General features: G+C 43.7%; 101 protein-coding genes and 1 pseudogene (1 of these 102 running past the window's edge). 44 read left to right on the forward strand and 58 right to left on the reverse strand.

The features are described 5' to 3' along the window. Positions 1-1,002, forward strand: coding sequence for a substrate-binding domain-containing protein (locus AC3CKG_RS16490; protein WP_065105474.1), 1,002 nt, complete (start codon positions 1-3; stop codon positions 1,000-1,002). 119 nt (positions 1,003-1,121) lie between these two features. Here AC3CKG_RS16490 and AC3CKG_RS16495 read toward each other — a convergent pair whose 3' ends face one another. From AC3CKG_RS16495 to AC3CKG_RS16505, 3 genes are all read right to left on the reverse strand, one after another. After that, positions 1,122-1,916 carry a carbon-nitrogen hydrolase family protein gene (locus AC3CKG_RS16495; protein ID WP_488529567.1) on the reverse strand — a complete coding sequence of 265 codons (795 nt, stop codon included), beginning with the start codon at positions 1,914-1,916 and terminating at the stop codon, positions 1,122-1,124. A 130-nt stretch (positions 1,917-2,046) separates the two neighbouring features. Beyond that, positions 2,047-2,469: a lysozyme inhibitor LprI family protein gene (locus tag AC3CKG_RS16500; RefSeq protein WP_488529568.1), complete on the reverse strand. Its 423-nt coding sequence runs from the start codon at positions 2,467-2,469 to the stop codon at positions 2,047-2,049. Positions 2,470-2,507: 38 nt separating this feature from the next. Beyond that, positions 2,508-3,170: a hypothetical protein gene (locus tag AC3CKG_RS16505; protein WP_198594740.1), complete on the reverse strand. Its 663-nt coding sequence runs from the start codon at positions 3,168-3,170 to the stop codon at positions 2,508-2,510. Between the two features lie 296 nt (positions 3,171-3,466). Between AC3CKG_RS16505 and AC3CKG_RS16510 the strand changes: the two genes are divergently transcribed. Next, positions 3,467-4,999 carry an EAL domain-containing protein gene (locus AC3CKG_RS16510; protein WP_488529569.1) on the forward strand — a complete coding sequence of 511 codons (1,533 nt, stop codon included), beginning with the start codon at positions 3,467-3,469 and terminating at the stop codon, positions 4,997-4,999. Positions 5,000-5,084: 85 nt separating this feature from the next. On the opposite strand, the gene AC3CKG_RS16515 is transcribed toward AC3CKG_RS16510, so the two are convergent. The 4 genes from AC3CKG_RS16515 to AC3CKG_RS16530 are packed head-to-tail and all read right to left on the reverse strand — an operon-like array spanning position 5,085 to position 8,609. Then, positions 5,085-6,026, reverse strand: a complete 942-nt coding sequence (locus AC3CKG_RS16515; RefSeq protein WP_241907534.1) for a glycosyltransferase family 2 protein — start codon at positions 6,024-6,026, stop codon at positions 5,085-5,087. A gap of 12 nt (positions 6,027-6,038) precedes the next feature. Further along, a complete protein-coding gene (locus tag AC3CKG_RS16520; RefSeq protein WP_488529570.1) occupies positions 6,039-6,374 on the reverse strand; it encodes an EamA family transporter in 336 nt (111 codons plus the stop codon). Next, complete coding sequence (locus AC3CKG_RS16525; RefSeq protein WP_488529571.1) at positions 6,367-7,122, reverse strand: methyltransferase domain-containing protein; 756 nt, start codon at positions 7,120-7,122, stop codon at positions 6,367-6,369. The genes AC3CKG_RS16520 and AC3CKG_RS16525 overlap by 8 nt, the downstream gene beginning before the upstream one ends. Further along, entirely contained in the window at positions 7,122-8,609 is a 1,488-nt protein-coding gene (locus tag AC3CKG_RS16530; protein ID WP_488529572.1) for a hypothetical protein, read from the reverse strand. The genes AC3CKG_RS16525 and AC3CKG_RS16530 overlap by 1 nt, the downstream gene beginning before the upstream one ends. Positions 8,610-8,689: 80 nt before the next feature. Here AC3CKG_RS16530 and AC3CKG_RS16535 point away from each other — a divergent pair, with 80 nt between their 5' ends. The 3 genes from AC3CKG_RS16535 (at position 8,690) to AC3CKG_RS16545 (ending at position 12,419) form a co-directional block, all read left to right on the forward strand. Next, a complete protein-coding gene (locus tag AC3CKG_RS16535) occupies positions 8,690-9,169 on the forward strand; it encodes an EAL domain-containing protein (RefSeq protein ID WP_488529573.1) in 480 nt (159 codons plus the stop codon). Positions 9,170-9,361: 192 nt separating this feature from the next. Next, positions 9,362-11,815 carry a CHASE3 domain-containing protein gene (locus AC3CKG_RS16540; protein ID WP_488529574.1) on the forward strand — a complete coding sequence of 818 codons (2,454 nt, stop codon included), beginning with the start codon at positions 9,362-9,364 and terminating at the stop codon, positions 11,813-11,815. A 205-nt stretch (positions 11,816-12,020) separates the two neighbouring features. Further along, positions 12,021-12,419, forward strand: coding sequence for a hypothetical protein (locus AC3CKG_RS16545; protein ID WP_488529575.1), 399 nt, complete (start codon positions 12,021-12,023; stop codon positions 12,417-12,419). A 67-nt stretch (positions 12,420-12,486) separates the two neighbouring features. Here AC3CKG_RS16545 and AC3CKG_RS16550 read toward each other — a convergent pair whose 3' ends face one another. From AC3CKG_RS16550 to cuyA, 15 genes are all read right to left on the reverse strand, one after another. Beyond that, positions 12,487-13,038, reverse strand: a complete 552-nt coding sequence (locus tag AC3CKG_RS16550; RefSeq protein ID WP_065105470.1) for a hypothetical protein — start codon at positions 13,036-13,038, stop codon at positions 12,487-12,489. Between the two features lie 134 nt (positions 13,039-13,172). Continuing rightward, complete coding sequence (locus AC3CKG_RS16555) at positions 13,173-14,117, reverse strand: RDD family protein (protein ID WP_065105469.1); 945 nt, start codon at positions 14,115-14,117, stop codon at positions 13,173-13,175. A 127-nt stretch (positions 14,118-14,244) separates the two neighbouring features. Then, the gene (locus tag AC3CKG_RS16560) at positions 14,245-15,015 is read right to left on the reverse strand and encodes an alpha/beta fold hydrolase (protein WP_102291830.1); all 771 of its coding nucleotides are present in this window, start codon (positions 15,013-15,015) and stop codon (positions 14,245-14,247) included. 85 nt (positions 15,016-15,100) lie between these two features. Further along, the gene (locus tag AC3CKG_RS16565; protein WP_065105467.1) at positions 15,101-15,580 is read right to left on the reverse strand and encodes a lecithin retinol acyltransferase family protein; all 480 of its coding nucleotides are present in this window, start codon (positions 15,578-15,580) and stop codon (positions 15,101-15,103) included. Between the two features lie 173 nt (positions 15,581-15,753). Next, positions 15,754-16,104, reverse strand: coding sequence for a cupin domain-containing protein (locus AC3CKG_RS16570; protein WP_065105466.1), 351 nt, complete (start codon positions 16,102-16,104; stop codon positions 15,754-15,756). Positions 16,105-16,241: 137 nt separating this feature from the next. Next, positions 16,242-16,580 (reverse strand): DUF952 domain-containing protein, encoded by a 339-nt coding sequence (locus AC3CKG_RS16575; RefSeq protein ID WP_065105465.1) that lies wholly within the window; start codon positions 16,578-16,580, stop codon positions 16,242-16,244. A 128-nt stretch (positions 16,581-16,708) separates the two neighbouring features. Then, complete coding sequence (locus AC3CKG_RS16580; RefSeq protein ID WP_488529576.1) at positions 16,709-17,290, reverse strand: GNAT family N-acetyltransferase; 582 nt, start codon at positions 17,288-17,290, stop codon at positions 16,709-16,711. Between the two features lie 108 nt (positions 17,291-17,398). Then, complete coding sequence (locus tag AC3CKG_RS16585) at positions 17,399-17,722, reverse strand: YqfO family protein (RefSeq protein ID WP_102291832.1); 324 nt, start codon at positions 17,720-17,722, stop codon at positions 17,399-17,401. 59 nt (positions 17,723-17,781) lie between these two features. Continuing rightward, the gene (locus AC3CKG_RS16590) at positions 17,782-18,138 is read right to left on the reverse strand and encodes a DUF6404 family protein (RefSeq protein ID WP_102291833.1); all 357 of its coding nucleotides are present in this window, start codon (positions 18,136-18,138) and stop codon (positions 17,782-17,784) included. Between the two features lie 88 nt (positions 18,139-18,226). Continuing rightward, complete coding sequence (locus AC3CKG_RS16595; RefSeq protein WP_017106677.1) at positions 18,227-18,718, reverse strand: GNAT family N-acetyltransferase; 492 nt, start codon at positions 18,716-18,718, stop codon at positions 18,227-18,229. Positions 18,719-19,171: 453 nt separating this feature from the next. Beyond that, complete coding sequence (locus tag AC3CKG_RS16600) at positions 19,172-19,912, reverse strand: alpha/beta fold hydrolase (RefSeq protein WP_488529577.1); 741 nt, start codon at positions 19,910-19,912, stop codon at positions 19,172-19,174. A 5-nt stretch (positions 19,913-19,917) separates the two neighbouring features. Then, positions 19,918-21,222, reverse strand: coding sequence for a TRAP transporter large permease (locus AC3CKG_RS16605; protein ID WP_065105463.1), 1,305 nt, complete (start codon positions 21,220-21,222; stop codon positions 19,918-19,920). Positions 21,223-21,225: 3 nt separating this feature from the next. Beyond that, the gene (locus AC3CKG_RS16610; RefSeq protein WP_488529578.1) at positions 21,226-21,759 is read right to left on the reverse strand and encodes a TRAP transporter small permease; all 534 of its coding nucleotides are present in this window, start codon (positions 21,757-21,759) and stop codon (positions 21,226-21,228) included. Between the two features lie 11 nt (positions 21,760-21,770). Further along, positions 21,771-22,760, reverse strand: coding sequence for a TRAP transporter substrate-binding protein (locus AC3CKG_RS16615; protein WP_488529579.1), 990 nt, complete (start codon positions 22,758-22,760; stop codon positions 21,771-21,773). 107 nt (positions 22,761-22,867) lie between these two features. After that, the gene (gene cuyA / locus AC3CKG_RS16620) at positions 22,868-23,878 is read right to left on the reverse strand and encodes a D-cysteate sulfo-lyase (RefSeq protein WP_488529580.1); all 1,011 of its coding nucleotides are present in this window, start codon (positions 23,876-23,878) and stop codon (positions 22,868-22,870) included. A 158-nt stretch (positions 23,879-24,036) separates the two neighbouring features. Here cuyA and AC3CKG_RS16625 point away from each other — a divergent pair, with 158 nt between their 5' ends. After that, positions 24,037-24,993 carry a LysR family transcriptional regulator gene (locus tag AC3CKG_RS16625; RefSeq protein WP_488529581.1) on the forward strand — a complete coding sequence of 319 codons (957 nt, stop codon included), beginning with the start codon at positions 24,037-24,039 and terminating at the stop codon, positions 24,991-24,993. Positions 24,994-25,072: 79 nt separating this feature from the next. Here the strand turns inward: AC3CKG_RS16625 and AC3CKG_RS16630 are convergent, their stop codons facing one another. Beyond that, a complete protein-coding gene (locus AC3CKG_RS16630) occupies positions 25,073-27,637 on the reverse strand; it encodes a molybdopterin oxidoreductase family protein (RefSeq protein WP_488529582.1) in 2,565 nt (854 codons plus the stop codon). 472 nt (positions 27,638-28,109) lie between these two features. Here AC3CKG_RS16630 and nirB point away from each other — a divergent pair, with 472 nt between their 5' ends. The 4 genes from nirB to AC3CKG_RS16650 all read left to right on the forward strand — a co-directional run bounded on the left by nirB (position 28,110) and on the right by AC3CKG_RS16650 (position 34,746). Next, a complete protein-coding gene (gene nirB, locus AC3CKG_RS16635; protein WP_488529583.1) occupies positions 28,110-30,692 on the forward strand; it encodes a nitrite reductase large subunit NirB in 2,583 nt (860 codons plus the stop codon). 139 nt (positions 30,693-30,831) lie between these two features. Further along, positions 30,832-31,176, forward strand: a complete 345-nt coding sequence (gene nirD, locus AC3CKG_RS16640; RefSeq protein WP_017096320.1) for a nitrite reductase small subunit NirD — start codon at positions 30,832-30,834, stop codon at positions 31,174-31,176. Between the two features lie 142 nt (positions 31,177-31,318). Beyond that, the gene (locus AC3CKG_RS16645; RefSeq protein WP_488529584.1) at positions 31,319-32,788 is read left to right on the forward strand and encodes a NarK family nitrate/nitrite MFS transporter; all 1,470 of its coding nucleotides are present in this window, start codon (positions 31,319-31,321) and stop codon (positions 32,786-32,788) included. 167 nt (positions 32,789-32,955) lie between these two features. After that, the gene (locus AC3CKG_RS16650) at positions 32,956-34,746 is read left to right on the forward strand and encodes a bifunctional protein-serine/threonine kinase/phosphatase (protein ID WP_488529585.1); all 1,791 of its coding nucleotides are present in this window, start codon (positions 32,956-32,958) and stop codon (positions 34,744-34,746) included. Positions 34,747-34,821: 75 nt separating this feature from the next. Here the strand turns inward: AC3CKG_RS16650 and cra are convergent, their stop codons facing one another. Beyond that, positions 34,822-35,826: a catabolite repressor/activator gene (cra, locus tag AC3CKG_RS16655; RefSeq protein WP_102353579.1), complete on the reverse strand. Its 1,005-nt coding sequence runs from the start codon at positions 35,824-35,826 to the stop codon at positions 34,822-34,824. 385 nt (positions 35,827-36,211) lie between these two features. On the opposite strand from cra, the gene fruB reads away from it, so the two are divergent. The 3 genes from fruB to fruA are packed head-to-tail and all read left to right on the forward strand — an operon-like array spanning position 36,212 to position 40,090. Continuing rightward, complete coding sequence (gene fruB / locus AC3CKG_RS16660; protein WP_102353580.1) at positions 36,212-37,345, forward strand: fused PTS fructose transporter subunit IIA/HPr protein; 1,134 nt, start codon at positions 36,212-36,214, stop codon at positions 37,343-37,345. A 9-nt stretch (positions 37,346-37,354) separates the two neighbouring features. Beyond that, on the forward strand, positions 37,355-38,332 hold the full coding sequence (pfkB, locus tag AC3CKG_RS16665) for a 1-phosphofructokinase (protein WP_488529586.1): 978 nt from the start codon (positions 37,355-37,357) through the stop codon (positions 38,330-38,332). 15 nt (positions 38,333-38,347) lie between these two features. Continuing rightward, the gene (fruA, locus tag AC3CKG_RS16670; protein ID WP_372160282.1) at positions 38,348-40,090 is read left to right on the forward strand and encodes a PTS fructose transporter subunit IIBC; all 1,743 of its coding nucleotides are present in this window, start codon (positions 38,348-38,350) and stop codon (positions 40,088-40,090) included. Between the two features lie 115 nt (positions 40,091-40,205). Here fruA and AC3CKG_RS16675 read toward each other — a convergent pair whose 3' ends face one another. The 4 genes and pseudogenes from AC3CKG_RS16675 to AC3CKG_RS16690 form a co-directional block, all read right to left on the reverse strand. Further along, entirely contained in the window at positions 40,206-41,264 is a 1,059-nt protein-coding gene (locus AC3CKG_RS16675) for a helix-turn-helix domain-containing protein (protein ID WP_488529587.1), read from the reverse strand. After that, a pseudogene (locus tag AC3CKG_RS16680) lies at positions 41,261-44,409 on the reverse strand (efflux RND transporter permease subunit). The gene AC3CKG_RS16675 and the pseudogene AC3CKG_RS16680 overlap by 4 nt, the downstream one beginning before the upstream one ends. Beyond that, positions 44,406-45,584: an efflux RND transporter periplasmic adaptor subunit gene (locus tag AC3CKG_RS16685; protein WP_488529588.1), complete on the reverse strand. Its 1,179-nt coding sequence runs from the start codon at positions 45,582-45,584 to the stop codon at positions 44,406-44,408. The pseudogene AC3CKG_RS16680 and the gene AC3CKG_RS16685 overlap by 4 nt, the downstream one beginning before the upstream one ends. After that, positions 45,574-46,461 (reverse strand): ABC transporter six-transmembrane domain-containing protein, encoded by an 888-nt coding sequence (locus tag AC3CKG_RS16690; protein ID WP_488529589.1) that lies wholly within the window; start codon positions 46,459-46,461, stop codon positions 45,574-45,576. Before AC3CKG_RS16690 ends, AC3CKG_RS16685 begins: the two co-directional genes overlap by 11 nt. Before the next feature lie 194 nt (positions 46,462-46,655). Here AC3CKG_RS16690 and AC3CKG_RS16695 point away from each other — a divergent pair, with 194 nt between their 5' ends. The 5 genes from AC3CKG_RS16695 to AC3CKG_RS16715 all read left to right on the forward strand — a co-directional run bounded on the left by AC3CKG_RS16695 (position 46,656) and on the right by AC3CKG_RS16715 (position 50,397). Then, a complete protein-coding gene (locus tag AC3CKG_RS16695) occupies positions 46,656-47,261 on the forward strand; it encodes a hypothetical protein (RefSeq protein WP_488529590.1) in 606 nt (201 codons plus the stop codon). A gap of 11 nt (positions 47,262-47,272) precedes the next feature. Beyond that, entirely contained in the window at positions 47,273-48,184 is a 912-nt protein-coding gene (locus AC3CKG_RS16700) for a sterol desaturase family protein (RefSeq protein WP_488529591.1), read from the forward strand. 8 nt (positions 48,185-48,192) lie between these two features. After that, a complete protein-coding gene (locus AC3CKG_RS16705; RefSeq protein WP_488529592.1) occupies positions 48,193-48,867 on the forward strand; it encodes a response regulator transcription factor in 675 nt (224 codons plus the stop codon). Further along, positions 48,864-50,156, forward strand: coding sequence for a sensor histidine kinase (locus AC3CKG_RS16710; RefSeq protein ID WP_488529593.1), 1,293 nt, complete (start codon positions 48,864-48,866; stop codon positions 50,154-50,156). The genes AC3CKG_RS16705 and AC3CKG_RS16710 overlap by 4 nt, the downstream gene beginning before the upstream one ends. An 88-nt stretch (positions 50,157-50,244) precedes the next feature. Beyond that, entirely contained in the window at positions 50,245-50,397 is a 153-nt protein-coding gene (locus tag AC3CKG_RS16715) for a hypothetical protein (protein WP_009844874.1), read from the forward strand. A gap of 111 nt (positions 50,398-50,508) precedes the next feature. On the opposite strand, the gene AC3CKG_RS16720 is transcribed toward AC3CKG_RS16715, so the two are convergent. Together AC3CKG_RS16720 and yghU are read right to left on the reverse strand one after the other, a co-directional pair. Continuing rightward, positions 50,509-50,832, reverse strand: coding sequence for a DOPA 4,5-dioxygenase family protein (locus tag AC3CKG_RS16720; protein WP_102312089.1), 324 nt, complete (start codon positions 50,830-50,832; stop codon positions 50,509-50,511). A 182-nt stretch (positions 50,833-51,014) separates the two neighbouring features. Beyond that, positions 51,015-51,872, reverse strand: coding sequence for a glutathione-dependent disulfide-bond oxidoreductase (yghU, locus tag AC3CKG_RS16725; RefSeq protein WP_488529594.1), 858 nt, complete (start codon positions 51,870-51,872; stop codon positions 51,015-51,017). Between the two features lie 275 nt (positions 51,873-52,147). Here yghU and AC3CKG_RS16730 point away from each other — a divergent pair, with 275 nt between their 5' ends. Then, the gene (locus AC3CKG_RS16730) at positions 52,148-52,492 is read left to right on the forward strand and encodes a YajD family HNH nuclease (RefSeq protein WP_004730279.1); all 345 of its coding nucleotides are present in this window, start codon (positions 52,148-52,150) and stop codon (positions 52,490-52,492) included. Positions 52,493-52,665: 173 nt separating this feature from the next. Here the strand turns inward: AC3CKG_RS16730 and AC3CKG_RS16735 are convergent, their stop codons facing one another. Further along, on the reverse strand, positions 52,666-53,046 hold the full coding sequence (locus AC3CKG_RS16735) for a hypothetical protein (RefSeq protein WP_017105054.1): 381 nt from the start codon (positions 53,044-53,046) through the stop codon (positions 52,666-52,668). Positions 53,047-53,640: 594 nt separating this feature from the next. On the opposite strand from AC3CKG_RS16735, the gene AC3CKG_RS16740 reads away from it, so the two are divergent. The 3 genes from AC3CKG_RS16740 to AC3CKG_RS16750 all read left to right on the forward strand — a co-directional run bounded on the left by AC3CKG_RS16740 (position 53,641) and on the right by AC3CKG_RS16750 (position 59,099). Further along, a complete protein-coding gene (locus AC3CKG_RS16740) occupies positions 53,641-54,879 on the forward strand; it encodes an L-lactate MFS transporter (protein WP_102353590.1) in 1,239 nt (412 codons plus the stop codon). A gap of 57 nt (positions 54,880-54,936) precedes the next feature. Then, on the forward strand, positions 54,937-56,601 hold the full coding sequence (locus AC3CKG_RS16745; protein WP_488529595.1) for a VRR-NUC domain-containing protein: 1,665 nt from the start codon (positions 54,937-54,939) through the stop codon (positions 56,599-56,601). Positions 56,602-56,744: 143 nt separating this feature from the next. Next, positions 56,745-59,099, forward strand: a complete 2,355-nt coding sequence (locus AC3CKG_RS16750) for a fatty acid cis/trans isomerase (protein WP_488529596.1) — start codon at positions 56,745-56,747, stop codon at positions 59,097-59,099. A 175-nt stretch (positions 59,100-59,274) separates the two neighbouring features. Here the strand turns inward: AC3CKG_RS16750 and torS are convergent, their stop codons facing one another. After that, positions 59,275-62,280: a TMAO reductase system sensor histidine kinase/response regulator TorS gene (gene torS / locus AC3CKG_RS16755; protein WP_488529597.1), complete on the reverse strand. Its 3,006-nt coding sequence runs from the start codon at positions 62,278-62,280 to the stop codon at positions 59,275-59,277. Positions 62,281-62,373: 93 nt separating this feature from the next. Here torS and torT point away from each other — a divergent pair, with 93 nt between their 5' ends. Together torT and AC3CKG_RS16765 are read left to right on the forward strand one after the other, a co-directional pair. Continuing rightward, the gene (gene torT / locus AC3CKG_RS16760; protein ID WP_102314552.1) at positions 62,374-63,402 is read left to right on the forward strand and encodes a TMAO reductase system periplasmic protein TorT; all 1,029 of its coding nucleotides are present in this window, start codon (positions 62,374-62,376) and stop codon (positions 63,400-63,402) included. Between the two features lie 60 nt (positions 63,403-63,462). Then, complete coding sequence (locus AC3CKG_RS16765; protein WP_017105060.1) at positions 63,463-63,918, forward strand: methylglyoxal synthase; 456 nt, start codon at positions 63,463-63,465, stop codon at positions 63,916-63,918. 121 nt (positions 63,919-64,039) lie between these two features. Here the strand turns inward: AC3CKG_RS16765 and AC3CKG_RS16770 are convergent, their stop codons facing one another. Both AC3CKG_RS16770 and helD read right to left on the reverse strand, forming a co-directional pair. Continuing rightward, on the reverse strand, positions 64,040-64,390 hold the full coding sequence (locus AC3CKG_RS16770; protein ID WP_488529598.1) for a VOC family protein: 351 nt from the start codon (positions 64,388-64,390) through the stop codon (positions 64,040-64,042). 109 nt (positions 64,391-64,499) lie between these two features. Next, positions 64,500-66,575 (reverse strand): DNA helicase IV, encoded by a 2,076-nt coding sequence (gene helD / locus AC3CKG_RS16775; protein WP_488529599.1) that lies wholly within the window; start codon positions 66,573-66,575, stop codon positions 64,500-64,502. 177 nt (positions 66,576-66,752) lie between these two features. Here helD and yccS point away from each other — a divergent pair, with 177 nt between their 5' ends. From yccS to AC3CKG_RS16800, 5 genes are all read left to right on the forward strand, one after another. After that, positions 66,753-68,957: a YccS family putative transporter gene (yccS, locus tag AC3CKG_RS16780; protein ID WP_488529600.1), complete on the forward strand. Its 2,205-nt coding sequence runs from the start codon at positions 66,753-66,755 to the stop codon at positions 68,955-68,957. 334 nt (positions 68,958-69,291) lie between these two features. Beyond that, positions 69,292-69,453 (forward strand): hypothetical protein, encoded by a 162-nt coding sequence (locus tag AC3CKG_RS16785; protein WP_099166597.1) that lies wholly within the window; start codon positions 69,292-69,294, stop codon positions 69,451-69,453. A 121-nt stretch (positions 69,454-69,574) separates the two neighbouring features. Then, positions 69,575-69,895, forward strand: coding sequence for a hypothetical protein (locus tag AC3CKG_RS16790; protein WP_099166596.1), 321 nt, complete (start codon positions 69,575-69,577; stop codon positions 69,893-69,895). A gap of 186 nt (positions 69,896-70,081) precedes the next feature. Beyond that, the gene (locus tag AC3CKG_RS16795; protein WP_029223667.1) at positions 70,082-71,341 is read left to right on the forward strand and encodes a hydroxymethylglutaryl-CoA reductase; all 1,260 of its coding nucleotides are present in this window, start codon (positions 70,082-70,084) and stop codon (positions 71,339-71,341) included. A gap of 53 nt (positions 71,342-71,394) precedes the next feature. Next, entirely contained in the window at positions 71,395-72,306 is a 912-nt protein-coding gene (locus AC3CKG_RS16800; RefSeq protein ID WP_488529601.1) for a LysR family transcriptional regulator, read from the forward strand. A gap of 28 nt (positions 72,307-72,334) precedes the next feature. On the opposite strand, the gene AC3CKG_RS16805 is transcribed toward AC3CKG_RS16800, so the two are convergent. The 3 genes from AC3CKG_RS16805 to AC3CKG_RS16815 all read right to left on the reverse strand — a co-directional run bounded on the left by AC3CKG_RS16805 (position 72,335) and on the right by AC3CKG_RS16815 (position 75,831). Continuing rightward, positions 72,335-73,249 carry a YjjW family glycine radical enzyme activase gene (locus tag AC3CKG_RS16805; RefSeq protein WP_488529602.1) on the reverse strand — a complete coding sequence of 305 codons (915 nt, stop codon included), beginning with the start codon at positions 73,247-73,249 and terminating at the stop codon, positions 72,335-72,337. Between the two features lie 43 nt (positions 73,250-73,292). Next, a complete protein-coding gene (locus AC3CKG_RS16810; protein WP_488529603.1) occupies positions 73,293-74,858 on the reverse strand; it encodes a YjjI family glycine radical enzyme in 1,566 nt (521 codons plus the stop codon). Between the two features lie 373 nt (positions 74,859-75,231). Further along, positions 75,232-75,831: a class I SAM-dependent DNA methyltransferase gene (locus tag AC3CKG_RS16815; RefSeq protein ID WP_009845582.1), complete on the reverse strand. Its 600-nt coding sequence runs from the start codon at positions 75,829-75,831 to the stop codon at positions 75,232-75,234. A gap of 161 nt (positions 75,832-75,992) precedes the next feature. Between AC3CKG_RS16815 and AC3CKG_RS16820 the strand changes: the two genes are divergently transcribed. Then, positions 75,993-76,871: a LysR family transcriptional regulator gene (locus AC3CKG_RS16820; protein WP_009845583.1), complete on the forward strand. Its 879-nt coding sequence runs from the start codon at positions 75,993-75,995 to the stop codon at positions 76,869-76,871. 61 nt (positions 76,872-76,932) lie between these two features. Here AC3CKG_RS16820 and AC3CKG_RS16825 read toward each other — a convergent pair whose 3' ends face one another. Beyond that, positions 76,933-77,283 carry a hypothetical protein gene (locus AC3CKG_RS16825; RefSeq protein ID WP_488529604.1) on the reverse strand — a complete coding sequence of 117 codons (351 nt, stop codon included), beginning with the start codon at positions 77,281-77,283 and terminating at the stop codon, positions 76,933-76,935. A gap of 360 nt (positions 77,284-77,643) precedes the next feature. Between AC3CKG_RS16825 and AC3CKG_RS16830 the strand changes: the two genes are divergently transcribed. Next, positions 77,644-78,540 carry a cation diffusion facilitator family transporter gene (locus tag AC3CKG_RS16830; RefSeq protein ID WP_065105429.1) on the forward strand — a complete coding sequence of 299 codons (897 nt, stop codon included), beginning with the start codon at positions 77,644-77,646 and terminating at the stop codon, positions 78,538-78,540. A 25-nt stretch (positions 78,541-78,565) separates the two neighbouring features. Here AC3CKG_RS16830 and yddG read toward each other — a convergent pair whose 3' ends face one another. Then, the gene (yddG, locus tag AC3CKG_RS16835; protein WP_102312080.1) at positions 78,566-79,492 is read right to left on the reverse strand and encodes an aromatic amino acid DMT transporter YddG; all 927 of its coding nucleotides are present in this window, start codon (positions 79,490-79,492) and stop codon (positions 78,566-78,568) included. A gap of 172 nt (positions 79,493-79,664) precedes the next feature. After that, complete coding sequence (gene yjjG, locus AC3CKG_RS16840; protein ID WP_017098476.1) at positions 79,665-80,339, reverse strand: pyrimidine 5'-nucleotidase; 675 nt, start codon at positions 80,337-80,339, stop codon at positions 79,665-79,667. Positions 80,340-80,552: 213 nt separating this feature from the next. Between yjjG and AC3CKG_RS16845 the strand changes: the two genes are divergently transcribed. The 3 genes from AC3CKG_RS16845 (at position 80,553) to AC3CKG_RS16855 (ending at position 83,248) form a co-directional block, all read left to right on the forward strand. Further along, a complete protein-coding gene (locus tag AC3CKG_RS16845; protein ID WP_170965355.1) occupies positions 80,553-80,729 on the forward strand; it encodes a hypothetical protein in 177 nt (58 codons plus the stop codon). A gap of 239 nt (positions 80,730-80,968) precedes the next feature. Then, on the forward strand, positions 80,969-82,117 hold the full coding sequence (yiaY, locus tag AC3CKG_RS16850) for an L-threonine dehydrogenase (protein ID WP_009845589.1): 1,149 nt from the start codon (positions 80,969-80,971) through the stop codon (positions 82,115-82,117). 207 nt (positions 82,118-82,324) lie between these two features. After that, positions 82,325-83,248: a hypothetical protein gene (locus tag AC3CKG_RS16855; RefSeq protein WP_017111844.1), complete on the forward strand. Its 924-nt coding sequence runs from the start codon at positions 82,325-82,327 to the stop codon at positions 83,246-83,248. 119 nt (positions 83,249-83,367) lie between these two features. Here the strand turns inward: AC3CKG_RS16855 and AC3CKG_RS16860 are convergent, their stop codons facing one another. Next, entirely contained in the window at positions 83,368-83,802 is a 435-nt protein-coding gene (locus AC3CKG_RS16860) for a YccF domain-containing protein (protein ID WP_017111843.1), read from the reverse strand. A 247-nt stretch (positions 83,803-84,049) separates the two neighbouring features. Between AC3CKG_RS16860 and AC3CKG_RS16865 the strand changes: the two genes are divergently transcribed. Beyond that, on the forward strand, positions 84,050-84,175 hold the full coding sequence (locus AC3CKG_RS16865) for a hypothetical protein (protein ID WP_017060906.1): 126 nt from the start codon (positions 84,050-84,052) through the stop codon (positions 84,173-84,175). Between the two features lie 124 nt (positions 84,176-84,299). On the opposite strand, the gene AC3CKG_RS16870 is transcribed toward AC3CKG_RS16865, so the two are convergent. Continuing rightward, positions 84,300-85,376 (reverse strand): threonine aldolase family protein, encoded by a 1,077-nt coding sequence (locus AC3CKG_RS16870; RefSeq protein ID WP_488529605.1) that lies wholly within the window; start codon positions 85,374-85,376, stop codon positions 84,300-84,302. A 303-nt stretch (positions 85,377-85,679) separates the two neighbouring features. Between AC3CKG_RS16870 and AC3CKG_RS16875 the strand changes: the two genes are divergently transcribed. From AC3CKG_RS16875 to AC3CKG_RS16885, 3 genes are all read left to right on the forward strand, one after another. Next, a complete protein-coding gene (locus tag AC3CKG_RS16875) occupies positions 85,680-86,294 on the forward strand; it encodes an NAD(P)H-dependent oxidoreductase (protein WP_488529606.1) in 615 nt (204 codons plus the stop codon). Between the two features lie 3 nt (positions 86,295-86,297). After that, a complete protein-coding gene (locus tag AC3CKG_RS16880; protein WP_065105423.1) occupies positions 86,298-88,223 on the forward strand; it encodes a monovalent cation:proton antiporter-2 (CPA2) family protein in 1,926 nt (641 codons plus the stop codon). Between the two features lie 527 nt (positions 88,224-88,750). Next, the gene (locus AC3CKG_RS16885) at positions 88,751-89,974 is read left to right on the forward strand and encodes a DUF819 family protein (RefSeq protein WP_017111839.1); all 1,224 of its coding nucleotides are present in this window, start codon (positions 88,751-88,753) and stop codon (positions 89,972-89,974) included. An 80-nt stretch (positions 89,975-90,054) separates the two neighbouring features. Here AC3CKG_RS16885 and AC3CKG_RS16890 read toward each other — a convergent pair whose 3' ends face one another. Then, complete coding sequence (locus tag AC3CKG_RS16890) at positions 90,055-90,915, reverse strand: hypothetical protein (protein ID WP_488529607.1); 861 nt, start codon at positions 90,913-90,915, stop codon at positions 90,055-90,057. A gap of 338 nt (positions 90,916-91,253) precedes the next feature. Here AC3CKG_RS16890 and AC3CKG_RS16895 point away from each other — a divergent pair, with 338 nt between their 5' ends. Beyond that, positions 91,254-92,780 carry an SNIPE associated domain-containing protein gene (locus AC3CKG_RS16895; RefSeq protein WP_102282172.1) on the forward strand — a complete coding sequence of 509 codons (1,527 nt, stop codon included), beginning with the start codon at positions 91,254-91,256 and terminating at the stop codon, positions 92,778-92,780. A 110-nt stretch (positions 92,781-92,890) separates the two neighbouring features. On the opposite strand, the gene tdh is transcribed toward AC3CKG_RS16895, so the two are convergent. Continuing rightward, positions 92,891-93,922, reverse strand: a complete 1,032-nt coding sequence (gene tdh, locus AC3CKG_RS16900) for an L-threonine 3-dehydrogenase (RefSeq protein ID WP_004730216.1) — start codon at positions 93,920-93,922, stop codon at positions 92,891-92,893. A gap of 109 nt (positions 93,923-94,031) precedes the next feature. Continuing rightward, positions 94,032-95,225 carry a glycine C-acetyltransferase gene (locus AC3CKG_RS16905; RefSeq protein ID WP_017094962.1) on the reverse strand — a complete coding sequence of 398 codons (1,194 nt, stop codon included), beginning with the start codon at positions 95,223-95,225 and terminating at the stop codon, positions 94,032-94,034. Positions 95,226-95,608: 383 nt separating this feature from the next. On the opposite strand from AC3CKG_RS16905, the gene AC3CKG_RS16910 reads away from it, so the two are divergent. Then, positions 95,609-96,340 (forward strand): EAL domain-containing protein, encoded by a 732-nt coding sequence (locus tag AC3CKG_RS16910; RefSeq protein ID WP_029223665.1) that lies wholly within the window; start codon positions 95,609-95,611, stop codon positions 96,338-96,340. A gap of 7 nt (positions 96,341-96,347) precedes the next feature. Here AC3CKG_RS16910 and AC3CKG_RS16915 read toward each other — a convergent pair whose 3' ends face one another. From AC3CKG_RS16915 to AC3CKG_RS16945, 7 genes are all read right to left on the reverse strand, one after another. Next, a complete protein-coding gene (locus AC3CKG_RS16915; protein WP_488529608.1) occupies positions 96,348-97,169 on the reverse strand; it encodes a helix-turn-helix domain-containing protein in 822 nt (273 codons plus the stop codon). Positions 97,170-97,301: 132 nt separating this feature from the next. After that, on the reverse strand, positions 97,302-98,006 hold the full coding sequence (locus AC3CKG_RS16920; RefSeq protein ID WP_488529609.1) for an ABC transporter ATP-binding protein: 705 nt from the start codon (positions 98,004-98,006) through the stop codon (positions 97,302-97,304). A gap of 25 nt (positions 98,007-98,031) precedes the next feature. After that, entirely contained in the window at positions 98,032-99,315 is a 1,284-nt protein-coding gene (locus AC3CKG_RS16925) for an ABC transporter permease (protein ID WP_488529610.1), read from the reverse strand. A gap of 2 nt (positions 99,316-99,317) precedes the next feature. After that, positions 99,318-100,532 (reverse strand): ABC transporter permease, encoded by a 1,215-nt coding sequence (locus tag AC3CKG_RS16930; RefSeq protein ID WP_488529611.1) that lies wholly within the window; start codon positions 100,530-100,532, stop codon positions 99,318-99,320. Beyond that, positions 100,525-101,853: a TolC family protein gene (locus AC3CKG_RS16935; RefSeq protein WP_102561362.1), complete on the reverse strand. Its 1,329-nt coding sequence runs from the start codon at positions 101,851-101,853 to the stop codon at positions 100,525-100,527. Before AC3CKG_RS16935 ends, AC3CKG_RS16930 begins: the two co-directional genes overlap by 8 nt. Continuing rightward, on the reverse strand, positions 101,846-102,979 hold the full coding sequence (locus AC3CKG_RS16940; protein ID WP_488529612.1) for an efflux RND transporter periplasmic adaptor subunit: 1,134 nt from the start codon (positions 102,977-102,979) through the stop codon (positions 101,846-101,848). Before AC3CKG_RS16940 ends, AC3CKG_RS16935 begins: the two co-directional genes overlap by 8 nt. A gap of 185 nt (positions 102,980-103,164) precedes the next feature. Then, complete coding sequence (locus AC3CKG_RS16945) at positions 103,165-103,758, reverse strand: cysteine dioxygenase (protein WP_017079740.1); 594 nt, start codon at positions 103,756-103,758, stop codon at positions 103,165-103,167. A gap of 375 nt (positions 103,759-104,133) precedes the next feature. Between AC3CKG_RS16945 and AC3CKG_RS16950 the strand changes: the two genes are divergently transcribed. Both AC3CKG_RS16950 and gloA2 read left to right on the forward strand, forming a co-directional pair. After that, positions 104,134-105,066, forward strand: a complete 933-nt coding sequence (locus tag AC3CKG_RS16950) for a LysR family transcriptional regulator (protein ID WP_004730200.1) — start codon at positions 104,134-104,136, stop codon at positions 105,064-105,066. Beyond that, positions 105,066-105,449, forward strand: coding sequence for an SMU1112c/YaeR family gloxylase I-like metalloprotein (gloA2, locus tag AC3CKG_RS16955; protein ID WP_065112790.1), 384 nt, complete (start codon positions 105,066-105,068; stop codon positions 105,447-105,449). Before AC3CKG_RS16950 ends, gloA2 begins: the two co-directional genes overlap by 1 nt. 113 nt (positions 105,450-105,562) lie before the next feature. Here the strand turns inward: gloA2 and AC3CKG_RS16960 are convergent, their stop codons facing one another. From AC3CKG_RS16960 to AC3CKG_RS16980, 5 genes are all read right to left on the reverse strand, one after another. Beyond that, positions 105,563-107,098, reverse strand: a complete 1,536-nt coding sequence (locus tag AC3CKG_RS16960; protein ID WP_065112789.1) for a PepSY-associated TM helix domain-containing protein — start codon at positions 107,096-107,098, stop codon at positions 105,563-105,565. A gap of 111 nt (positions 107,099-107,209) precedes the next feature. Beyond that, positions 107,210-107,560, reverse strand: a complete 351-nt coding sequence (locus AC3CKG_RS16965) for a hypothetical protein (protein ID WP_017082430.1) — start codon at positions 107,558-107,560, stop codon at positions 107,210-107,212. Positions 107,561-107,885: 325 nt separating this feature from the next. Continuing rightward, the gene (locus AC3CKG_RS16970) at positions 107,886-108,281 is read right to left on the reverse strand and encodes a cytochrome b562 (RefSeq protein WP_004730193.1); all 396 of its coding nucleotides are present in this window, start codon (positions 108,279-108,281) and stop codon (positions 107,886-107,888) included. Positions 108,282-108,447: 166 nt separating this feature from the next. Then, positions 108,448-109,194, reverse strand: coding sequence for a phosphatase (locus tag AC3CKG_RS16975; RefSeq protein WP_065112788.1), 747 nt, complete (start codon positions 109,192-109,194; stop codon positions 108,448-108,450). A gap of 156 nt (positions 109,195-109,350) precedes the next feature. Next, positions 109,351-110,673 carry a GGDEF domain-containing protein gene (locus AC3CKG_RS16980; RefSeq protein ID WP_065112787.1) on the reverse strand — a complete coding sequence of 441 codons (1,323 nt, stop codon included), beginning with the start codon at positions 110,671-110,673 and terminating at the stop codon, positions 109,351-109,353. A 355-nt stretch (positions 110,674-111,028) separates the two neighbouring features. Between AC3CKG_RS16980 and AC3CKG_RS16985 the strand changes: the two genes are divergently transcribed. Beyond that, positions 111,029-114,043 carry an HD domain-containing phosphohydrolase gene (locus AC3CKG_RS16985; protein ID WP_065112786.1) on the forward strand — a complete coding sequence of 1,005 codons (3,015 nt, stop codon included), beginning with the start codon at positions 111,029-111,031 and terminating at the stop codon, positions 114,041-114,043. Between the two features lie 37 nt (positions 114,044-114,080). Here AC3CKG_RS16985 and AC3CKG_RS16990 read toward each other — a convergent pair whose 3' ends face one another. Beyond that, positions 114,081-115,109, reverse strand: a complete 1,029-nt coding sequence (locus tag AC3CKG_RS16990) for a DMT family transporter (protein WP_488529613.1) — start codon at positions 115,107-115,109, stop codon at positions 114,081-114,083. Positions 115,110-115,200: 91 nt separating this feature from the next. Here AC3CKG_RS16990 and AC3CKG_RS16995 point away from each other — a divergent pair, with 91 nt between their 5' ends. Next, positions 115,201-115,343: the start of a LysR substrate-binding domain-containing protein gene (locus AC3CKG_RS16995; protein WP_076667939.1), read on the forward strand. The gene runs 772 nt beyond the window's last position; 143 of the gene's 915 nt are visible here — the first part of the coding sequence; the start codon lies at positions 115,201-115,203; its stop codon lies off the right edge, out of view.

The following is a 115,343-nucleotide window of genomic DNA, read 5'->3' on the forward strand; positions in this document are numbered from 1 at the left end:
ATGGCAACAATGAAAGACGTCGCTCGGCTAGCAAAGGTTTCAACTTCAACCGTCAGCCATGTGATCAACAAGTCACGTTTTGTCAGTGAAGAGATTGCTGAGCGTGTTAACAGTGCGGCTAAAGAACTCAACTACGCACCGTCTGCATTGGCTCGTAGCTTGAAAATGAAGCAAACCAAAACCTTAGGCATGCTAGTTACTACCTCTACTAATCCATTCTTTGGTGAAGTGGTAAAAGGTGTTGAACGTCGTTGTTATGAGAAAGGCTACAACCTTATCTTGTGTAATACAGAAGGCGACAGCGAACGCATGAAATCATCTATCGATACCTTGCTGCAGAAGCGTGTCGATGGCCTAATGCTGATGTGTTCAACCCTTGAGGGCGAGCACATTGATGTATTTGAACGCTACCCAGAATTACCTATCGTTGTGATGGACTGGGGCCCAATGTTGTTCGCGAGCGACAAGATCCAAGATAACTCGCACCAAGGTGGTTACATGGCAACCAAGCACTTGATCGATAACGGTCATGCTCAGATTGGTTGTATCACCGGCCCACTTCACCGCAATCAAGCCTCTTCTCGTTATCAAGGCTTCAAGCAAGCGATGGAAGAAGCGAATCTAGAGATCAACCCTAAGTGGATTGTTGAATCAAACTTCGAATGCGATGGCGGTTTTGACTCTTACCAAACTTTAAAAGCGCGTGGTGAAATGCCATCAGCACTGTTTGTTAGCAATGACATGATGGCAATGGGTGTGATTCACGCTGCCGCTCAAGATGGCACATCAATTCCAAACGATCTTTCGATCATTGGCTACGATGACATCCACTTATCTAAATACATGACCCCAGCTTTGAGCACTATCCACCAGCCAAAACACCGTTTAGGTAAAGCGGCCGTAGATACTCTATTGAATCGACTCAAAACGCCTGATGCGTATCCGCAGGTTGTTGAGTTAGAGCCAACGTTAGTTGAACGAAGCAGCGTAAAAGCGATTTAGTGCTTCTTTCTACAAATCTACACAACTGTTCCAAACAACAGATTGAAGAAACAACCCAAACAACAAAGGGCAAGGTTATCTAACCTTGCCCTTTTCGACTCTATTGCGTTTCACTTGTCTTATTGACGGCTCAGCACAGAGTTTATCTGTTGTATTTCGTCTAACACATCAACACCATTGTATTGAGGCGCAATAGACAAGTCTTGAATATTGATCGTTTCAACAGACTGATGTTCACTGAGCTGAAGCATTAAGTCTCCCTTCGGTGAATAGGCTCTACTGCCACCACAATATGTTGCGGTAAAAGCATCAACCACATCTTGCCCAATGCGATTACAGGTCACGATATGGCACCCTTGTTCTAACGCTCTTGCTTGTGCAATGGCAAAGCTATGATGACCACCAAAATTCGCAGGATGGAGAATAACGTCTACCGACTGATACGCTCTCATGATCTCTGGAAACCAAATATCAAAGCAAATCGCGACACCAAACTTCAAGCCTTTGCATTCAAAAGTAAGGAGCTCACTTCCTCTAGAAAAGTACTCTTTGTCGAATTTAGTTTGACTGACTTTTCTATATTTATGAAGCAAACCTGAACCATCAACCACCACTACGCTGTTGTAATGCTGGCCATCGTCTTTCTCAGCGACACCCGCAACGATTAGCGTCTGATGCTTCGCGGCAAGCAGAGTTAACGAATCAATGGTCGAGCTGTTATTGAAGTCTTCACACAATTCATGAATTTCTGCGGCATCGTTAAAGATATACCCAGTGGAAAAGAGTTCAGGCAACAACGTTATATCACCCACTGCCGTCTCGGCTTCTAAAAGCTCAGAGACTCGCGAGAGGTTCATTTGTTTGTTTTTGTATTCAACTTCAAGCTGAACAAGGGTGACGCTAACACTATCCAAAATCGAATCCTTACTGGGTAACACTTCAAACTGATACTAAGAACGACAGGGTAAGATAATCCCCTATCGCTTGCTGACTCGAGCGCCAATGGTTGAAGCAAGCGCACACTCTCATAAGCACTCAGTTCATCTACTTCATCAGCTTGGGCTCTGGCAAAACTGGTGGTGTGCTGTCCATGTAGGTTAAGAAGTTTTCCCACACCTCATGCGTTCTTTGTTTAATCAGCTTAGTTTTGCAAGAAAGCGCCATAAGACCTCGAATTGAACCATCACGCCATTGGGTATACACCGAGTCACAATGTGCCGTCACGTAAGCTTGCCAACTGTCTTGAGCCATCTTGATTGAGCTAACCAACTCCGCATCATAAGCATTGTGTTCAAAGCTCGCTTCAAGGTATTGATCAAGTTCCACTTGCGCAGCTTCCAATTCGATCGATGCACAGTGATTGATCTCTATGGTATTCATTGCATTCTCGCAATCGACAACATCATCGGATGCTGATGCAAACAAAGGTAAACACGTTAATAACACGACCGTTAAAGCCTTTTTCATTATTTTTCCCTAATTCAAAAGCACATATATGCGCCCTATTAATGCCAAGCGTTACGAATCTTAACAACATAAGACGCCAATTGCTGGTAACTATGTTTAGGATTATGTCCAAAAACCACAAGAGCATACAACCACAGAACAAGAAGCATGGAAAACAAACCTGACTGGAAACCATCTAGGTACAGCTCAGGTAGCAAGTCGACTACCTTTTGATAGTTCACAATTGAAATTGTTGCTTTATTGCTAATCAACTCATACGTTACATTTATTGGGCTGACTATGGCCCAAACTAAAAACCACGACATGCCTGCGACAGGCACTAAACTCAGTAGCGGCTTAAGTTGCTTAATTGGAAAAATGAAATACAAAAGCATAATCAAATATAGAACGGCTAAAAATAAGCTCCATGCGTGAACACTGACTTCAAAAATCCGATAACGCTCATCGAGATACATGACTAACACTACCGCCCCCAATACACCAAGCGATAATAATTTTCCCACATACCTCGTTCTAGAAAATCTGATCAGTACATAACCAATCACAAGAAGGAAGCACGAAAGCCAAGCTAACACTTCTGGTTTGGTCTCAAAAAGACGAGGTGTTGCGGAATTAGACAAAATAAGGATCACGTAAGTAGGAGCAATCAACAAGTAGGCGATCAAAACACGCAGCAACATCCAAATCATATTTTTTATCATTATGCTCAAATCCACTCACTCGCATTACTTCAAAAATTACAGTTCTCTATTTGATGATAAAAAACCGACAACAATCCGCTTCATCAAAAAACGTAAAAGTACTGAACAAAAAAACGACACACTCAACCTTGGAAGCATATCTAACGTTCTGATTTTTATAGTAAGACGATAAAACACTCTATTTCAATAAATAACACGTGCGCACATTCACACTATTTATGCATTGCCTTGCATCGCTATCGTTAAATTTATAAATTAACTTGAATGCTCACCCAATCGGTAACGCTTCTCCAACTATGGATATCAAGTACCAACATTTTGCCAAGACTTCGTTCTACTTTGCCATTTCTTTCTTTTTTTCTATGGCATTGCTTATCCCTTTTACACCATCTCACTACCAGAATTTAACCGAAGACACATCAAGGCTCGTCGAAACAAGGCTTGAGAGCATCCAATCAAGGTTCGACCTTTTTTTATCAGGCATCACACCGAGCCATACTTGCGACTCAATGGTTAGACAGCTTCGCCAAACTGTTTTTGATGCCGATTGGGTGAAAGAAGCGGCGGTATTCAATAAAGACGACCGTTTTTACTGCTCGACTACCGATGGCGAAGTCTCGTTTCGCCTGTACAGCACCATCAGACAAAGACTCAATGACGACCCTAACTTAACAACCTTGTCGTATTCAAATTCAGCGATCACTCAAGTGCAATCCATCATGCTTATGTTCTCGAATAAGGACGATGCAGGAGTGAGCCTGATGATTCCGCCACACTTCATCTATGACACTGTAGAGACGAACCTTAACAACCATGGCATTCAGGCCAAAGTTGAGGTGATCAAGAGAGATATCCACCCATCTGATATCGATCCGTCCATCGCCAAAGTACGGATACAATCGAACATCTACCCACTCACCATCACGTCATACATTGGGTATCAGTATTATTGGAACTTCATGTTGAGCTATTTGTGGTTTGGCTTTTTGATGGCCGGAATTACGACCATTATTCTCCTTTCTATCAAACATAAAAAACAGAGCCAACGTAGCTTAGAGTACTCGCTGTCTAGCGCACTCAAAAACAAACACCTACATGTTCACATGCAACCTATCGTCAACCGAAACACAACCGAAATCGTAGGCTGTGAATCGCTGCTCAGGTGGAACGACCCAATTGAAGGCAATGTATCCCCTGCAATCTTCATTCCTTTGGCAGAAAGCTTGGGGTTGATTGAAGACCTAACCTACTTTGTGTTGCGTGAAGTGTTAGACACATTGAAAAATCATCGCGAACTGTTTGAGTCAAAATACATCAGCGTCAATATCAGCCGAAACGTTGTCTCCAACAGTAACTTCGCCAACAAAGTCATTAGCATCTATAAGAAGAATCCGGACATTCTTAAGCAAGTCGTTTTTGAAGTTACAGAAGATGGCGAGTGCTCTGATGCGGATATGGTCAAAATCAAAAACAACTTAACTAAGCTTGCCGATTTAGGTGTGAGAGTAGCGATTGATGATTTTGGTACTGGGTATGCGGGCTTGGATTTTGTGAGACAATTTCCGTTCAGCATTCTCAAAATCGATCGCGTGTTTGTGAAAAACATTTCGGACGAATCGAGCCTTGGTATCCCCTTACTCGAATCAATGCTTCAGTTGTCACGCACTCTAGGCATGCAGGTAATCGTTGAAGGGGTTGAGTACGAATCCCAAGTGAACATCTTGTCTAAACTGGGCGTTGACTATATCCAAGGCTTCTATTTTTATAAGCCAATGCCGATCAACCTGACGATAAGCTTGCTTAGGCAGCAGCATAGGCATGAACGATAATTATAGTCCAATGACCTATACTATAAAGTCCAAACATCACGCAATAAACCTAAACGCTTGCTTATGAACAATATGTGAACCAAACTCAGCCGGTTTCTTTATCAATGAAGAAACCGGGCCTTTTTTTCGATTCAATATAGGTTCGCCCTACATACTCTCCTATCACACCTAAACTCATTAACTGAACCCCACCAAGAAAATAAATAGAAGTGATCAAAGATGTCCAACCATCAATAGCTTCACCTGTAAATTTAATATAGAGAGAGTTTATTCCTGCAATAAAAGAAAAAAAAGAAATAACAAGCCCCAGACACGTAATTACACGCAAAGGGACAATTGAATGAGAAGTTATAGCATCAAGGGCTAAAGAGATCATTTTCTTTAAAGAATACTTACTTTTACCAAGACTACGTTCATTCCTTACATATTTTACTATGCTCGAACTAAAGCCAATTTGACGAATTAGTCCTCGTAAATATAGATTAGATTCTCTATGTTCCAGTAACGCACTAGTGACCTTGCGCGACATTAAACGAAAGTCTGCATGATTTTCAATATGATGAATTCTTAAAAATGAGATCAATTTATAAAACAACTTTGCAGAGGTCTTCTTAAGCCATCGATCTGAGTCTCGGGAGCTTCGCACACCAAATACGACATCAATACCTTGTCGATAACTTTCTAACATAGATCTAATTATGTAAATGTCATCTTGAAGATCTGCATCAAGGGTCACTGAAATATCACCATCTATGTATGAAAGTCCTGCAAAAAGGGCTTTTTGGTGTCCGACATTGCTTGCCAATTTAATCCCTTTCACCAAGAAATCATCTTTACTTGCTTCTAGTATTAACTCCCAAGTTCTATCTCTACTTCCATCATCTACAAATAAGATATAGCTTGAAGTAGAAATCATCTGGGATTCAATCAGCTCCAACATTAAATCACTAACACAATTCAATGTATAACTAAATATATCCTCTTCATTATAACAAGGAATCACGACACATAATTTAGGAATCAACAAAACCTTTCACCTCTAGTTATTAACTATAATTAGCAACCCACTTATTATTAATATTAAACCAAAAATATCGTACTTATTTACACTTTCTCCTAAAATAAAGTAACCAAAGAAATAAGTTATAAAGAACGTAAGTGCAGTAAAAGGAAATACCTTTATTAGTTCTTCTTGTGATAAAGCATAAACCCAAAGTATAGCACCAACAACATAACATATTATCCCAAAGCTTAGCCAAACATTGAGAAAGCACTTCGTGAAATTTATATTTATTGCGCCAATTTTTAGAAATAACTGTCCTAATGATGCAAAAGCCACACTGGTTAATACAACAAATAAATTAATATTAGACATTTAGATGCCTTTTTATTTTATAAATCATGACGACTGTATGTTTTTTAAAAATTGCTATAAATGTCATAATTCTAACTGGAAGGAGTCTTATAATAAACTTCATAGCCTTATTTATTAATGATGCATAGTCTTTAATGTCATGATCTGACTCTACTTTAAAAGTAGATAGAATATCGCTGTACTTCGTTCCCTTCTTTATAAAGATAAATATATTATTTTTATACCATACCTCAACTCCATTATGCTTAACCAACCTTGACCGAATCGGATCAAACATATCATAACCATGACTTTGGAACTTATTTTTCCAATATGAATATGGCTTTTCATTCACATGATTTTCTCCACCTTGCCCAACTGAAGCGGCAGAAAAAAACACAATATCTGAATGTATACATAAGTTTCTAACTAGAATATCCGAATTTTCTTCTTTAATATGCTCCGCAACTTCAAGGCACTGACACAGTGAAAATCTCTTATTAAGGTCAAATTCTTCAGAGACATCAATTGAAAAAAAATGTCTTTCATCAATCATCAGTCTTTCACTATTGATATAACCTCCATCCAAGCCAACAACTTCAATATCACCTTGGTCTTTCCAGATACTTAACCAAGCTCCTTGCCCACAACCAACATCAAGTACGCTGCTAACATCTATAATTTCGGAGATATAAGGAATGACAACTCTTGCCGATTTAACAGAACCAATATTTATATATTCATAAAAAACATCGTCGTAACTATGCATTAAACATTCCTTATTAAAAGAGTCCAACAACCTATTGTCTTACCGATAACAAAGTTTCCTTTAGGAATCTCCTTCGATATGTCAATCTCTAAGAATGAACAGTCTCTAATTAAAACATAGTCGTAATATGTATAATTTTCCCATTTTACTTCAGGATAATCATACCTTGTTCTGGATGAAAAATTCTTAACATTGTTATCAACCTCATTAGAAAATCGAACCATTTCAGGATGAAAGTATGCAAAGTTGAAGTCTATCTCTAGCTCTTTTTTAACCACTAACATCTGAGGGATCCACAAAAAATATGGCTCAGGAAGAATTTTATAATCACTTGATGAATAGTCATTATTGTTGGATAAAAATATTAACCTCGCCCTCTCATCGATAAATTCTTCAAACTTATAAACCACATTTAAGTTTTCGTTACTCTCAATAACACGATTAACTCTTGGTATTACACTTAGAGCAACAGCAATAGAGATCAGTAAGTAAAATTTTCCTTTAGATTTTATTTCAGATACAGAAAAGGCAAAAAACATAGGAAGCAATATCAATAATCTATCTGAAAAAAAAACCGTTGATACCAATCTATTCGGTAAAACTAAAAATATAACAATAGACAAACAGGATAATTTAGCATAAATGTTGCCTTTCAATTTAAATACAAAACACTCTCTTATTAGGTAGTAGACAATACAAAATTTAATAAATCCAAAAATTTTATCATTCCCCATGAGATTGGCGCCAATTAAGCTAAAAAATCTATAAATGATAGAATGGTATGTAAAAAGATCTTCATCCATGTTTAAACTTGCACTATTTTTTAATGAAATCAACCAGATTACAATGAATATTAGAGGGGATAATATTTTTAAAAATCCTTTAACTAGATACAAGTTAAACCCGTCTTTAAAGCAAATGAAAAATATATACACTATTATTAATCCCCACGCTATTGCATGAGAGTAAATAATAAAAAATGAAAAAACAACATTAACTAAACTGTTAGGATTGTTATCGCAGACTATAAAGTAGTACAACCATATTACACTAAAACCAACAGCTATTAAAAATGGTATAAACCCCCAGTTAAATGGAAGACAATAAAGAAATGGTATTGTTAAAATCCTAATATCTTCCTGTTTTCCTATTTTCTTAGCAATTAGCCCCGTAAATAGAGGGATGGATAGTAAGTAAAATGTAATACCTATCTTAAGAGCAATGACAGGAGATGAAATCAAAGTGAAAAACAACAAAAATAGATTGGTTATAATATAAGGAGTAAACCAATTTATTTCATATAAATCACCATAGAATTCATTACCAGAAACGAGCGATTTTAAGGCTGATAGCTGGGCTATATGTTGGGGAAAATCAACCATCGCGGGGGATTCATATAACCATACTGGTAATATAGTTAATATTATTAACACATAAAAAACAACATCCGATAACTTCACGTTAGGCAATACAGAAGTAATGTTCATATACGTCCTTGAAGTTATGAGTTTTTATTATCGGAATTGCTCTAGTAATTGAACGTTTATAATGTTGAATAGCTACAAGTATGGAACAGTGCTTAAAATATTCAAGAAACCTCAGCACATTCCTTAGAATCAGTAAGTATTTCGAACATCACCGCACCAACTTAACCAAACTGTCTGATTTAGGTGTGCGAGTGGCGATTGATGACTTTGGTACTGGCTATGCGGGCTTGGATTTTGTGAGACAGTTTCCGTTCAGCATTCTCAAGATCGATCGCGTGTTTGTGAAAAACATTTCGGACGAATCGAGCCTTGGTATCCCTTTACTCGAATCAATGCTTCAGTTGTCACGCACTCTAGGCATGCAGGTAATCGTTGAAGGGGTTGAGTACGAATCCCAAGTGAACATCTTGTCTAAACTGGGCGTCGACTATATCCAAGGCTTCTATTTTTATAAGCCAATGCCGATCAACCTGACGATAAGCTTACTCAGACAACAATATGTAGACTCTAGCCATCATCAAGAGTCATCGCCGTCTAAAACTGCATTAGAACAACCCTAAATCGAGTCTATTCCCTCAGTTACTCTTGATGTTTTCCAAACTCCTCAAGCAAATAGAGCTAGAGCACTGTTTTTAGTGCCCTAGCTCTACTTTTAGTTATCTACCTTACCCAACCGCACTCTATGCATTTGTACACCTAACAATCTAACCTACAATAACAATAGGCCCTTAGTGTATGGAATACGTGTCTCTATGTTTGCGAGTTGGTTTGATGATATATCCCTACAACGAAAGCTATTAGTCAGTTTTTTCACACCTATTGCGCTAATGGTTCTAGTTTCGTTCTCTGTCCATCAAAACACCCAATCAATGGTCGAAGATAACCACTGGGTAGTTCATACGCACAAAGCCATTGCACGAGCTCAAGAGCTTCTTAACCTAGCGATTGATATGGAAACAGGCCAACGTGGATACCTGATTACTGGTGATCCTGTGTTTTTGGAGCCTTACCACCTTGCGCTTGATGTTTGGAATCAGAAAGTGAATACACTGAGCAGTCAAATCAGTGATAACCCGAGCCAAGTTGAACGACTCAATCGCATCGATGCTCTTCACGAAGCGTGGTTAACAGAAGCCGGAGAAAAAGAAATCGCTCAACGCAGTCTCGTTGGTAATAGCAACACCACAATGCAGAATGTTATAGAGCTGACTCAGAAACAAACCGGAAAGAAAATCATTGATGAGATTCGTAGCGAGATAGCCGAATTCATAGAAATTGAACAGACACTCATTCAGGTTCGAGTCGAAAAATCGGACAAATCCGCCAATCAAACCACTTATGTGCTGATTCTAGGGACACTTTTTTCAACGTTTATTTCACTGATCGTAGCAGTATGGTCATCAAATCGCATTAAAAAACGTATTCACCTACTTCTTAACGCTGCGAATCAGGTAGCGGCAGGACATTTAAAACAAGTCGCCTCGACGCTTAACCAGAGCCCTATACAAACGGGGACGGACGAAGTTGCTCAACTAACCCAGAGTTTCCATAAGATGGCGACCAATCTGGTTAAAAGTGACAATCAGATGCAAGCGTCGAATCAAGCGCTGATCGCTGAACGTAAAAAAGCCGAAGCGGCAGCCAAAGCTAAAAGCGAATTCCTTTCAACCATGAGCCACGAAATACGAACGCCAATGAATGGCGTGCTGGGCATATCTCAAATCATCGCAGCGCAAACTAAAGAGCCATCGACCAAAGAGAACATCGATATCATCCTTGATTCTGGTCAGCATCTCATGACCATACTCAATGACATTCTCGACTTCTCCAAAGTCGAAGAGAATAAGCTCGAACTAGAAATCGCTCCGTTCAATTTTAATCAAGTCATTCACCCCGTCAGCGGTGCCATAAAACCCATGGCCGATGAAAAAAGTATCCGTTTGATCGTCGAAAACAAAATCCCTGAAAATATAGAGCTCATTGGTGATTGCGCGAGACTTCGCCAAATCTTGTTCAATCTAGGCGGTAACGCGACCAAGTTCACCAACGATGGGCATGTTCTGATTCAAGCGGCACTCAACAAACAAGAAAGCCGACTGCTTCTCACTGTTACCGATACCGGGATCGGCATCCCGAAAGATAAGCACCAACACGTCTTTAATTCTTTTGAACAAGCAGACACATCAACGACGAGGAAGTTTGGTGGTACAGGGCTCGGACTCGCTATCGTAAAGAACTTGGTGGAGTTGATGGACGGTCAAATCACCTTGAACAGCGCTGTAGGGCTTGGCACTAAATTCCAAGTGTCATTACCTATCAAGTGGCAGGAAAGCCAAGCAGCACACACTGCCCCGAACTTAATCAGCACAACAGAACCTTCCAAGAACCCACTGAATGTTCTACTTGTCGAAGACAACCGCATTAACGCCATTGTTGCCAAAGGATTCTGTGAAAACCTTGGATACAATGTGGAGCTGGCAGAAAATGGAAGAATCGCAACCGAATACCTAAAAACCGCTGTATATGACCTGATTTTGATGGATAACCACATGCCCGAAATGAATGGCGTGGAGGCAACTCAATATATCAGGCAACAGCTTGGTTTAGAGACTCTGATCTTTGCTTACACTGCCGATGTTTTCCGTGAAGCGCATGACAGTTTCATTGAAGCGGGTGCAGACCATATTTTAACCAAGCCCTTGCAACAAGAGAGCTTCTTCGATGCGTTGCAACAGTTTTCGACGCGCTTACCTCAACACCCCAAAAGCAACCAAACTGCTTGCCAAACAAGTAACGTCATAGAGCTACATCGAGAACCCATTGAAAAGCTTCGACTGACAGAAGAGGAGATAAGCCATTCTGATGTCATTCAGTCGTTCAAGGAGAGTCACGACCGTTTAATCATACTCTTAGAATCAACAACCGTAGAGTTTGAACAATCCATCGACCAACTTATCAAATTCTATATGACCAAAGATCTAGCCCTGTTGAGCCAAACTCTACACTCGATTAAAGGGATGGCACTCAACCTAGGGCTCAGCATCTTATCGAATCAAGCCCTGACTCTAGAAACACAAACGAAGAACCAACAACAGCCCGATATCGAGCAACTACAGAAGCTTATCAACCGCATCTTGGTCAACGAGCATCAAGCGCAGAGAATGATCATTGCCTACGCTCCGCAATTACCTAATCGAACAGGCTAAGTATGCGAGAGTAATCAACACCACCTTTCTGTTAACGGATAATCCTGCCCAAGTCACCATTAACGCTATCCAGTTAGTAGCCAATCAATCGGACATTCCTTGTTACATAAGGCACTAAAAAACAACGAAAGAAAATGTGAAGACGATGGGTCTCCTTGGAGGGACATTTAATTCATCGCATCGTTGAGTGCATAAAAGGAATATCATGGAAAAGACACTTCAAACCAAACTGGCGACAAGCCTACTGCTGCTGAGAGTCGGAATTTTTATCGTCTTCTTGTTCTGGGGCTTGGATAAGATTCTGGTACCAGAGCACGCTACAAAGGTGCTGTCTGGCTTTTACGGCATCGACATTTCGGATAACGCAATAATGGCCATGGGTGTCGCACAGCTCGGCTTTTTAGGCGCGTTCGTCGTCGGTATGCGGAAGAAGTACACCTATGGTGCCATTTTAGTCCTGCATGCAGGTTCCACCTTCGCCTCTTTTGGAAAATACATGGACCCGTTCAATAACCTACTATTCTTCGCCTCTTGGCCAATGCTCGCAGCGTGTGTCGCACTCTTCTTACTTCGCGACTACGACACTTACAGTGTTTCCAACTAATACAAAGGGCGCCTATTATTGGCGCCCTGTTTGGTTGTCTTGATTATTAAGCGTTTGTTATAGCTCTTTATCTTCGGGTGAAAGCTTTAAGAATGTTATCTGCAACAGAGTTACTTTCGAAGTAATACTCTAACGAAACGTATGGGGAGCTTTCATAAACTAAACATGAAGCACCGACTCGCAAATCTCCAACGGTTTTAGAGTAGCTCGATTTACCAGCTTCAAACTGAAATGCTGGATAATACTCCTGAAACTTGTCAACCAAATAGCCTAAAGCTGAAATGCATTCACTCTTACTGATAAAACCTCGCTCGACTTTAACTCGTCCCACCAATCCAGAGCCATTATCTATTGTAACTTCGTAGTCTGATACAAAACTAAGCTTTGAGTCAGTCTCTATCTCTAAAGGCACTCGAAAATTAGTAATTGGACTATCAGTGGCAATATTGAAGTTTTTCAAAGGTACGACTGGGAAAGGTTTAGCTACTTCAACTTCAAATATAGGGAAACCTTCACCTTGAGAGGTTGTGTGTTGTTCTACTGAACTAAAGCTACCCCCCATCATATAACCAAGGGTGGTCATGCAGGCCATAACTAAACCTATTTGCATTTTGTGCATCTGATTCCTTAGACTATCGATGAGCTATAACGAATGACAGGGATCCCCTTTCCGAGGATTTTCCACAATTGTGTAGTACCTAATTGCACCGAAGCTATCATTTGAACAAAATTTAAAGCCTTGTTAGATGACGATTACTCCGAACTTTTGAGTTCTTGCGGATTAAACTTGTAGTTATAACTATTCCACTTTGAAGCAATACCAATATCATAACCGTAGGTAAGAGTTACTTTAATCAAGTTTTTATTTAGTGACTCTGGGTAAGTATAAATTATAGTTTGGACTAGTTGCTTTGCGATCTCTGAATCTCGAACACTATCTTTATAAAGAAAAGCTTGAGCTTTCACATATGTCGTTGTTTTACTGCCAGAGTTTGATGAAGCAAAAGTTGTTGAACCTTCTGTGACCCCTGCATATTTTACTGACTCATTATCATTGATTGCTTTCTGTGTTACTAACAGTCCCTTGAACGATTCTGATTCAGTTAAGTCAGAAGTAAGAGCGGGGACAAGGACCGCAGTAACAAATAAGCCGGTAACCACCACTAAGTGAGGTCTCCAGACTGATGGCAACTCTTCAGAACTAGCCTCTGCATTTACGACATAAGTACCTACGGCAAGATCATGTAATGACTGTCGGGTTACGCGATTAAAAATATATAAGTAAGTAATTGAGCATAAGCCACCAAATACGATAAACGATAACAGGTACATTAAATATGGGATTACTGCTTCGTTAGTAATTTGTGCTCCATTCAAAGAAAATGGAACGGCAAGGAAGCTATACCTCAAAAAGGACTTCGGTAGGCTGATAGTTGAATTGCATGAGTCAACAACTCTTATATTTAGAAGCTTTTTTCCTATTGTCTGGCCATTTAATAAAGAGCTATTCATTACACCAAAATATGTAATTGACACAACAAAGCCAATCAACCTTCCCCACTCACCAAGCTGGACGAAAACATCTTCTAGAAATAAGCCGACAACATACCCCAATACACCTAAAAATATTGTGTCAATAAACAAGGCTCCGATTCTCGTCCAGAAACCACAAATCCATTTTTCTTGTACTTCTTCCAAAATATAATCCTTACTATGATGCTTGAAAGTAATCTAACGAATGACATGGATTCCCCCTACCGAGGGTCTGCCACACTTATGTGGTGCTCAATCACACCGGACACACCATGTCTACTTGAATTACTGATTAGGTTGTTGGTATCGCTCGCTTAATAGCTTCAGCTAGCCCATCGGCGTTTTCCCACGCCATTGAATGCCCAGCATCAGAAACAAGGCTGATCGCTATACCGTGGTTACTCAGTTCTTCGGTATCACTGTCTGGCAAAGATTCACTACCAAATATATAAGTTCTGTTTACGTTCAGAGAATACAACCTATCACGCCAACTCGGGCGCTGCCCTTCTATCAAGGACACGGCTTGCCTGTGCATACCTATCGCTGAATTCACGGCTAAACTGGCAGCCCATTGAGTATTTTGGTTATCGATGCTGTGTTGCCCTATCTGGGCGTGACCGTGATTGGCATATTCAAGCTCGGTGTAGCTCGCAATCTTCTTGCTAAAGAACCCGCCACCTGAATCAAGGTTAGCCTCACTTAACACCAAGGCCTGTAGTTGTGGTTGAACTTTTTCAGCCAACACAACCGACACAGCGCCACCCATGCTGTGACCATAGATAACAAACTTATCCAAACCCAAAGATTGAATAAACGCCTCAAGATAAGCCGCGTGGCTACCGATGGAATAATCGAAGTCCTCAGGTTTATCACTAAACCCAGAACCTAATAAATCAACAAGAATGCGCCGATGAGGAAGCAACCAATCACTAGCCGCAACGGCCGGATAATCAAACGAGGAAGCACAACCAATACCGTGTATAAAAATAATAGGCACTTCCGAACCGGGAAGATCATGATACCTGAGTATCACGTTGCTCCCCTTAACCTTAAACTCTTTCATTTATTCCTCTGAAACCAACTCAACACGACACTGAACTTATGCATGGTTAAAATGCCAAGTGTGTAGAATAATTACCTAAGCATTGTTATTTTTTCTCAACAGCCTTAGTCGCTAAAACAGCTAAACCACCTAAAGCTAAGGCACCACCAAGGAACTTAGCAAACTTAGGGTTTTCAGAGTATAAGCCAACTAAACTTACGCCTAAAACAGCACCTGTCGCGCCCGCAACAACTTGGGTCGAAGACATTTTTAACCCCGTTGCCCATTTAGCAAAATGCTCACAATTTCTGTCAGTCAAAGAATATTTCCACTTTCCAATTTGAGAACGCGCCAGCTCAAGTACCTCTGACACAGGTCGGTCGTATGTAACTTCCGTTAAGTAAGTATGCTCACCCTTAGTGACTATATCCCAGCTTTCTTCTTGGACTGTGCCGTTTCGCTGAGTTGCAGAAATGAGCATAGGCAGCCCTTTCTCACATAGTACGTCCGAGACCAAAGACCAGTGCTGATAAACACCAAAGTTGCTGACAACAATATCACCAGCCTTCAGATTTTTAATTGACATGTGTATCCCTACATCTAATTGATTGATGGTATCAATATGTAGGCATATTTTTAAATTTCAAGTGGTTGCATATCCCAATGCTTTATAAAAATAGCAACAACCCACATCGGCTCTACTAAAACCGCCTTAAACACTAGGCACTGCGGCCGTACCAACATTTCTAGCTTGACGCTTTACTTCAGGCTGGCTTGAATGATTAACAACTCAATGTCATTTTTTGATGTATTAGCCAAGCCATGGGTACCAAAACGTTTATTTACTATCATGTCTCCCGCTGTCACTTTTGTCTCGACACCTTCAATGATCATCGTGCCTTCACCTTTCAGAATAATATACATTTCTTCATCGTCTCCATGAGAATGCTCCCCCATAGAGCTTCCCGATGGCATGACAACACGGATGGCAAAATCCCAAGCACCATCAAAGTCTTTACGCCTGAACGCACGATAGATGTCTATCGCCCCCTCTCCATCATGACTGCTTTCATCTGTTTCTTTATCGCAAGTATAAAAATTACGTATCATAACTCTCTGAATCTCTCTAACTAGTTTCCGCTACTCTGTTAAACAATAAAACGCTACGGTAAGAAGTGGCGCTGCATGGTTGAATTCCACGTGTTTAGAATCACTCTGAGCCAGGGTAAATACCGTAATCTAGAGTCTTACAGGTTTACTTTTAGCGCGCCTGATGAATCCGCGATTAGCTTTATTGTTCTAACCACGGCTTGCTTAGAAAGTGGACTGTATAAATGTGGGTAAAGTGACCCATCATCTTCAGCCCCTACTGGAGGTTCATCTCTTAAGTCTTTGGCCACCGCGCTTTTGTCGATTTCTAAAAGATATACTTGCGCCACTCCCTCAAAGAAACAGTCTACAATTTTTTGCAGTTGCTGCTTATAAGCTAAATGAATAAAACCTTCGTCCTTAAAGGATTTTGGTTCATAGATTTCAGTGCTTTCGTATTCTCTGTAATCACTTTCGGTAAGTAAGTGGTATAGCATTTTATTTATCCTGTTTTATAAGCCTTGCGCAAGGAGAGAGACACAAAACCAAGCCGCATCAACTCATTTAAATTACAAACCAACGCAAAGTTTAAATGCCATGGATTGTGAATCGTAAATAATAGTATTTATTGGCTGAATTTTTTAAGAAATCCTTGCTTAACCTCTGGCCACTCCGAGTCAATAATTGAATACACAACCGTATCTCTTACAGAGCCATCCTTTAAGATTTGATGATTACGGAGGATACCATCGAGACTTGCACCAAGCCCTTCAATCGCTCTTCGAGAGATGGTATTCCCAACATGAGTGCGAAACTCGACGGCAATGGCTTCATAGCGCTCAAATAATTGTTTTAGAAGAAGGTATTTACACTCTTTATTTATCAGTGTTCCCCTAGCCACATTTGAATACCAAGTATAACCAATTAAAGCACGTCTATTTGGGCCATCAACACCATAGTAGCGGGGAGTCCCTACGACTTGATTAGTGGATTTAACTCGCACAGCATAAGCCACATTACCTAGATGCATTTGAGCAATAGCGTCACTAACGTATCGTTCCATTTTTTCTGGGCTCGGTACATTAGCGAACCATAGCTTCCAATGCTCTCCATCTTTCACTGCCTCAATTAATTCAGATACATGCCCTATAGTAAGAGGCTCAAGATCTACATGCTCGCCTTCAATCAGGCTCTGTTCTATCCACATAACTCTCAATTTTCCTTTTATCGCCAACACGGTGTTAAGTGTTGTGTAACGTATTCATCTGGCAAATCTTTGGCTATAGCGCTTTTCTAAATATCAAGAAGATATACCTCAAAGAGCAAACTCCGAATTACAAACTTTGAAAACATTGACCAAAGGCTCTTCCCAGCCGAGACAAACTCTAAGCTGATCAACGATTTGTTTCACTTGGCTCTTTGCCACATTGATTTCAACTTTTAATAACGGGTAGTTTTCGACTTTCCCGTTGCATCCAAACACAGGCGCAGAGCCATCAAGAGCTCGGTGAGAACCGATAACAGAACCAATAGCCCAACAGTGATCATAGTTTCCAATTCTATCGACACCCGACTCATGTAAGGTGCTCAAAACTAGATCTTGTTGCTCAGGCGTACAGAAAATCTCTAGTTTATACATCTAATTCAAACTCCTAAATGCCAAGCATTACGAATCATTTTAACTGCTTGTTATTGCGCTTATCCGTAGTTTTTCTTACACCAATTTTCCCAACTCTTTTCACCCAATTTTTTTCGTGCCTTGACGATTCTGAACACATTAACAAGTCCCATAAAGAAACCGAAAATAGCAGATGAAATAAGGTAAGTTTTCCAATGTTCGGGCTCTGAGTGCCAAGTAAACATCCACATCAAAGACCCCCAAATTACGGCCATCGATAATCCATAAATCAAGAATACTTTTTGAAGCGATTGAAACACCAGAGGCGTTTGAGACACGTTAGTGTATTTTGACCAAATAAAGGCATTTGGCCTCGTTAAGTCTGCAGGGACGCCCTTTTCAATAAGGTGCTGCTGAATGAATTTCGCCTTGTCCATCTTTACCTCACTATGTCTAAGTCACTTGAATTCTATGACTATGCGACGATTTATCGAGAAGTGTTACCCACTAAAGGACTAACTTGATTCAATGTGTGTGGGCTGATTGATACACATTGTTTTCTATCAACGCTCCAGAAAACTCAAAAGTCAGTAAACCTATTCGACTAAAACCTAAATGTTCATAAAAGCCATTCGATTCATTTTCTACCCACGTGTACAGCCAGTATTTATTACCAAACTGATTCTCTATTCCATTCAAAAGCTTTCGGCCTATCCCTTTACCTTTGAAAATGTTATCTACATAAAGTTTTTCTACTTCAAAGCCATTGCCAGGCGTTTGGTAGTGCGATTCAAGGTTAACCATTACGTAGCCTTGAATAACCTCATTTTCTTCACTTACAAACACACGATATTTAGTGGTATTCAATATTTCAAAGAAGTAGGCTGCCGTGAAAGTAGACAAGACATACTCAGCGTATTCAGTTTTGACCCCTTCTCTCGCATATGTGTCTAGCCAGACTTTAATGGACAATGCCGCTAATTTTACACAATCGTCTTTTGTCGCTTCCCTGACCATTTCCTCTCCAAGCACAGCAGTTATTAAACTGAATAATTATGAATTTTATCACTAGAGCATTTCTGTCTAGTAATTAAACCACCTCATACTTAGTTAAATAACTCATTTAATAACAGCACCTTACCAAGATAACCGCATCATACATGACGAAAAGCAGAAGTATTCCGTATAGCCAAAATTGAATGCAGAAATTATGTGAATGTGTGTATTGCTTATCATTTTCCTCATGTATTTCTTTACCCAAACAAAAATGGTTAGTTCTAGATTTGTATCAGGCGTGATGGTTAGTAAATTATGGATGACGTGATCGTTGATATAACCTCTACCGGATTTGCAAAAAAAAACCGACATGATTGTCGGCTTTTCGTTTGGATATAAGCTGCAAATAAAGTACTCAAAATGTTCCCGCTGAAGGTCACCTTTCCTGCTCCCTCTGAACTTCTAGCAGAGAAGCTAACCAACGCTTTGTAAAAACTCCCCAAAAGCTACGTTGAAGTGCAATGGTTTCTCAATGTGGGCATTGTGCGCACAATCGTTAATGATACACATAGAACTGTGCTCAATACCCTTCCACAATACTGATACCTGATCATCCCATGGATAAGTTTTATCTGAGTCCGCCCATATAATTAATACTGGCATTCTGTATTTAGAGACATAGGGTTCACCATTCCAACTGTTCATTGCGATAAGTCCGTTTAGATAGGACTGAAACGAAACCTTGTCTGCAAGTTGCATCGATTGCTTGAGTACCTGAGGCGCTAATTCATTTTTAAACCAACTAGACACTGCCCTCTGTTTGCTGTCGCCATAGGTAAAAGAGGATGCATTCTTGATACTCTCTTGTAATGGTTCAAACCTACCAGGCAAGTCGCCTTTCGGTCCTGTTCCATACAAGGTCAAACTGACGACTTGTTCAGCCCATTGATGCCCAATCTGCTGGGCGACCATTCCTCCCATTGAGTGCCCTATTAGGTGAAAACGCTTTATTCCAAGCAGTGCAAGTTGTGACATGACATCTTTGGCCATCTCTCGAATCGTTTCAAAAGCTGTCTCATCAGAACGATCACCAAAGCCTTTCAAACAAACAGGGACTACTTGCATGTTTTTCTCTAAAAACGGTACTTGAGCACTCCAATATTCTGGGCCACTTAAAAATCCGTGGATCATCACCAGTGGTACATTAACGTTCATTCACATTACCCCATAACATTTGGTAGCCACACTGCAAGCTGAGGAAAGATAACCATCAGTACAATCAAAAATATGAGAGCACCAATGAAAGGCAAGCAGCCTTTAATGACATCGACAATAGTCAGACGATCTTTCTCAATAGATTGAATAACATACAAATTTAGGCCAACAGGAGGAGTCAACACAGCGACTTCCATTGTTATGGTGTAAATGACACCGAACCAAATCAAGTCAAAGCCTGAAGCTTGAATCAGAGGAAACAAGGTTGGCAGAGTTATGAATGTCATCGAAACAGGCTCTAAGAACATGCCTAAAATAATGTAGAATAAAATAATCAGTGCAAGCGTCGTGTATGGCGATAGTTCCAGAGAAGTAAACAAGCTAGTGAACTCTTGTGGCACTTGATAGTAAGTCATCACAAAACCAAAAAGTACACCAGAAGAAAGTAATAGGCCCAAATAACCCATCGTCTTCATGGTCGCTTTGATTGATTCAAAGAACCCTTTGAGATCCATTCCCCCAACAGTCATAGCAAGTAGCAAGGTAATCACACAAGAGACACCCGCGGCTTCAGTAGGGGTCGCGATTCCCGCATAGATTGAGACTGTAATAATAAGACCGATAACCATCACTGGAATTATCGCGCTCAATGCTAGCCCCCAAGGAATGCTTTCACTGTCATCTGCCCCTGGTACGGATCCTTTTTGTAAGACACTCCACCCTTTAATGATAAGAAAGAAAAAGGAAACCAAAATTAAACCCGGTACAACGCCCGCAATAAACAGTTGTCCGATAGACTGATCGGTCACTATCCCGTAGAAAAGAAGAATCAAACTTGGTGGAAGAAGAACGCTGAGTGTTCCACCAGCAGCGAGCACCCCACTGGCGAGTTTTTTATCGTAGCCAAGGTCTAACATTGCTGGAAGCGCGACGCCGCCAATGGTCAATGAGCCAACCATACTCGATCCGCATACAGCGCCAAAGCCAGCACAAGCACCAACACTCCCGTATGCAGCAGAGCCTGTAATTGGCACCTTACTATGCATAAACCAATACAGATTGGGGCCTATGTTGGACCTGCCAATCAATTCCCCTAATAACACAAACAGCGGAACCGATAATAAAACGTAATCTACCCACACACCCCACATTTTAAGTTCGGCTGTAACAAGTGTTGTAGAAAAAGACTGAATTGAAAGAAGAAACGGAACGGATGCACCCGCCAGTGCAAATGGGATTGGTAAACCCATCACAATGAATAAAATTAATAGCCCCATTAAGCCGAGACCAACTTCATACCACTCAAGCATATATTATTCTCCAAGCTTTACTTGAGGCACAGAAGTCGTGCCACGAATTGACTCAAGTTTATGCATTATCGAGTCATAAAGTTTTAAAATAGAAACCAAAGATAAATTGAGTAATGAAACAAAAACTCCGGCCCAAAAATAATATTTAGGCCATAACAATATCTCTGAGGCAGCAAGCGACACATAGGACTTAGATAGCCCTTTAAAGGCGGCCAAAGCGAAAAAAACAGAGATAACCATCATCAGTGAGTTGTTCGCAATTTCCAGATAGTCTCTTTTCCCTTTAGAGAGTTGGTCGATAAAAATCGTTACCTTGGGAAAAGCATCTGCCTTAAGTGCGTATGAGAGGCCAACGAACGCTAATGGTACTAACATCAAAGCCGTTGCTTCTGTAACCATCCCATCAGGACTACCTATTACGTATCTCATGAATACGCCATAGGTAATCCAGAAAGCTTGGACAATAACGATTACACCACCACAATACAGCAGTACATTCGTTGAAATATCCAATGCTTTTTTGAATTTACCTTCCATAGTTTCTGTCCCTAGATTGAGTTTGCAGCAAAGAGGTCTTTCATCTTGACTGAAAGCTCTGTTCCACAATCATTCGTCAGCTCGTTTTCCCAAGATGTGGAAATATCGGAAACTAACTTAAGCTTTTGCTCTGAGGTCAGTTCAAGAACCGTACCGCCTTCTTTTTTAGCTTCTGCAATCCGCGCATCTACCCACTTTTCATATTGAGGTTTCAACCAAGCTTCAGTCTCTTTAGCTGCCTCTAGTAGCGCTTGCTGATCCGTTTCGGAAAGCGAGTCAAATCGCTCTTTATTCATCATGTACATGATGTTGCCGTAAAATATTCCAGCATCCACCATGTGTGGCATCACATTCCAAAGCTTCCATGAGCTATAAGTTGCTACGCCCATGTTGATGCCATCGACAACACCACGCTCCGCAGATTGAAACACTTCTTTAGGAGAGATAAAGACTGGCTTGCCGCCCCAACCTTCAATCATCTTGCTCACTAATGGCCCAACAGAACGAACTAGCTTGCCGTTTAAGTTGGAAAATTCTTCAACAGAATTGACCTGCTCGTTGAACCACCACTCTTGGTCATAAGAGTAATTAGAGTTCATGAGAGGAACCAAGCCGTTCTGATTAGCCTCCGGAGTAATGAGATCACGATATTGAGAATCCATGTCTAACTGCCCGTTCAAATCAACCGCTGACGGATATAATGAAGTTGTTCGATAACATGAAAGTCGATTATCAGCGCTGATCCAGCTGATATCTGCAACCCCGCCTTGTACAGCATCAACCCCTTCACTCCATCCGTGTAGCGTGGAGGATGGGTAAATTCTGACTTTCAGATTTCCGTTGGATTTTGCTTCTGCTATTTCCGCAAATTTTTTAAACCCTTCATACCTAATGTCCGATTCATTCACATAGGTAGAAAGCCTAATTACTTCTTTGCTCATTGCATTGAAAGACAGTAATCCACCAATAATTAAGCTGGCTAGTTTGATTGATTTTTTCATGTAATCTCCATTTACAACATTTCATTAAATCTTCTTACTATCAGTATTCAGTACTAACAGTCACGGTTAATAGATAAGGTCTGATTGAAAAGTATCACTCCTACCCATTACTCGTAATTAGGGAAGTCAAAGCTGTCACGATAGCCAAACAACGCTTGAGCGCCTCCGGTATGCACAAAGACAATGTTCTCGCCCTTCTTAAAGTGACCATTTCGAACGAGGTCGATAAGACCCGCGGCCCCTTTGCCCGAATACACGGGATCAAGCAAAATACCTTCAAAACGTGAGAACATGTTGATCGCTTCGATCGTTGAAGGTGCCGGTATCCCATAGCCTTCGCCAACATAGTCACAGTTCGCCACTACATCTTCGCGTTTTACTACGCCTGCCGCGCCCATGTGCTCAGCAGTACGTTGAGCCAATTTGAAGACATTGCCTTCTTGAGTTGGTTTATCAACGCGCACCCCGATACCAAGTACTGGAATTTGACTGTTCGTCATCGCAAAACCGGTGACCAGCCCTGCTTGAGTACCAGCACTCCCCGTAGCGTGTACTACGTGGTCAACCTTCAGGTTTCGGTCATTGCTTTGTTTTAAGATCTCTAATGCACAATCTACATATCCAAGAGCACCAATATGGTTGGAGCCACCGCCCGGTACGATGTAAGGCTTCTTGCCTTGAGCACGCAGTGTTGCTGCCACATCTTCCATCGCAGCGTTCATATCTGTACCGCCTGGATACTTAGAGAGTTGAGCATTGAATAGCTGGTCTAACATAACGTTACCGTTAAACTTATAATCAGGGTCATCACTTGCAGTACGATCTTCCAGTAAGACGATGCAATCCATATTCAGCTTGGTCGCTATCGCCGCCGTTTGACGTGCATGGTTCGACTGTGTTGCACCTTGAGTAATGATGGTATCAGCACCTTGTTCAACGGCATCAGCCATCAAAAATTCCAACTTTCGAGTTTTATTTCCGCCACCAGCAAGGCCAGTACAATCATCTCTCTTGATCCAGATGTTCGGGCCTCCTAACGCTTCACTCAGATTTTTCATTAGCTCTAAGGGTGTGTTCAAGTGGGCAAAATTTAAACGAGGATAACGCGATAAATGCATCTCTCTTCTCCAGTCAATGTTTAGTTAGTGGTTTGTTTAACACTGAATTACATTAGCTCGTGATATCGCTCGAAAGATAATGCTTTTTGCTAACAGGGGTGTTAACTTTTGTTTAACAAAAATATCGACATTCATAATTTTGGACAAGGATTCGCCACATGGATTTGAAGTGGATTGAGGACTTTTTACACCTTTCTCAATACGGAAGTTTTGCAAAAGCAGCCAAAGCAAGAAACATCACTCAACCTGCTTTTGGCCGAAGAATCAAGCTATTAGAAGAATGGGTGGGGACTGACCTGGTTAATAGGAACACTTACCCAGCGACATTCACTAAAGCGGGATTTCGGTTTCTAAAACATGCGAATGACCTCAAACAACAAATAGACTACGCTCGGCTAGAAACGGCTAGGGAAGTTAACAATAATGAAACAAAAGTCACATTTCATACTCAGCACTCGCTGTCTGAATATGTCGTTAATAAGATGATTAACGAATACACCGATGCGTTTAAAACGACCTTAGTTTATGTCAGCCCAAACAACTTACATGATTCAGTGCAAGCATTTATCGACAACCGATCTGATTTTCTTATCGGCTTATCTTTCAAGGGAAGTCGACTTTATGTACCCAATCCAGAAGTTGAATCCGTCACGATCGGGCATGAGTGCCTAATACCAGTTGTTGCCAGTAAAAGTGATGGTTCAGCACTCTACAAAGACTGCAAAAATTCAAGCGTCCCTCTGCTCAGTTATCCATCGAATACTTTTTTCGCACAAGTATTAGAAAAACATGGCTCAATAGCTCAAAGCCTTTGTAGTTTTGATATCGTGTACGAAAACGCCGTCACACATTCTCTCAAATCAATGGCGCTATCGGGGCACGGGGTGGCGTGGTTACCAGAAGGCTTTGTTCAAGAAGAGCTTGAACAAGGTTTATTGATGAGGTTTTCAGAAACCATTTCACCAATTAACGCTAAAATAAAACTCTACCGCTTCTCGACTGAAGAAATGACACCTGGAATGGGGAAATTGTGGCACCACTTCAAAGAGACTAGCGTTGAAACCAAAAGGCAAAAAAAACTGGTTACTGACCTTGCAAAGCCAATACATAGCTAACGTAAACGCAGCTATTCCTCTAAAGGTAAGAAGATAAAAGATAAGCCGATAAATACGGCTTATCTTTTAACAGGGTTGCCTAACTGGCCAAGGCACTCAAAAACTCGGCTTCAAACTCTTCATCAATAGGCTTAGAGAAACAGTCCACCAGCCAATCGATACTGCGTTGTTCCAGCTGTGTGTTGACGACAAAGGCTTGTTTAAGCCCAAACTCATCTAAGGTCGCTGAGCCATGGTTTTTGTAATGCTTATTGCCGTGGTAATGCAGTGATTTAACATTTTCTGAAGTCTTGAGAGGTTGTGATTCAATAGTATTAGAAAGTTGAATAACGAGTTCCATCGGATTTTTAAGAGAGCTGATTCGATACAGAAAACCTCCTTCCACACGCTGTCTTACCCAATAATCAAACTCATCACAGTCCACTACACTGTCACTGATCAGTACCGCTTCACTGCGATAGTCACACGGCTCTACGACAACGGGTGTGTGCTTGAATTCTGGCTGTCCTGAGTTGGAATCGGTATTGGGTAAGATAAGGTCGCATGGCTTACTGTTTTTGGCTGTGGTGCCGTTCCAATGGATTGGCATGAAGACCTGCTCTTTGCGCATCTCTTGCGTTAACACCAAGCGTGCTTGAGATTCCCCTTGGGCACTCTTCACTTTAACCACTTGGTTGGTTTGATTGGTACTGGTTGCAAAGCCGAACTTTTTGGCGGTTTCAGGGTGAATGGCTAAGAATGGCTCTGGCGTATGCTCACCAAGCGATGAAGCAAGCCCCGTTCGGCTCATGGTGTGCCATTGGTCTCGGATTCGGCCTGTGTTCATGATAAGCGGGAATTCAAGGCTGGTATCAGCAATGGGTTTGTCGTGCTCAACTGCAATAAACTGCGCTTTGCCAGATTCGGTAAAGAACTCGCCAGTGGTGAACATACGTTGCTCAATGATCTCTGTTTGATATTTTAGCACTGGCCATTGCTGTGGAGTGAGTTCGCCATAGCCTTTCTCATCCAGTTGCGTGAGTCCAATTAAACATAAGTCACGCGCTTTGCCTGTTTCATTGCCGAGCGCTGTCATCTCGCAATATTCTTTAAAGATCTCACCTTCGTGACGGTAATCAAACTGCTCTTTGAATCCCATTTTTTGCGCAACTTCTTTTAATATCCACCAATCAGGTTTGGCTTCCCCTGGGCTTGGTAATACGCGACGTTGGCGTGAGATTCGACGCTCAGAGTTGGTTACGGTGCCCGACTTCTCGCTCCACCCTTGCGCGGGCAGCACCACATCGGCCAAGCGAGTGGTTTCAGTGTCGGCAATGCAGTCCGACACCACCACAAATGGGCACTTATCTAATGCCGCTTTGATTTTTTCGCTATCTGGCAAACTCACGACTGGATTGGTTGCCATGATCCACACCGCTTTGATTTTGCCTTCATCCATGGCATCAAACAGGTCAATCGCTTTTAAACCTGCGTGTGTGGCTAAGCTGTCGGTTTGCCAGAACTCGCTCACCGTTTGGTGTGATCGCGGATCACCAAATTCGAAGTGCGCCGCTAAGGTATTGGCTAGTCCGCCTACCTCACGCCCGCCCATGGCGTTCGGCTGACCTGTTACTGAGAATGGCCCCATTCCCGGCTTGCCGATTTTTCCGGTGGCTAAATGGCAGTTAATAATGGCATTCACCTTGTCACACCCTTGTGTGGATTGGTTTACACCTTGGGAATAGATGGTGAGCACTTTCTCATTAGAAGCAAACAGCTTGTAGAACTGTTCGAGTTGCTGCTCTGTAAGCCCGGTTAGCTCGGGAACGCTTTTGTCGCCCCAACCTGACTCGGTATAACGGTAATGCGTTGCGGATCGAATGGCTTCGGTAAAACCTTGGGTGTGATGTTCAATGAAATCAGAATCGAGTTTGTCGTTATCATCTAAGTAAGCCAACAAACCATTGAACAGTGCGACATCAGAGCCGGATTCCAACGCCAAGTGAATGTCTGCAATTTCACAAGTGTCGGTATAACGCGGGTCGATAACGATCACTTTTAATGCAGGGTTGGCTTGTTTGGCGGCTCTTAACCTTTGGAATAACACAGGGTGACACCAAGCGAGGTTTGAGCCAGTAATCACGACTAGATCGGCTTGCTCGAGATCTTCATAACAAACAGGTACTGTGTCTGCGCCAAATGCTCGCTTATGCCCGACCACAGTTGAAGCCATGCAAAGGCGAGAATTACTGTCGATGTTGCCACTACCGATGAAGCCTTTCATCAATTTATTGGCAACGTAATAGTCTTCGGTAAGCAGCTGACCAGAAACATAAAACGCAACCGAATCGGCCCCAAATTCTTCAATCGTTTGATTGAATTTGTCTGCGACCAACTGAGTAGCACTGTTCCAATTCAGATCTTGTTTTTGCTCATTCTGAATATGAGCAGGCTGTGTTAGGCGTCCTAAAGGCGTGACAGTATCACCAAGCGCAATCCCTTTAGTACATAGCTTTCCATAGTTTGATGGATGATCTTTATCACCACGTACTTCTAGTTTTCCTAACGATGTCGGTCTCGCTTCTATTCCACACCCTACACCACAATAAGCACAGGTTGATTTTATCCAGCCGCTGTTTGAATCGGTCATCCGTTTCTCGCTCAATTATCCATAATTGTAATAACTCAAACCAAGCAAATAGCACGCCATTTAATACCAGTCGAGAAAAATGAAATATTTAGCATTAAAAACAATCACTTAATAAAAAACAAAATATCAATCCTGAATAAACTTCAACTTAACCAAGATAGAAACTTAGTTTTTGCACCATCTTGCGGAAAGTTGCACCACAAATGCTCATTTATATAAATCTAACAAAAAATTCACATACCACTTTAGGGGTAAATGCGTGCCACTCGTAAATTTTAAGACATTGAAAAATATAGATTAAATTTTATTTAAATGAACAACCTGCAATCTGGCACCCTCCTTGCTCCACTAGAAACCAAGACTTAGAAAAAACATTTTTGTTTTTCTTGATGATTATGAATTGAGTGGAATCTCAACCCGGTATTCATCTGCTAACGACTAAAAATTAGATGCTAGTGATGGTGACGCCGAGAATAAGGAATGGATTATGAGCAAGAAGAAAATCGTCGTTGTGGGTAACGGCATGGTTGGACACAAATTTATCGACAACATCCTGCAATCAGACAGTGATGAGTTTGATGTGATTACTTTTAGTGAAGAGCCAAGGTTGGCCTACGACAGAGTTCAGCTGACTGCTTACTTCAAGCGCGGAAATGCTGATGATTTGGCATTAACCAGCGAAGAGTATTACCAAAGCAATGGTGTCAATTACCTTCTCAACGCGAGAGTCGCTCAACTAGATACTAAAAATAAGTGCGTTGTGACTGAATCGGGACATACCGAGAGTTACGACACCTTGATTCTGGCGACCGGTTCATTCCCTTTTGTTCCCCCTATTCCCGGTAACGACCAAGAACACTGCCACGTTTATCGCACCATCGAAGATTTAGACGCCATTGAACTATCTAGCAAAGGCAGTAAATCTGGCGTCGTTATTGGTGGTGGTCTGCTTGGCTTAGAAGCCGCAAACGCAGTCAAAAACCTTGGCTTAGAAACCCATGTAGTGGAATTTGCACCTCGCCTTATGGCCGTACAATTAGATGACGGTGGCGGTGCGCTTTTACGCAGAAAGATTGAAGACCTTGGCGTGCAAGTTCACACCGAGAAGGCAACCTCAGAAATAGTCGCGGGTGAGAACGCTCGCTACAGAATGAACTTCGCCGACGGCACCCATCTTGAAACCGATATGATCGTGTTCTCTGCGGGTATTCGTCCTCAAGATGCCCTTGCTCGCAGCTCTGATATCGCCATTGGTGAACGTGGTGGCATCGTGATTGACGATCACTGCCAAACCAACATCGACAACGTGTACGCGATTGGTGAATGTGCGCTTTGGGACAACAAGATCTTCGGCTTAGTGGCACCCGGTTATTCCATGGCGAAAGTCGCGGCTTCGCATATTGTCTCCGACGGTGCGGACGATGCTGCATTTACTGGCGCTGACATGAGTACCAAACTCAAGCTATTGGGTGTAGACGTAGCAAGTATCGGTGAAGTACACGGCCAAACGGAAGGCGCTCAATCGTATACCTATAACGATGAAATCGAACAGGTTTACAAACGCCTGATCATATCGGCTGATGGTAAGAAGATTGTCGGTGCGGTATTGGTGGGTGATGCAGAGGCTTACGGTTCGCTACTGCAAATCAAACAAAATGACATGCCTCTTCCTGAAAACCCATCAGTACTGATTCTACCTAACGTCGCGGATGATTCTGGTTCGGCAATGGGTGTTGAAGCTCTGCCTGATAGCGCTGTGATTTGTTCATGTTTCGATGTGACCAAAGGTGACATTAAAGACGCGGTATCTGCTGGCTGCACCACCATGGCGGCACTGAAAGAAACCACCAACGCTTCAACTGGTTGTGGCGGTTGTTCTGCTCTTGCTAAACAGGTTCTTGATAGCGAACTGAGTAACTTAGGTGTCGAGGTATCTAACGATATCTGTGAGCACTTTGCCTATTCTCGCCAAGAGCTTACCGACATCATCCGCGTCAACACAATTAAGACCTTCGATGAGCTATTGGATTCTCACGGAAACGGATTAGGTTGTACCGTGTGTAAGCCAGCAGTCGGTTCAATTTTGGCTTCGTACTGGAACGATTACATCCTCGAAGATCAACACATCGAACTGCAAGACACCAACGACATTTACCTCGGCAACATGCAGAAAGACGGCACCTACTCGGTGGTTCCGCGTATTGCTGGCGGAGAAATCACACCCGACAAGCTGATCGTTTTAGGCGAAGTCGCAAAAGAGTTCGACCTTTACACCAAGATCACCGGTGGTCAGCGTGTCGATTTGTTTGGTGCGCAACTTAACGAATTGCCAATCATCTGGAAAAAGCTGATTGATGCGGGTTTTGAAACGGGCCACGCCTACGGAAAATCGGTTCGTACCGTGAAATCGTGTGTGGGTAGCACTTGGTGTCGATACGGTGTCGACGACAGTGTTGGCTTAGCGATTCGACTAGAGAACCGCTACAAAGGCTTACGCTCACCACACAAGATCAAGTTTGCGGTTTCTGGCTGTACTCGTGAATGTGCAGAAGCCCAATCAAAAGACTTTGGCATTATCGCCACCGACAAAGGTTGGAACCTCTACATCTGTGGTAACGGCGGTATGCGCCCTCGCCATGGTGACCTTTTCGCGACCGACCTTGATGAAACCACTCTGCTGCAATACATCGACCGCATTCTGATGTTCTACACACGTACCGCGGATCGCCTACAACGCACGTCGGTATGGATGGAAAACCTTGAAGGCGGCATTGAATACCTCAAACAAGTCGTGATTGAAGACAAGCTCAATGTTGCTGAAGAACTTGAAGCTGACATCGCCCTCAACATCGAAAAATACCAGTGTGAGTGGAAAACCACCATCGAAAATCCTGAAAAGATGAAACGCTTCCAGCACTACATCAACAGCGAAGAAATGGACACTAGCCTGTCATTCATCAAAGAACGAGAGCAGCGTTTTCCTAAGCCGAGCTTGAGCTCTTCTGCTGATTCACAACGCGATGAAAAGCTAGCTAAGGCAGACCAAATCGAAGTAACGGAAGTTTCGTAAGCCGAATTGCTGGTGAGTGAACCAGTAACAACTAAACCCAATATAGATAGTCGACAGTGGCCCAGCCCAAGAAAACTGCTGTCGGCTATCACCCTAATTGAATTGATTATTAGTTTTATTTTTTGACTAGGAGAAAGTCATGGAAAATTGGACAACCGTATGCAGCACACGCGACCTAACCCCAAACGGGGGTATTTGCGCCAAAGTAGACGATAACCAAGTGGCTATTTTTTACTGCAAGCGTAGTGACACGCTTTATGGGCTCTCTAATTACGACCCTGTTGGCAAGGCGAATGTGATGTCACGTGGTATCATTGGTTCATTAAGCGGAGAGCCTTACGTAGCCTCACCCTTATACAAGCAGCATTACCACTTAGAAACTGGCACGTGCCTTGAACAACCTGAACTCAAGCTCGTGAAATTTGAAGTTCGCAAGCAAGGAGAACAGGTTCAGGTTCTCGCACCGCTTGCTATCGCCAGTTAACTAAACGCCGACATCATCATGCGAACGCTTTATCAGCGTAAGCAATTTCGGCACAGGGTTTAGCCACATTAATGCGTTCGAATTTCGGAAGTAACGCACAAGCTAAAGCCGGGTAATCTTCCAGATTTAAAGGATTTAAACCATGGATAACACAAAATTTTCGCTGCTTTCATTTACGGGTAAGATGAAAACCTTACACCTAAGTTGGATGGCCTTTTTTATCACCTTTGTCGTGTGGTTCAACTTTGCCCCACTACTGCAAATGGTGAAAACCTCGCTTGGCCTTTCAACTGAGGAAATCAAAACACTCCTTATTCTCAACGTTGCATTGACCATTCCGGCGCGTGTCGCCATTGGTATGTTAACCGACCGATACGGCCCAAGATTGGTCTACTCTTCGCTACTCGCGATCTGCTCAATCCCTTGTTTTATGTTTGCTATGGCAGACTCTTTTATTCAAGCGGCGATTGCTCGTTTCCTATTAGGCTTCATCGGTGCAGGCTTCGTTGTCGGTATTCGCCTTGTGTCTGAGTGGTTCCCACATAATGAACTGGGTACAGCTGAAGGTATTTACGGCGGCTGGGGTAACTTCGGTTCAGCAGCGGCAGCATTCACGCTTCCAACTCTCGCTCTAGCATTTGGTGGTGAAGATGGTTGGCGTTATGCGGTCGGCATTACTGGCCTTATGAGCTTAGCGTTCTCGTTTATCTTCTACAAAAATGTAACGGATACACCAAAAGGTTCGACTTACTTCAAGCCTGCTCAAGTAACGGCAATGGAAGTGACATCAAAGGGTGACTTTTTCTTCCTACTCATTATGAAGATCCCGATGTATGCCGCTTTAGCGCTACTGACATGGAAGCTATCACCAAGCAACATCAACATGTTGTCTGACATGGCGGTTAACTCGGTTTACGCAGGTTTAGCCGCACTTTACGTGTACGAAGTGTCGCAAGTTTGGAAGGTAAATAAGAACGTATTCAAAGAAGAAGTGCCAGAGATTCACCAGTACAAATTCAAGCAAGTTGCGGTACTTAACGTATTGTACTTCGCGACATTTGGTTCTGAATTGGCTGTTGTTTCAATGCTGCCGTTGTTCTTCTCTGAAACCTTTGAATTAACGCCGGTTCTTGCGGGTATGGTTGCATCGGCTTATGCCTTTATGAACCTAATGTCTCGCCCAGGTGGTGGTTGGATTTCAGACAAATTCGGTCGTAAACCAACACTGCTTATTCTGACGATTGGCCTTGCTGTGGGTTACTTTGCAATGGGTCAAGTAGACAGTACATGGCCAGTATGGCTAGCGGTTGTTGCTGCAATGGCGTGTTCTTTCTTCGTACAAGCCGGTGAAGGTGCGGTGTTTGCAACAGTACCTCTGATTAAACGTCGTATGACAGGTCAAATTGCAGGTATGACGGGGGCTTACGGTAACGTGGGTGCAGTGGTTTACCTAACTGTGCTCTCATTCGTAAGTTACCAAACCTTCTTCTTAGTGATTGCAGGAACAGCGGTACTAGGCTTCGTTACTCTGATGTTCATGGAAGAGCCTAACGGCCAAATCGCCGAAGTGAATGACGACGGCAGTGTCACGCTGATTAATGTTTCAAATTAGTCTCAGTGCTATGAAGCATTGATATTATTGAATCGGGAGTGGTACCAAGGTGTGTTTCACCACTTTGGTACTGCGTTCAAAGGCTCTAGGTTCACTAGGGCTTTTGTTCTTCCTCAGATGTGCTCTCAAGCAAATGAGAAGACAGCCAGTTAAGAAGAAGACCAGTTATGACAATTTCATTCAGCCAAGGGCAAGTCGTCACGCCGGAATCAAACAATCAGCTAACACTTAAGTTTGGTGGTTATTCGAATAAAGGCATACGTGATGAAAACCAAGACGCCATCATTGTAAAACACCCGAAGACTCGTGCTGAGCAAGAGTTGAAAGGCAGTGTCGCCTGCATAGCAGACGGCGCGAGTTGCAGTGAACACGGCCAGAAAGCCAGTCACACCAGCGTGATGCAGTTTATCGACGACTATTACGCCACGCCAAATAGCTGGAGCATTCAACGCTCGGCGCAAAAAGTCTTAACGTCCCTCAACTCTTGGCTCTTCAACACGTCTGTTTCTAATATTCATCCCGCACAGCAAGTTAACCACAACGCCCTAGTTTCTACATTCAGCAGTGTGATATTGAAATCAAACACCGCGCATATATTCCATGTCGGTGACAGTCGAGTTTACCTATTAAGAGATGGAGAATTACGCCAACTGACCCGTGATCACACACGTAAGAATATGGGACAGAAACATTACTTAACCAGAGCCTTAGGCATGGATAACCAACTCAACGTTGACTACCAAACCCTGCCTATCAAGAAAGACGACTGCTTTATCCTGACCTCTGACGGCGTGCATGAATTTGTTGCTCCCAATACTTTCAAAGAACACATCAATAGACCTGGAGCGGATTTCGAATACGCCGCACAAACGATCTGTAACACCGCTTTAAGCCACAACAGTTCAGACAACGTAAGCTGCTTGATTGTGCAAGTCAGTCACCTACCTAAACCTTCGCTGATTGAATTCCATGAGAAGCTGGCTAAACGTGCTATCCCACCCGCTTTAAAGCTCGGGCAAAGTATCGACAACTTTATGGTCCTTGAGGTGCTGTATGCAGGTTCAAGAAGCCATGTGTATCGTGTGATGCAGAAAGAGACACAAACCGAGTTCGTGCTAAAAGTCCCTTCCGTTCAATATCACGATAGCCCGTCGCAACTACGAGCTTTCTTTAATGAACAATGGGCGGGGATCTTGCTGAACAATAATAAGGTAATGAAGGTTTACCCGACGCCAGAGCATTCGCAATTCTTATATCAAATCTGCGAATGGGTTGAAGGTATCACGCTAAGACAATGGATGTACGACAATCCAAAACCGTCACTCAATGAAGTGCGCGAAATATTAGAAAAGATCACGCAAGGCATTCGAGTATTACAACGTGCCGACATGGTGCACCGAGATTTAAAGCCCGAGAACATCATGCTTCAACGTGATGGTGAGATAAAAATCATCGACCTCGGCGCTGTATTAGTGAGAGGGCTTGAAGAGGGAGAGCTTGCAGACAAAGACGACACTCCATTAGGTGCGGTCAATTACATTGCACCAGAGACCATCAAGCACAATACCGCGACCACCAGCTCAGATTTGTTCTCTATTGCTGTGATCGGCTATGAGATGCTAACCGGTGAATTGCCCTACTCTGAAATGACCGCACAATCGCTTAAGCAATCTCGTCATCATCAGTGGGAATACCAACCCATCACTCAGAAACGAACTGACTTACCAAGCTGGGTGGATTTGGTGTTACAAAAAGCCTGCGCCGAATCGCCGAGCGAACGTCATCAAGTGTTGGGGGATTTTGTGGCAGACCTTTACACACCAAACCAAAGCTTGGTGAAAAGCAAAGCCAAGCAACCTTTGATAAACCGAAACCCAATCCAATTTTGGAAGGTGTTGGCCTTGTTGCTCGGCATTGTCGCGATTGTAGAGTTGGGCTTATTACTGAGTTCAAGCTAGGCGTCCAAGTTCGAGTTAATTCCAAGCTCGATCTAAGTGTCCAAGTCTAACCTAGCTTATATAAACTAACTGGAATTAGCCTCGTTTCACTAAGCTTCTTGGCACGAGTTCAATACCCGCTTGGTAACGCTTAGCCGATGCATTTAGCGCCAAAGCAAAAGCACTATCAGCAATCACTTCGAATTGCTGTGGCAGTGAATGGACTTTAAATGGTAAGAAGTCGAGCAGTCGGTTATCACCAAAGGTTGCCAATTTGACTTGATTGATCAGCTCTGGCTTTTCAACCATCACATCCAACACACCCTCTAACAAGGTGTAAGACATAGTCACAATCGCATCTGGAACGGTGCCTTTAGCTATCCACTCTTCAAAAACCTCGCGTCCAGATTCCCTATCAAAGTGTTCACCATAACCCACAACCATCGGCTTATTTTCTGCTAACCCTGTTTGTAGAGTATGCGCTTTATTCGCCGCTTCAAAACCCAACTGACGTTCACGCGAAATGTTCAGGTCAGGTAACGCGCCGATTAAACCAACACTGTGAATGCTGTCATCAAAAATCGAGTGCGTCAGTTCAAATGCCGCTTCGAAATCTTCACTAATCACACAAGCAAAATGCTCATCGTCTAACGGACGGTCAATTGCAATCACAGGCGTTCCTGAGTTTTGCAGTTTCAAGTAGAACTCATTGGCGTCTGGCATGGAACTCGCCACCAGCAAAGCATCGATACGACGACTTACCAAAGCTTCAGCAACCTTGCGTTCAGTTTCTGCATCATCATCAGAACAGCCAATCAAAATCTGATAGCCCACTTTACGCGAGTTCTGCTCGATCAATTTTGCCAAACGCGCGTAACTGCTGTTTTCCAGATCAGGGATAATCAAACCAAATGAACGGCTATTACCAGCACGCAGCGAAGAAGCAGCATGGTCTGGTCGGTAGTTATACTCTTCCACAACCGCCATCACTTTCTGCTGAGTCTTTTCACTGATTCTGTATTTCTGCGCCTTGCCGTTGATGACATAACTGGCCGTAGTTTTCGATACTCCAGCCAATTTAGCAATTTCATCAAGTGTCATATGGGTGACCTGTATTTTGTGCGTAGGATCATATAACCAATGATCTGATCCTCGGATTAGTTGAATTATATGCTGAATCGATTCAGTATAAAAGCTGAAAGGATTCAGCAAAATCTGAAAAGTGACTTCAATCATCCTTTTGTATGGATTGAGCGTCATTTGTTGTGATGCAACTTCTCGTTATTAACGAAACTGAAATTACGACACGCAGCAAAACTATTTTGAAAACCAAAATCGGCTTTGCTGAATTTTTTTACACTGAATGCTGAACCGATTCAGCTCATATAAAACAAAGAGTAAAGCAAAGAGTTAAGCTCCATAAATCTTGCTCTAGACTGAATCGTAGCGATACACAAATTCTCAAGCGATACGCTAAAGAGGCACCATGCTTAAATTATCAAAATCTGACATCACTCTTGGTCAAACGGCCGATGACAAATTCAAAGCTATCCAGAACATTGCTGGCGACCTAACCGCGAAAGGCTTAGTTGACTCTGGCTACGTTGAAGGAATGCTGAACCGTGAAAACCAGAACTCTACGTTCCTAGGTAACGGCATCGCGATTCCTCACGGCACCACTGACACTCGTGGCCTAGTGAAAGAGACAGGCGTTGCGGTACACCACTTCCCTGAAGGTATTGATTGGGCAGACGGCAACCGTGTTTACGTAGCAATTGGTATTGCGGCGAAATCAGACGAGCACTTAGGAATCCTTAAGCAGCTAACGAAGGTTCTAGCAGCAGACGGTGTTGAAGAGAAATTAAAGCAAGCGAAATCAGAAGACGAAATCATCGCCCTACTTAACGGCGAAGTTCAGCTAGAAGCCGACCTAGACGCTTCTTTAGTTCAGCTACTGTTCCCTGCGAGCGACATGGTTCAAATGTCTGCTGTTGCGGGCGGCCTACTTAAGAACACAGGTTGTACTGACAACGCGTTCGTTGCTGACCTAGTAACAAAAACACCAACTCACCTAGGCCAAGGCCTGTGGTTGTTGGGCAGCGACAAAGGTGTAACTCGCACTGGCGTATCGTTTGTATCAACAGCAAACCATTGTGAGTACGAAGGCACACCTGTTAAAGCATTGGTTGCATTCGCCGCTTGTAACAGCGCACACCAATCTATTCTGGCAAACCTAAGCAAGATGGTTTTCGAAGGTAAACAGCAACAACTGTTAACTGCTGATGCCGCACAAGTGATTGGCCTTCTAAAAGGTGAAGCGGTTTCTACAGCGTCTCAAGACGATGACAACTGCGCAGTATTCAAAATCAAAAACGCGCACGGCCTACACGCACGTCCGGGTGCAATGCTAGTGGCTGAAGCGAAGAAGTTCGAATCAACTATCCGCGTTTCAAACCTAGATGGCGACGGAAAAGAAGTGAACGCGAAGAGCTTGATGAAAGTAATCGCACTTGGCGTTAAACACGGCCACCAGCTTCAGTTTGTTGCTGAAGGTGAAGATGCAGCACAAGCACTTGAATCGATTGGTAAAGCTATCGCTTCAGGCCTTGGTGAAGGTTAAGGAATCGATATGTCTGATAAACAAATCAAAGCCGTTACCGTTACGCTAAACCCTGCTCTCGACCTAACTGGCGCTATCGATTCACTTAATGTGGGTTCAGTGAGCCTAGTTAGCAAAGGCTCTTTGCACGCGGCAGGCAAAGGCGTAAACGTAGCAAAAGTGCTTTCAGAGCTTGGCGCTAAAGTGACCGTGACAGGTTTCCTTGGTCGCAATAACGAAGAAGCGTTCTGCCAGCTGTTCGAACAGATGGGCGCAACTGACCGCTTTATCCGTGTAGATGGCGCAACTCGCATCAACGTAAAACTGGTAGAGAACTCAGGCCAAGTAAGCGACATCAACTTCCCAGGTGTTCCTGTTAATGCTGACGCGATTAAAGCGTTTGAAGAAACCTTGTTAGAGCTTGCTGAAACACACGATTACTTCGTAATTGCAGGCAGCTTGCCACAAGGCGTATCGCCAGAGCTTTGCGCATCTTGGGTACAACGCTTGCGTGACCTAGGTAAAAAGGTGCTGTTCGACAGCAGCCGTGACGCACTTAAAGCCGGTATCAATGCACAGCCTTGGTTGATCAAGCCAAACGATGAAGAGCTGTCTCAGCTATTCAATGCCGAACTGACAACACGTGACCAATGCCAACACGCAGGACAAGTTCTGAGTGAAAAAGGCATCGATAACATCGTGGTATCACTTGGCGCAGAAGGCGTGATGTGGCTTAACCAAGGTGAATGGTTACATGCTCAACCGCCGCGTATGCAAGTGGTAAGCACAGTAGGTGCAGGTGACACCTTAGTTGCTGGCCTATGTTGGGGTCACATGCAGCAGATGCCAAAACCAGAACTTATTAAATTCGCCACTGCCCTATCTGCTCTAGCAGTTTCACAGGTAGGCGTGGGCATCACCAGCCAACAAGAGCTGGAATCAGTACTACAAAATATCCAATTACAGTCGCTTAGTGCTCCAACTAGCCAGTTAGACACAAGCAAATAGGACAAAAGGTTTATTATGAATATTACCATTATCACAGCTTGCCCTAGTGGCGTAGCAAACAGCATCATCGCCGCAGGCTTGTTAGAGCAAGCGACAAAAGCACTGGGTTGGAACGCCGCTATTGAATGTCAATCAAGCGTGCTACCAGACTCAACCGTATCGCAAGACACTATCGACAGCAGCGACGTTGTGGTTATCGCAGCTAACACCAACGTTGATAAAGCGCGCTTTGTCGGTAAGAAAGTGTACCAAGCGGCTATCTCTGAATGCACTGCGGATGCAAAAGCATTTCTAGAGAAAGCGGTAGCAGAAGCAACAGTACTAGACGCTTCTCAAGTTGAAAGCACTGTTGAAGTAACCGGTACTTCTCCAGCAACGGGCAGCAAAAAAATCGTAGCGATTACGGCTTGCCCAACTGGCGTTGCACATACCTTTATGGCAGCTGAAGCGCTTGAAGCAGAAGGCAAACGCCTAGGTCACCAAATCAAAGTGGAAACTCGCGGCTCTGTAGGTGCGAAAAACCAACTGACAGACCAAGAAATCGCAGACGCTGATCTGGTTATCATCGCAGCCGACATCGACGTTCCTCTGGATCGTTTTAACGGCAAAGCGCTATACAAAACAACAACAAGTCCTGCTTTGAAGAAAACAAAGCAAGAGATGGAAAAAGCATTCGCAGAAGCTAAACCATACCAACACACAGCGTCTTCTAATTCAGCGCCTGCTGACGAGAAGAAAGGCGTGTACAAGCACCTAATGACAGGTGTATCGCACATGCTTCCTGTGGTTGTTGCGGGTGGTTTGATCATCGCACTCTCTTTCGTATTCGGTATCGAAGCGTTTAAAGAAGAAGGCACACTGGCAGCAGCATTGATGACTATCGGTGGTGGTTCTGCGTTCGCACTGATGATTCCTGTTCTTGCTGGTTTCATTGCATTCTCAATTGCTGACCGTCCGGGTCTGGCTCCCGGTCTCATCGGCGGTATGTTGGCTAGCTCAACAGGCGCAGGTTTCCTAGGTGGTATCGCAGCGGGTTTCATTGCCGGTTACGCAGCGAAATTCATTGCCGACAAAGTTCAACTTCCACAGTCTATGGAAGCCCTCAAGCCAATCCTGATCATTCCGTTTATCGCGAGTTTGTTCACTGGTCTTGTGATGGTTTACATCGTGGGTGGCCCTGTTTCTGGCGTGATGAGCGCAATGACCACTTTCCTAAACAACATGGGAACGTCTAACGCGATTCTTCTGGGTGTGATTCTAGGCGCAATGATGTGTTTCGACCTTGGTGGCCCTGTAAACAAAGCCGCTTACACGTTCGGTGTTGGTCTACTGGCTTCGCAAACTTACGCACCAATGGCAGCAATCATGGCAGCAGGTATGGTTCCAGCTCTAGGTATGGGCCTTGCGACTTTCCTAGTGAAAGACAAGTTTGAAGCAGGCGAGCGTGAAGCGGGTAAAGCATCATTCGTTCTTGGCTTATGCTTCATCTCTGAAGGTGCAATTCCATTCGCAGCGAAAGATCCAATGCGTGTTATCCCAGCTTGTATGGCAGGTGGTGCACTAACTGGTGCTCTATCAATGATGTTTGGTGCTCAGCTTATGGCTCCACACGGCGGCTTGTTCGTACTACTGATTCCTGGTGCTATCTCTCCAGTTCTTATGTACCTAGTGGCGATTGCAGCAGGTACAGCAGTAACAGGCTTTGGTTACGCAGCTCTTAAAAAGATGAGCAGCGATAAAGTGACAGCAGAGGCTTAATCCCCCTACTCTGTTTAACGGCTAACCCCGTCGAATAGAGGCTCTGATAAACTGCTCCTTGGTAAAACAGCTCCTTGAAATAAAACAAAGGCTCCTCATTTGAGGAGCCTTTTTATTATTCGCTGTCTTGCGTGGTTAAAATGGGTAACTGAAAAGAGAACGTTACGCCTTCGACATCATCCGTATCAATCTGACGAATCATCTCTACCAAATAACCTTGCACATCTAACTTCAAACCTTGTTGTTCAACCGCCTTAAACAGAGCTTCTAACGCAGTGCTGTAAGCCACATCCGAAACCAGATAAACGTCGCTGCATAAGTAGTAGCCTTCAGGAATGGTCATATCGTAACGATCTCTCGCGACTTGCCAATTTCCAATTTCAGCGTCGATGTCGTCCCATTTATTATTCATTTGCTTGATCGGTGTGGTGCCCATCAAGTGCGTCGATTTCTGACCATAGATTTCAAATACCGTGTCCCAATCAGGATCTTCCAATTTAAGCTTTTGCATGCCGCGTTCTGGGTACCAAACCAACTCGATCGGCATAGACTTAACTAGCTCTTTCTCCATCGAAGACTGCACACCTGGATGTGCCAATTTCTGGATGAAGTCTGCCGTTTCCTTAGGTGTCGCGTTATAACCCATTTCTCTAATATGTTTCGCAGTAACACCAAGCTCGCGCTTAAGCGCCTTACCTAATGACTGCGACGATGAGTAGCCACAATACTGAGCAATTTCAATCACGCTCCATGGCTCATCGTTGATCAACAAACCCACCGCGATTTGTAATCGAACACGACTCAGGTACTGACCCGGAGTTTCGTTAAACAGCTCGGTAAACTGACGATGAAAATGGTAGGGCGAAATTGCGCTTTCTGTTGCTATTTCTTCCCACGTGCGACGCTCACCCCACTCTTCATGCATCAAGGTCAATGCATGCGTAAAGCGTTTTTGAAGGTGCTCTGGCAAAGATTCAATCAATGTAATCTCAGGCACCAGTTTAAAAGCTGGTTCTAAATGCAAAGCAGGTTTGTTCTCTTGCGTCATACAGTCTTGGGTCTCAGGTACATTGGCTTTAGTCTTACTGTCGGTTAGCTTCGCCGAACTGGACAGCTTCATTGAACTGGATAGCTTGGTTTCACTATCGTCTTTGTCCTTTATAAAATCAATCACGAGCGCTCCAAAGTGAGTTCTTCTAATGAATCTTGCTCGTCCAGTTCTTTTTCAATTCGATTTTCAACTAGCGGCGGCTTGCGACAAAACAGACCAAGCAGCACCGGAATCAAAATCAGAGTCACCGCAGTAGCAAACAACTCACCAAACACCAAAGATACTGCTGCTGGTTTCAAGTATTGCGCCTGTTCTGCGGTTTCGCTTAGCAGTGGCAACAATCCACACACAGTGGTAATGGTCGTCAAGAAAATCGCCCTCAAGCGGCTAGTACCTGCAATGACTAACGCTTGCTGTAACGGTACGCCTTGGCGATATTCACTATTAAAGCGAGTGATCAACACTAACGAGTCGTTAATCACGATGCCTGTCATGGCCATCATACCGAACATAGAGAGAATGCTGATGGGCAAATCCATCAAGTAGTGACCAAAAATCGCGCCAGCAAAACCAAACGGTATCACTGCCATGATGATCATCGGCTGCCAATAGGACTTCAAAGGCACCGCCAACAAAATGTAGATCATGATGAGCGTTAGTATCATCGCTGATTTGAAGCCGTTCGACACCTCACCTATCTCTTCAAACTCACCGCCCGCTTTTATCGTTACACTTGGAAACTGTAAGTGCAGAGATTCAATCGTATCTTCAAGTTGCTCACGTGTTTTCTCCGGTGATTGCAGGTCTCGGTTCTGCTTCCAATACAGGTTAATCACTTGCTCTCGGTCACGGCGGTAAACCACTTGTGGCTCTTGCTCATGACGAAACTCAGCAATATCCCCCATCATCACACTACCACCGTTCGGCAACATAATGAGGGCTTGTTCTAGCTGAGCTAAGGTTCTGCGTTCATCTCTCGGATATTGCAGAAGCACCTTGGTCTCTTGCCCATTTTCTAATAAACGATGCACTTCTCTTTCACCAAACGCTTCGCCTGCTAGCTGAGCCAGTTTCGCTTGCGTTAACCCAAGTTGCTGACCATATTGATTCAATACCAATCGAACTTGCGGCAAACCATCCTGACCGTCGTCGTAGACATCCGATACGCCTTTCAACGATGCTAAGGTATCCGCTAACTCCTCACTAACTAGGGAAGCAAGCTCGCGATCATTGGAAGAGATCGTTAAGAATGTTCCACCAGCAGGCTCCTCTGCCGCGCTGAATTTAACCGAATAAGCGCCTTCGATTTGCCCTGTGTTTTCTCTCCATCGCTTCAGCAATAAATTACCCGGCAGTGAGCTTAAGGATTCGTTGGTGAGCTCGGCTGTGACTTCGATTTCTCCATAGCCATCAGACCAAGCAAGCAGGTTCACAACAGGCTTTTCTTGTAATGGATAATCGTCCATCAAGCCTTTTTCTACTTGTGTCATTGCTTGCTCTACTTGCAACAAGGCTTGGCGCTGTAAAGGCAGTGGCGCGCCATCTTCCAGTTCAATAACCGCGGTGATGTAACGCCCTGGGATTTCAGGAAACAACGCACTGCGAATCGCACCGTTAGACCACATACCATAAGCCAGTGAGATAACCGCCACAAACCCAAGCAGAAACGCGACTTTGTAACCAAGTGCAAACTCCAATACTGGTTTGTAGATGTTGAGATTAAACCACTGTAATCCACCTTGAGCAGCATTCTGAACCTTGGCGAACAAACCCGTTGATGGTTTTTTCACAGAAAGCTGAGCCAAGTGTGACGGCAAAATAAACTTGCTTTCGATAAGCGAGAATATCAGCGCAAAGATCACCACAGCTGAAAACCCAGCCAATACTTTGGCTAGCTCGTTATTAATCCATAACATTGGAGAAAACGCGGCGATGGTTGTCAGCACACCGAATACAGTTGCCACCGACACAGAATGAACGCCCTGCCAAGCGGCTGTCTTTCCGTTTAGATTTAAATTCCCGGAGCTAATGCCGTTACCCGTCCGTTTTTCATGTATCGCTTCACCCACGACAACCGCATCGTCCACCAGCACACCGAGTACCAAGATAAAACCAAACAAGGTGATGTCGTTGATGCTGTAGTTGAACAACTGCATTGCTGCTAAGGTTCCAGTCAGCGCAATTGGAATGCCCATCGCGACCCAAAAGGCGAGCCTAATCTCAAGAAAGATCCCAAGTAGAACTACGACGATCAATAATCCTTGCCATGCGTTTTCACTCAAACGAAATAGCTGGTCTTCAATGTAAGGCGCCATGTCGGCCATGGTATTCAACTCAATATCCGACGGCAAAATCGCGCGTTGGGCATCAAGCGTTTCACTGATAGCTTCACTGACTTTAAGCAGGTTGTCGGTTTGGCTCGTACTGACCAATAATGCGATGGCGTTAGAGCCGTTGTTACGCACGATAGAACCACTGTATTGGTAGCCACGACTTAACTTGGCGATATCACCCAGCAGTATTTTTCCGTTGCTCCCAGAAATCACAACAAGCTGATTCAACTTCTGTAAATCATCGGCGTATCCGTCACCACGAATCACCATTCGACCTTTGTCACTAATCAGTTCACCGCTTCGAGTCTCAAGCGAACGCTGCTCAACGAGCTCTGCGAGGTCTTCTAAGCTCAACCCCAACGCTTTCAGCTGGTCAGGATCTGGCTCGATAACAAGTTGAGATGTGCGAGTTCCCCAATTTGATACCTTCGAGATACGCGGATTCTTTTTCAGTGCTTGTTCAAGTTGCTTAGCGATAGGTTGCAACTCGTCATCGGTTCTGGCCCCGACACCACCACAAACGCCGCTAAATTGGTAAATTCGTTTCGCACAACTTGTGGCCTGTCCGCTTGCACGGGAAAACCATTGATCGCGTTGACTTGATTGCGAATGTCATCCAGAAGCTTGTCTAAATCTGTGCTGCTGGTTTTACGAACCATGACCTGAGAAATCCCAGCACTCGACTGACTGGTGATCTGTTTGATGCCTGCAATAGCACTGATTGACTCTTCGATTCGCTGGGTCACACTCTCATCAATCTGTTGCGCCGTGCCGCCAGGGTAAGTAACGCTGATACTGATGGAAGAGGGTGCGATTTGTGGAAACGACTCGACACGCAATTGTCCGAACGCAAGCACACCACTGATAACAATCGCCATCATCAATAAATTGGCAGCAACAGGGTTATTGATAAACCATTTGGTCATCCAACTCATTGGTTTGCCTCCTCAAGCTTCGCATCATCAGATTGGCTCGCGATCATGGATTCTGAACTATCATCTTGATAAAAGTTAGGTTCGACTTGCTTACCAATTAACATTGAAGAAAGCGGATATTGCACCACTCTGCGAACCTGTTCACTTTGCTGATTAAACCGAATATCAAGCACCTGGTTGCCTTGCCCAATCAAGGATACCGACTCTTTACGTAGACGATCATTGCTGTCTAACGTCCACACATATCCGTCTCGTGTCATCGCACTTAAAGGTACACTGACTACGTTATCCTTCAGCCCTAGGTTAACCACGGCTTGGACCTGCTGATTTGGAAACAATCTTGGCTTACTTTGATAAGGCGCCTCAACCGAAAGCACAACTTGTCTTTGACGGGTGACCGAATCAACTTGCGGAGACACATAGCGCACTTTGGCGGGCCACTGATTCCCAGAACGACTCACTACTGTGATACTCGGCTCAGTCAGAGCGGCTTGAACTTGTTGCCAATGCATTTCAGAAATCGGCAACTTGATATCAATCGAATCACTGGCAGCCAATTCAAAGGTCACTTGCCCCGCCTCTATCCACTCTCTTGGGCTAATATGGCGTTTCATGATCACCGCATCAAAAGGCGCGGTGATCACTGATTCTTCCAACAATTTCTGTGCGCTCAGGTAAGCCTGCTTTGCTTGTTTTAGATTAGCTTTCGCTGCAAGTAATTGAGGCTCTCTGCGAGCAAAAGACGAACTCGTTTTCGGGTTCAGCATTTTTAACGCGACCGTTTGCTCATGCTTAGCCTGCTTCAACTCCAATTCCGCTTGTTTCAATGAGCTCAACGCCTGAGCCAAGTTCGCATCAACTGCGCTAGTATCTAACCTTGCTAACACATCGCCTTTGTTAACCAAATTCCCCGGTTCAATGCTTTCATCTAGCCATTTCAACTGCGCGCTGCTCGACGCTTTCAGCTGTACTGGCCAACGCGCAGCCGTTATACCTAATACCGTTAACGTCGATTGATGCTGTGATGGTGTCACCTCTAACACTGAAACGGGGGCAAGGACGGCTTCTTTCTTCACTGGTTGGGTAGCTTCAGGTTCCAATTCATCAACGACAACCAACGCGATAAAGATGGCTGCGCAGCCGACTAATACAGAAAGTGGCTTTTTAAATTTCATGAGGTATCTCCTTGGTAACCTGTTGAATGGAGGTGTGATTAAGGCGCTGACTGATCTCAGTGAGACGAGAAAGGGTTTGTAGCGTGATTGGTAGCATCACTGCGGTTTCAACAAACTCAAGTGAATAGGTAACGATGGAGAACACTTGCCCCGCAGTCGACTCGATAAGCTGACTCACCATCCATAAATTGCCGATGACCGCGCCAAACAACACGATAAAAATCAGCCCATAGACAACAGCTTCGGTATCAGACAGTTTGATTTCACACTGTTTTAGGCGCTCAAAGTGCCAGCGGAGTGCAGATAAACGAACACCGCTCAGCAATTTCACCTGCTGTTCAACTTGATCGTTAAATTGGCCATTGAGTCGTGTAAATGTTCGGTGGAATACGCCGTAGATAACCAACATCGACAACCCTGCAAACAACATGCAAAGCGCCAATGAGAAGTGAAAGGTTGAGAGGATCACCACCGTCGCGACAAGTTGAACTACCGCCGTCATCAAAGTAGGCAAATCATCTTCTAGAAAATCAACCAGCTCGCGAGACATGGTTAGCCGAGCGTCTTTGGTCGAAATAGATAAACCGCGCAGATTACGCTCAACAAGGTTTGCCAGTTTTACGCGAATAGCACCATACACACGGGTATCGTAAAAACGACGAACAACACTGATGATCACCAGTACAAAAAGAATCAGTGCCAACATCATCAAAGGCTGAAAGCTTTGGTTTAGCACTCCGTCTATGGCGTAACCAATAAACAGCGGCAGCAGAATAAGCATCACGTTTTCAGCCAATACCATTAACCAAGTCACGGCGACCTTTAATGGATTAAGCCGAATAATCGTCAGCAGAGAGATGGGATGTTTGAATAGCATTATTGAGCCCAGAAATGAATATGGCGCCAGTATTACCAATCCGACATGGAAAAAAGTGTCCCAAATTGCTGTATTAACAAATTAGGCAATCGACGGATTCGCTGTTGACCACTAAAAAGCCCGCTCGGTTACCTTTTGTTTACCTCATATCCTTTACTGTCCTTGATAAGAAAAATGAACAACAAGGAAAGAGCATGAAATTATTCGCTTCACTACTCACGACAGTCGGTATTACTGGTGTTGTTTGGGGGCTATTGCATATTCAGCCAGCGATTGCAGATGCATCGACAGAGCAGCCAATAACTGTGTCATCAACGAACAAGTCATCAATCGACAAACAGCCAAAAAACAAGTCCGTAGAGGTCAAACAACAGGCGACTGCAAACACGACTTACCTGCAAGGTTTGAGTAAGACGATTCCTTTAGACGACGTGCCAGACCTATGGGTGGATTTCTATCAGCAACCCGGCACCAACGATAAAAACATTGAGCAACAGCAGAAAGTCATCGTTGTCTATCAAGACATCAGCTCTGATTTCAGCGAAGCGACGATCACGATTGGCTTCCCTACTCAGCAATCAAAATCAAATAAAAACAAACCCTTAATTAAGGTCCCAAGCAAAGCCAAAGGTACGCTTCTACTAGGTAAAGGCGAACATACTGAACAGGAATTAGCACATGCTTGGGAAGGTATCGCGATTCTAAAAGAAGTGGATATGGTTATAGAACATCACCAGCTGAATCAGCATGGGTTGCCAGATTCTAGTGAGTTATACGTCTATTATAAGAACAATCAGTAAAGGATTTAGTTATGGATTTCACTATGGATAGCATTGGGAATTTTCTCTCTCAAACATTCACAGAAACGAGCATCATCCTTACCGAAACTTGGGTAGATGACAACTTTCTACTGCTTGCTCTGGCTCTGTTTATCTTTGAGCTTATCCGCTATGCCTTTAAGAAAAAGCTCAGCTGGAATATGTTGGGAGACAGCGCAACTAACTTAGTCACCTTGTTCTTCTTATTGGTTACCGTTTTCTTTGTCGGATTAGCCTATGTGGGCGCGTTTGTTTACGCCTACGAGAATTTCAGCCTAACTCAGCTACCGATATCTGGTTGGACAATTCTGGGTTGCTTGATCTTGGCCGATCTCGCGTACTACTGGGAACACAGATTCTTGCACAGTAATGGTTTAGCTTGGGGAACACACTCAGTTCACCATAGCTCGCCTTACTTTAATATCTCTGTCGCTTACCGATTCGGGCCTTTAGATTGGTTCTTCCCGTTCTTCTTTTATTTGCCGTTAATCCTGCTCGGATTCAATCCGTTTGTGGTGCTGATGTGTGAAACCTTTGTGCAGCTTTATCAAACGCTATTGCACACCGAAACAGTTAAGCGCCTGCCCCGCCCTGTTGAAGCGGTGTTTAATACGCCTTCACACCACAGAGTGCATCACGCGACCAACAAGCAGTATCTTGATAAGAACTACGCTGGCATCTTCATCATTTGGGATCGTATGTTCGGCACCTTCGCCAAAGAAGAGGAAGAAGTCAGATATGGCGTGTTTCCGAGAATCAACTCTGTGAACCCATTTAAGGTATATTTCCACGGCTACGTTAAACTGTGCCAACAGTTATGGCACGCGCCAAATTGGAACTACCGATTACAACTTCTTATTCAGCCGCCTATCTGGGCTTGGAAAAGAGAACGAGAAACAAAGTAAGGACACTTATGAGCATTAACGCCCTGTTGATTGAAGACGACAGTGACTTGGCAGAAGCCATTGCAGACTATATGGAACTCGACGGTTTCGAATTCGATTTTGCCTACAATGGCAGCGCAGGACTCAATCTTGCGTTAGAGGGGCGTTATGACATCATCTTAACGGACATCAACATGCCCAAAATGGATGGGCTCGATGTCTGTCAATCTCTTCGCCAACAAGGCGTGACCACTCCGATTCTCATGTTAACGGCAAGGGACACGTTAGAAGACAAAATCGCCGGGTTCGAGGTGGGTTCAGATGACTATCTAGTGAAACCTTTTGCGATGGAAGAGCTGAAAGTACGGCTTATGGCGCTGATACGTCGCTCTCAAGGATCGGTGACGTCGCTGTCTGTCGCAGATCTCAAACTGGACTTAGACAAGCACCAAGCCCTTAGAGACGGCAAGCTATTGAAGCTGTCCCCTGTCTGTTGGCGAATGCTTGTGATGTTAGTGCGAAACAGCCCTAACGTGGTGAGCAAAGCCAAGCTTGAAGAAGCATGGGAAGATGAAATGCCAAGTTCGGATAGTATGAAAGCGCATTTGTTTAAGCTTCGACAAGTGGTTGATGCGCCCTATGACTCAAAACTAATTCACACGGTTCATGGTATTGGAGTGGTCTTGCATGAGGAGCCATCATGAAACACGCGAACATGAATCGAGTCAGTATTAAGCGCGACATCTACCTCTATTTATTTGGCATCGTCGTGCTACTGACTGCCATCTACAGTTTGATGGTTTCACAGAGCTACCACATCGGCCTCAATGAATCGGCAAAATATGGATTCTTGTATGAATTGGAAGTCGCAGAGCAGCAATACATCGAAACAGGGCAACTGCCAGACTACCAAAACCCGACATTCCAAGCCTTTCTAAGCTATTCTGAGCTGCCTGTTAAGTTTCAACAAACCTTTGATTGGAAAGCGTTTGATAACGATGCGATTTATGAACACTACGAGCAATCACCTAACAATGATTCAGGCCAATACCTCTATGCCGCTAAACATCAAATTTCCGGTAAAGACGAAGCTTTGTATATTATTTCTGAGTACGATGAAGCCATCTACTTGAATCTATTCGAGCTGAACCCACCTGATTCCGTCAACCAAATTAACAATGCCTTCATTGCCATCGGCCTCCTATTGCTCTTGGTGTTCTTGATCATTCGCCTTCTGATATATCGAGTTACTAAACCGATTATTACGCTATCAAAATGGTCTGAATCTCTGGATGTGGGCAACACTGAAGGGCTGACTCAGTTTCGATACAAAGAAATCGACCAGTTGGCTTCGCAGCTTGTTAAGAGCGTACAAGGTGAGCGTCAGGCCAATGAGCGTGAGAGCTTTTTCTTAAGAGCTGCTAGCCACGAGTTAAGAACACCGATTGCCACTATTTCAGCCAGTGGCGATATGCTGGTGCGGTTATCTGAAAGCATTCCTAACAGTGGTCAACGTGCCGTAGCCCGAATCCAACGCTCAGCCACCAACATGAAAGCCTTAGTGACAACTCTGCTGTGGATGAGTCGTAATAACGAGATAGAGACCAACTATGAGCAAATCAAGCTTACTCCTCTACTCAATAATATTATCGAAAGCCAACGTTATCTTCTCAAAAACAAAGAAGTAGAGATCCACACCAAGGTCGATCAAGGCCAACACTCCCTGCCCCGAGAGTTAACAGAGGTTGTGATCACCAACTTAGTCCGAAATGCATTTCAACATGGTGGCAGCGGAGATATCAACATCACACTGACAGAACATCAGTTTGAGGTGACCAACCGTTTGAATGATGAAAACCTAACAAACGACTCAGAACAGCAAACCTCTTTTGGTATCGGCCTAGAGCTCATTGATCGCGTTTGTCAGAACCAAGGTTGGCGTTTTACTCATGAAACCCACAACAATGAGTTCATCGTCAAAGTCATGCTTTAGCCATTTGCCCAAATGGTTATTTGATGGTGACCAAAAGTTTACCCATGCTTGGTTATGCTAGTCGCACAATCTAGTTAGGAGTAATGTTATGGGCACTTGGATTTTAGAAACACTGTTGTGGGCTGTGGTAACGGTGGCGGTTTGTGTCGCGATTTGGGGACTGTACTTACCTAATATATTAATCGCATTAGGTGTGTCGGTAGCGGTATCGTTGTTACTAGGTAATAGCTGGAGAAGCTAGAATTTAGGCAAGAAGACAATGAGCAAAACGAGGTGTGCACCGACACACCCGACAGCACCTAAGTTACTAAGTTCGATGATTAGGTACTCACTGTCGGGCGCAGAATTAAAATTAGCTAGTCAACGTATCTTCGAATACACCTAGCTCACGACCAAGCCAAATCGCGCGCACTGTGTGGTCTAGCGTTTCTTCGCCGCCCGTTACTGGGTGAATCAGCACCGACATATCACCGCGCTCTTGCTCAAGCCACTCAACAATGCCCGACTCTTTGTTTGCAAAGTGAATCTCAAACATTGGCATCTTATGTGGGCCAACCAAACGCTGTATTAATGGGAAAGTCTCTAACACATCTTTACGTTCCGATAGAATTTTCTGACGCAGTGTTTCTGCTTGCTCTGCAAAGCGCAGAGGGAAATAGATATGACCGTGGTACATGGCACCATCCTTTAGAATTATGATGTCGCAAGTTTATACCTAAACCGCCTTTAATAGCTAAATCTAAATAGGTAAAATTGCTTTCGGAAGGATCAATTTGAAATGGGAAAACTAGAGCTTGTTACTCGAACGAATCGAAAACAAGCTCTAGTGGTATTGATGTCGGTTATCGCTTTAAATCACTACGGGCGTAGCTTTAAAACTCGATCAATGTCTTCCGCGGAATGGCGCTCTGGTACTTGCTCCCACTCTTCGCCAAATGAACGGTTCACTACTCGGCCACGCTGAAAACCTTCACGCGCTTCTAATAGCTTCGCCCAGCGCACAACGTTGGTGTAAGACTCAACCTGCAGGAACTCGGCTGCATCGTAAATTTTGCCTAGCACAAGGTTGCCATACCAAGGCCAAATCGCGATATCTGCAATGCTTAGCTCTTCGCCCGCCACAAAAGTGCTATTTGCAAGTTGCTTGTCTAGCACGTCTAGTTGACGCTTCGCTTCCATCGCAAAACGGTTAATTGGGTACTCTTGCTTTTCATCAGCGTAAGCGTAGAAGTGGCCAAAACCACCACCTAAGAATGGTGCTGAACCTTGAGCCCAGAACAACCAGTTAATGGTTTGTGTTCTCGCTGCCCCTTCTTTTGGTAAGAAGTGACCAAATTTTTCAGCTAAGTGCATCAAGATAGATGCCGATTCGAAAACATTCACGTCTTCCGCACCAGACTTATCAACGAGTGCCGGTATTTTGGAATTTGGATTCACTCCAACAAAACCAGAAGAGAACTGTTCAGCTTCACCAATGTTAATCAAATACGCATCATATTCAGCTTCTTTAACACCTGCTGCTAACAACTCTTCCAGCAAGATAGTGACTTTTTGACCGTTAGGTGTACCAAGAGAATACAATTGAAAAGCATGGTCACCAACAGGAAGCTCTTTATCAAAGCGAGCGCCAGATTCAGGACTATTGATATTTGCCCACTTGTTACCACCACCAGTATCGTTAACCCAAACTTTTGGCGGTGTGTATTGTTCTGACATGATATTTCCTTATTAATATAGGGTAGCTTTAACTGATATTAGGTCACGCTCCCTTGGTTAAAACCCCTAAATACAATTTCTTTTCAAACTGTTAAGCATGGCTTATTCCAGAAAGACATAACCTGCTTTATGAGATAGCACACGTAAAAGATAAGTGCCCAATCAAACCTAAGCCACATAACGGCTAGTACGAAACATGATTTAGTCACGACATGCCTACAGGTTAAAGAAAGCTGTGATAAAATCGGGAGATTACAATTGATAAGGATTTGGCAATGTCTTCTGATTACACTGGCTCGAGTGCAGCGTACGCTCGCCAAGAGAAAGGCTACCGTGAAAAAGCACTAAAACTGTACCCATGGGTTTGTGGTAAGTGCGCGCGTGAATTTGTTTACTCGAACCTAAGAGAGCTGACCGTTCACCACGTCGATCACGACCATACAAACAACCCTGAAGATGGCAGTAACTGGGAACTGTTATGCCTGTACTGTCACGATCATGAACACTCAAAATACACAGACCATGACCGTTACGGTGTTGATGCCAAGGCTCGTTTAGACGACCACCAATCAGCGACGCACAACCCTTTCGCCGATCTAGCGAAGTTGATGAAGAAGTAAATGATTCCTTCTTTTTAAAAGCGAGTAGTTCGAATAACAAAGAAACCCCAGTATGTAGCCATACTGGGGTTTCTTTTATCTGCCGTCATAACCCAAAATAGAGTTCCGGTAGGCAGGATCAAAAAGAGCCTTCCGAAGAAAGCTCTTTTTAGAATTCTGTATTAGGTCTGCAATTAAGCTGCTGCTTCCTTGCGAGACTCTTCTACCTGCTTAGCGCGTTTTTTTAGAATCAACTTATCGCGGTACGTAAACCAAACGTAAGACACAACCACTAAGAAGAACAGGTATGACAATGAGAAAATGAACGGCGATTGAATAATATCGTTCGAGATACCCCAAGAAACACCGACAACCGTCACTGCAATTTTCGCGAAAAAGCCACACATCAATAGCATTAAAGCCAACTGTGGGAAACGCGTACTGCGGAAAGCTAACCAATAGCAACTACCTACTGCCAATGCCGCAATATAGAAGCCAAACAAGAAAGAGTGGATATGGTCAGCTGCCGCTAAACCACCAGAAATTGACATCAATAGAATTAAAAACAGTTTCATAATACTCGCCTCGCCATAAGTTGGAAACGCATCCTTTCAAATTTGGAATCTCAGTTTGCGTACTATTTTCCCACTTTTTCTCAACAACACAACCCCTCTAATCGAACAAAATGTAAGCAAAGGTACTACCAAAAACCAACCGTAACAACTGGTTAACATTTTGTTTTTAATAAAACTCCGTTACTCCTTGTCTCATATGGACAAAGCGGTATTTTGATTTATTTTGTTACACAAAATTAACCTTAGAAAATATTTAAAATAATTCGTAACTCTGTGATATCCGCACGGAATACGTGGCCATTCAGAAATACTTATCGAAGATCCCCTTAAAAAATAAGCCCGCCATGCGAAAAAGAACAAAATAGAAAGGTATTAAACACAATTGCAAAACCAATAAAAAACAACCCATTAACAAGTTTGAGTTTATTTACCAAAAATGGAAAAAGAGATTCCAATCACATTTTTATTGGTTATAATCCGCGCTCTTTTGCGCTGTCTGTTGATAAACGCAAACTAATTTTGAAGAAACAATCACAATAACCCGTCTTTAGTTGAGTGGCTCACCACTGACCAACGACAAAACTGAGAATAAAAATGAGCAAGATTGATAAAGCATCACGTATCCTGCTAGCAGGCTTCTGTATCAACCTTTGTCTTGGCATCCTGTATGCTTGGAGTGTATTTAACAAGGCGCTAGTGACTGAATCTGGTTGGAGTGCTGCTGAAGCATCTTCACCTTACGCTATTGCAACTATCACATTCTCTGTTTGTCTTCTTGTTGCAGGCATCCTTCAAGACCGTATGGGCCCACGTAAGATCCTTATTCTTGGTACAGCGCTTACTGGCCTAGGTATGATTGCTTCTGGTTTCGCTACGACTCCTATGATGCTAAACCTAACGTTTGGTGTGATGACAGGTGCTGGTATCGGCTTCGGTTACGCATGTCTTTCTCCATCAGCAATGAAATGGTTCCATTCTTCTAAGAAAGGTATGGTTAACGGTCTAATCGCTGCAGGTTTTGGTCTTGCTGCTATTTACCTAGCACCACTAACTTCTGCGCTGATCGATAGCATGGGTATCCAAACAAGCTTTATGATTCTTGGTGTTGGTGTACTTGCAATCGCAGTACCTCTAGCGGCAACGATCAACAACCCACCAGCGGATTACACGCCAGCTGAGCCTAAAGTAAAAGAAGGCCAAGCTCCTAAAGCGGTTAAGAAGACTGAAGACCTAACGTGGAAAGTAATGCTGAAGACTCCTCAGTTCTACTCTCTATGGATCATGTACGCATTTGCTGCTTCTGTTGGTCTTATGATCATCGGTAACATCACTACGATTGCTAGCGTTCAAGCGAACCTACCAAACGCGGTTTACCTAGCGTCTATCCTTGCTGTATTCAACTCAGGCGGCCGTGTTGCTGCGGGTATGCTTGCAGATAAAATCGGCGGCGTACGAACTCTACTTCTAGCGTTCATCCTTCAAGGCGCGAACATGGCTCTATTCGCTACGTTCAACTCTGAATTCACGCTAATCATTGGTACGGCTATCGCAGCTGTTGGTTACGGTACGCTTCTAGCAGTATTCCCAACACTAACTGCTGAATTCTACGGCCTGAAAAACTACGGTACTAACTACGGCGTGCTTTACACGGCATGGGGTATCGGTGGTGCTATCGGCGCAGCGGTTGTTGGTTACTCAATGACGAATGGCGAAGGTTACAGCCTAGCTTACACAATCTCTGCAGCTATGATGGCAGTGTGTATTGTTCTAGCAATCATCACGAAGCCTATCTCAGAAGCTAAAGTTTCTGAACTAAAAGCATCTCAAGCTTAATCGTCAGAAAAGATTGAATTTGTTACTGAAGAGCTTAACCTTAGGGTTAGGCTCTTTTTGTATCAAGCGACTAACCCATTGACGATAGAAACCACTCCTCAGCTCTCCCCTACTTATTATCTCGACAACTTCAATCGACTGATTGAACACGCTCAAACACTCTATCCCGATCTTCTGAGTGACGATGAATGCCGTTGGTTGTCTGAATACAAACGTCTTTCGGTTGCAAGCCAGTGTCTAATGGTTCGTTTACTTTCTCGCAAGGGTTGCTGGTTTCGAAGTGATAAGCTCGACTATGCTGAGATTCCAGATCTGAAAAGCGCCCTACAAGAGCTAAACGCATCGAACTTCATTACGTTAAGTCACCCAACTGAACAACATAACCTCGTCATTAGTGATCTCGAATTAGGGTTGCATCTACTGACTAAACCAGAGCTGTTCAGCGCATTCCCGTCTCTTAAGAACAATAAGACAGCGAAGAAAGACGAACTCTTGGCTTTGCTCGATCACCAGCCTTTTGATCAGTTCCGAAACTTGTCGTTCAATTGTATTTACGTTGTCGAATCTGAAGTTATTGATGTCTTGCTGCTGCTCTTCTTTGCCAATACTTATCAAGACCTAAGCCAATTCGTTCTGAGCGATCTTGGACTCAACACCTTCGAAAACTACCCATTAAGCAAACAGCGTCGTTTCTTCACCTCTAGAGAACAGCTCAATCAACTGCTCCAGATGCGTGATATTCAACGCTTGTATTCAGAAGGTGACCGCAAAGACGGTGAATTTCTGGAACTGCTTTTAAATTCGATTCCTGAAGAATCGGAGCACAAAGGCATAGCCAGAAAACGATCACGTTTGATCAACGACATCGCTCGGGATCTAGAAAGGCTCAACCAAAACGATCAAGCTGTCTTTTGGTTCAAACAATCCGTACTTCCTCCGAGCAGAGAACGACTTGCACGCATCTATGACAAGCAAGACGATCTAAACTTAATGTGTGACATTGTCACGCAAATAAAAACTGCTCCGTCGGATGTGTCAGAGTTGGAAGTCGCTATTAAGCTTGAAGACAGGCTACTACGGAAACAGGGGCACAAAGTTTCACGAACCATAAAACCGAGCTGCAAAGAGATAAAACTGGAGTTAGACCTAAGCCAAATGCGAGTCGAACTTGCGGTGAAGCAACATTTCGAAAACCAAGGTTGGGAAGTCTACTTTTCAGAGAACAGTTTTTTATGTGGGTTGTTTGGCTTAGCCTTTTGGAAAGTAATTTTCGCAGACGTTGAGGGCGCATTTATCAATCGCTACCAACATCGCCCCCTAGATCTGTACCATTCAGATTTCGTAGACAAGCGAGTTGAACAAATCGAGGCTGCGTTTCAAACCATATCCGAGCAAGGGCTAAACCAATTGCTTGATATCTACGACCAAAAACACAGTATTGCTAACCCTTTTGTTCATTGGAATCACTTTCCTAAAACGCTCATAGAACACAGCATCAATTCCATTCCCAACGCCTTAATCGTCGAGCTATTCAAAGTGATATTGAGTGACCTAAAGCTATTTAGAACTGGGATGCCGGATTTGATTGCGTTCAAGGACGATGAATTTCATTGGATTGAGGTCAAAGGGCCAGGCGATAAATTGCAAGATAACCAGTGGCGATGGATCAAAGAGTTTGAGCGATTGTCTGTTCCATTCTCGGTTTGCTACGTTAATCAGTAACGCTTTACTCGCCAGTATGGCAAGCGATTCGAAAGGTTACGTTATTCAATCCCATTAATATGTTATCTATAAAAACGTTAGAACATGAGCATTTTCAATCATTTTCGATATAATTAGAGAAAATGCCTAATCTTTAAATACGTATGAATCTGAAAAAACTCTTCATTTTAGCTTTTGTTAGCATCTTCTCAGGTTGTGCCGTTTACGCTGGTCTTAACTTCGATGAGCTATTCGGTAAACAAGAAGTGCGTGATCGTCAGGCTCCTATTCTCTCAGCCCAAGCACAGCATTTCATCGACGAAGTAAAGCCCATTATTGATAACCGCTGCGTAGTTTGTCACGCTTGCTACGACGCGCCCTGTCAGTTAAAGATGTCTTCAGTGGAAGGTATAGATCGAGGTGCAAGCAAAGCACTCGTCTACCAAGGCACACGTTTAACGGCGTCTGCGCCTACCCGTTTGTTTGAAGATGCAATCACGACGCAAGAGTGGCGTGACGCAGATTTCCACCCGGTATTGAATGAACGTATGCAGAATTCAACGGCAAACCTCGATGCTGGATTGGTTTCTAGGCTGCTAATCCAAAAAGAGAACCATCCTCTTCCCGATCAGGCGCAACTTGAGGGTTTCGACTTTTCAACCGATCGTGACCAACAGTGCCCGACCATTGAAGAATATGCTCAATACGAAAGTGATTACCCTACTTGGGGAATGCCTTATGGCATGCCGAACTTGGATAAAACGGAATACGCTACCTTAATGAGCTGGCTAGAAAATGGCGCGCTCATGAACGACCATATCCCTCTCAACGATGCCGAACAGGCACTGGTTTATGTTTATGAAAGCTTCCTAAATAAAAGTGACAACCGAAGCCAGCTTTCTGCTCGCTACATCTATGAACACCTGTTTTTGTCACACCTGTATTTCTCTGATTTAGCTCAGCCAACGCGCTTCTTCACCCTTGTTCGCTCAGCAACGCCTCCTGGAGAAGCGGTTCAGCGAATCAGCACACGACGCCCTTACGACGATCCAAACGTTGATCGAGTGTATTACCGTTTGATTCCAGAACAAGGCTCAACTGTCGATAAGACACACATGCCATTTGCCTTAAATGATGAGCGCCTGCAAAAGTGGAACACTTGGTTTGTAGATGCGAATTATAAGGTTCAAGCTTTGCCTAGCTACGACATTGATGTCGCCGCAAATCCGATGACGTCATTTGACTCACTGCCTGTGAATTCCCGTTTTAACTTCATGTTGGATAACGCGCAGAACACCATTATGGCTTTCATCAAAGGCCCTGTATGTAGAGGGCAACTGGCACTTAATGTGATCAATGATCGCTTCTGGATTGTCTTCATTGATCCGGACAAAGCAAACGTACCAGAGATCAACGCGTTTTATGCAAGCCAGAAAAAGAACTTAAAACTGCCTAGTGAGCTTAAAAGTAATACGGTTCCAGTGACGCATTGGGTGGGATACGCAAAACAGCAAGCACGGTACCTGAATGCGAAATCCGACTTTACCAATAAATGGTTTGAGAGTGGCGTAAACCTAGATACAGGCATCATCTGGGATGGCAACGGCACTAATGCTAACGCTGCGCTCACCATTTTCAGGCACTTTGACAGCGCCTCAGTTGTACAAGGTTTAGTTGGATCTCAGCCTAAAACCGCATGGATCTTAGACTACGCATTATTAGAACGTATTCACTATTTGCTTGTGGCAGGTTTTGACGTTTACGGCAATTTTGGCCACCAGCTGATGACTCGTATGTTTATGGATTTCTTGCGTCTTGAAGGTGAAAGTAATTTCTTAACCTTGCTGCCAAAAGACATCAGACACGTTGAACATTCTAGCTGGTACAAAAATCAAAGTGTTCAGCTGAGCGACTTCTTGCAACGCAACATTGCACCTTTCGCGCAACCGACCAACGTGGTTTACAAAACGGCGGATCCTAAGCGTGAACTGCTGAATATGATCAAAGATAAACTCGAGCCTGTCCTTAATGACCGTTTCGAGATAGTCGACACGGGTTTTAGTCAGAAAAATGAAGCACTGCTTCGACAAGTTAGCCTGGTGCGAGGCGAAGGTTTACGTCACTTCCCACCACTGATAATGATGATGATTGAAGGTAAAAACGGTCAAGATCAGCTGTTCACTGTTATCCACAACAACGCGCACACCAACATCTCAAGCCTGTTTGATGAAGAAGCGAACCGCGATTACGTCAATGATGATTTAACGATAGTGAGAGGCGTTGTCGGAAGCTATCCAGCGGCTTATTTGTCTTTAACTGAAGAACAAATACCGACTTTAGTATCAACACTGCAAGGACTTAAGTCTGAAGAAGATTACGTCGCAATGCTCGACAAGTTTGCAGTACGACGCAGCTCAAGTGAGTTCTGGCCTTTCAGTGATCGCGTACACCGCTTGTACAAGCAAGATCAGCCGATAGAATACGGCTTGTTAGATTACAACCGTTTCGAAAATAGATAGTCGCCTTATACGGAACAACAGCAACGTACATGTCATTGCTTGCTCAAATAAAACGCCTCTGAACGGATAACCCGTCAGAGGCGTTTTTTTGAAGTCAGAAAAAGCTCGATAGCATTAACTGGCGCTTTTCAAATAGGTTACTACTCAGTCAAGCTTGTTACTTGTTAAAGGTCATTCAAACATGCTGCTTGAGTGCAATTAATGAATCTTTCGTGAGTTCAGCTAGAGAGTCTGCATTCTCTCTGTACTGCTGTAACGGTTCTGAGCTTGCCTCTATGACTTGGCAAGCCGTGTAAAGTTGCAACAAACCTAAACTGCCCGCTGACCCTTTCAATTTATGGGCGAGAGACTTCACTTCACGCCCATTATCCGAATCACTCGCCTCGACCATTTCACGCAAAGTAACGTGGCTACTCTCTTCAAATAGCCCCACAATCTGCTTCATTTTTTCTAAGCCGAGAATGGACAAGTCACCTTTGATGACATTGGAATCAATCAATTTCACAGGAATCTCTCCTTGCTCTTCTGTTTGCGAAGCCTGGGTAGCTAGCTCAGAAACGACACTCGCCATTTGAGATGAATACAACTCGTTACCTTTATTCTTACGAGTATTGTTGTTTTTACTGCATATAGAATCGTCGGGATCGGGTTGTGGCAGTAGCAAAGTCTTGCCATCGAGTTGGTTCACAATAAGTTGAGCAAGCGCCTCTTTTTCCAACGGTTTAGGTAGAAACCCATCAAATCCAGACGCTAAATAGCTTTCAACTTCCTCGTTAAAGACATGAGCGGATACGGCAACCATAGGCGGTGCATACTGTTCTGAAACATCTTCTGAAATCACAACAATCTCTTTCAATTGTTGGATTAACTCAACGCCATCACAGTCAGGAAGATTAATATCGACTAAGGCAATATCGAAAGTTTGTTCACTAAAAATAGTCCGAGCTTCTTGGCCCGTTGTCGCGATAACAACCTCATGCCCTAGGTTATGTAAAAACCCTTCCGCAACAATGCAGTTAACCGGGTTATCCTCAATTAACAGTACCTTGGCGCGAATACAGGTTTCAACCGCCACAACTTTGGTTTCTATTTTTTCACCCACTTGCAAGGGTAGAGAGAACCAAAATTGACTGCCCTCACCTTCTTCGGAGTGAACACCAATATCACCATTCATAGCCAACATAACGCTTTTACTGATCGCGAGACCTAACCCAGTACCACCTGTTTTATTACGACCACTATCGGTTTGGCTAAATGCATCAAACAGGCACTTCTGTTCACTTTCGTGGATACCAACACCAGTGTCTGATACCTCAAACATAACTCGATTTTCGTCTTCGACATCCAAACTTATAAAGATATCAACGGCACCATTGTCTGTAAATTTGATCGCATTGCCGACAAGGTTGTTCAAAATTTGACTAATTCTTGTCACATCGCCACGCCAATAACGGTGGACATCGCTTTCGATATGGAAGTTAAAGTCTAGCTTCTTCTCACTTGCTCGACCTTCCATTAATTGGTAGGTATCTTGAACCATCTGATGCAAATCGAATGAAGCGACGCGAATCTCAAGGTGCCCAGCCTCAATTTTTGAGTAATCAAGAACATCATTCAAGATTGCCAGTAAGTTCTTACCACTGCGATTAATGATATCGGCATAACCCGACTGTAGAGGGTCTAGCCCCGTGTCTTTGAGCAGTCGCGCGGTACCCAGAACACCATTCATCGGCGTTCTAATTTCATGACTCATGGTAGCCAAGAAAGCAGATTTAGCTCGGCTTGCTTGTTCAGCAGCACTGCGAGCTTTAGCGTGGTTCCCGACTTCAACATTCAACTTCTCATTGGTTTCTTGTAGCTGATAAGTGCGCTCGGTGATCAATTCCTCAAGGTGTTCTTTATGCTCTTCGAGTTCTCGTTTTGCTTTCGCTTCACCTACCGCAACCACTTGCAAGGCTTGCGCGGTATTTCTCGCGGTAATAATGGCTTCACCCATGTGAGCAAGTTCATCGTTACCCTTAACTGAAATATCGATATTGAGGCGCCCTTGAGCAATCGACATCAGGGCTATCGAATATTCACCTAAGCGTTTAACCACGGAAATATAAACCACTCGCCACACAATAAACGCGACGATGATAAGACCCACGAGAGAGATAACCGACAACGACCATTGAGCCAGATTCAAGGTCGACGTTAGCTCATCAACCGCTTTTTTCGTACTCAAGTTGGAGTCATCTACAAGCTGATTGACGGTGGTGTTGAGTTCGGAGAACAACTGCAAAGTATTCTGCATTAAGAACTCAGACTTTTGCGTGTTTTCGTACTGCTCTAAAGAGATATCAAACACAACCTGACGTCGCTGTAACTCTTCAAGAAGCTGAGACATTTGAGCAGAGCGAGTTGGATCTTCGACCGCTTTAACACGGCGCGCCATGATTCTGAGGTTCGCTTCGAATTCCGTTTTAATCTGGTGAATACGTTCAACGTTAGTGACAGTCTGAGTTTCTTCGATTTGATTAAGCATTTTGAAAGCCAACAGGTGCAATTCGTGTAAGCGCTCAGATAAGTCGAGGTCGACTTCAACCAGCGCATCTAGTGCTTGATAAGCCTTGTCGGTTTCTTTGGTTTCCAGTAGGTCATAGATATGTGTGACATTAGCAACTGCAATGGTGGCCGTATTCAGAACTTGTGTACGAGTTAACTGTTCAAGTTCTTCAGCAAGCAAACGCATTTCTTCTACGCGTGACGAAAGCTCCTTGGTCAGCCATAGCTTTCGCTCGACGGAAACCCCTAACTCAGCCAGTGTATTGATGACGCTCTGAACGTTGTTTTCAAGTTTCTGCAGAAGTTTGGAGTCGAAGCTATCGACACCCAACTCTTTGATGTGCTGAAGAAGTGACTCTAGTTGGTCAAACAGTATCGTGCCCGCTTTTTTTCTTTCGGCTTCGCTTCTCGCACTAGAGAGTGTTTGCACAGACGATATAATACGATTACTCAATTCAGAAACCTGACGAGCTTCAATCATCGCGGGTAACGCTGAATCAACAACGTTTCTCTCTGTTTTTGCAACGAAACTGAACCCAGAAACACCAATCAATGCAGACAAAAGAACCAGTAATGCCATCACTAAAAATGAGGCGAGTAGCTTGCGTCCAATACTTGCTGTGGCTAACAACATATACCCTAAACCTTAAAAACGTTCTTCTTTACCCATGCAGAATACGCTATATTTTGCAGTGTTTCTTATCTAAAACCAATAAAACGGCAATTCATGCTATCTAAACCCTTTGCTTCTAAATGTCTTCTTTCGTTACTGGCTATCATGGCTTCTTCAGCACATGCCGATGACCCAATGAACTCAGAAAAAACGTCTGTCTCTAAACCTAACAAAGAGAAAATCTGCGCCATTTATCCACACCTAAAAGATTCATATTGGCTATCGGTCAATTACGGCATGGTCTCTGAGGCGGAAAAGCAGCAGGTTGAATTAAGAGTATTAGAAGCAGGCGGATACCCAAACATTGGTAAGCAAGCCTCTCAGCTTGTGCTTTGTACTAAATGGGGTGCTGACGCCATTATATTAGGCACTGTATCTCCTGATGCTTATCACGATAATCTCTCTGATTGGGTTGGGAATACACCCGTCTTCGCCACTGTCAATGAACTAACCGTCAGTAAAGAACAGCAAAAAGTTCTAAAAGGTACTGTCGGTGTTGATTGGTATGAGATGGGATTTCAAGTCGGTGAGTTTCTAGCTAAACGGCATCCAAAAGGTTCTGGGAAAACACCCATCGCCCTGCTTCTCGGCCCTCAGTCTAGTGGAGGCACAAAGCCTGTCGCATTAGGGTTCTATGACGCAATAAAGTCGAGCGACGTGGAGATTGAGGTCAGTTACTGGGCAGATAACGATAAAGAACTGCAAAGAAACCTTGTGCAACAAGTGATTGATGAGCCTGATATTCAATATATTGTTGGCAGTGCTGTCGCAATCGAAGCGGCGATTAGTGAATTGAGAGCGGCGGGAAAAACCGAAGAAATAGGTTTGATCTCAAGTTACTTGAGTCATGGAACTTATCGAGGGTTACTACGTAACAAGGTGTTGTTTGCGCCAACAGACAAAATGGTTGAACAAGGTCGATTATCCGTTAAACAAGCCGTCAGTTACTTACGAGCTCAACCATATGAGATACACAGTGCACCCACTATCGAAGCACTGACACCTGCAACGCTCAAAGATCAAATTATCGCCGACTCATTGTCACCTTCTGAGTTTCGTCCGGTATTCAGTGTGAATCCTTAGTGCTATATTGGCTGAAGAACTCAAAACAATAAAAACGAAACAATCATTTAGGGAACATTCATGCAAAAAACAACGCGTACTATGCCAACGCATAAGAATATCGCTTTGGTCGCTCATGACCATTTCAAACCTGAGCTACTAAGATGGGTCAAAGAGAACAAAGAAAAACTACAAAAGCACTTCCTTTATGCAACGGGCACGACGGGTTCTCTACTCAGTAAAGAAACAGGCTTAGCGATTAAGAGCATGATTAGCGGCCCTATGGGCGGTGACCAACAACTGGGTGCGCTTATCTCTGAAGGCAAAATCGATATGATGATTTTCTTCTGGGATCCATTGAATGCCGTACCACACGACCCGGACGTAAAAGCTTTGCTTCGTATCGCAAGTGTTTGGAACATCCCAGTAGCAACCAACCGCGCTACCGCTAACTTCTTATTTAACTCTTCACTGCTTGAAGAAGAAGTGGTCATCGAGATCCCAGACTACGAAGCGTATCTAGCAGAGCGCACGTAATCGCACGTTAAATGTGCTCTCTACTGAACAGACTAAAAAGCCTGCATTTTATCGCAGGCTTTTTTATGTCTCGTTTTTCAGACATTAAACAATTCAATCATAGACAGTGCAGTGGGTTCCTCTACTTGTCACTCCACACCGCCATCTCATTGCCACTTGGCTCTTTAAAATGGAAACGTCTGCCACCGGGAAAACTAAAGATCTCGCGGTTTATCTGACCACCAGCATCAATTACATCGCGCTCGGTTTGCTCAAGCTCTTGGCTATAGAAAACCATCAGCGCTGCACCACTTTCAGCACTAGACGCAAGATCCGCTAAATAGAAACCGCCCATTAAGCCTTTAGCTTCAAAAGCAGAATACTCAGGGCCATAGTCTTCAAAGATCCAACCAAACACTTGGCTGAAAAACGTCTTAGTTGCGGCGATATCTCGCGCTGCAAATTCAATGTAGTTAATAGAGCCGTGTTCCATAGCGGATTCCTTCTGCTGTATCGCTTTTTCCTAATGATAATAGCTTACGCCCTAATTAGAATAGGTAGCGGGCTTAAGATCTAACCTTAGACAGTTGCGTCAATTGATATCACTTTTTACGAACAACGGGGTAATTAGAACCATGCAGTTCTTGTACGAAGCCCGAGCCGTCACCACTATGGGTAATCCAAACCTTCTCTTTCGCACGCGTCATTGCCACGTAAAACAAACGTCGCTCTTCCGCATAAGGGAAAACATCTGACGATTCCGTCAAAGCACCATCAATATGAAGTTGCTTCTTCTTCGCAGGGAACTGTCCTTCGTCTACACAAAGTATAATCACAAAGTCGGCTTCTTTACCCTTACTCGCATGACAAGTCATGAATTTCAGGTCAATGGATGTGAAGATCTTTTTCCAGTCTTCCAGTAGCTCTGGCTTGTGATAGTGATTACGCCCAAGCAGCATGACAGACTTATTGGCTTTGCCTTTTGCTTGTCGGTTCAGCTGATCGAGGATCTTCTCAATATCTTTGCTTGAGGTACTGTAAACCGCCTTCTGTTTTTGTTGTTTGAAGCTGTTCAGTTCTTTTGGTAATTGAATCGGGTTTTCTTGCACAAAGCGATTCGCAACCGCACCTAACTGATTGTTAAATCGATAAGTGGTATCAAGGTGGTGGATCGTCGAACTTTCGAACCTGTCTTTAAAGCTGGTCGTTAAATCAACATCCGCTCCAGCAAATTGATAAATAGACTGCCAATCATCACCCACGGCAAAAATCGAAGCTTGATGCTCGGCTTTAGATTGATTACACAAGGCTTCAACCAAGGCTAAACGGTCTGGCGAGATATCTTGATATTCATCGATCATGATGAACTTCCAAGGAGAGACAAACTTGCCCTTCTCGACATACTGAGTCGCACGGCTGATCATGGTCGAGAAGTCGATATGATTCTCTTCTTTTAACGCTTTTTGCCACGCGGTCACACAAGGCCAACACAGTGATAATTCACTGTTAAGACGCGTGTAATCTCTATGATCGATAAGCTGCTGTTGCACTTCTTTCTTCGATAAACCCGATGCATTCAACTGCTCAAGCTGCTTCTCTAACCAACCTATAAGCTTCAGGTTTGAAACGTGGCTTCCGAGTTCATCATCACCCGTTAAATAGGCGATTGGCCATTTAGATAAGTGTTTTTGCCAACGCTTAAAGTTAGTCGGTGTCATCCAGTGCTTCTTCAACCAATCAATGCACCATGCTTGGCGTTGATTATCATCTAAGGCTAATGGAGAGATAACAACACGTTCGGTTTCAACCTGATTCAGGATCTTCAAACCTAACTGGTGGAAAGTATTAACTTGCACCTTCTCTGCTGACAAACCAATTTTACTGTCGAGGCGTTGTTTCATTTCTTGAGCCGCTTCGCGACCAAAAGCAAGCAACAATAACTCTTCAGCTTGCGCTTGATGGCTTTGCAACAAGTACGCGACACGCGCCGTCAGGACACTGGTTTTACCCGAACCAGCACCCGCAAGAATCAAGTTATGATCATCGTTCATCAAAACTGCGTATTGTTGCGACAAGTTCAACGGAGATGACTCACATTGAGCAAACAACACTTCCCAGTTCTTTCTTTCAGTCTCTAGCCATTGTTGGTTTCTGTCGGCTTGCTTAATCTCGGTTTCAGATAACCATGGTTGCATTCTCGCAACGCGTTTGGGCATGCGCTGAGCGGCTTCTTCTAAAGTCATATTCATGTTTTCTAGACCAGAATTGACCATATCGACCCAGACGTTCACTTTAGAGTGAGGAAGAAAGGCAGGAAGTTGCTCAAGACGTGTCAATTCAGCTTCCCATTGAGGAACGTGCTCAGCCAACTGTTCACATTGTGTGTCGTGCCATTTTTGATACGCGGCAACCGATGCTCGCGCAAATTGACGGCATTGCTCCCAAGGTAGACCTTGTACTAACCAGCTACGCTGTTTGCCATCTTGTTGATTGGCAAAAAACTGCAACGATCCCCAAAACAAGCCGCGCTTTATTGCGATCTTGCCACTCCAAATAGTAAACGGGATACGTTCTTCACTGCCAACTGAAGACAACAGTAGACGTGGACCATCAAGTTCTACCTGATGATATTCATTTTGGATAAAAAACTGTGCAGTCTTGTTAGCGCTTAGCTGCATTGGAGCGTGCTCTCTTATTGGGAATATTGAATTTATATCATGATGTTGTGAGAATTAATAATGTCTCTCATCTTATCGACGCTTTCATGACCACCTAAGGGCAATTATGGATAAGTATCAAATTCTTGTGCTTGATTTCTGTTAGGATTATGGTTTTAGTGTGTCAAGCGAGTGACTGTGGACTTTTCAGCCAGATTACGCCTCTATTGGGCGAATAAAACCATAAATTACAGTGTATTAATTCTCATCACTCTACTCGGTGTTGTGGTTCCTGCTTGGTATTATGGACAAAACACGCTGATCACACCGTTGATCTTAGGGGTTATTGCTGCGGCACTGGCTGAAAGTGACGACAGTTTTACAGGCCGCTTAAAAGCACTCACACTCACCTTCATCTGTTTTGCGATCGCCGCCTTTTCTATTGAGTTGCTGTTCGACACACCTTGGCTATTTGCATTAGGTCTTTTTGCCTCAACATTCTCGTTCATCATGCTTGGTGCGATTGGTCCTAAATACGCGAGTATCGCGTTTGGCTCATTACTTGTCGCCATTTATACCATGTTGGGTGCGCACGAAAGCACTAACCTTTGGTTTCAACCGCTTCTACTGTTAACTGGCGCTGCTTGGTACTATTTCATGTCGATGATTTGGCAGATAGTGTGGCCAATGCAACCTGTACAGCAAAACCTTGCAACCGTGTTTGACCAAATCGGCACCTACATGGGTTCTAAGGCTGAATTATTCTATCCGGTGTCTGACCTTGTTCCTCAGCCTCACCGCATCATTGAAGCGAAATTGAATGCCAGCACGGTTAATGCACTTAACATGTGTAAAGCGACTCTGCTTAACCGCTCTAAACGCGGGCACATCGACGGCCCGAGTGACCGATTCCTAAACACCTACTTCATCGCGCAAGATATTCATGAACGCGTGAGCTCTAGCCACTATCGCTACCAAGAGCTGGCAAAACACTTTGAACGTTCTGATGTGCTGTTCCGTTTTAAATATCTACTAGAAGCACAAGCAACCGCGTGTAAAGAAGTCGCAAGTTCACTTAAAGTCGGCGCTGAGTATCAACATGGTGATAAATCTGTACTCGCGCTGGATGAGTTAATGTCTTCGCTTAACCATCTTCAGGAACAGAACAAGCCGGAATGGAAACCACTGCTAAACCAATTGAATTATCTGTTCAATAACCTCGCCACCGTTGAAAAACAGCTATCGAATATCAGTAACCCTGATGCAGAGAAATTAGAAGAAGGTGTCTTAGACGATACCAACCCACATACTTTGACAGCAATGTGGCAAAAAATCAGAGCCAACCTTCACACCGATTCAATGCTATTTAGACATGCGATTCGTATGGCTATCACTTTGACGCTCGGTTACGGCATCATCCAAGGCTTTAACATTGAACGCGGTTATTGGATTTTGCTGACCACGCTATTTGTGTGTCAGCCGAACTACAGTGCCACTCGTCAAAAGCTCACTGCTCGTGTAATAGGTACTGTGGCAGGCTTATTGATTGGGGTTCCATTGCTCACTTTCTTCCCCTCGCAAGAGAGCCAACTAGTCTTCATCGTGATCAGTGGCGTGATGTTCTTTGCGTTCCGCATTAATAACTACGGCTTCGCTACCGGCTTTATCACCTTATTGGTACTGTTCTGCTTTAACCAACTCGGCGAAGGTTATGCCGTCGTCTTGCCAAGGCTCGCTGATACCTTTATTGGGTGTGCTCTCGCAGTACTTGCCGTGATCTACGTATTACCAGATTGGCAATCAAAACGATTGCACAAAGTCATGGCGGATGCACTCGATTCCAATAAGAACTATCTGGCTCAGATCATTGGCCAATATCGTGTGGGCAAAAAAGACAACCTCAACTACCGTATTGCTCGTCGAAGCGCACATAATAACGACGCCAATCTAACTGTCGCGATCAGTAGTATGCTAGTTGAACCCGGTAAGTATCGAACGTCTGAAGACGAAAGTTTCCGCTTTCTTACTCTAAACCACGCCTTGCTTAGCTATATCTCTGCACTTGGCGCTCACAGAACGCGTATTGATGATGAAGCGACACACAAACTGGTGTTGGACGCCCATAGAGTGATACACGAGCACTTGGATGCGCTCAACGACCAGCTGTATTCTCATTGTGAGCAATGCGAAGTCAAAAATGCTTACGATCCTGAGCTTGATAAACGTTTAAGTGAGTGGAGAGAGGAAGACGAGAACTCTGTAAGGATGGTCCTACAACAATTGCACTTGATCTATCGAATGCTTCCAGAACTGCACACTTTGGCCACCAAATTTGCCGTTAAAGTGAACATAGAAAAGCCTCTCGAAAAGTCAAATTCAACACTAGAAGATAAAGTACTGTAAAAACAGAAAGATACATAAGTTGAATGCATAATGATCAATAGCTATATGTATAGTTTATTATACCAATACCTATAATTAGGTATAGTAAACTAACTGCACGCCCCGACAGGTAAGGGATCAGAGAGTTTTTACTTTGTAGGAATTTTCTGACTCTGATTAACCAAGCGTTAACTTTGCCTGACAATTCTCGGACAAAAAACAACCAGAGCAATTTATAGTTGTCTTAGTTTCAAGAACCTTCAAACATCTTTTAATATTCATTTAATGTTGGTTGATTTCTTGTACCGGTAGTCTATGCTCAATAGAGCATATGGATTTGAACTAAGGTCACACTATGAATACACAACAATTTGAAGCATTTAAGCAACAGATACAGCTTCTTAGCCCTCAGCAATTGAAAGCACTACAGGGTGAAATAGACGGTAATGTCGAGACAGAACAGCCTTCTCTACTTACTGACGAAGAGTTAAACGCTCTAAACGATCTGTTTAATTAGTAGACAGAGATCACTATTTTAGCTTAAGTACACAGTTTCACCGTAAATTACACCACTTCACCATTGCGCTCAAAATATCGTCAACCTAGACTCATTCCATACGTCAATCAAAGGTTCTGACATGTCGATTTCGGGAATTCAATCAGGTTATGCCATTATTCAGCAGTCAACCAACATGGCTGAAGAAGCGGCAATTGAACTGAACCAAGCCGCTCAGCACACTGCCGAATCAAATGACTTCTCCCAATCTAGCGATCTTAGCTTTAACCAAATCGAACCTGAAAAATCTCTTGCTTTAAAAGACAAAGAACCAGAGCCTGTTTCATCTTCAACCGATTCACTAATAAAACTGACCCAAAGTGCCAGTTACAACCGCGTTGGCGCAAGTGTCGTTGATCGTCAAAACGAAGCCATCGGTAGCCTTCTCGATATCCATATCTGATCTATACTCACACTTAGTGCTTGTTTCCTATGCCCTGAATCCGTTTGATTCGACCACTTTTGATGCTTTTTGACTCTATAAGCACACAAACTGTAACTCATTATATCTGACGCTTGTTTCTGGTTTATTACTCGGTAGAATCAGCGCAAACTATTCTTGCAGCACAAACTTTACTTCGTACTACTTATGCCAAAACTAAATCTGCATCGCCGTGACTATGTTTCTATTTTAGGAGGCGACATCTCCGCAGACGAATTAGAAAAGAAGCTCGAACCTCATTTTGAGAAGCCAGTGAATAAACTGACTCCGAGCCCTTATCTGACTGAAAAAAACCTTACACGTCGTTGGACTGCTCTCGATAATGCAGACTCGCAGCAAGAACTGCTCGACCCTCATACACAAAGCCAGATCCAAGCTTATGAGAAAAACATCGAGCACTTTATTGGCACCGTTAAAGTCCCTGTTGGTATATCTGGCCCTTTAAGAGTCAATGGCCTGTTTGCTAAAGGCGATTACCTAGTACCGCTTGCAACGACAGAAGCGGCGCTTGTTGCGTCTTACAACCGAGGTTCCAAGCTGATCACAGCTTGTGGTGGCGCAAGTGCAATGTTGCTCAATGAAGGCGTAACACGAACGCCTGGTTTCGCATTCCAAGGGTTAGTTGAAGCAGGACAGTTTGTGGCATGGGCAGTGACCCAATATGACCAATTCAAAGCTTTAGCGGAATCAACAACGTCGCACGGCAAACTTACCGACATAAATATCAACATCGAAGGTAACCATGTTTACTTGGTGTTTGAATTTCTAACCGGAGACGCTTCTGGTCAGAATATGGTAACTATCGCAACCAACGCGGTATTTGAGTACATCATTGAACATACACCAGTGAAACCCGATCACGCCTTCCTTGATGGCAACTTATCGGGCGACAAAAAAGCCAACACCCAGACCTTGCGAAGTGTCCGTGGTAAAAAGGTTACAGCCGAGGTCAACATCTCTGCTGAGCTTGTCGCTAAGTACCTCCACACCACACCAGAGAAGATGGTGCAGTTCGGACAAATGACCACAGTCGGTGGCGCTCTAAGCGGTACGATTGGTATCAATGCTCATTATGCCAATGCACTTGCTGCCCTCTACATTGCTTGCGGCCAAGACGCGGCGTGTGTTGCTGAATCTGCGATTGGTATGACTCGTATGGAGCTCAACAAAGAAGGTGGTTTGTACGCGAGCGTAACGCTTCCTAACTTGATGTTAGGAACAGTCGGTGGCGGTACTGGCCTACCAAGCCAAAAAGCGTGTCTCGATTTACTAGGGCTACACGGCAATGGTAAATCACAAGCCTTGGCTGAGGTTTGTGCTGCTTTGTGTTTGGCGGGTGAACTATCGATTGTGGGTGCATTCTGTGCGGGTCACTTTTCGCGAGCTCATCACAAGTTAGCGCGCTAGTTTCTGTTATAAAACCTTAAACCGACCGTTGTCACATATTGAGTGAGTTGTGTATGGATTACTTACATTTATCGCGAGTGAGCCTTAAACACCTCACTGCGCTTCATATTATGCTGAACACCCATAGTGTCACTCAAACGTCAGAGCAACTCTTTGTCAGCCCTTCGAGTGTCAGTAAAACTCTATCTCAGCTACGTGACATCCTTAACGACGAGCTTTTCTATCGGGACGGCACCAAGCTGATCCCGACTCCCTTTGCCCTGAAAATAGCCCCCACTGTTCACGCGATTCTTTCCAGCATGAACGGGTTACTTCACCAAAAGAGTTTTACTCCTCAGGAGTATCAAGGCAGCTTTTCACTTTCGATGCGTGAAAGTACCTTCGAAGTGTTTGCCTCGAAGATCAGTAAAATCACCACGGAACTTGCACCAAAAGCCAAACTTAATATCTATTCGAAACAGGAACTTGGATTCGATGCTTTGCTCAGTGGTAAGGTCAACTTGATCCTGTTGCCACACGATATCTCTCAACCCCCAACGGATAATAAAGAGCTGGTGTGGGAAACGATTCTTCCTGATGAAATGATTTGTTTGATGGGCGCACACCACCCTCTCGCGCAGCAAGAACTAACGGTTGAAGGCTATTTAGATTACAAGCACATTGGAATCTTAGATAACGAACTGTCTAAGCCTTACTTTGAGCAAAACTTAGTGCAATGTCATAAACCTAGAGATATGGCGATATCGGTAGCGGACTTTGGCGCAGCGGCGGTGTTATGTCACCACACACCTTTCTTGTTCACTTGCTCAAAACAATGGGCTGAGCATGCCAAACAAGCACAAGGTTTAGTAAGTAAGCCGCTTCCTTTTGATTACGGAAAAGTGGCGTATAGCTTGGTGTGGAACAAGCCAAACATGAATGATCAAGCGATTAAATGGTTGTGTGACTTGTTTTTAGAAGCCTAACTCTTTTCGTCATTGTTGACCGAAAATATTAGGTATAAACCTCGGGCGTTTGCATTGGCCTTTGAACAATTGAGTAGAGCTTATCGTGAAAGCTCTGCATTTGTTGTTCGGTGCATTTAGGCCATTCTAAAGCTTCGCCAATTACCCCATGATGTTGAAACGCATTTAACCGAATTCGAACATAACTCGGTAAACCCTTTAAATAATAACCTACCTGCTCTACCTCGATATCTAGGTCACTTTTATTAGGAATATGCAGTAACCGAACTTCATGTAATTTGCCTTTATCAGCTAAGTAGTTAATGGTATCAAACACTCGATGGTTTCCTCTGCCCACCAGCCATTGGTGCGTTTCAGATTGCCATGATTTTAGATCGATCATCGCACCATCAAGGTAAGGTAATACCTTATCCCAACCTTGCTGTGTCAACGAGCCATTACTATCAATAAAACACGTTAAGTGTGCCAATTGCGGATCGCTTTTGATCGCTTGAAATAGCTCGATGATAAACGGCAATTGCATGGTCGCCTCGCCACCCGAAATGGTAATACCACTCAAGAAGAATTGGTTGTGCCTAACCAGTTCAAGCACATCTGATACCGTCATCGTGGTGATTTTAGGGCTCGACTTATGATCACAGATATCGATGCACTGATCGCAGTTGGTACACACTACTGGATCCCACTTCACTTTGCCTTCAATAAGACTCAGAGCACTGCTCGGGCAGCCACTCACGCAATCTCCACAATGGTTGCAGTGGTTGATGGTGTGTGGATTATGACAAGTGATGCAATCGAAATTACACCCCTGTAGGAACAGCACCAAGCGATTTCCTGGTCCATCAACACAAGAAAAGGTCAGCACACGGCTGACCTTCGCTTGTTTTTCTGTCTTATTATTTTTAACCCTAGCCATTTGAGTTGTTAGATCAGAAATTTTCATAATTCACATTGTTCGTATTCGAAATACACAACACACGTTAAAGCTATTCGTATGTCGGCGACATCTCTAAGCTTGCCACACGAGGCTTACGCTCTAGAATGCCCGTATTTTTTGCAGCCTCAGCGCCTAGGAAAGTGGTATTGGTACGTGAACCTTGCTCGTCGTATTTAGCAATATCAGACAGCTTAATCATGTAACCAGTAACACGAACCAAATCGTTCGATGCTACGTTAGCGGTGAACTCACGGTAACCCGCTTGAATCGCCCCTTTACACAGGTTGAACATCGCTTCTGGATTGGACTTCACCGTTTCGTCGATGGTCAGAATATCGCTGATGCCCGACGTGTAGAACTTGTGGTGACCCGCTGTCGCACGAACGTAAGAGACTGGATCAGGTTCTGTCCCATAAGGGATACGAACACCGGGTGTCACATTTTCATCTAGACTGATACCACCTTGAGCGTGTAACAGAGCCTTACCTTCCAGCCCATATTTCACTTCCGAGTTTTCAACAATCTCAGCCAGCTTTTCAGAAATACGATGGCCTAACTGATTTGCTTGTTCATCGTGACCATAGCGCCCTGCTTTGCCTTCTTTTTCCATTAAGATGTTAACCGCCTCAGCCATGCCATAAATACCAAACATTGGCGCAAAGCGATCTTCTTCAATTAAGCCTTCTTTGGTTAAGAAGCCTTCGAAGAAGTTAGACTCTTCATGTAAGAAGCGACTACGTGCATTCATCAATTCGATCATGATGCTGCTGTAGTTAGGTAGTACTTGCTGTAAGAAGTCTAGGCTGTCCTCAGATTTCAGAGCCACTTGCTTGAGGTTCATACGTACTAGCGTGTTTGAACCACCTGCCAGAGGCAAAGAGTTGTAGCAACTCACAATGCCAAAACGCTTGTCTCCGTAGGCAGCGGCGTGTGCAGGATAATTGGCAATGTGCGGCTTGCTGCATTCACAGATATTGCTCGCTGCATGACGAAGCAAATCATCAGACGTGATTGCAGGGTCATACATAAAAGTTAAGTTAGGTGCGATCTGCTTCAATTCAGCATCCACACGTAAAATAGTACGACATACAATGTTGTCGCTAGGGCCAATATTGACGTGCATGAAGGCATCTGGCAGCGTGCGATCCAGCATGATCCAGAACAGCTTCAGCTTTTGGTATACCTGCTCATCCGTCAAACCGCCAACAAAAGGCATCAACACATCGTCCAACTGGCCTAAATAAACCGGAATTGAAGTCACTGACGGAACGTGATGATAAAGGATCGTGAGCATGTTCAATGCTTCGTCGAAATTAGTTGCCGCGCTAAGCTCTAAATACTTGGAGCCTTGATGTAAGTATTTAGAATAATCAGGAAGCACATAGCGCGGCTTAAATGGGGCGTGACCTTCAAACATGTCACACAGCACACCTTGTTGTAAGGCTTGCTCTACTTCATTGCTTACCGACATATACGGCAGGCTGGCTTCAGCTTCTAAGGCAAGATAGCTCGACTTCTGTTTTGGGGACAGGTTGGCATCTGAAATGATATTGCTAAAGCGTTGTTGTTGATCTGAAAGTGATGAAGAAGTAGATGACGCAGATTGTTGGCTCATGATTAAACCCTTAATATTCTTATGGGCTTATTTTATATCTCACACTTACATTTCCACTAATGAAATGTATGCAAGGCTACATTTCCAAAATGGAAAATACCATTTGTAACTTAGTAATTTGTGAATAGACAGTTTGTAAATTGGCCATTTGAAAATTAACGATGGTTGTTTATCGATGATTGTCGTTGGGGAAGGGAAAGAGTAAGCAGAAGAGATTAGGCCCCTTGATTTAACCGTTTAGTTTAAAACGCAAGCGCGTAAAAATAGAAAACCCACATAACGGATCCAAAGATCGTTGATGTGGGTTTAATCAATTAAGCGTGAGTGCGGTTATCTGATCAGCTATCTATAGCGTCAACTACAGACAAGTGAACTATAGATGAGGAACCACTTGTTTACGGCCTACACCCATCAGAACCTTCAAAGTACCTTGTGGGGTGTCGATTGAAAACGGTGTTGAGACTTCAACAATCGAAAAACCTGCTGCGCTCAATACATTCTGGGAGCGCTGTTCGCTGACCCCAAAATCTTCGCTGTCGTTTTCTAAGTACCAATCCCAGTGTACAAAAACCCCATCGTTTTCTAACAGAGTATAAATAAGGCTGACCGTATCTTGTAGGTTCGGAATAAAGCCACATACCGAAGAGGCTACCACTAAGTCAAACTGGTTTCTGAATGCTGGGTGTTGGGCTGCAAGTCCGCGCGATAAGATATCAACGACAGGCTCTACATTAGACAGCTCTTTTTTATCTAACTCTTCAATCATCCCTTCTGAGATATCGAGAGCGATGATCTCTTTTGCAAAAGGAGATATTTTCTGGCTGAGTAATCCTGTACCACAACCAAAATCAAGGACACGGGTTCCGTTCAAATCAACGAGCTGTGTTAACTGGTCAAATGCGGACTGTGCGAATACAGCAGTAGCGGGATCGTTATCCCAATCAGGTGCGTACTCGTCCCATTGTTTCGCCATCATGGCCTCCATCTTTACTTCTTGTAGGTTCGGAACGCCCCCAGAATAAACCAAATTAGTCAATTCGTCATAGAGTTATCATGCAAAGATGGACTATTTCTAAGATAGTCAGCACAATATTCAGATAATATGCACCGCCACCCGCTCAATATGGAAATGAAATGAACCTTTCTCAAGTCCAAGCCTTTTGTTCTGTTGCTGATCTAGGATCCGTCTCTGAAGCTGCTCGACAGCTTGAATGTAACCGAACCAAACTGAGCATGTCGATCAAAGCCTTGGAAAAAGAGTTAGATGTCGAACTGTTTGTTCGAAGCGGTAACCATGTCGAGCTGTCTGAGGCAGGTAAGGCCATCTATAAAGACTGTGAAGGCATGTTGGTAACGGCAGCACGCATTAAGCAAACCTGCTTACATGTTTCGGGTGAATTCAACGCCGAGATTTGGATCGCTCGCGACGATTCCCTACCCGATGAAATGTGGCAAAGTTTATCGCACGCCCTAAACAACAAATACCCTTCCACTTCTTTCAACTTCGTTCTCGCGTCTAGTGGCGACTTGGCTAATCTTGTCGAAACTCAGCAAGTTGATTTTGCGTTTGGTGTCGATTACGAGCGTGTCGACGACCCAAGAATTATCTACAACCCACTCGGCAAGATCCGAATGATGTCGGTATGTAAGAAAGGGCATGATTTAAGTGCGATGCGAAGAGTGTCGGATGAAGTACTTAGAAATTCGATGCAAGCGACCATGGTTTATCTTAATGAAAAAGATAACCCTGAGCTTGAGCCCTTCTCTCGCCGATACATTGGTTTTTCTAGCTTCGATTTTATGTTGGATACGATTCTACGAGAAGATGCATGGGGCGTAATGCCTGAGCCATTGATACGCCATTTATTGCGTGAACAAGAACTGGCGGTGATCAAGCACACTTATGGCCTGACTCAAGAAGACTACTGTATGTTTACTGCGGCAGGTATGGCGGAACACCCTGGTATGAATTGGTTAGCGGATCAGATCAGCGATTACTTGTTTGATTTCTAAAGTGTCAGACAATGTTCTATCTCGACACTTAAAATCATCTAACAAATAGAAAGCCCTCTCTTTAGAAGACCATCACGTGATCCACTAAATAACGTCCGTCTTCTTCAACCAGCACCATTTCTGCCACAAACTCGCCTTTCGCAATGGTGTACGCTTGCTTCCAAACAAAGGCGATGGAATCGGAGCGTCTGAATAACGCCACAGGCTTACGTTCAGCAAAAAATCCGTTGCTGTGCTGATAATGATGACACACCTTCGCTAGATACTCAGGCGTCACAATATCCTTCATGCGCTGAGTAAAGTCTCGGCAGTGTTGAGCATGGTCAACCTTGGTTGAACCGTCCATCAAATTGTCCATGATCGGGTTAGCAATCGCCCACAACTCGCTATCGTTGAGATCATCAAATTTCATCTTCATCCATTCCTTTTCAAGTTCAACTCAGCTCTACGCCCAAGGTTCAAACCCAAGTTTAAGCTATAAGATTTCAGCGCGATTTCTGTAACCCTAACAGCCTGATCCTTTACACAGCTAGCTATGAGACCTTCACAACCTATGTGTTTTATTAATCATAAACCATTTAACGCCAGTTTCACATTTCCTGAAAAACAGTCATCGTCAATTTTACTGACACCAAAATTTACCTATAAGTCGTTGAATAGTAAGAACTTGAATATAAAACGAGTTACCGACATATAAACGTCATCAGATAAAGTTTGTAAAGATAGCTCAATATTAGAACAATGAAGTTATCAAAAACATCTGGAAAATATTATGTGTGACAGGAAAAGCCAAAACGAAAACCGAGTACTATTGTTCTCAGCCCTTTTAGCATCAGGCTTCGCTATTGGCGGATTGGTGTTGGGTCTTCTCGTTGGCTCTCTAGTCATAGTATTTGACGGTGTCTATTCTCTTATCAGTTTACTGTTAACTTTATTGTCACTAGCTGCTTCGAAATACATTAATCGCCCATCAGACAGGGAGTTCCCGTTCGGTCGAGCCATCATTGAGCCAATCGTAATCGCGATTAAAGCGATTGTGATTCTGCTTGTGGTCGGTTATTCGCTTTACTCTGCGATTGGTGCTTTGATGACAGGGGGTCGTGAAGTCGATGCTTCTATCGCAACTCTGTTTGGTATTTTCAACGTATTGGGTTGTGGTTACGCTTGGTGGTACATCGCTAACAAGAGCAAACGTATTTCTTCAGGTTTGATTCAAGCTGAGTCAAAACAGTGGCAAATGGATACGCTTTTGAGTGTGGCAGTTACGGCAGGTTTCGTTGTTGCTTGGTTGGTGGCTTACTCTCCGTTTGCTGAATACGCGGTATATGCCGACCCAATGATGATGTTACTGATGTCTTTCTACTTCATCAAAGTGCCGTTCGACATGCTACGTGAAGCAATGCGTGAGCTGCTAATGATGTCGGCAACCAAAGATATTTGTGACGCGGTAGATAAGAATGTTGTCGCTGTGGACAAAGATGCGGATCAAGATTTGGAGCTAATGGGTGTGACTAAGGTTGGCCCGGAGCTAAGAATCAATGTTGACATTCATACCAACGACCAACAAGCGATTGCGGTCGATGACATTGAACGCACGCGCCGCCAACTTAAGCGACGCCTATCTAAGATGCCTTATGAGCTTCAATTGAACCTCAATATCGCGAGCTAAGAGCATTCTCTCTTAAGTTCAACACTCAAGACTGAACCTCTTCAGAAGCCGACGCCTTAACCGTCGGCTTTTTGTCTCTGGTTACCCACCAGCAAGCCAATGAACCGATCGTCACCATACAAACGCCCTGCCAAAAACTCATGCTCAATGACAAACCTAGAATCATAGAAGACAGTAAGGTCGCGAAGATTGGCGTAAAGTAAGACATGGTTGCAAGAAACACCATATTCCCCCCAAGAATCGCCGTGTTCCAAAGCGCGTAACCAGCGCCCATACAAGCCCCAGCAAGCATTAAGTCAATCGCAGCACTTGAAGTCATCACCATACCGGTTTCATCACTCAATGCGTATTTAATCCACAGAGTGACCGCAGTAGCGATAAAGAAAAGCACAATCGCATTCTGTCCTTTAGCAACGCGTTGGGTGTAATTGCAATATACCGCCCAAATAATCGCGCCGAAGAATGCCATTGAATAGGTTTTAGGGTTGGTCGCAATATTAGCCGCGATTTGCTCGACAGAAAGCCCCTGATCGCCGCTGATACTCCAAGCCACGCCAAAAAACGCTAAGACGATACTTGGATAAACCAACCAGTTGATCTTTTTATCACTCAACAGCACCGCAAACAACACCGTTAGTGCAGGCCATAGATAGTTGATAACTGCCATTTCTAAGGCTTGATGTCGGCTATTTGCCATTCCTAAAGCCAGAGCCAAGAAGATTTCGTAGCAAACGAATAAGGCACCACCGATCATCAAATACGATTTAGAGAAGCGCGACAGCTTAGGTAACCCCATAACACAGACTAACAACAGTGAGCTCACTGTATAAAGACTGGCTGCACCACCAATTGGGCCCAGTTGTTCTGACACACTACGAGACAATGCAATTAAGCAGCTCCACAGTAAAATGGCAGCAATGCCGTAGCAGCTATGGCGATGAGATTTGAGCACGCCTCTTCCTTCTCTTTATTGTAATTAGGTAATCAAAGCGAGCTTAAGCAAAGGTAGGCTTAAACACCACTATCGATAAGTTGCAGTAAGTAAAAATAAGTAGCCGAGCACATAACTGTACTCGGCTATCAATCATTTACTCAAAAATCTAAAAGCAGTTAGCAGTTAGCAGTTATGCCAACAAAAGTGCTTGCAGGTCAGCCAGAGACTTAACCTGATAATGAGGGTTAATTCCTGCTGGCGTCGCTTTCTCTTGGCTGTTCAACCAACAGGTCTCAATACCAAAATCCAAGCCACCTAAAATATCAGAGTGTGGGTTGTCCCCGACCATCAATACTCTTTGCTTTGATGGCAATCCAATTAGCTTGTGTGCATGTTCAAAAATTTCCGCGTCTGGTTTAGCGACACCGACTTCCTCAGAAATGATCACATGGTCAAAGTAGTCTGTCATTCCTGTTCGTTCCAAACGGATTGACTGCAGCTCTGTGAAACCATTGGTGATGATGCCCATGTTCACTTTGCCTTTTAACGACTCCATCAACTCTTTTGCACCAGGAAGCAGAGAACAGATGTCTGCCATTGCGGCTAAAAATGCACTGTTTAGTGCAGCCGTTGTTGTCTCTAACTTTGTTGCCCAGCTTTCAAAACGCGCGTGCTTCAGTTGTGCCGCTGTAATACGGCCATCTTGGTAATCGACCCATAACGGCAAATTAACCTCTTGATAAACTGAATAATCCTGTTCGCTAAAGTCCACGCCAAAACGGGAGAACATCAGCTTCATTCCTTGAAAAGCATCAAAGTGGAACAAGGTTTCATCTGCATCAAAGAATATCCAATCGTACTTCATTTTATTTCCTATTATTCGCGCGGTTGAGCAGTGCTTGTATTTATTTTCTCATTGCCTCAAAGGCCAGATGTGCATTCTACTATCATTTTTGTGAGCCTGAATATAGTTCTAAGAATTTATAGAAAACAAGCAACAAGTCATGATGTATCGCAAATTTTGCCACATATTAAACCAATACCATACAAGAAATACACTTAAGTACCGGGAGGTACCATGAAGCACTTCTTACCGTCATCCGTCATGCTCACCCCATTCCTTGTTAAGTATTATGATGAAGAACCAGAAGACGCCTTAGATACCGAAGAGTCTCAACAACCACAAATTGAAGCTAACGATGACTCACGCAAACCATCGACACAAACTGAACTTGAACCGACGTTGAGTGAATAGCCTTTACTTTTCATGGTAATGGAACGCCATTCCGGTCTTAAATCAATCAATCGTTCTCTTTCCATTACTGACAATAAACACATAAGAAAACCATAAAAACGATTGCTATATGAGCCCTATCACAACGCATAATCACAAAGTGGTAGTTCGGAATCAAAGTTGTTCCAGATCAATGGTCGACCAGTTGATTGCCGACAACATGTAGGAAATTAAAAAATCATAATTAACGGAGTTTTCCAATGTCTACTGCATTTTACATCCCTACAATCAACTTCATGGGTACTGGCTGTTTGAAAGATGCTGCTGATAGCATTCAGTCTCAAGGCTTCAAAAAAGGTCTGATCGTAACGGATAAGATCCTTAACCAAATTGGCGTGGTTAAACAGGTACAAGACCTACTTAGCCAACGTGGCGTAGACGCAGTTGTATTCGACGGTACTCAACCAAACCCAACCATCACCAACGTGAACGATGGTCTTGAGTTACTGACTGACAACGATTGTGATTTCGTTGTTTCACTGGGTGGCGGTTCGCCACATGACTGTGCAAAAGGCATCGCTCTGGTTGCCTCTAACGGCGGCAAAATTGCAGATTACGAGGGCGTAGACCAATCTGAAAAGCCAATGATGCCATTGATTGCTATCAACACCACGGCTGGTACAGCTTCTGAAATGACGCGTTTCTGCATCATTACTGACGAAGCTCGTCACATTAAAATGGCTATCGTTGATAAGCACACAACACCACTTATCTCTGTAAACGATCCTGAGTTGATGCTTGCTAAACCTGCATCACTAACGGCAGCAACAGGCATGGATGCGTTGACACACGCAATCGAAGCTTACGTTTCTATCGCAGCAACGCCAATCACAGACGCTGTAGCGATTAAAGCGATTGAACTTGTGCAAGCACACCTAAGAACAGCCGTAGCGCACGGTGAAGACATTGAAGCTCGTGAGCAAATGGCTTACGCACAGTTCATGGCTGGCATGGCATTCAACAATGCTTCTCTTGGTTATGTTCATGCAATGGCGCACCAACTGGGTGGTTTCTACGACCTTCCACACGGTGTATGTAACGCTATCTTGCTACCACACGTTCAACGCTACAACGCGCAAGTTTGTCCAGAGCGTCTACGTGATGTTGCAAAAGCGATGGGTGTGAATGTTGAAGGTATGACAGCAGAGCAAGGCGCAGAAGCCGCTATCAATGCGATTGTTCAACTAGCAAATGACGTGAACATCCCAACAGGTATTGCGCAACTGGGTGCTAAATTGGAAGACATCCCGACTCTGTCTGACAACGCACTAAAAGACGCTTGTGGTTTCACTAACCCTAAACAAGCGACTCACGAAGAAATCTCAGCGATCTTCGAAGCGGCAATGTAATCTAGATACAAGTCACTTCTTATAGCTAACACAAACGGGCTCACCTTCTGAGCCCGTTTTCTTTTATCTGCCTGCCCCTTTCAATTCTTTATCTTTACACAAGCCAAGAACGACTACACACTCGCTACTCACCACGAAAAAGTCGCATTGTTGCGATCGCTTGGTTATAGTCAAACTATTGATATATAGAATGACAAACAGGTTCCATTGAGTCGTTGGATAGTTAGCACCTCATTATTAGCTTCACTCGTTGCCCACTCCGCTCAAGCAGAGGAACAAAATGAGTGCCACAGTCAGCCGCTAGAAGACGCCCCTGTCGAGAAAGCCTACCACTACCTAAACAGTAAATTTTGCCAACCCGCATTATGGTTTGACAGTTTCTTTGTCGATGACCGCATTACCGAAGATGCTCGAGCGGGCACGTCTGTGCGTTGGTACAACGACTTTATCTATTCAGAAGGTGGCGATGTAGATTACTCAACCAAGCTCAACGCGCGCTTACACCTACCCTTTGTCAGTAAGCGCTTGAAGTTAATCTATGAATCGGTTGGCGATGAAGAGTTCTTGGATTTCTTTCCGCAAGATTCAGAGGAATTAGAGAGCGCACTCGGCCTACGTTACGATGCTTATGCGAAGGGTTACAGTAGCTTCAATATTAAAGCGACACTGCGCCCGCGGATTGAAGCTCGCTACCGCTTTACCTACCCTCTCACCACCGATGCCGTATTCAGGCTGACCCAACGTGTGTATCAAGAAAAGCAAGAAACTGGCGAGATCACCGATATCGATTTTGATCTTTCTTTGAGTGATGACTTCTTAGCACGATGGTCGAACTTTGCAGGTTATAACGACGACCTTAAAGGCTGGGAGTACGGAACGGGACTGACTTTGTATCACTATCTTTCTCAAGACCAAGCTCTGCAATACAGCGCCACTATCACAGCAACCAGCGAGCCGTATAACCACTACGAATATTCACAAGTGTCGATAACCTACCGAGAAAACGTTTGGAAAGAGTGGCTGTTCTACGAATTGATTCCGCGTTATCAATGGGAACGAGAACCTTATGAAAAACACACCGAAGAAGCCAACATCACCCTTAGGCTTGAAGTCTTGTTCAACAATGTCTAGTAGAACAGTATCTAGTGAGTGTTTGTGAGATACGGGCATCGTGAGATAAAAAAATGGACACAAAAAAGCACATCAAGTGATGTGCTTTTTCAGTTCTATATAAGGCTTAAGTTGCAGTCTTAACCCTTGTAGTTTCTTACTCGTGCCGCTTCTGCTTCACGCTTGTCGACGACCGTTTTACCGATTGGCGCCAATGAGATAACCGCGAGCTTAAGGTGCTGAATCGCAAACGGAATACCGATGATAGTAATGAAACACGCTACTGCTGACATGATGTGACCAATCGCCAACCAGATTCCAGCAAATAAGAACCAAATGATGTTACCAATCAGACCAAGCGGGCTGGTACCGATGTCAGTTTCATTGGTCAATTCATCACGTGAAATCGCTTCTTGACCAAATGGGAAGAATGAGAAGTTACCCATTACAAAACACGCTCTACCCCATGGAATACCAACGATGGTGAGGAATGCGAGCAGTCCGAAGAACCACCATGCCAGTCCCATAAATACGCCACCAAACAGAAACCAAATGATGTTTCCTATTGTTCTCATGTTGTCTTCTCCAAATCTTTGAATGCTGTTAATTTCATATGCCGAGTAAGGCAATACTTGTTCTAATAGGTTCATTATTATTGAGTCTTTATGAACCGCTTATGAATCGCCTACATTTTCTGTGATTGATACACACCACGAAACGCCAAATCTGCATAGGGATCATCGATTTTATTTGATACCATGTTCGTAGATTTTTAGTATCACAAAGCTAAACAGCTACAACAACTAATTTAAGGCCGAACTTATGAACAACACTGAGCAACCTAAAAAGAAAATGAAAAACTGGGTGCCAATCGTCTTCTTCGGACTTCTCAGCACAGTGCCTGTATTCATGTTTTTAGTCGACGTGTACATCAACCAATACATGTAACCAGCCCCCGCCATCCTATCGGCGTTAAAATGAATACAGGAAACATGTCCTGTATTCATCTCAGTTAAATCACTTCTGCTGTAATCAGTTCAACTCTTCTGCGATCAAATCAACTCTTCGTTAATTAGATCAGCTCTTCGCTAATAAAGTCTAGAATGTCGATCAGCTCATGATCTGGCAAGTTTAGTAAGTTATCACCCACATACCATTCAATCTTACATTGGGTTGGCAGTTCGCTGATAGCTGGGTTTCCTATCCAAATCTTGTGCTTCTTAGCTATATTGTCGCGCAGGATAATGCCATCCTCAAAACCCACCGGTAAATAGAGGTGAAGCATGTTTACTTGGGGTTCCTGCGGGTTCACTTTGAACTGCGGGTAATCTTGTAAGATTTGATAGATTTGCTTAGTACGTTCATACAATGCTGGCATCAACTCAATCCGTTGATCAAACTGCATTGCTGCCGAAACCACGTAAGGCGTGCGATGATAAACATTTCCGCCCTGACGCTTCATCCATGCCGACGCTTTTGCTACGAAAGCCTTATCACCTAATAGGAGTGACCCACCAAGACCGTTTAACCCTTTGTAGAGCGAAACATAAGCCGTATCGAACCCCTTAGCAATCTCGCTATATGGCTTTTGATAATATGCGCCGCACTCCCACAAACGAGCACCATCCATATGCAGATGAATCGATTGTTCTTTGCAGTACTGCTTTATCGCTTCAAGCTCTTCCCACTCAGGCAGCTGACCACCAATCTCTCGCATCGGTAGTTCATACAATGCCGCGGCAATCTCATCAGGCCAAGACTTTAAGTCGTCGACATTCCAAGTGCGAAATACATTACCAACCGGAAGTACATTGAAACGGTTCTGGAGCTGATACCCTTGGCGTTCATGGCGCATAATATGGCTGGATTCGTGCATCGCCACCAAAGGGTTTCTTTTTTCTTGGCAAGCAATCTCTAACGCTGTCGGTTGGTTCATGGTGCCAGTAATCACAAACACAGCGGCTTCATAACCAAGCAGATCTGCGACCTTGTTTTCAAAGCTCTCGATAAACTCGCCATCACCATAGGTGTCGTGCGTCACATCATGTGTTTCGCACCATTCAGCCATTTGCGCGAAGGTTTGGGCTGGTGTTGGATCGAAGTGACCAGAAAGCAGCAAATTACATTGTTGACGCAAGTTCGTGCTCATACCTTTTCCTTTATTCATTGTCGTTCGATGTAGGGTGATTGAATTATTTACGTTAGCCTTCAACGGTGACATAAAGTGCACCTATTCGCTTTTATTATTAGCGAATAATTAGTTTTACTCAGTCATCGGCTGCGTGTGCCGGAAATACTCAAATGGACGGGTGTTTTATATAATTAAATCCCTAAAAACACGCGCATCTAACTAGATAAGTATGGGCTAATTCGTTGTTGTTCAACCATTCTTCTATTATTGTATATCTATAATTCCAATAAATATTATTCGTTAATGGACAAAGAGGGCTATATGTCGAAAAATCGAGTCTTGGTGCTATTCGCCCACCCTTCTCAGCATCGCTCTGAAGCTAACAAACCCTTATTTGAGCAAGCCAAACGTATTGAAGGCGTCACCTGTGTCGACCTTTATGCTGAATACCCAACCTTCAAGATCAATATCGATCGCGAACAGAAACGCCTGTTGGACCATGACATCATCATTTTTCAGTTCCCACTATATTGGTACTCAACACCCGCGATTCTTAAAGAATGGCAAGACCTCGTCCTAGAATACGGATTTGCTTACGGCACCGATGGCAATGAACTGCAAGGTAAAAGCTTGTTATGCAGTATCACCGCTGGCGGCAAAAAAGAGGCTTATCAGACTGACGGTTATAACCACTTCACCATCCGTGAACTGCTTCACCCAATTGAACAAACGGCGTCTTTGTGCGGCATGAACTACTTGGCTCCATTGGCTTTGTTTGGTTCACGTACTGCGTTAGAAGAAGGCCGAATTCAAGATCACGTAAATAGCTATAAATCGCTTTTAAAGGCTTTTGTTGCAGGCGAAGTCGACCTCAAAAAGGCAAGCAAGGTTGAAAAGCTAAACCATTACGTCGATGAAATGATGAGCAGAGGTTAGATCATGACAGGATATTTTCTACAAGCATTTATCTATTTGCTAGCAGCAGTCATCGCCGTCCCTATCGCTAAGAGGCTTGGCCTAGGTTCTGTGCTTGGTTACCTGATTGCCGGCGTTGTGATTGGTCCAATTATTGGATTAGTTGGCGAAGAGACCACGACCATTCAACACTTTGCCGAATTCGGTGTAGTAATGATGCTGTTCTTGGTCGGACTTGAGCTTGAGCCTAAGATGCTTTGGGCAATGAGAAACCGTCTTATGGGACTGGGTGGCTTGCAAGTTGGTGGCACTACCGCGATTGTAATGGGGATTGCTCTGTTCTTTGGACAACCTTGGACGATCGCGCTGACTATCGGTTTGATCTTCGCACTGTCATCTACCGCGATTGTTCTCCAAACCTTTAATGAGAAAGGACTCTCCAAGACAGAAGGCGGCAAGAATGCTTTCTCGGTCTTACTGTTCCAAGATATCGCCGTCATTCCGATGCTAGCATTTATCCCTCTATTAGCGTTGCCAGAATTAATCGAAGCTGCACAAAGCGCGGTCGCTTCGGCTTCTGATCACCATGAAGAGTTGAGTCTTGTTGCTGGCCTACCCGGCTGGGCTTATGGCCTTGTGATCACAGCATCTATTGCGATTGTTGTGGTCGGCGGACACTTCTTGAGTCGTCCACTGTTCCGCTTTGTTGCGAGCTCAGGCCTACGTGAAATCTTTACTGCAACCGCACTGATGTTGGTGATTGGTATTGCGGCACTGATGAGCCTTGTTGGCCTATCGCCCGCTTTAGGTACCTTCCTTGCGGGTGTGGTTTTAGCGAACAGTGAATTCCGCCACGAGCTTGAGTCTAATATCGACCCGTTTAAAGGGCTGCTACTTGGCTTGTTCTTCATCACCGTAGGTGCGGGCATCAACTTTGATGTTCTATTCAACGACTTTGGTTTGATCATTGGCCTCACTCTTGGCGTTATGCTACTTAAAGCCTTGGTGTTGTTTACATTGGCGTTAATCTTCAAAATTAAAAATAGCGACCGATGGTTGTTTACGTTGAGCTTGGCGCAAGCCGGTGAATTCGGTTTTGTACTACTTAGCTTCTCGGCTCAAAACCACGTATTGCCTGCTGATATAGTTCAAACTCTGTCGCTGGTTGTTGCCCTTTCAATGTTCCTAACACCAGGCTTATTCATTCTATTTGATAAAGTGATACTTCCTCGTTACGAACAAAAGTCTAACGACCGAGAAGCCGATACTATCGAAGAGAAAGGTACGGTGATCATTGCTGGTATTGGCCGATTCGGTCAAATCGTTAACCGTTTATTGGTGTCGAATGATGTCAATACTGTGGTTCTGGATCACCAAGCTAACCAAGTCGATTTGTTACGCTCCATCAATATCAAATCTTACTTTGGTGATGCAACTCGTCATGACTTATTGCATACCGCAGGAATCGAAGAAGCCGCAATGCTTGTCGTCGCTATCGATAACCAGGACTCAAGCGTTGAATTGGTGAAGTATGTTAAACACACCTACCCTAATGTGAAGATCTTGGCGCGAGCATTCGACCGTGGTCACAGTTACCGCCTACGAGAAGCTGGTGCAGATTCTGTAGTCTCAGAAACGTACCACTCGGCACTCGAAATGGGCGCAGAAGCTTTACGTTCTTTAGGGCACCACCCTTTCTTCGTCGAACAGCAAAAATCAACGTATCAACGTGTTGAAAGTCGTAAGTCTGAAAAGCTTTACCAAGCTTGGTCTGACGCTGAAGAGAACCCACGTTACGACAACAACTACCGACAAATTTTCATTCATCTAGAAGAAGCAATGAAAGAAGACATGAAAAAAGATCGTTCAGACAAGCACTCGCGCTCAGAACGAGGTTGGACACCACCGCCAAAAGGTTATGCCGACGGCTTTGAGGAAGAACAATCCTAAGCAGGGCTCTAAATACAAGGTCAAACACTATTCAAAAAGCGGCTTATAAGCCGCTTTTTCTTCACCTAACCCACGCGAAGTGCCCTATCAGTACGAAGAACGGATGCTGGAATCGGTAATCCACAACATTTATGTGATCTACCTATAATTTTTAATTTCTACTCACATAGCAAAAATGAATTCATTTTTTACATTATTGAAACATTCCACTCTTGCATAAACCACACTATAAACATGGCTATATATGCACTCCATCTAACCATTCGAACATCGAGTCGATTTATAGCGACCACTCTCTAAGGCTTGAATTACATTGCATATATCTAAACTCGCCTCACAAGCTGCCATTAAAACATTCACAAAACCAATAATTAATACTCTACATTCACAAATTCAAACCGTGAAAATTAACACAAACGTTTCAAAGTATGTCTATCGTTACAATTTGTAACGTATGCCAGTTGTCGGTATAGTCCTGCACTTCAAAAAGTGAGGCGGTTGCGCTCACCTTAAAGGAGATAATAATAATGATTACTAATGATGCTGTAATAATGGGCATGTTAGCTGTTATTCTTGGCGGTGTTTTTATCACGGAAAGTAGCCAAAATAGCGCACTGAAAAAATTCTACTCGTTCGTTCCGGGTCTATTGCTCTGTTACTTTGTTCCCTCATTGCTGAACAGCTTCGGCATCATCGATGCGTCAAACTCAAAGCTATACTTCGTTGCAAGTCGCTACCTATTACCGAGTGCACTCGTTCTTCTGATCATCTCAGCAGACCTTCGTAAAATATTTGGCCTTGGTTCTAAAGCCGTCATCATGTTCCTAACTGGTACTGTTGGCATTATCATTGGCGGGCCTTTAGCGATTCTAATCATCGACCAAGTTAATCCTGATCTTGTATCTGGTGATGTATGGCGTGGCCTTACAACTGTGGCAGGTTCTTGGATTGGCGGCGGTGCAAACCAAGCAGCAATGAAAGAAGTGTTCGAGGTTGATGACCAATTATTCTCTGCAATGATTACGGTTGATGTTATCTGTGCGAACATTTGGATGGCCGTGTTACTTATCATGGCAGGTCGTCAGAAGAAGATTGATGCATGGTTGAAAGCAGATACTTCATCTATTGAAGAGCTAAAAGAGACGGTTTCTAAATACCAAGAAGAGAACGCACGCCCAACAACCACAACAGATTTAATGAAGATCACGGGAATTGCGTTCGGTCTTACCGGCCTAGCTCACTTATTCAGTGACCTAATCGCACCTTGGATTTCGACCAACGCTCCAGAACTCGCAAAATACAGCCTTACATCAGGTTTCTTCTGGTTGATCGTAATGGTAACGACGTTCGCGCTCATCGCTTCATGCTTCAAATCAACACGCAGTCTTGAGCACAGTGGCGCATCAAAGGTAGGTTCAGCGTTCATATACATCCTAGTTGCAACCATCGGTATGCAAATGGATGTGACGGCTATCTTAGACAACCCAGGCTACTTCTTCATTGGTATCACATGGCTAACTATCCATGCCATTCTAATGATTGTGATGGCGAAGCTTATCCGTGCACCACTGTTCTTCATGGCTGTCGGTAGCCAAGCTAACGTTGGCGGCGCAGCATCGGCTCCTATCGTAGCTGCAGCGTTCCACCCAGCATTAGCTCCGGTAGGTATCCTAATGGCGGTACTTGGTTACGCTCTAGGCACATACGGCGCTTACATCTGTGGCCTCATCATGCAGGCTGCGGCGGGTTAATCGAAGCTTACTAGCCCAAAAACAGAAAGGCAGAACGATGATCGTTCTGCCTTTTTTATTTCTGCTCTTCCGCACTGAGATTAATCAAACAAAGACGCCAGCTTATTTTCCACCACAGGACTGATATTGAAGCTCAGCATAAAGTCCGGACGTGTCTTTTCATCTTTCTCAATATAATAGTTCGCCTCAATGCCAAACTTCCAAGGACGTCCATTCAACACAGTTGTCTTGCTTACGCTTATATTCAACGGAATTTCCGCCTGATCCTTATTCCAGTCATACGAGAATGTCGGCGTAGAGCCTACAGTCCAGCCTCCACCTAAGATCTCCACCCAAAACACTTGTGTCGATGTCTTGTTGATTCGAGTATCAGAATGGTCGGCCCCGTCTCCAGAAACACCATACAAGTGGTTGGGGAACACACCGACAACTCGTTCACTACTCGCCTTCCCGACCATAAACTCTGGTCCGACAGCAAATTGATCCGCCGTTAAGTCACTACTGCCCGTTGGCAAAGAAGCAAAGAGACCGAAAGCGACAATAGTCCCACCTTCCATTTTAGGCGCATAAGCTAAATCAAATGAGATGTCAGTAACGCCTGACTGATCCATATGTTGGGAACTTGTCGGCGTGTCCACATTGAAATCATTCTGAACATAAGAGATAGCCGGGCGGAAGATGACTTTGTCGCCATTATCCATTGGAAACGGCAATGTCGGCTGTAATACAGTCGCGAAAGCATCCCCTCCACCATCGTACCCACCTGAATACTGAAGCTTTAAATTAAGGCTAGCGTAAGCTGTGTTTGGGTTTGCAAGTTCCTTTGCTGCCTGTTCTGCTGCTTGAACGCTTTCAGATTTCGAAATGTCGGCCTTAGCGCTAGCAAAATTCGGCGTTAATAATATTCCAGTTATTATCAGTGCAAGTGGTTTACAAGCCATGAGCCCTCTCTTCAATAATAAAACAATAAGGTGTAACTGCTTATTGAGTATTTTAGAGATTACCGAAAGGGAAAATAGCCATTAAGTGACAGAGGTAGATTTCATGTAATTTGACTTCCCAATAACAGTCACAATTACACAACCGCCAACTCACAAATAGAACCATATTACACAGAGTTTATTGTATTTTTGCTTTTATTACATGAGCTTAGATAATATACATCGTCAAACTACTAATACAGGAGTATTCTTCAAAGGGCGTTTAATTGGAAGAAACGACTCTCAGAAACCATTAAAGACGTAACTCAATAACAACCAAACTTAGCTAGGTAAAACAAATGGAAACAAGTGTAATAGTCACTCTTACTATATTTTTCTTACCATTGATCCTATTGGTGATTTTACATTTAAGAAGTAAGAAAAAGCGTAAAGAGTTTGAAGAACAACTTTCGATAGCTAATCAAAAAATTAGCAACATAGAAAATGAAAAAGACACACTACTAAAAAAGTATGCCCCTGTAATTGATATGGAGTTACACGCTAACCGCCTGCTTGATGAAGCCACCGAAGAAGCTACTTCGATAAGGTTCCAAGCAGAAGGTGTTTTGTCTGAGACTGAAGAGCTGCGTAACGAAACACGTAAAAAGTTAAACGAAGCTAAAGAAAAAGCGGAGATTATCAAGAACGATGCACGCGAAGAATCTGCGAAAGTGCTTAGCTTCGCAGAAGCTCAAGCCAAAGAAATAGCAGGTAATGCTTACGAAGCAAGGGCCAAAGCTGATTCCTACGAAAAGGCGATTCGTGCGATGCGCAATACAATTGACGGCTATAAAGATGACTACATCATCCCAAATCAGTCTGTTCTTGATGACCTCGCAGAAGAGTACAGTTACAAAGAAGCAGGTGAAGAACTCAAAGTATCCCGTAAACGAGTAAAGGCAATGGTCAAAGAAGGTCATGCAGGGGCTTGTGATTATGTTGAAGCTCACCGTAAAACTTATGCAATTCATTTTGCCGTCGATGCTTTCAACGGAAAGGTCGATAGTGCTCTATCTAAAACAAAGCACGACAATTTTGGGAAAATCCAACAAGAAATTATTGATGCTTTTGCCTTAGTAAATCATAACGGTGCTCCATTCAGGAACGCTCGTATCAACCAAGAATACCTAGACGCACGTCTAACCGAGCTCAAATGGGCCGTTGCTGCATTTGAGCTAAGAAAGATCGAAAAAGAAGAACAAGCCGAAATTAAGGCTCAGATTCGCGAAGAAGAACGAGCTATCCGCGAAATGGAAAAGGCGCGTAAAGAAGCTGAAAAAGAAGAAAAGATGCTACAAAAAGCTCTAGAAAAAGCGCGATCTGAATTAGGCCAAGCAAGTGAAGAACAGAGAGCTGTATTTGAAGCACAACTTGCAGAATTAGAAAGCAAGCTACAAGAAGCTGAAGAAAAAGGTCAACGTGCGCTATCAATGGCTCAGCAAACTCGCCGAGGGCATGTTTACGTAATCAGCAACGTTGGTAGTTTTGGTGAAGAGGTGTTTAAGATTGGTATGACTCGTCGCTTAGAACCAATGGACAGAGTAAAAGAACTTGGTGATGCTTCTGTACCATTCTCATTTGATGTTCATGCAATGATTTATAGTGACGATGCTCCTTCTCTTGAGAAAGAGCTCCACAAGAAGTTCAACGAGCAGTCGGTTAACAAAATTAACCCAAGAAAAGAGTTCTTCAAGACCACAATAGCAGAGGTTAAACAAGCTGTTGAGCAACAAGGGTTACATGAAGTTCATTGGACTCTTAAGGCTGAAGCCGCTGAGTTCCGTGAGAGTTTAGCAATTGCGAAAGAACAGCAAGCAGTAGCGTAAAGGTAGCATTTATGAACGGGTAAACGATGACCTACTTCTGCTACGTAAAAAACAAAAAAGGCGACAGTAATAACTGTCGCCTTTCTAATATCTTGTTACTCAGTTAAAGCTTATTCCCAATCAAGAATTACTTTACCTGACATACCAGAGCGCATCATGTCGAAACCTTTCTGGAAATCGTCCACTTTGTAGTGGTGAGTAATGATTGGTGTTAGATCTAGGCCAGATTGAATCAAAGAAGCCATCTTGTACCAAGTTTCGAACATCTCACGACCGTAGATACCTTTGATAACCAAGCCTTTAAAGATTACTTGGTTCCAGTCTACTGCCATGTCTGATGGTGGAATACCTAGCAGAGAGATCTTACCGCCGTGGTTCATGTTAGTCAGCATGCTGTTGAACGCTGATGGGTTACCAGACATTTCTAGACCTACATCGAAGCCCTCAGTCATGCCAAGATCAGCCATTACATCTTCAAGCTTCTCTTCCATTACGTTTACTGCGCGAGTCACACCCATTTGACGAGCAAGGTCTAGGCGGTATTCGTTTACGTCAGTGATTACAACGTGACGAGCACCAACGTGCTTAGCAACAGCAGCAGCCATGATACCGATTGGACCAGCACCAGTAATTAGCACGTCTTCGCCTACTAGGTCGAAAGAAAGCGCTGTGTGTACTGCATTACCAAACGGGTCAAAGATTGATGCTAGATCGTCAGAGATTTCTGCAGGGATCTTAAATGCGTTGAACGCAGGGATCACAAGGAACTCAGAGAACGCACCAGTGCGGTTAACACCAACACCTGTTGTGTTACGACAAAGGTGAGTACGGCCGCCACGACAGTTACGACAGTGACCACATGTGATGTGACCTTCGCCAGATACACGGTCGCCGATTTCAAAACCACGAACTTCTTGGCCGATGCCAACAACTTCACCTACGTATTCGTGACCTACTACCATAGGTACTGGAATTGTGTTTTGTGACCATTCATCCCAGTTGTAGATATGTACGTCAGTACCACAAATTGCGGTTTTCTTAATACGAATAAGAAGATCATTATGACCCATTTCAGGTTTTTCAACCTCGGTCATCCAGATGCCTTCTTCAGGCTTAAGCTTAGAAAGTGCTTTAATTTTCATAATGTTATCCAGTTCATCTCGCCTAACTGTAAGGCGAGAATCAAAAATCTATTGTTCTATTGGGTGTTGTTCTATCTAATCAAAGGATGCATAAGGCATCCCTTTAAAATTAGATAATAGCCATGTCTTTACCAACTTGGATGAACGCATCAATTGCACGGTCTAGTTGCTCACGAGAGTGTGCAGCAGACATTTGCGTACGGATACGAGCTTGGCCTTTTGGTACTACAGGGAATGAGAAACCTACAACGTAGATGCCTTTCTCTAGTGCGCGCTCTGCGAATTCAGCTGCTACTTTTGCATCACCAAGCATGATTGGGATGATTGCGTGATCAGCACCGCCCATAGTGAAGCCCGCTGCTTCCATGCGAGTACGGAAGTGAGCAGAGTTTTCCCATAGTTGAGTACGTAGGTCGCCAGATTCCGCTAGAAGATCTAGAACGCGAATAGACGCAGATACGATTGCTGGTGCAACAGAGTTAGAGAATAGGTATGGACGAGAACGCTGACGTAACCAGTCGATCACTTCTTTCTTACCAGAAGTGTAACCGCCTGAAGCGCCACCCATTGCTTTACCAAGCGTACCTGTGATGATGTCGATACGGTCTACAACATTGTGGAACTCGTGAGTACCTGCGCCGTTTTCGCCCATGAAGCCAACTGCGTGAGAGTCATCAACCATCACTAGTGCGCCGTACTTGTCAGCAAGGTCACAGATAGCAGGAAGGTTAGCAACTACGCCGTCCATTGAGAACACACCGTCAGTTACGATAAGCGTGTGACGAGCGCCCGCTTCTTTAGCTGCAATAAGTTGTTGCTCTAGCTCTTCCATGTTGTTGTTCGAGTAACGGAAGCGCATTGCTTTACATAGACGAACACCATCAATGATAGATGCGTGGTTTAGAGCATCAGAAATGATTGCGTCTTCTTTGCCTAGGATCGTTTCGAATAGGCCAGCGTTTGCATCAAAACAAGATGTGTAAAGGATAGTGTCTTCTTTACCAAGGAACGTAGATAGCTTTTGCTCTAGTTCTTTGTGAGAGTCTTGAGTACCACAGATGAAACGAACAGAAGCCATACCAAAACCGTGTTGATCCATACCGTCTTTAGCAGCTTCGATAAGGTCAGGGTGGTTAGCAAGTCCTAAGTAGTTGTTTGCACAGAAGTTTAGTACTTCTTCACCAGTCGAGATAGAAACCGCTGCTTTTTGAGCAGAAGTAATAATGCGCTCAGACTTGTAAAGACCTTCTTCTTTAACTTCTTCGATTTGAGTTTGAATCTGTTGGTAAAATGCAGAAGACATTGTCTATTCCTTCCTAATTATTATTCAGCAGCATCGCGCGCCGCATTATGTAGGGGATGTAAACGATTTCAATTCGATCATTTACACTGTAAAACTTATACCTCTATTCTAGTTGAACATCCCCTTCTCGATTATCCCTTTAGTTGGAAAAACATTAATGAATCACAGGCACTAATAATAGTTCATCCCAGTGACACAGGGCACATAAACGCGTCTTACCTGTTCTTTTTAACGTCAAATCCCCTTCCGTTCCTGTCTAATTTCGCTTTCATATCGAATATCAATTTTTCATCTCAGAACGATATAGTGATGATTATCCGCTTCTCTCAGAATGTGCGACCGTTACGCCGCTATACAAATGAGACAAGATGAGAAACAAGCACATGACCCTATCCGATCACACCATTCAAGAAGCCTTCGAAAACGACTGGTACACCTGCTTTTATCAGCCAAAGGTGCAGCCTAGTGTCGAGAAGGTGACTGGAGTTGAAGCGCTGTTTCGTTTAGATATTCCAGAAGAAGGGATTTTCTCTCCGGGCGTGTTTATTGATCGCGCGTTTGCATTGGGTTATGAGGAAGAAATCTTTTTTAGTGTGCTTGAGCAATCTCTAACGGAGGTCAAATCGCTTTCCGTTCATCTAAGCTTGGCGGTAAACATCAGCAAGAAAGTACTAGCAAACCCTGATAATGTCGAAAAGGTTCGTGAATTACTTTGGAATGCATCTTTCAAAGCAGAACAGCTTACCTTTGAGCTAAGTGAAAATGATCAGTTAGATGAGCAGCTTTGTGAGCAGATAAAGCGCTTTAAGTCTCTGGGCGTCAGAATCTCTATCGACGATTTTGGTATCGGTTATTCAGACATGAATAAGGTGATTAGCCTTAATGTCGATGAAGTAAAGTTCGATAAATCGATTGTGAATAGTATTGAGCCCGCAAGCTCCGATTTAGTTAAGCGTACTTTGGCATACTGCAAAGAGTCTGGTATTGAAACCGTTGCGGAAGGCGTTGAAGACGCAGATACACGTCAAATGATCCACCAGCTAGGGTTTGATCGCTATCAAGGCTTCTTGTACTCAAAACCTCTGCCTTTAACCGACCTAAGATTGGTCATGTAAAGCGCCTTTACAGACTAGAGCTTAAAACAAACTCGACACTTCTCTTCTTCTGCTTAAGGTCGTGGTAACGGATATACTTAAAGTAAATATCGTGTTTATTTTGGATGTTCTGAGAAAAAGGATTTTTCACCACTTTCTTGATGTCTGCCTTGAAAAACGGCATGCCGAGCTTGCTCATATAAGGTTCTAAATACAGGTCATACAAGAACTGGCACATAGCAGGGTCAAGGGTCGGAAAGCGAAACTCAGTATCAGACAAATTATCCGCCATGTAATCGAAGATCTTACGACGAATCACAATGCTAACCGCGCCAACACTGCAAAGCATCTTACTTAAGCCGTCATACACCACATGACCAATAATGACCCCCTCGAAAAGAAAACAAAGCACCTGCATATCTTCTTTTTTCACACCCAGATGCTGAGAAACCTCGATAAAATCTTTGCCATAGGTTTTTAGATGCATTCCTTGAATCGACTTAAGCCTTTTCGCTGGAAGTGCTCCCATGTTATATGACTCAACACTCGTCACCTCATAGTCATAACCAATATCAATACTGAATGGACGCTCGACATTCTTAGTGGCGGCTTTCACCTGTACCATTTCTTCAACGGAAAAATCGTAATCGACCTGAAAGAAACTCGCGATACCAAGACGACGAACAAAACTCGGCAACGTCTTTGCCCTTTCCCACTGGCTGACCATCACCTGATTGACACCAAAAAACGCTCTATGAGAATTGGAAAGCAACTCTGCAAATTCTTCCTGTGAAATAGAGATTGATTCACGAAGTCGTTTTAACTCTATAGGGAAATTTTCTTTATTCATCTGTTACTTACCTAGCTTTTTTATCAGTGTAGTTCACTCAATATCGTCCGTACAAGGTCAGTGTTAGACACTTAAGAAAAAAGCCACTTCGTGATGAAGTGGCTCTAAGCGAAAGCTGCTAGGTTCTAGGTTCTAGGTTGAGCAATGTTGCCCTTGGCGATCAGACAATACTTTACCGTCTTTGATCGTCACTATGCGCTTAGTTCGTTCAGCAAGCGAGTTATCGTGCGTCACGATAATCAATGTTCGGCCCTCAGCATGAAGCTGATTAAACAAAGCCTCTATCTCAGCGCCAGACTTGGAATCCAGAGCCCCTGTAGGCTCATCAGCTAATATAATCTGAGGATCATTAACCAAAGCTCTAGCAATAGCGACACGCTGTTTCTGACCACCAGACAGCTGATTCGGTTTATGATCAAGTCTATCGCCCAACCCTACTTGTTCAAGTAATGCCGCCGCACGCTTACGACGCTCTTTGGCTTTGGTCCCTGAGTACACGAGAGGCAGAGCAACATTGTCCAATGCAGATGCATACTCAAGTAAATTAAAACTCTGGAATACAAAACCAATTTTTTGGTTCCGAATACCAGCAAGATCATTAGCACTCAACGCAGCAACATTTTTTCCATCTAGCTGATACTCCCCTTCCGTCGGCTTATCAAGGCAACCAAGCATATTCATCAGCGTTGATTTACCGGATCCTGACGGGCCTAAAATAGACAAAAACTCTCCCTTCTCAATCAAGAGATCGACACCGTCTAGTGCACGTATCTCAGTATCACCGTTTGAGTAGTGTTTACCGATATTTGAGAGTTCCACTAAGAATTTGTTAGACATGGTTTCTCCGCTGTCTTTGATCTCATCATTCACTTTGTAGTGCCTCCATCGGAGTCACTTTCGCCGCACGATTAGCCGGGAGCCAAGCCGCAGCGACACCAATAACCACCAGCGTCAAAACAACAATGGTGACAACCAACCATGAAAGCTCAGGAACAGGTTTACCAAGACGCTCATAAAACATATTGCCTTCAAGCTCTAACGAGCGAATCACAGCAATCAGTGTATAAGTGATCACTAAGCCCAATAAACCGCCCATCATCATAGTCATCAATGACTGAACCAGATAATGCATGCGAATCATCCCTGGAGTAGCACCGACCGCCATTCTCACGCCAATATCTCTTGTGGAGCGTTTCACCGTTGCATACATCACGTTAGCAATACCTATACCCGCTACTGCCAAAGTGATAAAACCAATCACACCAAGGAACCCCTGCAGACCAACTAAGAATTGTTGCATCGTTTTTTGTTTGAGAAACATATCCTCAACCTGAACAACCTGCTCATCACTGACACTGGCACCATGTTTACGCGCAATAACCTGACGAATCGTATCTGCAAGTTTGACTCTGTCGACACCATCATGAGGTTGAACGTTGATACCACTGATATCTCCGTTGATATTAAAACGCTGCCACGTAGAAAAAGGAACAAAGCTCGAATAATTGATGCTATCTCCCTGTTCAACCTTGGCACTGTTTTTCTCTAGTACACCAATCACCGTAAACTCTTGGCTGCCAATTTTTACTGTTTTCCCCACGGGATTGACCTCTAATTTGACAGTAGCAAACCAGCTAAAGCTTTCATTAGGGTTAAACAAATCGGCCGCTAAAAGGTAACCCAACACGATGACTTTGCGTTGTTGCGTTTGGTCTAGAGGATTAAACCAACGCCCTCCTGGACGCGTCTTGAGATTCGTCACCGACTGAAATTCAGTCGTTACCGCTAACGCTTTTTTCCAAGACCCTCGCTCCCCAACAGTAAGTGATTCATCCCACACAGCTGTCTGTACCGCAGCTTTGATGTTAGGCAGAGCCTCTACAACTTTCGTATCTTCTACTGTTAGAGTCAGCGGCTTGCCCTGATGAAAAGATCCATAATCAACCGTAGCCATCCCCCCTGATAGATAAATCAAATTACCATTGCCATTTTGTGCCGTTTTAAGCACGCCTTGCCTAATGCCTTCTCCCACCGATAGCATCGCTGAAATACACAAGGTTGCCCACGCAACAGCCAGAATCGTGAGCCCAAGTCGTAGCTTTTCTGCAGACATTTCCTGAAAGATTTGTCTCATCGGTAATAGCATGATTAAGCCCTCGCACTGAGTGCATCAACAGGAGTGAGACGAGACGCCCGCTTTGCAGGAAAGTAAGAGGCTAAGAACGCCAGAATCAGTGTCACCGTTAACGCCATTCCAATCGAGCTTAACGTGATAACAGGTGATCCAATCCATTCTGGTAACGCCATCGAGCCAAGTAAAAAAACCGTCCCAAAAGACGCCATTAATCCCACGATGGATCCTAAAGTAACTAAAATAAGCCCCTCAATAATAAACTGAGACATGATGGAACCCTGTGTTGCACCAATCGCCAGCCGAACGCCAATTTCTCGAGTTCTTTCCGTAACAGAGAGAAACATGATATTAGCCACACCCAAAGCGCCAACCGCCATAGTCATTGCGCCACTGGCCGTCAGGAATATTTGAATACCACGAAAGATACCGGTAATCACGTCTCCACCCTCACTAAAGTCGGGCAAATAGACCGCATCTTTATCAGTAGGATCAAAGTGCATCTGTTTAGCAAAAAAATTGACAATGTTACGTCTAAACGATGCGGAATCCATGGCTTCTACAGGCTTTAATAGCAGTTGCCATGGCTTATCTTTCCAGAGGTCAAGATAAGTAGTTTGGGGCACAAAAACTCGTCGACTCTCACCAAAAGAGATTCCTCCTTCATTATCAACCATCACGCCTATTACGTAGAATGGAATACCGTTGATCTTAATATGATCGCCAATGTCGACTCCGCCCATTTGAGCAATTCGATCACCCAATACAACCACCCGTGTGTGGTTTTCCATATCCGTCACCGAAATACTTCGTGAACCAGGCTGCAACTTATTTTGTGAGATAGGAAAATAAGAGGGAGCAACACCACTCACCATACTGCCAATATTATGCCCTTGAGTGTTCGTCACGCTGGTATCCCTTTTAAGGTAAACAGCAGACGCCTCTTTAACAAAACCAGCCTGCTGGATCAGCTCAATTTTATCTTGTTCAAGGTTTATTTCTCGCCTTGAAGGCATGCCCTGCCAAGGTTTACTCGTACTAGAGGGAAACACAACCTGAGTGTCATTGACCAAAAATGAGAAAGACTTCGTTTGATAACGATAGAAGCCTTCTCCTAACGCCATTAAAACAACAACAGACAGCACGCCCCATGAAATTGCGATAATAGCCAAGGCACTTTTCATCCGATGCGCCAATAACGTTTGCCAAGTCTGAAGGAAAAGATTAACCATGGTGCAGCGCCTGAGAGATCAGCGCCATCGCTTCATCATCTAATTTACCGGTTGTCTGAAGCAGGCCTATTCTCTGACGCCAATAATCATATAAGTTGGTCTGTAGAAGGAACCTTGAATCAAATAAGCTGTTATGTGCATTAATAACATCCGAGGCTTCTAGGAAACCCGCGTCGTATAACTTTTCTTTGCTACTCAACACCTCTGCGCGAGACGCTACAACATCATGCGCCATTAACACTCGTTCCCAGTTGAGTTTCACTTGAGTAAAGTTCTGATCAATTCGCTTCTTGATGTCTATTTCAACCTTTCGTAAATCCTGCTTAGCCGTCAACAAGTTAAGCGAAGTTTGATCCACTTTGGCGCGTGTTGAACCATTTAAATCAATAGGAACACTAAGAGTTAAACCCGCGTTAAACTCACCGTTGTCCAACCGATCATTGTCGTTATAGCCCACTTGCCCTTTAACTGTTGGATAATAACCTCCTTGGGCAGACTTTTTGTCTAGCTCGCGCGCTTCAACGCCTTTTATGGCAACCAGTAATTCAGGGCTATTATTTCTCGCTAGCTCAAGCCACTGCTGCTGAGAAGCCACCAGCATTGGAGGCTCAACCAAGTTCTCGGTACGAATTTGATCTACCGAATCAGGAGCTTGGTTTATCAGCGCTTCCAGCTCTGACTTTTTACTTTCTAACTCTGCCTTTGCTCGCAGAATATTGGCTTTGTCAGACAACTGATTAGCACGCATCTCTTCCACATCAATCGATTTCACTTTGCCTGCTAGATAGCGTTTTTCGAAGATTTTTAGCAGTTTGCTGCCTTCCTCTAACTTACTGTTGGTGAGCTGTAAGTTACCTTGAGCGCTGCCTATATCGAGATAAACCAGAAGTAACTTAGCCGCCAAATCATTATGTGCTTGAGCCAGTTCCAGCTGGGATTTCAGATAATCTGATTGTGCTTTATCTAATTCAGACCAAAGGCTACTGTCCCAAATAACCTGAGACAGCTCTGCACCATACCGATTTGAACTACTGCGGTCTTCGCTCCAGTCTGCTGAAGCGCTTGCGCTTAAAGCGGGTAATAAAGAGCTGCGACTTAAATCCACCGAACTCTCACCGAGTTGAACACCAATTCGGGCTTTCTCGTAATCAGGATCCGTCTGTTTGGCTCGCTGCCATGCTTGTTCAATGGAAATGGCATATGAAGGGCAACTAAGCACAATTGCTAATAGCAAGCTGCCTACACTCAACAGGGGCGATTTACGAGCTGACAGAGGTTTGTCTAATCGCTGTGAACAACTAAACAGCGCAGGCTTAACCATGTGATGCCCCCATCATACTGTTATCGATGACGGTTTCGTCTAACTCCACACCTTCGATGACTTCGACATTGATGCCATCGGATAGGCCCAGTTTTACCGCTTGTTTGTGGAAGCCTTGTTCTGAGCTGTCTGGAATTAATACGTTAGGGCTATCGCCTTCAAATTGCAGTGCGCGCTCTGGTAGAGTGAGTACATTTTCTGATTTAACTAGAATTATCTGAGCAGATGATGAGAACCCTGAACGTAATCGGACGTCTTGAGGTATTTTGAGCTCGCCAACTTCGACTTCAAAACCGTTATCAAAACTTTTGCCCGAACTACTATCAGCTGTTGCGTTAAGACTTTCAGACTGAATCGCAATCTTAGTCAGTATCCCTTCTATTTCGATATTTGGATAAGGTGCAACGGTCAGTGTTACTGGCATCCCCGGAGTAAGTTGTGCGGCATCATGCTCACTAACACTGCCCTTAAAAATCAGGCTGTTCATATCGGCCAATGACATCATTTCTGTTGCCGCTTGACTCGATTCAGTAGAAATAATCGGTTCTCCTACCTCGACTTTTCGATTCAACACCGTACCGTCTATCGGAGCGTAAATGGTTGAGGTTAGGCGAGAGTTACCAATTGTCGACTCCCCGCTTTGAATCAATTCTAGGTTCTGACGTTTTTGCATAACGTCAGCCTGTGCTGATTTCACATTGGAACGTGCAGTCACATATTCGTCGTAGTTCTTAGGAATGATTTCTTGTTCGACCAAACTCTGCAGATTAGCGAGTTGTTGCTTTGCTGACTCAATGTTCGCCTCACTTCGCATCAATTCGGTCGAGGCATCGGTAAGCGCTTTCGGGGTAGGGTTAGGGCGAACCTTAATAAGCGGCTGACCTTGCGTTACGTACTCACCAACACCAGCATAGATTTCACCAACGATCCCGTCGATTTGAGATTTGATAGACACAGAGTGAGCGGGAACGATATACCCCACCGCAACCGCTTGCTTTTCGATCGTCCCCGTGGATACCGTTAGGGTTGGAAAGGCTTCAGGAGGCGTTGAAGTTTGAAAATAGAAATACGCACCTCCACCTAGCAGCGTGGCACATGCCACAGACACTAACCCACGTTTAGTCATAATTTATCCAGCTCATTATTTTATATTTGTGAGCCCTATGACTACCGTGGATATGCGAAGTTCATAAATAGTATAAAATTTTATAATGCATAGCGTTAAAGCAAAATTAAACGACAGACTTTCTACGCCTCCTTTTAGCCTTATCATGACCATTTAAGTAGAAAGTTGTCTCCGTTTAACGCACTTTAAATCTCGTAGGCCCAGCACTCTTGTTGTATGTCGAGCAGTTCCGACTTACCGCTCTCTAGCTGATAGAGATGGAATTGGCTTAAAGGGGGCGAATACACATGTAACGTAATGAGCGGTTCATCTCCGGCCTGTAGATTCGATATCTGATGGATATCATTATCTTTACTAACGGTCACACTGCCCTCTTGGAAATGAGTCGACTGAGAAGCAAAAATATGACCATTAGCCGCCGTTTCAAACAGGGTTTCCGTTGCTTGCCCGTGTAAAACTTTTACGCCACAAGACGTATTCAAATGATCGTGTATTTTACTTCTTTGCCCATTTAGCCAACTCAAAATTAAAACTTCGCAGTGGTCATTCTTGAAAAGTCTTTGTCGGCAGTATGTTTCTTTATCAAAACTCGCCAACGACTTGATCTCTTCTTTACTCAGCTCGATGTTATCCAATATGAACCGAATGGAAGCCAGAGACATAGGTTTATTCGCCAGCTGTATTTGGTCCATAAACTCTTGGAAATTAAGCTCATAATCGTTATTAATTAACGCGGCTAACGCGGGAGATTGCGTTGGGGTGATATCAGTACGTTGCAAAATACTTACCTCTGACTATGTTTTTGCTCTTCCTAACTCGAAGTTAAAAGCTCTCTTCGAACAATGAAATATAGCTGATTCAATTCAGCACAAGTTGGGAGGATACTAACACCGTTTAAATGAAATTTAACAAGCAACCACAAGTATTTACATTTATATAACAAAAGCATCTAACAACCAATTTGAAGCAACGGAATCGCCATATTGACTTGAGATCTGAATAACTGAGTAATTTGAAATAGGAACAACAAAAAGAACGGCTTCCATCACGGTTACTATTGCGCGTATCAATTAATGAAATTGATTCACAAATCAGAAGAGATCAATCACAATCAAGGTTATGGTCACTGTTGAAATTAGTCTAACTGGATACTTATGATTAACCCAAAACTCATCGCCCTACTTCCCGATCTCGCCTCGTTTATCTTAGTTGTGAATGAGGGTAGCTTTACCGCCGCAGCAAAGCAGCTAGGCGTTACACCTTCAGCGTTGAGTAAATTGATCACACGTCTAGAAAAAGCACTCTCAGTAAAGCTGTTCGAGCGAACCACTCGTACATTGATCATCACGCAAGCAGGCCAGTTGGTATACGACCAAAGCGTGGTCATGATTAATGCGGCGCAACAAGCGGTTGAGCTTTCTACCTCTGACCATACTGAACCTGCAGGCTCTATAACGGTAGCGGCGCCAGAGGCGTTCTTGAACTCAGTGCTACAGCCTTTCGTTGTTCCATTCTTAAATCAGTACCCTGAGATTCAACTCAAGTTAAGAGCCGCCGATGGTGACATCGACATATTGCGCCAAGGCATCGATATTGCGTTTCGCCTTACCGACAAACCTGACGAGAGTTTGGTATTGAAAGAACTCGGAAAAACAAACCTCGTGTTATGTGCGAGCCCCGACTATTTAGATGCCAAAGGAATCCCTCACCACCCTACCGAGCTTTCTGAGCACGACTGCTTATACCTTGCAGAAACAGATAAAGACCACATTTGGGACTTCCTTAAAGATGATGAGTTTTACACAGTACCCGTCAGCGGACGTTACGCTGTGAACCACTCTCAGATGCGATTGAAAGGCGTTAAAGAAGGGCTTGGCGTGGGTATTTTCCATGACTTCGTGATTCAAGATGCATTGGCTGAAGGTTCTGTAGTGCAAGTACTGGAAGATTGGACCATCAAGAGTAATTACCATGGCGCTATCGCGATGCAGTTTGCTCAAACCAAGTATATGCCTGCTCGCCTACGTGTATTCATTGATTACGCGATGGAACACTTGGGTGACAAGCTGGCAGGAGAAATAAACTGATGCTGAAAGGAATACACCACGCCGCCATTATTTGCTCAAACTACGAAGTCTCTAAACGCTTTTATACGGAAGTTTTAAAGCTTGAAGTGATTGCGGAGAATTATCGTGAAGCACGTCAGTCGTATAAGCTCGACTTAGCACTGCCTAATGGCGCTCAAATAGAATTATTCAGCTTCCCTGACGCACCTGAAAGACCAAGCTTTCCGGAAGCTCAAGGGCTGAGACATTTGGCTTTTTGTGTTGATGACGTTCAACATGCCAAAAGCTATTTGGAAGAACAAGGCATTGAAGTCGAACCGATTCGAGTTGATGAATTTACGGGGAAATCATTTACGTTTTTCGCAGACCCAGACGGCCTGCCGCTAGAACTTTATCAGATCTAAAGCTTTATCAAATCTAGAGCTGAATCAAGTCTAAAGTCTTCCTCACAAAGGAATCACCCATCTGATGAATAAAACGGACTTTCTCAAGTCGAGAAAGTCCGTTTGCATGTCAATTAACTCAACGCGGTCTTGAATCTCTCAACGCGTGAAAACAGTAACCAATCCAATAGCATTGCAGTCACAATCGTTGCACCCGCGAGTGGAAACAGTACCGAAATAACAACCACAGTCACTAAACCCGCTTTCCATAAGCCTGCATCGCCAAACTTCGGTGGTGCTCCCAACTTTCTTTGGCCTGAAGGTCTGCGCATCCACCACATTACTCCACCAGTCACTGACACCAAAATGAATGCCAAACAGAACAATGCGTTTAGAAGCTTGTTGATGATACTGATGTCACCTTGGTGCAGAGAAATACCGACGGCTAAGGTTTTGGCGAATAAATTGTAATCTTTCCACGTCACCTCTCCAAGAATGCGCCCTGAATATTGGTCGAGGTGAGTCGTGCGATCTTGGGTTGGATCGATAATGTCACCGCCCATAGTATTGGCAGCCACGGTGTAAACGCCCGTTTCTGAGCGCGGGAAATTGACTTTATATTGCGTAAAACCAAGAGATTGAGCTTTTGCTATCACATCATCAATCGAGAAATTACTCGCAGATAAAACATGCTGAGAATGATCCTCGCCCATCTTAGAATGATCATGAGCTTCAGATGCTTCTTCTACTTGGTGGACGTGTTCTGCTGGCTTATCTTGAGACAAAGGCAGCGGAGTTTGCTCTAGGTTCCAAGGCATTTCCTCCTCAGACCCGTGATTTAAAGAAGCATGCGTTTCGTTAGACAGAGGAATGTCATCCCACATTTGAGCAGGAAAAGTACTCCATGCTTGCACTAACTTACCGCCCCAAAAACCTGTCCATGATAATCCCGATAGAATAAATAACAGAAGAATGAATGACAGTGTTCCACCGATGTTCGCATGCAGATCACGCATTAAAACACGCGTTCCTGAACCAAATCGAAGCTTAAGAAAACCAGCGCGGCTCGCGTTATCTCTCGGTAACCATAAGTAAATACCACTGATGAGCAACAGAATAGACAAGCTTATTGCGACTTCAATTAGGTAATCACCCCAATCACCAATCAACAAAGTGCCGTGAATGTCATTCGCCAGTTGGTACAGGCTATCGCTGCGCGGGATTTCTCCTACCACTTCGCCAGTGTATTGATTCACCGTGGCGAAAACGGAAGTGCCATCTTCAAGTGATACAGAAAATCGGTTCGCAAGATCAGGGACTTTGCTCGGTACAAACTGTGTCACCGTACCTTGTGGGTATTGATTTTGTACCGCAGCTAATTGTTGTGACACCTTGATCGGTTCGCCCGATGCCGCAATTTCAATCGCGTCTTGATGGAAAGCAAGTTCGATTTCATCGTCAAACAGCATCACCAAACCAGTAATACTCAACATCAACATAAATGGGATAACGAATAGCCCGGCATAGAAGTGCCAGCGCCAAGTGAGGAAGTAGAGAGTTTTATTGCGGTCTTTGCTTTTTATATTGGTTTCCGAACCAGTTGTTGCACTGCTTGTAGACTGCGAAGTTGCTTGTGCTTTCGCAGAGCTTTGAGATTCATTTCTCAACATTATTATTTCCTTTGACACACGCAAACATACCTTCTGAAAAATCAGAAAGTAATCTGAGCATGTTTAACTTTACTTAATACTTTATTTTTTAATTATTTTAGTGGGTTAGGTTTAAGCAATATCAAAGGGAGGGCCGCGCGGGGCTTGTCTCGTGTAGCGTTCGCTTAGAGCCAAAAAAGCGTAGCTGTCTGAGACAATAGAACTCAGTCGAGTTGTCAGTAGTGTAGTTGGAAGTTCGTCTTGGTGAAACGTGGAAAAATGGCTAAATGGACACGGCTTTCCTTTGTGAGTATTGGGCTCGCCTTCCTCAATTTGAACCAGTTCAAAGCCGTTGACCGTACATAACGACGCCCATACTCCCGCACTATTACCATGAGCATTGATAACAGGCATTAATGTCACTAGCACCCAGCTTAATGCTGTAGCAAGTAACATGGAGAAATTGAACGAAGTTCGGCGCATTATTCCTAATCTTTATAAATTTCCCTTATTATGAGGCACTTGTTATATAGGTAAACGTAAAGATTAACATCAGGTTAAAAAATTGAAGCTAACGCACACTCTTTTTAGTTAAAAACTGGTTACAACCAAAGAGCCAAAAGAATGTTACGCACCTATTAGCAGTAACATGTCTAGAAAATAGCAGTAAACTGTTCAGAAAAAAGACAATAAAAAACGCCGCCTTACATCTTCCTCTAATGAGAGTAATGTAAGACAGCGTTTTAGAAATCGAATCTTGAGGCTTTGCTCTTTGTTACGTATCTAGCAAACTCAATTGATTAGCAAATTAACCGAAGATCTTGCTCCAAATGCTTGGATTACGCTTCTCGTGATACTCTTCACGAAGGCCATCGATAGTACGAAGCTCTTGCTGTGCAGATTCAAATTCACCTTGGTCTAGCTTCTTCTCAATGCTATCAATCGATGCACTGATCTTTTTGAAACCTTCCATGAAGTGTTCTTCTTTCTCAATTGGGTAAACACCCGTTTTGAGCTCAGCAACTAGCGTGTCGATACGTACGATAGGCTTTTGCATCTCTTCAATGTTTTGAGCTTCTGCCGCTTGTTTGAATGCAAGCTTCATTTCTTGCATGTTTTTCTTAAGGTCAACATTAGCAAAAGCGTTGCCAGACAATAGCGAAGCAGCGATTAAGCCAGATAAAAGGATTGAGCGAGTTTTCATTGTTTCTCCAGGTGAAGCGATGTCTTTGAAGATAGCGCCATCGTTATTGTGGCACTTCGACTTTATTATTTTCGGCTAGTGTATACAAAAATCCGTCGGGTACAAAAATTGATTGTGTCGAAATGCAAACTAGCTAGCTAATTACTGACAAGTACTGGGCAAACCATCACTCAAATACCGAAAACTCGGCAATCGATTGACGACCACGCAATGCCAAAAAGGCTAAGAATTGCTGTGGTGAATGGGTAATAACCTTGCTCGAATCCACGCCCACCTCATCAAGTAGTGAAGACACGAGATCCAACCCGCCCACATCTACGCAGAAATGCGCATCGCTACCTGTCGTAATAAACGCACCTTTCGCTTTAGCAATTCTTGCGATCTCGTAACAACGATCAACACTGCCAACGCGACTATTGCCTTTAAGCGTGGTGTTATTAATTTCGATCGCAACGTTATGTTCCGCCGCACATTGAATCACAGCTTCAAAATCGAAATCAAAATTTGGGTTTCCTAAATGACCAAGTGCATCAATTCGGCCGCCTTTAATCACATTCAGGAGTGCTTCTGTATGGGTAGCAACATCCGATGGGCGAAATACTGGCTCATGAAAACTCGCGATCACCCAATCCAAGTTCTTATCCACACTCGGATGAATATCAATTTCACCCTGTGTGTTCATAATGTTGGACTCGACACCTCGAATAATAGCGACATCTTCAATAAAACGAGGGAGCACACGCTGGTTACTGAAAAACCAATAGTGTGGCGCGCCCGGCATAGACTCGGAATGGTCGGTCGTACAAAACATAGCTAAACCGTTTTGTTTTGCCGATTTTGCATTCTCGATCAACGTGCTGTAAGCATGACCACTTGCGTATGTGTGGGTGTGGGTATCTACTTTTAGTTCCATAAATCAAGGCCTTAACCGTGTGGTCTAGTCAATCAATTTCAAGTTGGGTTGGTCTAATACAGCTTCTTCAAAAATGCCCAACAGACACCTGCTTAATGTGATGCTGAGTGATTTGAAATTATATACTGTTCATCATTCAGTATTGTTAACATTAAATCAATCGACAATAACCTGATTTCTCCCGCTATTCTTTGCTTTGTAAAGGCGCTTATCAGCAAGCATAAACAGATCATTTGGTGATGTGCTTTTCGTCGGAACGCATTCCGCTACACCTAGGCTCATTGTTACATGAGAAGCAATGGGTGAGGAACGATGAGGAATCGGTTGACTGTGCAAAACCGTTAAGAATGAATTAAGGCGAGCTCTGCTTTGCTCTATAGATGTGCTTGGCAATATAATGGCAAACTCCTCGCCTCCGATGCGAGCAGCAAGGTCTGACGGACGATTAAAAATTTGCTTCCATAACTTTGCGACTTGTTTAAGGCAAACATCTCCTTGATGGTGGCCATATGCATCATTATATTGCTTGAAAAAATCAATATCACCGATCACTAAGGTTAAAGTTTGCCCTTCGCGTTCACATCTAGCCCATTCAGACTCAAACGTTTGATTAAATTTACGTCTATTGGGGAGTGAGGTTAGCTCATCAAAAAGTGCAATCTTTGTGAGATCTTGTTTTTCTCTCTGCAACTGCTCATCACGCAACTCATATTGATACAATGTTGCCAGCAACTCTTTTCTAGGAGCTTTAGTCAAATCCTTTATGGATAGCGGCGAACTAACAAACTTGGCAAAATCCCCCCTAAACAAAAAGTAGAAGATCAGCATTGGGACGCTATAGCAGGCCGCAATCAACAACTTACCCAGTATATTTCCGAATATGATAGGAACGATCTGCGGGCTTAGGCCAAAAGCTAAAAGAGGAAACAGTGCTCCATCCAAACAAAGGATAAAAACAAATGCTAGCGTATAGATGAATGCCAACGCTGGTAGGTTGGAAAGGAACTTACTCACCTGTGTAAAAATAAACATCAATAACAATATTTCGAGGAGAATCAAAACCCCGCCAAGAACAAGAACTTTCAACGACACGTCAAAGATACTGAAAGGGATAGCAAAAGGGTTCAACACATATTCCGATTCCAGCAACCAAGCCATAAAGTTAAAGCCAACAAAGGCAATTAAATCCACAACCACTACTAACCGAAACATGTGTTTAAAAGTGTTAAAATCTCGCTCAATAATAATGAGCATTATGGTGCTCATCATGAAGGCACCATAAGCAATATTTCCGCCTGAAATACTTAAAGCTTCGGATAAAGGAAAGGAATAAACGGCACCAGCAAGTCCTCCCACTAAAAGCACGATACTAAGATAGTTATAAAATGCAGCTGTACGCACACGGTTTTTTAACGTAGCAAAATATAATGGGAAAATTGAGTATATTCCTACATTGAGAATATAGGCTTCTAACGTCATTACTGTTCCTTCTAGGCTCAACACATACAGCACCTAGATGTTTTATAGATGTGCAAAATAACTGACAATATTAACATAATAATGTTTAATTGATAAAACACTCGGAATGCTTGTTTTTCTAATCAGGAATATTAATAACACTAGATATGAATTGCCCACACCGAGCCTGTCCAGCATCTCGGAGCAACCCTACCAACCACAAGTGACCATTAGCACTTAAAGATAAGGCTTTATTCTCATTTCACTTAGCTATCGGAAGCACGGCTTAGTCGTAACGCCGCCTTAATTACACCAATTTTTTGCAACCTACCCAAGTTCGTCAATACTTATACCAGTTAACAAGCTGGAGTGTTTGATGAGACGAAGACGATATCCGCTGAGTATCCACATCACTAGCCTTTTCCTAATTTTGACAACACTTGTTGGTGCCGTACTTATCTCAATAAGCTATCGCCATTCACAAGAGTTGTTGTTAGGGACGGTGAGCGAAATCAGTAATGAACATCGCGATAAACTGGAATCGGTATTTAAGCAAGCCATCGCACCCGTTATCACAACCTTGAATGTGATGGCTGTGAGCCCGTTTGTTTCTCATCAAACTTCGTCTACTGAGCAGGAATCTTGGATTGCCTCGATAGACATCATATTCAAACAAAATACCAATTTAGTTGCGCTGTTTTACGGGTCTGATGATGGAGAGTTTAGGATTTTCCGCCCACTGAGCACCAACAAGCAAAGACTTGAAAACAACGCACCAGCCAAAGCCACGATGATGGTCAGCACGATCAACCTCAAGGGCGAGAACCTTATCTCTTACCTTGATGGCGCACATAAGGTATTGAGCATTGTGCAACAAGAGAGTGAGTTTAATCCCACCACCCGACCTTGGTTCCGCAACGCTAAACCCGATGGAACAATCAAACTCTCTGAGCCTTACCTGTTTTACTTTCTTAAAAAGAACGGCATTACCCTATCAAGACGAACTTATGAAGGTAATCATGTGGTTGGCGCTGATTTCACTTTAGATTCTTTATCCTCTCAGATAAGCCAACTCGCTTATTCGCCACAGAGTCGCTTGGCTTTGTTTGACCAACATTTTAACCTGCTAGGTCAACATCAACTGGACTTAGCAATACCCAACTTAAGCCCCATAGCTGAAAACAACCGCACCAACGGAAACGTAGGGGACAATAAAGGGTCCGGTAGCGAGCAAAGCCAACAACTATTCAACATCCCTAAACGTGATCAAATGGCGGCCTTAAAGTCGTCTGTTTTAGCCCCTCTTATTTCTGATGAAGAGAAATTTAACCTCAACCTAAAGAACATTGAGTACAACCTAAATACTTGGGCATTAACATTAACGCCCGTTGAGCTGACTCAAGACGTCACCCTTTATCTCGCCGAAGCAACGCCACACAATGATCTGCTTTCTGATCTTATCTCGATGCGTGATAAGCAAGTTGCGGTCGCGATTGGTATGTTGTTTATCTGTTTTGGTATCGTGTGGTTAGTCGCCAACCGCTTATCCCAACCTCTCAATACACTCATGCAGCTAACTGACAACATCGCTCGATTCGATTTCAGAAGAACCCACTACCCTAAGAGCATGATAAAGGAAGTAGCTAACCTCGCCCATTCCATTGAGCTGATGGAGCACACGCTTCATGATCTGATTAATTTACTTCGGGACACAGCGGGTAATCAGGAGTTTTCGATATTAGCCAAAAACATTGCGCATCAAAGCTATCTAATCACCAAGGCCGAAACCATCGTGCTGTTTACTCAATCTGAAGAAAAGGATGTGTTTGATACGGCAGCGAATCTCGCCATTCTTCCTTTCAAGGCCGACATCAATGACTTCATCAAGCATACCCCTTGGCTATTGTGTCAGCTTAAATCTGGCGAGACCATCCACCTTAACCGAGAAAACAATGTTCTTAACTATTACCAAGATTCGATATTCAATTCTGACCTGTACCTTTTCCCACTATTGAACCGTGAGAAGTTGTTGGTGGGTATTGTTGCAATTGGCTATGAAAGACCAATCACCAAAATGCAGGCAGACAAACATGCATTTTTGAGGGAGCTACTGAGCTTTGCTGAAATCGCCAAAGACAACATTGACCAAATGCAGCAACAGAAAGACATGCTCAATGCCTTCATAGAACTTATTGCCTCTGCGATTGATACCAAATCACCTTACACGGGCGGTCATTGCCAACGAGTTCCTGAACTGACCAAATGGTTAACCCAGGCCACCATAGACGACGACCGTTACTACCCACAGTTCTCGCTTGATAATAAACAATGGGAAGAACTCATGCTGGCTGCTTGGTTGCACGATTGTGGCAAGGTGACGACACCAGAATATGTCGTGGATAAGGCAACAAAACTTGAAACCATTTACGACCGAATCCATGAAGTGCGAATGCGTTTCGAACTGTTAAAACAACAGGCTGAAACCGACTACTGGAAAGCCATAGCGAACGGAGCGCTTCAAGAAGAGCAGCTGAAAGTTCTCGAGCAAAGCCTGTCTGAATTGGATGAAGAGTTTGCCTTCGTAGCCGAGTGTAACCTCGGTGGAGAGTCGATGACGGATGAGCAACTAGAACGCTTAGACCGAATAGCCAAGCGCCAATGGAAACGAACACTCGACGATCAGCTAGGGTTATCTTGGTCTGAAAAAGAGAGATTTAACACGCAGCCGGATCCTGCTGAAAAAGATGAAATTGAGCCAACAAGCAAAGACCAAACGCTGCCAGTGATGGAGCCACTACTTGCTGATAAACCCGAACATAAAATACCTTGGGATAATGGCTTTAACCCAGCTGATGTGTGGCAAGAAGCGTTTGTACTCAAGCCAGGTGAAGTGAAGTACAACCAAGGTGAATTGCACAATTTGAAAGTACGTCGCGGTACCTTAAACGACGAAGAACGCTTCATGATAAACGACCATATCATTCAAACCTTCACCATGCTCAACAAGCTCCCTTACCCACCTTATCTCAAAAACATTCCTGACATTGCCAGCGGACACCACGAACGTATCGATGGTAAGGGCTACCCGAGAGGCTTAAACGAAGACCAGTTACCTTTACCGTCTAGAGCGATGGCCATTGCCGATGTATTCGAAGCTCTCACCTCCAGTGATCGCCCGTATAAAAAAGGTAAACTCCTAAGCGAATCACTCAATATCATGACCGACATGGCCACCAGCGGTCATATCGACCCAAAACTGTATTTGCTGTTTTTGGAAAACAAAATCTATGACAAATACGCTGAGCGATACCTTGAAGCGAACCAACGATGCGAGATTGATCAGAGCAAGCATATCGAACGAGTAAAAGAGTACATTCGCTCACTGTTCTAGGCTTTATGTATTACGTTTTAGACTTCTAACTCAATGCTTAACTTTTAACAGCAGAATCCAACACCGCAGCATCTGCTGCAGTCGCTAAAGCCACAGCGGTTTGCGGTGTTTGCTTGGCTTTTGCTTTGCTGTGTTTTTTAGCTAATACAGTATTGGTTATGCTCGCCACGACGATCAAATTGATGCCGATTAACTGCTGAGTTGAAAACACATCATCAAAGAACAAGCTCTGCCATAACGCACTGAACAGCATGTTAGTAAAAATTAGGGGAGCTAATTGAGAACCGCTGTCTGCCAACTTGTACGCTTTCGAGCGGAAGATTTGCGTGTTAATAGTAAATAGAGCCAATCCAAAAGCGCCAAGCCCAATCCAGCCTAAGCCTTCAAAAGATAGCAGAGCCGAAAAGGTTCCATTGCCCGCAGCACCCTCAAGCCCATCTGGAGCCGCAGAGACTGAAGTAAACACAACCATTGGTATCACAATGATTGCCGCGACCAAGAACGTCCACGCGTTGAGCTCTGCGGGTGTCAGGCTAGTCTTGGACGCTCGATACAAACTCACTTGTGAACCCGAATTAAATACACCCGCCAATAACCCCAGCAACAACGCTGGCCTAAAGAACTCTGAGCCAAATTCAAACTGCGACCAATCCCCAGCCATCATCACTACGCCGACAAAGGTGACAACTAAACAAATCACTGTGGTTGTATGAATTTTGGTTCCAAACATTAATTTTTCTAACAAAGGAATGAACAGAGGGCCAGTGCTGAACAACACCACACCTTCAACGAGTGTTAGGGTCTGTAAAGACGTAAGGAAACACCACTGGCATGCCACCATAAAAATCGCACGCATCACTAAAGGTTTCCACATATCGAGTGAAGGTTTCGTGATTTTGTAAAACATCAAAAATAAGAATAAAAACAGACTGGGTAACAAAAAACGCACGAAACTCAAAAATGAAACGGGCATTGATACCGATAGATACTTGGCCATTAAGCCACTTAAAGACAAACTGAACGTCGACAACAACATGAAAGCCGTCGCCTTGGTAATATCAGACATAATTATCACCTCCTATGACAGTTATTTTAGAGGCGTGACGTGATGAAAAATAGCGAGTAATATTAACCACAACTGTAAGGAAAACTTACCAATGAAGAAACTCGTTCCACTTAAATCCGTTTATGCTTTCATTGCTGTAGCCGAAACAGGCAGCATGACCGAAGCCGCTCGTGTGTTGTACGTCAGTCATTCAGCAGTAAGCCAAGCGATAAAATCATTAGAGCAACTGGTCAA

The organism is Vibrio sp. QJM3NY_15, assembly GCF_057785995.1.

Coding starts and splice junctions, on each gene's coding strand:
- AC3CKG_RS16490 (WP_065105474.1), top strand. CDS start 1: ATGGCAACAATGAAAGACGTCGCTCGGCTAGCAAAGGTTTCAACTTCA.
- AC3CKG_RS16500 (WP_488529568.1), bottom strand. CDS start 2,469: ATGAAAAAGGCTTTAACGGTCGTGTTATTAACGTGTTTACCTTTGTTT.
- AC3CKG_RS16505 (WP_198594740.1), bottom strand. CDS start 3,170: ATGATAAAAAATATGATTTGGATGTTGCTGCGTGTTTTGATCGCCTAC.
- AC3CKG_RS16510 (WP_488529569.1), top strand. CDS start 3,467: ATGGATATCAAGTACCAACATTTTGCCAAGACTTCGTTCTACTTTGCC.
- AC3CKG_RS16520 (WP_488529570.1), bottom strand. CDS start 6,374: ATGTCTAATATTAATTTATTTGTTGTATTAACCAGTGTGGCTTTTGCA.
- AC3CKG_RS16525 (WP_488529571.1), bottom strand. CDS start 7,122: ATGCATAGTTACGACGATGTTTTTTATGAATATATAAATATTGGTTCT.
- AC3CKG_RS16530 (WP_488529572.1), bottom strand. CDS start 8,609: ATGAACATTACTTCTGTATTGCCTAACGTGAAGTTATCGGATGTTGTT.
- AC3CKG_RS16535 (WP_488529573.1), top strand. CDS start 8,690: ATGGAACAGTGCTTAAAATATTCAAGAAACCTCAGCACATTCCTTAGA.
- AC3CKG_RS16540 (WP_488529574.1), top strand. CDS start 9,362: ATGTTTGCGAGTTGGTTTGATGATATATCCCTACAACGAAAGCTATTA.
- AC3CKG_RS16545 (WP_488529575.1), top strand. CDS start 12,021: ATGGAAAAGACACTTCAAACCAAACTGGCGACAAGCCTACTGCTGCTG.
- AC3CKG_RS16550 (WP_065105470.1), bottom strand. CDS start 13,038: ATGCACAAAATGCAAATAGGTTTAGTTATGGCCTGCATGACCACCCTT.
- AC3CKG_RS16560 (WP_102291830.1), bottom strand. CDS start 15,015: ATGAAAGAGTTTAAGGTTAAGGGGAGCAACGTGATACTCAGGTATCAT.
- AC3CKG_RS16565 (WP_065105467.1), bottom strand. CDS start 15,580: ATGTCAATTAAAAATCTGAAGGCTGGTGATATTGTTGTCAGCAACTTT.
- AC3CKG_RS16570 (WP_065105466.1), bottom strand. CDS start 16,104: ATGATACGTAATTTTTATACTTGCGATAAAGAAACAGATGAAAGCAGT.
- AC3CKG_RS16575 (WP_065105465.1), bottom strand. CDS start 16,580: ATGCTATACCACTTACTTACCGAAAGTGATTACAGAGAATACGAAAGC.
- AC3CKG_RS16580 (WP_488529576.1), bottom strand. CDS start 17,290: ATGTGGATAGAACAGAGCCTGATTGAAGGCGAGCATGTAGATCTTGAG.
- AC3CKG_RS16585 (WP_102291832.1), bottom strand. CDS start 17,722: ATGTATAAACTAGAGATTTTCTGTACGCCTGAGCAACAAGATCTAGTT.
- AC3CKG_RS16590 (WP_102291833.1), bottom strand. CDS start 18,138: ATGGACAAGGCGAAATTCATTCAGCAGCACCTTATTGAAAAGGGCGTC.
- AC3CKG_RS16595 (WP_017106677.1), bottom strand. CDS start 18,718: ATGGTCAGGGAAGCGACAAAAGACGATTGTGTAAAATTAGCGGCATTG.
- AC3CKG_RS16600 (WP_488529577.1), bottom strand. CDS start 19,912: ATGAACGTTAATGTACCACTGGTGATGATCCACGGATTTTTAAGTGGC.
- AC3CKG_RS16605 (WP_065105463.1), bottom strand. CDS start 21,222: ATGCTTGAGTGGTATGAAGTTGGTCTCGGCTTAATGGGGCTATTAATT.
- AC3CKG_RS16610 (WP_488529578.1), bottom strand. CDS start 21,759: ATGGAAGGTAAATTCAAAAAAGCATTGGATATTTCAACGAATGTACTG.
- AC3CKG_RS16615 (WP_488529579.1), bottom strand. CDS start 22,760: ATGAAAAAATCAATCAAACTAGCCAGCTTAATTATTGGTGGATTACTG.
- cuyA (WP_488529580.1), bottom strand. CDS start 23,878: ATGCATTTATCGCGTTATCCTCGTTTAAATTTTGCCCACTTGAACACA.
- AC3CKG_RS16625 (WP_488529581.1), top strand. CDS start 24,037: ATGGATTTGAAGTGGATTGAGGACTTTTTACACCTTTCTCAATACGGA.
- nirB (WP_488529583.1), top strand. CDS start 28,110: ATGAGCAAGAAGAAAATCGTCGTTGTGGGTAACGGCATGGTTGGACAC.
- nirD (WP_017096320.1), top strand. CDS start 30,832: ATGGAAAATTGGACAACCGTATGCAGCACACGCGACCTAACCCCAAAC.
- AC3CKG_RS16645 (WP_488529584.1), top strand. CDS start 31,319: ATGGATAACACAAAATTTTCGCTGCTTTCATTTACGGGTAAGATGAAA.
- AC3CKG_RS16650 (WP_488529585.1), top strand. CDS start 32,956: ATGACAATTTCATTCAGCCAAGGGCAAGTCGTCACGCCGGAATCAAAC.
- cra (WP_102353579.1), bottom strand. CDS start 35,826: ATGACACTTGATGAAATTGCTAAATTGGCTGGAGTATCGAAAACTACG.
- fruB (WP_102353580.1), top strand. CDS start 36,212: ATGCTTAAATTATCAAAATCTGACATCACTCTTGGTCAAACGGCCGAT.
- pfkB (WP_488529586.1), top strand. CDS start 37,355: ATGTCTGATAAACAAATCAAAGCCGTTACCGTTACGCTAAACCCTGCT.
- fruA (WP_372160282.1), top strand. CDS start 38,348: ATGAATATTACCATTATCACAGCTTGCCCTAGTGGCGTAGCAAACAGC.
- AC3CKG_RS16685 (WP_488529588.1), bottom strand. CDS start 45,584: ATGAAATTTAAAAAGCCACTTTCTGTATTAGTCGGCTGCGCAGCCATC.
- AC3CKG_RS16690 (WP_488529589.1), bottom strand. CDS start 46,461: ATGCTATTCAAACATCCCATCTCTCTGCTGACGATTATTCGGCTTAAT.
- AC3CKG_RS16695 (WP_488529590.1), top strand. CDS start 46,656: ATGAAATTATTCGCTTCACTACTCACGACAGTCGGTATTACTGGTGTT.
- AC3CKG_RS16700 (WP_488529591.1), top strand. CDS start 47,273: ATGGATTTCACTATGGATAGCATTGGGAATTTTCTCTCTCAAACATTC.
- AC3CKG_RS16705 (WP_488529592.1), top strand. CDS start 48,193: ATGAGCATTAACGCCCTGTTGATTGAAGACGACAGTGACTTGGCAGAA.
- AC3CKG_RS16710 (WP_488529593.1), top strand. CDS start 48,864: ATGAAACACGCGAACATGAATCGAGTCAGTATTAAGCGCGACATCTAC.
- AC3CKG_RS16715 (WP_009844874.1), top strand. CDS start 50,245: ATGGGCACTTGGATTTTAGAAACACTGTTGTGGGCTGTGGTAACGGTG.
- AC3CKG_RS16720 (WP_102312089.1), bottom strand. CDS start 50,832: ATGTACCACGGTCATATCTATTTCCCTCTGCGCTTTGCAGAGCAAGCA.
- yghU (WP_488529594.1), bottom strand. CDS start 51,872: ATGTCAGAACAATACACACCGCCAAAAGTTTGGGTTAACGATACTGGT.
- AC3CKG_RS16730 (WP_004730279.1), top strand. CDS start 52,148: ATGTCTTCTGATTACACTGGCTCGAGTGCAGCGTACGCTCGCCAAGAG.
- AC3CKG_RS16735 (WP_017105054.1), bottom strand. CDS start 53,046: ATGAAACTGTTTTTAATTCTATTGATGTCAATTTCTGGTGGTTTAGCG.
- AC3CKG_RS16740 (WP_102353590.1), top strand. CDS start 53,641: ATGAGCAAGATTGATAAAGCATCACGTATCCTGCTAGCAGGCTTCTGT.
- AC3CKG_RS16750 (WP_488529596.1), top strand. CDS start 56,745: ATGAATCTGAAAAAACTCTTCATTTTAGCTTTTGTTAGCATCTTCTCA.
- torS (WP_488529597.1), bottom strand. CDS start 62,280: ATGTTGTTAGCCACAGCAAGTATTGGACGCAAGCTACTCGCCTCATTT.
- torT (WP_102314552.1), top strand. CDS start 62,374: ATGCTATCTAAACCCTTTGCTTCTAAATGTCTTCTTTCGTTACTGGCT.
- AC3CKG_RS16765 (WP_017105060.1), top strand. CDS start 63,463: ATGCAAAAAACAACGCGTACTATGCCAACGCATAAGAATATCGCTTTG.
- AC3CKG_RS16770 (WP_488529598.1), bottom strand. CDS start 64,390: ATGGAACACGGCTCTATTAACTACATTGAATTTGCAGCGCGAGATATC.
- helD (WP_488529599.1), bottom strand. CDS start 66,575: ATGCAGCTAAGCGCTAACAAGACTGCACAGTTTTTTATCCAAAATGAA.
- AC3CKG_RS16785 (WP_099166597.1), top strand. CDS start 69,292: ATGAATACACAACAATTTGAAGCATTTAAGCAACAGATACAGCTTCTT.
- AC3CKG_RS16790 (WP_099166596.1), top strand. CDS start 69,575: ATGTCGATTTCGGGAATTCAATCAGGTTATGCCATTATTCAGCAGTCA.
- AC3CKG_RS16795 (WP_029223667.1), top strand. CDS start 70,082: ATGCCAAAACTAAATCTGCATCGCCGTGACTATGTTTCTATTTTAGGA.
- AC3CKG_RS16800 (WP_488529601.1), top strand. CDS start 71,395: ATGGATTACTTACATTTATCGCGAGTGAGCCTTAAACACCTCACTGCG.
- AC3CKG_RS16805 (WP_488529602.1), bottom strand. CDS start 73,249: ATGAAAATTTCTGATCTAACAACTCAAATGGCTAGGGTTAAAAATAAT.
- AC3CKG_RS16810 (WP_488529603.1), bottom strand. CDS start 74,858: ATGAGCCAACAATCTGCGTCATCTACTTCTTCATCACTTTCAGATCAA.
- AC3CKG_RS16815 (WP_009845582.1), bottom strand. CDS start 75,831: ATGGCGAAACAATGGGACGAGTACGCACCTGATTGGGATAACGATCCC.
- AC3CKG_RS16820 (WP_009845583.1), top strand. CDS start 75,993: ATGAACCTTTCTCAAGTCCAAGCCTTTTGTTCTGTTGCTGATCTAGGA.
- AC3CKG_RS16825 (WP_488529604.1), bottom strand. CDS start 77,283: ATGAAATTTGATGATCTCAACGATAGCGAGTTGTGGGCGATTGCTAAC.
- AC3CKG_RS16830 (WP_065105429.1), top strand. CDS start 77,644: ATGTGTGACAGGAAAAGCCAAAACGAAAACCGAGTACTATTGTTCTCA.
- yjjG (WP_017098476.1), bottom strand. CDS start 80,339: ATGAAGTACGATTGGATATTCTTTGATGCAGATGAAACCTTGTTCCAC.
- AC3CKG_RS16845 (WP_170965355.1), top strand. CDS start 80,553: ATGAAGCACTTCTTACCGTCATCCGTCATGCTCACCCCATTCCTTGTT.
- yiaY (WP_009845589.1), top strand. CDS start 80,969: ATGTCTACTGCATTTTACATCCCTACAATCAACTTCATGGGTACTGGC.
- AC3CKG_RS16860 (WP_017111843.1), bottom strand. CDS start 83,802: ATGAGAACAATAGGAAACATCATTTGGTTTCTGTTTGGTGGCGTATTT.
- AC3CKG_RS16865 (WP_017060906.1), top strand. CDS start 84,050: ATGAACAACACTGAGCAACCTAAAAAGAAAATGAAAAACTGGGTGCCA.
- AC3CKG_RS16870 (WP_488529605.1), bottom strand. CDS start 85,376: ATGAGCACGAACTTGCGTCAACAATGTAATTTGCTGCTTTCTGGTCAC.
- AC3CKG_RS16875 (WP_488529606.1), top strand. CDS start 85,680: ATGTCGAAAAATCGAGTCTTGGTGCTATTCGCCCACCCTTCTCAGCAT.
- AC3CKG_RS16880 (WP_065105423.1), top strand. CDS start 86,298: ATGACAGGATATTTTCTACAAGCATTTATCTATTTGCTAGCAGCAGTC.
- AC3CKG_RS16885 (WP_017111839.1), top strand. CDS start 88,751: ATGATTACTAATGATGCTGTAATAATGGGCATGTTAGCTGTTATTCTT.
- AC3CKG_RS16890 (WP_488529607.1), bottom strand. CDS start 90,915: ATGGCTTGTAAACCACTTGCACTGATAATAACTGGAATATTATTAACG.
- AC3CKG_RS16895 (WP_102282172.1), top strand. CDS start 91,254: ATGGAAACAAGTGTAATAGTCACTCTTACTATATTTTTCTTACCATTG.
- tdh (WP_004730216.1), bottom strand. CDS start 93,922: ATGAAAATTAAAGCACTTTCTAAGCTTAAGCCTGAAGAAGGCATCTGG.
- AC3CKG_RS16905 (WP_017094962.1), bottom strand. CDS start 95,225: ATGTCTTCTGCATTTTACCAACAGATTCAAACTCAAATCGAAGAAGTT.
- AC3CKG_RS16910 (WP_029223665.1), top strand. CDS start 95,609: ATGACCCTATCCGATCACACCATTCAAGAAGCCTTCGAAAACGACTGG.
- AC3CKG_RS16915 (WP_488529608.1), bottom strand. CDS start 97,169: ATGAATAAAGAAAATTTCCCTATAGAGTTAAAACGACTTCGTGAATCA.
- AC3CKG_RS16920 (WP_488529609.1), bottom strand. CDS start 98,006: ATGTCTAACAAATTCTTAGTGGAACTCTCAAATATCGGTAAACACTAC.
- AC3CKG_RS16925 (WP_488529610.1), bottom strand. CDS start 99,315: ATGCTATTACCGATGAGACAAATCTTTCAGGAAATGTCTGCAGAAAAG.
- AC3CKG_RS16930 (WP_488529611.1), bottom strand. CDS start 100,532: ATGGTTAATCTTTTCCTTCAGACTTGGCAAACGTTATTGGCGCATCGG.
- AC3CKG_RS16935 (WP_102561362.1), bottom strand. CDS start 101,853: ATGGTTAAGCCTGCGCTGTTTAGTTGTTCACAGCGATTAGACAAACCT.
- AC3CKG_RS16940 (WP_488529612.1), bottom strand. CDS start 102,979: ATGACTAAACGTGGGTTAGTGTCTGTGGCATGTGCCACGCTGCTAGGT.
- AC3CKG_RS16950 (WP_004730200.1), top strand. CDS start 104,134: ATGATTAACCCAAAACTCATCGCCCTACTTCCCGATCTCGCCTCGTTT.
- gloA2 (WP_065112790.1), top strand. CDS start 105,066: ATGCTGAAAGGAATACACCACGCCGCCATTATTTGCTCAAACTACGAA.
- AC3CKG_RS16960 (WP_065112789.1), bottom strand. CDS start 107,098: ATGTTGAGAAATGAATCTCAAAGCTCTGCGAAAGCACAAGCAACTTCG.
- AC3CKG_RS16965 (WP_017082430.1), bottom strand. CDS start 107,560: ATGCGCCGAACTTCGTTCAATTTCTCCATGTTACTTGCTACAGCATTA.
- AC3CKG_RS16970 (WP_004730193.1), bottom strand. CDS start 108,281: ATGAAAACTCGCTCAATCCTTTTATCTGGCTTAATCGCTGCTTCGCTA.
- AC3CKG_RS16975 (WP_065112788.1), bottom strand. CDS start 109,194: ATGGAACTAAAAGTAGATACCCACACCCACACATACGCAAGTGGTCAT.
- AC3CKG_RS16980 (WP_065112787.1), bottom strand. CDS start 110,673: ATGACGTTAGAAGCCTATATTCTCAATGTAGGAATATACTCAATTTTC.
- AC3CKG_RS16985 (WP_065112786.1), top strand. CDS start 111,029: ATGAGACGAAGACGATATCCGCTGAGTATCCACATCACTAGCCTTTTC.
- AC3CKG_RS16990 (WP_488529613.1), bottom strand. CDS start 115,109: ATGTCTGATATTACCAAGGCGACGGCTTTCATGTTGTTGTCGACGTTC.